We start from the raw sequence: 115,343 nt of genomic DNA on the forward strand, positions 1-115,343 counted from the left end.
GCTATGATAATTTTTAAATCTCGACTATATTTTGACATAAAAAGACCCCCAGTTATTGGTTGTCCAACTATTGGGGGTCACTTCAAAGAGTGGTTCCGCTTTTATTTTTATTAGTATAGATGTGATTTATGAGCAGACTAAACTATGTGATTAGCGATAGTTTAGTCTGCATATTTTATAACTTTAACGCTTGTACGCTTTGTACAAGATCAGCGAGTTGAGTGACAATTTGATTTCCAGTATTGGATTCGTCACCACCTAGCGTTTTATTTCGCATAAAGTCATTTTTGATTTGTTGCCATCGTTCTGTTTGTTCTTTTGTTAATACTCCTCGAATTTCGGCTAATTTGAGTAGATTTTCTTCTGCGCCGTTGGTTAGCAATTGTGCTTCACCCAAGTAATGATCTTCAATAACTTGATTAAGTTCTTCATCATTCATTACTGATGAAATTTTTTCGGCGAGTTTATTCATATTTCGATAACTACCTTGTAATTTGAACGGAGGTTCAGTACGGTATTTATCCGATTGTGCTGCACTAATGATATATTGTTGATTAACTTTAAATACTACTTCACGAATTTTTAATAAGTGGCGTAGAACTGCAACAATTTCACTTATTTCAGCTTGGCTATAGTCATAACTCAATTCATTGGTATTAAGTGGTTTGCCTTGGGCATGATCAATTAGATGATACAGATCATTAAGGTCACGTAATGCCAAAGGAGACAGAATTGAATTAGAGGTGAGACAGTTTTCAATATAACTTGATGCAAAAACTTCATCCATTCCACCAAGGACTTCCCCCAAGTTATATATGTCAGCACGGTTAGCTAACATATCGGGTATTTTGAATACTTCACCTGACTCGGTATATGGGTTACCGGCCATTATTACACAGAATTTTTTACCTCTTAAATCATAAGTTTTTGTTTTACCTTTCCAAACACCTTCGATACGACGTGAACCATCACATAATGAGATAAATTTCTGTAAAAATTCAGGATTGGTATGTTGAATGTCATCCACATAAAGCATGACATTATTACCCATTTCCAAGGCTAAATTTAACTTTTCAAGTTCCTGACGTGCTGTTGCATTTGGCGCTTGTTCGGGATCGAAAGATAAAACACTATGCCCTAATGCTGGCCCATTAATTTTCATAAAAATCAGGCCTAAACGATTAGCGATATATTCCATTAATGTTGTTTTACCATAACCAGGAGGGGAGATAAGTAATAATAATCCCATTAAATCGGTTCGTCGGCTTTCGCCAACGGTACCCATTTGTTTGGCTAGGTTATCACCAATGATAGGAAGATAAACTTGATTGATAAGTTTATTGCGAACAAATGAACTTAACGGTTTAGCTTTGAACTCATCAATGTGCAAAAAGTATCTCTGTTCATCAAGAACTTCTTGACGTAAAGTCTGATAATGCCGAAATTCTGGAATGATGACTCGTGCATGTTTGCGCATACGACTGAAGAAATCATCAAGGTTGATATTTAAAACTCCTTGTTTGATTGTTGGATGTTCGCCTAACAAGTCGCTAACCGTTATATCCAGTTCAAGTTCACTAATTTGCATGCTTATACTATTTTCTTTGTCTAGCATGCATAGCAAAATTGCTTCAGGTATGTAGTCGACTAATTTCTGATATTGAGGAAGTGTGCAAAGTCCCTTATACCAACTTTCAATAAGATTCCAACGATCAGCTAAGCGAGTTTTCAAATTAAGTTGCGATTGATTAAAATCGCCCCACATATGAAGCTCTTCCAACTTGGCTTTTAGTCCTTCATACATGTAAATGCTGTATTTGCTTAAGTTAAACTCTTGCGGTATTTCAGACAGCGCATAACTTAAATATTCAGTCGCTTGTTTGATATGAAAATAATCATGTTTTATTGGATACGTTTGCAAGAATTGATTTAGCTCTGTAGCCATTTCTGTTTGTAGATTAATTAATCCTTCATCATGACCAAATAGAGCTTGAATATCTTTGCAAGTCTTGGCTCGTTCCGGCCATAATTTTGCGACATCATTTTTTTGATTATGTTGCCAAAATAATATAGCTAAACTACGAGCTAATGGATTGTAACGCAATAAGCCGGCTGCTTCACCTAGTGGAATAAGTTTTGATAAGATTTTTACCGCGTCGTGATCGTGAATACCTTTTTCATAACCTTCACGATATCGCATGGCTGCATAATCACGAACGGTTTTAACCAAACTTTCAGGTTGACTTAATTGAGTAACTAATTCTTCATAACTGATATCAAGATCTTTTTTTAATATGGCGTTGATAATAGAGTAGGCTAGATATTCACCACGATAGACTGTTGGTGACTCTGATTCAAGTGATATAGTCCAGAACGGTTTATAACTTTCTAATTTACTATTCTCTATTTTTTCTTGATAATCCGTACCCGTTAATTGCAAACATAAATGAGTTTCTTTCGGAACAATCGTTAAGTCAAGCTCTTGTGTGTTTACGCTGAATTTGTGTTTTGGACCTAATTTTATAACGTTGCCACCAGATTCGAATATTTCTGATTTATCTCGTAATGCGCGTATGGCCTGATCACGTGCACCTTTAAAACGTGATTCAATATCATCGGCTTTGACGTTATCAAACAGATCTCTCAATTTTTCAACAATTTCTCGAATTTTTAATGCTAGAGGATCTGCCACAAAGAAAGCATTAAGTTCATTTTGATCCGAAAATTTAGCCGTACGTCTCGGAATGCTATCTAAAATGCGAACAGCTGCGGTAAGTAGGGCTTCGGTGCGCCTTGTACGATCTTCAAGTAATGCTTGTTTGTGTGTTTCGAAAGATTCTAATATTTCTTCGCGTTTCGTCAGAATGTCATTAAGGAACTCTTCACTTTCGCTAAATTGGTTTTCAAGTTCTTCAAGTTGAACAAGTAGCCTTGAGAGTTCATCGTCACATTTTTCTGGTGTGGTTGCGATGCTTAAAGCACTTGCGATGCTTTGACTAAATAGTTTGAATTGGGCGCCAAATTGCGCAATCATTTCGACACTAGATAGATTTTTTCGTTTTTGATTGATCCTTGCTTTGGTTTGATTTAGTTTGGCATAAACTTCAGCAATTGATTCAATAATTCTAGTTTGTAGTGTAACGTCTTCAAATTTTAATGATGCCATTAATTGCGAAAGCATATCCAAATCATTGGACATTTCGTCAGTGTTGTTTATTGGCTCAATAAGCTTGGCGACAGTGTCAGCTTGCTCAAGATATTTTTCAATATTATCTATTTTTGAAATAAATGGTTCAAGTGCTTTGTCACTACCTAAAAATTCGGCGGTTGCCAATGAAACTAAAGATTGACGTTCTTTCAGCTCATTTTCCATTTTATCAATTTGTTCTAAATTGATATAACGATAGGTTCTTAATGTTACAAGGCGACCTAATTGCATTTTTATTGCATTAAGCGCATCGACAAATTCTTGAGTTTCCTGCCAGCTATCAGGATATAATTTAGTTAATAAATCTTGTTGATTGGTAATGGCTTCACGCATCGCACTTTCGGATTGACGGCGTATGCTTTCTACTTTTTCATATTCATCAAGTACTAATTCACTAGTTTGGGTAATATTACGAAGTATTGGTGAAAATGATAGGTTTTTTTCATCAGCAAGCCAAAAATAACTATCAAATAATCTTTTAGTATCTTCACTTAGTTTGCCGTATAGTTGCGAAGAGACGGATTGATTATCAATTTCGCGAGAAATAAAATAGAGATCAGAAATACCACGCACTAATTCTGCGTTGCCGATTTTGCCTAAAAAGGTATTGTGGGTTGGCTGTGTTGCTGCAAATTCGTCACTATAAAAAGGCGTTTGCCAGATTTGCATAGGATGAACACGAGTTGGTTCATCATTTTCGCCTTCAAATACGACCATTCGGCCATCTTCAAATACAGCGTAACCATGACCTAGAATTGGGTTATCCAATTTTCGCTCTATCATGTTGTAATTGAATAAAGCTAAGCGACCAGAATTTGGATCGTAAAAAATATATAAAACATCTTCCCCATTTGGTGAACGACGAATTCGTCTAAAACGCATTCCCCCCATAGATTGATCGAATGTTTTATATTCCCCATTTTGTAGATAGTAACCACCTGGGAATATCACCCCATGATCTTCTGGAAGTTGAATACAAGCTTGACCAATAAAGTCAATTCTTTGTACTTTTTGGGTAAGTGTGTTATAGATTAGATATCGCCAATTGTCTTCTCGGTAGGGTAGGACTTTTAAAAGAATTAGTGCACCTACTTTTGCATATTCGATTTTTGCGTCGTTTATTGATTGATTTTTATCTAATACTTCTTCACGATAAATACCTAATCCATCGTTAGTATTGTTTTCACATTTTATGGTAAGGTCACCACCAATGGTTTCAACAAAAACGGTATCAAGAATATTTACATGAGAGAATCGACCATTAACGATGTTTTCACGGGTGGTTTCAGTCCATTCAAAATCATAAGCAGGAGGTAAAGCAATATCACGTTCACCTCGATTATCAATATAATCAATCGTTTTTTTATCACTGGATATTGACCAGCGAAATACCCGAATATCACTTACTCTTTCACCAATCTGGAAACTGGCAAGGAGCTTGCCATCTCGTTCAACAAGTTGCAATAGTTGAGCATTTTTGTAGTAAGTATAAAGTTCATTGAAGTCTTGAACAAAACGGTCAATATTTAAAAAGGTATTTGATAGATCAACGGGATCTGCTTCATAATTTTCATCACGTTCAACAAGTTGATAAAGTGAAAATACATCTTCAATTTTGGTTTCTTTTTTTAACCCTAAAAAGACGTTATAACCAAATAATAACCAATCGCCAAATCTAACGATATCTCGAGCGATACAATTGTTTTCGGTTCTTATGCGAATGCGACCGATGATCGACATATCGCTTTTACCAAATTCAGAAAGTCGTTGTTGATTTAACGCTTCAGTTTTTTGATTGAGTTCTTGGCCCAATGATGTCAAACGTTTACGAAGAATTTCGTAGGCTCCGCCTTCTGCGACTGCTTTATCGAGTGTATTTTGTTGCTCGTTTTCTTGTTCTATTTCTGCCATTTTTTACTCTTGATTTTGTTACAGAAAATCTATTACCTTCGGTAAAATTTAATATTTCACCGAAGGAAGATAATAGTGATAATGTTAATTTAATAACGATTTAACGATAATTGAATTGTTTGATGCTATAAATCATCATTCCTTTCATTATTCGCTTTTTTCATCACTATTTGACGGTAAAAATTGTTTAGCCAGTGCTTTTAAATCAGTGTTTTTTAGTGTTTCGTTTAAATCGATATTTTTATTACCAGATAAACGTGATAATACTGATTGTAAAGCAGATTGTAATACTGGGCTTTGGTTTACAGTTCCTTCAATTGCTTTACCGACACTGATAGCTTTAGAGAAGCTGTTAAAGAAGTTATCATTACCTCCAACAATTTCAATGTTCGCTTTGCTAAATGCAGCAGCAAGAACATCTGCTTGTTCTCTAGCAATTTCTTTATTAGCAGCAATAGCAGCCATAGCTTGTTCGAAGCCTTTTTCAAGCGCCAAGCGGAACTCTTCATGATTTTTAGATTGTTCATTCATCGTACCCATTGCTTGGAATTTCTCAACTAGACCATTAGCTTCGGCTGTTAAGCGTTCACGAATAACCAGTGCTTCAGCTAAACCTTGTTCTTTAGTTGCCGCAGCTTTAGCAAATCCAATGCGTTCATCACCGCGAGCTTGAGCTGAAAGTTTTTCTTCAAGAACTTTAGCTTCGGTTAGACCTTGTTTTTCTGTTGCTAATGCTTTTGCTTCAATAACTTTTGCTTCTGATAAGCCTTTTTCTTGATTACCTTTTGCTTCAGCAAGTAAAAGTTCAGCAGTAATATTTGCTTTTACTAAACCTTCTTTTTCTTCAGCTTCAGCACGAGCTTTGCGAACTTTGGCTTCTGCTAAACCGATAGCAGCTTCTTCTGCTTCAATACCTTGAGCAAGTTGTTTTTTCGCTTCAGCTTGTTTAGCTGCAACTTCAAGTTCAGCTTGTGCTATTGTACTAATTTCAATTGCACGGTGTTTAGATGATTGTTCATCTGCTTCAGCTTGCTTAACTTGTTTAACTAACTCTTGTTCAGCTCTAGCTTCTGCTTCAATAATAGTTGTTTGTTTTTCACGATCAGCTTTAGAAATTTCTCGTACTTCTTTGATATTTTCTTCTTCAACAGCTACCGTTTTTTCAACTGCAACTCGCTCACGAATTACATTGGCAATATGTTTCTTTTCTTCTTCAAGAACTTTGTCTTTTTCAATGCGTTGTAATTCTACTTCTCGTTCACGAGCAACAATTTCCAATGAACGGGCACGTTCGACGCGTTCTTCTTCGATAGCAATTGCTCTAAGACGATTTTGCTGAGCAACTTCAACTTCACGCAAACGATTTTCTTCACGCACTTCAATTTCTTGTTGTGCTTGGATTCTTGCTTGTTCCGATTTTAGACGTTCTTCTTCTTGTACTTTTAATGTTTCAGCTTGTTCGCGAGCTCGAATGGTTTCAATTTCGCGTTTTTGACGAGCTTCGGCATCCGCTTGTTGACGTTCAAGTTCTAATTTGGCTTCAATTGTTTCGGTATCTTTTTTCTTTAAAGCTAATTCAAGATCTCTTTCGCGTTTATTAGTTTCATCCTTATGAACAGCTGTGATCGAGGTAATTTTGTTAATACCTTCGGCATCAAAAATATTATCAGGATCGAGTGATTTGATTGGGGTTTGCTCTAAATAGTCGATAGCCACATCTTCAAGTGCATAACCATTAAGATCTTTACCAATTACATCAATAATACGTTCACGGAAATTCATACGATCTTCAAACAGTTTAGATAATTCAAATTGCTTACCTACTGTTTTTAACGCTTCTGAAAATTTCGCGCTAAATAGTGAACTTACCGCTTTTTGATCAGACGCTCTATCTACACCAATTGACTTAGCAACTTTTAAAACATCTTCAGTTGTTTCATTAACACGAAGATAAAAAGCGACACATATGTCAGCACGTAAGTTGTCTTTACAAATTAAACCATCTTTACCACGACGTTCTACATCAAAAGTAATTAATGATATTTTCATGAATTCTTTTTTGTAGATGACAGGGTAAACCAACGCACCTGTAAAATGCACTTTAGGTTTTGACGTCATGTCATTAACGATAAGTGCTGTACCTTGCGGAACTTTGATATAGAACGCTTTAAACAATAAGAAAAATCCAACGATTACCAGAAAGACTATTCCAACAATCACTAGAAAAAACATGATGGTATCAGTATTGATTGACATAATTTATTATTCTCCAAAAAAATATTTACTTTTCTATCCATTAAATTCTTTAACGCTAATAATTTCATAGCTGTTATTGGTTGTGTCATAACGTAGTAGAACAGCTTTATCCCCACGTTTGAATTGATATGAGCTCGTGCATCTAACTTGTAAAATTAAACCAGCGCCACCATCTTCGTAAATAGCTTCTCCTTTTGTTTCATTCACATAGCTTGAACGAATCTCAACAGTTTGCCCTAATAATGATTTATGATTATTAGTGCTTTCTAATTTACTGAACAGTGGCCTCAGAGGTTTTATAATAAATGCGGTAAGATATACTGCAGCAATAAAGGCAGTTACAAAAATAAAAAAACCAGCTATGTAATAAATTAGCAATAAATCACACAGAGGTAACATAAAGAAACGAAAGGCGAAATAAGAGATTGACCAACCTATTAATGAAATCAAAGTGACAATAAGTGTCATTGGGACTTTGTTAAAACCCAATTTCATCAATAGGCCTGTAAATCCTGATGGAGTATTTGGAATGTCTAATGGTATATCATCAACATCAACATTTAGTTCTACATCTAAACAATCAATGCTTAAAATACCAAAAGCAGCAACCAACCAATATAATACACAAAGTGTTAACAACCCACTAAATATGATTACTGGAAATGAAAAAAATATACCCCAGAAAAGCTCCATTATTTTCCCTTATATTAATTTTCCGAATTAACAAGTCTAAATTAATTAAATAATTTATTACGTTAACTATATTAACCTAAAATTTTATTTTATTAAATAGTTTGATTTTCTTGCTTTTCTTTTAATCTGGCTAATATTGCAGCAGCATTTTGGTTGCCTGATTTGATTCCTGCTGCTTCAAGCTTACTATCAAGCGTACTTTGATTTTCAAGCTTAGCTAATTCATTTTTTGCTTCAATGACTGCACTGTTTTTCTCTTGACGTTTTTTTATTCTATCTAAAGAATCCAGAGCTGTTTGTAATTTTGCAGTTGAACCGCCATATCGTTGTGCAACTGCTGATTGTGCTTTTTGAACGCTTTCAGTTGCTTTCACAATATCAACTTGCTGTTTTAAATTTCGAATATTGATTTCTGTTTGTGAAATTGATTGACGTAAGCTTTTTACAGTTTCAGCAAAGTAAGTGGCTTGTTGCTTATTGTTTTCAAGTTCGCTTTCAAGAAATCCAATTTTTTCAGACACTTCAAGTGCTAATTCTTCATTGCCACTTTCAAGAGCTTTGATTGCATAACTTTCATATTCATCAATTTTAGATTGTGTTTCTTTAACAACTTTATCTGCTAGTTTTTGTTGTGCAAGTATATTTGCTAATGATTCTTTAGCTTGTTTTAATTCACTGTCAGCATCGCGAATTTCTTGATCGAGAATTCTTAGAGCTTGAGTGTCAATGATCGCTTCTCCTGCTTCATTGATGCCACCACGAAGAGCTGTAACAAGTTTTTTGAAGATAGCCATGTTTAATCTCCTTATTATTTATATAAATTTAATTAGTTAAGATTGATGTGATGTTCATAAGCTTCTGTAGCTTTAATAACATTGTCAGATAAAGTTTCTAATTCATAGACAATATTACTTAAAAGTGAAGATGAACTTAACGCACCATACATAATGTAGTTGACCGAGCCGTCTCCAGCTTTTTCAATTGCTATTGTTGATAATGGAAATAGTTTACGAGTGCATAAAATTTCTTCATTGAATTGAGTTTTATTTTTAACAATATCAACTGGCCAAAGTAAACATTCAACAACAATTTGTTGATTTGATATACTTAAAAATAAAGGCAAATCACCATATTCATGCATAATGATATGCAAGCAAGCATCCACACCATCGATGATTTCTATACTTGCGTGGTTTTGCTTAACTAATTCTGATTGCATTAATTTATTATAAAGAGTTTCTATTGACCAAATTTCATTTCTTTCCATTTCATTAAATTCCTGTTTACGATTAATATTATTGTCTTTAACTAAAGACTGGCGAAATTGTTTTTCGATTTCCAATAATTTAGTTGTATTTTCAGGTAAAATCCAAACTTCTTTTTTGACCAAACCTTGTTCACGCAACCGTTGTCGGTATTGTTGCTGGTAAAAAGCTGAATTTTTGGTCTCTTTGGTTTTTTTCATAACGCCCGTTTGGTGTTTTGTTAAATTTATGTAAACCATATTACCACAAAAATATTACATGTAAATATCACATGTAATATTTTTTTATGAAAATTAATCCGTAATAGCGCATTAGAAGATGATGAGTATATTTTAAAATGTTTTTTAGAAATAGATAGTTAAACCTAAACTAGATGTTTTAATTGGTGTGGTAAACCTATCTGTTAGATAATTTGTTAGATTTATGTAAGCAATATTACCACAAAAATATTACATGTAATACTTTTTGGAAAAAAATAACCCGCATTAGCGGGTTAGAAAATGATAAATATATTTTAGATATTTCTAGAAATCAATATTTAAACCTAACTGGAATGTTCTACCTGGTGCGGTAAACATCTCTAGATATTTATGATCTGATGTACTGTATAATTTATTATTACTGAGGTAATCCCAATATTTTTGATCAGTAAGATTGTAGATTCCTCCGCTTAGTCTAATATTATTGGTAATATTTATATAACCTGTTAAATCAACAATACCGTGACCAGCGATTCTAAAATAATCATCAGATGAGTCTTCAATTGGTTTGCCTTCGTTGCGATATGTTTCGCGGGAGGTGGCATCAGTTTTCTTACCTTTTTGGAATGTTGTTGTTAAGGAAACACCATAGAATTTATTCGGATCATCCCATGATAAACCAATAGTACTTTTTAATGGGGCAATAGTATCCATCTCAATGTATTTATCACCTAAATAACTTGATTTTGATTTACCTTTGTTATAGCCAATTGCGAAACGTGCGCTTAAACCATTGAGTGATTCTACCCAAGTACCAATATTAAATTCACTATTTAATTCTGCACCAAAGGTATAAGCTTTGTCACGGTTCTCAGATTGATAAACTAAACGATTGCCAATACCAACAAAATTTTTCCTATAACGCGTAAAAGCAATAAAGTTTTTGTACTTGTTATAAAAAGCAGATGACGATAACGTAATGCCTGATATTGGTTGACCTTTTACACCGAGTTCAAAATTGTCGCCCGTTTCAGTTTTTAAATTAGAGTTGCCAACAAGTACATACATAGTGCTGTGCGCTAAATAAGAGCCATATAATTGGTTCTGATTTGGCATTTGAGCGCTACGTTTATATTGTAGATAAGCAGTGAAATTAGGATTAATATCATACATTAATGCCATTGATGGTAAAATTTTGAAATCACTGTTACTACTATATTGTGTACCTAATTGATGTGAATTAACATTTGATACTGACATGTTTTCAAGATTGCGTGGCTTGGTATTTTGATAAATTGCTCTGACACCAGGTACTAAATAAAAGTTATTACTATTGTTGGTATTAAAGCTAATGCGATCTTCAAAAAATCCCCCCAACTGATAACTTTTACTATCGGCTTGTGGTTTGGAATAATCACCGTCTGGGAAAGTATCGACGTATTGTGATTTAGCTGATGTAAAGAATGGCGATTCATCTTCACTCCATTTACCATTTAAACCAGCGCTGATTTTTTGGTTATCAATTTGTTTTATTAAAGTAGTAATAAAATTATATGATTTAGTATCATAGTTGGTTTGAGTATAAAAATTACCTTTGGATTTGTGCTGCAATTTTGTGTCATCAAAGACATTAGTCCGTTGGTAATTTAACTGTGTCGTTAATGTGTCAATCCAACTAATATTGGTAGGTTGCCATGTATCTTTAATTGCTAAGTTAAAGCGGTTATTTTTACTGCGTTGATGGTCGAGTGATTCAATGTGTTTACCTTTTTGGTCCCAAGTATCATAATGGGAATTTTTAGTTTTATTATTATAATCGACAGTCGTATTGAGTAAATGTTCTTCTGTCATTTGCCAACCAAAGCCAGCTAAAATTGAGTTAGAGTGCCAATTTTCTGGATAACTGCTTATTGAATCACCGTGATTTCTTGTTTGTTGTCCATCTCGACGACTTAATACAATAATGCCATTGAGGTGATCATCTCCACCAGCCATAGTAATTCCTTGATGATAGCTTCTATCTGAACTGTCATAATTGTTTTCGAATCCAAAATAACTGGTTTTACCTGGATATAGATAATAGCTAGCCGTTTTAGTTTGGAAGGATACCGAACCGCCTAGGGCATTATTCGCATTACTTACAGATGTGGCACCTGATTGAATATCAACTTTATTATACATGTAGGTATCGAGGTAATCACGACCAATACCATAAGAACCGAAACCTGCCCGACCCACTGAATTAACTCGGCCTTGTGCTATAGGTAATGGCATACCGTCAACATCAATTGATACGCGGTTAGCATCTAGACCACGAATATTATAGCCACTGAAACCTCCTCGGTCCCAACTACTTTTACCGGTACCTGAACCTGAAATATTACCTGGAGCTGAAATGAGTGGTTGATAACGCATGAGAGTACCAAAATTAGTACCGCCGTCACGGCGGATATCATGTTCGGATATTTCAGTATTTGTACCTGGTTTTTTAATTGCTTCGTGAGCGGTCACAGTTATGACGTCGTAGTTTTCATCATCGAGTTTGCCCGTAGCCATTGCTGGCATGACAACTGTCAAGCCCAAAGCTAACGTGCTGGTTTTTTTAAATTTAGTGAAATTAATCATTTTAATCCTTTCAAATATAATAAACTAAATAAAATCATTCAGATTAATTAACAGTTAAGTTGATCATCTTTTAAATTTAATCAATCTGCTAAACAATTTTTTATTTCAGTTTTATCCTCAACAGTTATTGAGGATAAAAGCTGTCACAAAGAATCTTTGCAACTTCATCCACTCGGGGGCCAATACCAAATAGATATCCGTCATCAATGGTAATAATTCGGTGGTTTTTGAATGCTGCTGTTTCTGTGATACCTGGTATAGTGTCGATTTTATTAACTCCACCAAGTTGTTGAATTGAGTGGCTATTTAAAATAATAACATCAGGATTCATTGCAATGATTGATTCGGCTGTATAGCTTTTATAACTTTTATGTTTAGCTAGATTTTCACCCCCTGCAATAGTAATTAAAGCATCCGCTGTGGTGTTTTTACCTGCTACTGAATTGGTTCCACCCATGCTCATTAAAAATAAAACTTTGGCTTTATTGGGTTGCATATCTATTTTTTGTTGGATTTGTAAAAGATTATTCTTGATATGCTTTATTAGCTGTTGTCCTTGATCTGGTTTTTGTAGTTTGTTAGCTATTTTTTCAATATTTTCATAAAGTAATTCAACAGTTCCAGGCACACGTTGTAAAGATAAAACATCAACTTTAGCTTGAGTAACTTGACTAATAATATTATCGGGCTCTGCATCACTTAAAGTAATAAATAACGTTGGGTTTAATGATAAAATTCCTTCTATATTTAATAATTTCCAATAACCAATTTGGGGTAGAGTGGTGACGGATTGTGGATAAGTGCTAGTTTTATCAACGCCGACTACCTTATCCCCTTCACCCAGCGCAAAAACAATTTCGGTTAATGAGCCACCCGCAATAACAATTCTATCTTGAGCTGAGCTGATATTTATAAGCGCGTTGAAAGTGAAAATTAACAAAAATATATTTAATTTTGTTATGAAATTTTTCATTATTTACTTCCTGTTTGTAAATTTTAATCTCCGCGATAATATAGTGAAAATGAGAACTATTATCAACATAATTGTCCTTTATTCCTCATTTTTTTCAAGCAAAAAAAATTTTTCGTTTAACGAGATTTTTAACAATTTCAATATAAATAATCAGTTAAAACAAGTTGTAAAGATTTGAGAAATGGCTTAAAAAATAGACAAATTATAAAGAAAATGAATTCAAAAACATTTTTTTGTAAAAAAATAATAATAAATATATCAATATATTATAAAAATGGTTAATAAAAAATATTGATAAATGAAAATAATTATTATTTAATTTTGCAGTTTATTTAATTAAGAACGGTTGTTATGAAATCATTAGATGTCAGCGCTTTTTTTGCTCAAAACGCGACTTTACCTTTTAAAGATCGTTGGGCTGTTATGCCTTTACAGGCGAGTATTCCACTACCACCCCATGAAGTTACCTCTCAATGGGATACAATTCAATCAACCTCTCTAAAGGGTAAAAAAAGGTTGATTTATATTCATATTCCTTTTTGTGACATACATTGCCAATTTTGTGGATTTTATCAAAATCCATTAAGAAAATTTAATACTGAAACTTATATTAATTATTTATTAAAAGAGATATCGCTTGAAATTAATAATACAGCAATGCATTCAGCACCTATTCATGCTGTTTATTTTGGAGGAGGGACGCCTTCTGCTTTGGCAGCAGGGCAAATAGCACGCGTTATTCGCTATCTTAAAGATCATGCACCATTAGCGCCAGATTGCGAAATTACGGTTGAGGGGCGTATTTCTGATTTTGATGATGATCGTGTTGATAGTTATATTGAAGCGGGAGCAAATCGGTTTTCAATTGGTGTCCAAACCTTTAATACTGAAATTCGCCAACGATTAGGTCGTGAATCAAGTGAGCAACAAATTATCAGTAGCTTTGAACGTATTGCCGCTCGTGATAGTGTTGCGTTAGTTTGTGATTTAATGTTCGGTTTACCAAATCAAACCCCAGAAACTTGGCAACGTGATTTAGAAATTGTCAATGAATTGCCGTTAGATGGTGTAGATTTGTATTCGCTTAATCTTTTACCAACCACACCTTTGGCCAAAGGGGTCGAAAATAAGCGTATTGAAATACCCTCCATTACAGATAAAAGTAATTTTTATCATCAAGGTGCAGAATTTTTAGCTAAACAAGGTTGGGTACATTTGACCAATGCCCACTGGGCCAAAAATAGTCGTGAACGAAATTTATATAATTTTCTGATCAAGCAAGGTTCTCATTTTTTTGCATTTGGATCTTGTGCCGGGGGCCGATTAGGTGGTCAGTCATTTATGATTCATCGTGATTTAAATCAATATTATACCCAGCTTGATGAGGGTAAAAAACCAATTATGATGTTGACTGGTAAACCAGTGATAGGAGAATGGCTTTATCGATTACAAGCAGGGATAGAAAAAGGGCGTGTTGATTTAACTAAACTGACTGAACAATATCATCTCTTCGCACCTCTAATTAAACAATGGCATCAAGTAGGGCTTTTAGAAAACGAAGATTATTGTATACGACTAACTTTATCGGGACGTTTTTGGTCAAGCAATATAGTTCAAGCACTCCAGCAGTTATTGTTACAACTTAATAATCCCGAATATATTGAAATACAGAAAAAAATGGCTCAAGCGAGACAAGCTATGAATAGTCATCCTAGAGTGGCTAAATCAAATACAGAAAAATCTAAACATCCACATCAAATTTCATAATTAAAGGATACTATTATGACAGAAAAACCAACACTTTTAGATAATTTAAATGCTTATATGAAAACAGATCCAGAAGAGTTATTAGAAAAAATTGCTCAAGATCATCATGTTACATTAACACAAGTTATTCAAGCTTTACCTGATGCGAAAATTGTTGATGGCAGTAATTTTGATACGATCTGGGAAGAAGTTACAACATGGGGAGATGTGCTATTTTTAGTTCATACCGGTGATGTAATCGCTGAAATTTCTGGCGAATTACCGTCAGGATCTCACAGCCAAAGATATTTTAATCTTCGTCATCAAAAAGGGTTAAGTGGACATATTAAGGCTGAACATTGTCAATATATTGCATTTATTGAACGTAAATTTATGAAAATGGCAACTGCTTCAATAATTTTCCTAAATCACACAGGACAAGCAATGTTCAAAATCTTTGTAGGTCGTGACGAAAAACATCAATTAAAAGCGGATCAATTAGAAAAATTCCGTACATTAGCAAAAAAAATTAATTAATTATAAGTTATTAACAAAATGCAGACATTATTAATTTTTGGTGTAAGCCCTAAACAAGGTACAGGTTATCAAATTGCACATCTAGCCAAGCAATATCACCCCCAATGGCGTTGTATTGTATTGGTTCGTGATGCTAATTTTGCCAAACAATTAGTTAATCAAGGTATTGAGGCTCACGTTGGCGATGCAACTGATTGTGAATTAGTTAAAAAACTATGCGAATTAGCCGGTTGTGAAGCAACTATTATATCAACCTTAGGCGGTGAAACAGGTAATTATTCTGCTCAACGCGTGATTATCGACTGTGCTGAACAAACCGGAATTAAACAAATGATTCTGGTGACCTCTTTAGGTTGTGGTGATTCATGGGCTACGTTGTCTGAACGTGCTAAACAGGCGTTTGGTCGTGCTGTTCGTGAAAAATCATTAGCCGAGGTTTGGTTGCAAACAAGCAAATTAAATTTCTTGATTTTAAGACCGGGTGGATTACGTGATGGTGAAATGACACAAAAAGCTGAATGTTATTATCAACAAGAGGTGCATGGTTTTATTTATCGTACTGATTTGGCAAAAATAGTTATTGATAAAATTGTCAATCAACAAATTGACGATCATGCTTACAGTGTCGTCGATCCTAGCTTGAAAATAACCTATTAATTGGCTCAAGTTGAATGAATAAGTTAATACAGATAAGAGGATAATGGGTGGGCAAATATAGTCATCGTTCTTTATTATGGGGATTATTTGCCATTCTATTGGTGCTAATTCTATTTTCTGCAAATTCAGGCGCATTAAAACTAACTTTTGATAAACTAGTGGATATGTCGATGGATGATCCTTTATGGAACATTTGGTTAAATATACGAATACCACGAATAATATTAGCAATTATAGTAGGAATGGCATTAGCCACTTCAGGCGCGGTGATGCAAGGGTTATTTCGTAATCCTTTAGCTGATCCGGGTTTACTTGGTATTAGTAGTGGTGCTGCTTTAATGGTTGGGTTATCTATTTTGTTTCCTGCCATTTTTCCACCTATTATGGTCATGTATGGCAAAATGGTCGCAGCATTTGCAGGAAGCTTTTTTATCTGTTTATTAATTTATCTTTATAGCATAAATTCGCAATGTAATTTGGCCAAAATGGTATTACTAGGTGTTGCTATTAATGCTGTTATTGGGGCGGTTATGGGTTGCTTAAGTTATATTAGTGATGAAGCGCAACTGCGACAACTTTCTTTATGGTCTATGGGACATTTAGGTAAGGGCTCTTGGGATTTAGTTCTGGTTGCGTTATCACTTATTGTCCCTGCTTTAGTGTGTTTATTTAAGCTTTCTCATCAACTTAATATTCTTCAGTTAGGTGATGAAGACGCTCATTATTTAGGTATTAAAGTCAGACGAATTAAGCAGTATTTATTATTACTATCTGCTGTGCTTATTGGTACATCTGTCGCGGTGAGTGGCATGATTGCTTTTGTCGGTCTGGTTGTCCCCCATATGATTCGATTGAGAGTCGGTGCTAATCATAGCTGGTTATTGCCGGGTTCAGCACTAGGTGGTGCTTGTTTATTACTACTAGCCGATACCTTTGCACGCACTTTAATTGCACCTACTGAAATTCCTGTCGGACTTTTCACAAGTTTGATTGGTGGTCCTTATTTTATTTGGCTGATTTTAAAACATAAGTAATAGATGGTATTTAATAATGTTAACTGCTGAACATTTAACTTTTGGTTATGCTAATCGCACTTTAATTAACGATGTGTCTTTGAACATACAGGCCAGTGAAATTGTAATTATCATTGGTCCCAATGGTGCAGGTAAATCGACACTTTTACGTTTATTGACAGGTTATCAAAAACCAGCTTCAGGCGAATGTTATTTACTTAATAAACCATTATCACAATGGTCCGAAACGCAATTATCTAAAATTAGAACCGTTATGTTGCAACAAAGTCAATTAACTTTTCCATTCAAAGTGAAAGAAGTGGTGGCAATGGGGCGAGCTCCTTATGGTAAGACCAATTTTGAGCAAGCGGTGCAAGAAAGTATGCAACAAACTGATTGTTTAAAATTGGCAGACCGCGATTACCGTAGTTTGTCAGGAGGTGAACAGCAACGAGTTCAACTGGCGCGAGTATTAGCGCAATTATGGCAGCCTGAACCTACAGAAAAATTGTTATTTTTAGATGAGCCGACTTCCGCCCTTGATCTATATCATCAACAACATACGTTAAGATTGTTGAAACAATTAGTTAGCAAACAAAAATTAGCAGTTTGTTGTATTTTGCATGATCTTAATTTGGCTGCTTTATATGCTGATAAAATTTTATTAATTCATCAAGGCCGAATTGTCGAGCAAGGTGCGCCAGCGGATGTGCTAACGGTTGAAAAAATTCATCGATGGTATGGTGTTGAAACAGGGATTTTTAATCATCCCAATCATTCGTCAATACCACAAATTTATTTAAACCCTTAACGGGTAAATCTCGATAATCAATCATTCGCTGCATTTTTAATCAAAATCAGTATATAATTAAGCAAACTTAATAAATGGGGCTGATGATGATTAACGAAAATAGTAATAGTTCTATTCTGGTTTCAGATCTACTTGCAGCACAACCTGTTTTTAGTTGCCAATTGGATGGAAAGGGCAAAGCCAATTCTTTGAATGACAAAACAGAAGCTTCAAAGACCCAACCTTATTGGATACATCTTGATTTTGCTAAAAGCGAAACCATAAATTGGATCAATCAAACAAATTTGATTCCTGATCTTGTCAAAAATGAGTTGATAAAACCTAATCAATTTCCAAAAGAAATACGTTGTGATGCAGGGATTTTAGTCGTACTAAAGGGTGTTAATTTTACCCCAAATGAACTGCCCGATCCTATCGTTACTTTTCGTTTTTATATTACCGATAATTTAATAATCTCAACCAGACATCAAAAAATAGATGCTATTATTAAATTAAAACAAAATTTAGAAAAAGGAATTGGTCCTGTTGATGTTGCTGACTGGTTAATTCAGCTTTCTGAATTAATCTGTGATCAAGTTAATTTATCATTTGATGGTGTCCACAATAAAATTATTAAATTAGAAGATTTACTCTTAAATCAGCGAATTTTTTCGCATAAAGAAATAGGAAGAGTTCGTAAACAACTTTTCATATTACGTCGTCTACTTTCACCACAACGTGATATTTTTGTAAAAATTTCAACAGAACGAATATCTTGGATTGATGATAATGATCGCCAACGATTGCATGATATTTCAAATCAACAAAATCACTATGTTTCTGAAATTGATAGTTGTTTAATAAGAATTGGTTCAGTTATGGAGCAAATTAATAGCATTCTGGCTGAATCGACGAATAAACGTATTTATTTAATGTCACTGTTCACCATTATATTTACGCCAATTACTTTCATAACCAGCTTACTGGGTGTTAATTTGGCAGGTATCCCTTTTAATGAAAATGAATGGTCATTTGTGGGTTTAATTTTAGTGCTTATTGCTATTAGTATTGTTTCAGTAATATGGCTTAAGCTCAAAAAATGGTGGTAGCTGAAGTGATTTTTTAAATCTCTGAAGTTTTAATCAATTTTTATAAATTTTTTAATAACAATGGTGTTAAGTCGTTATTTGAAAGTGCGACTTGAACACTCAGTCATGCTTATTGGAAAGGGAATATTGGATCGGCTTATACAGATAATCTATTGCAACCAAGTTCAGTTGTAACTAATATTGTCTATTTCTTTTTTTAGCAAGCCAATCTAATCAAAATTTTCTTTGCAATATTCCAAAAATTTATAGTAATGATTATGAAATTCTGTTTACATTGAAAAAGAATAGCAAATTTTAATCGAGAATCTATACCCAAAAAATTACGATAAAATTATACGTTATAGTTTAAATTCGAATCCATTATGTTGACATAACAAACTGAAATTAATTGTTTCAAAATTACCCAAAGATTATCAATTACAATCTATTGATTAAAATGGTTATCAGGAAATTTTCGAACTTGAATGGGCTAAAAACTTATGTAACAATTTTAATTCATATTCTGAATTTGTAGAAATAGGTTTAGGATTTATTGTTTTAAAATATAATGTTATTTTTTCTAAAGCATTATCTTATTTAGTATATAATGATAGTATTGAAGTAGATACTTTAGCAAAAGAAAGAGAAAAGGGACTTACATTGACTTGTTCTGCAAATTTACTTTTAGCCTGTTTAGAATGTCAAGTACCAGCAAATTGGGATAGACATAATCGGGAATCTTTAAAGAAATTCACTAATTTAGGTTATATCTTAAAATAAACTCAATAATGCTTATGTCGTTTGGAATTTATGATTAATACTTATTATTATGCAAACTAATCAATCTTTTCGTTTATTTATTGCCGAAAAGCCCAGCTTAGCTAGGGCTATCGCGGATGTATTGCCTAAACCTCACCAAAAAATGAATGGTTTTATCCGAGCTAGTAATGGTGATGTGGTTAGCTGGTGTATTGGGCATTTATTAGAACAAGCGACCCCTGAAGTCTATGATGAACGATTTAAAAAATGGTCTTTAAATGATTTGCCTATCGTGCCTGAAAAGTGGATATTAATCCCCAAAGGAAATACCGAAAAACAATTAAATATTTTGGTCGATTTGATTAAAACAGCCGATCAGATTGTGCATGCGGGTGACCCCGATAGAGAAGGACAACTATTGGTAGATGAAGTGTTAAATTATTGCCAGCTTACACCCGAAAAACGTAAAACCATCCAACGTTGCTTAATTAGTGATTTAAATGCTAGTGCAGTTCAAAAATCTCTTGAACAGTTGCGAAGTAATCAAGATTATGTCCCTTTATCGACTTCTGCATTAGCTAGAGCTCGGGCTGACTGGCTTTACGGCATGAATATGAGCCGAGTTTGTACATTGGTAGGGCAAAGAAACGGTTATCGTGGCGTACTGTCCATTGGTCGAGTGCAAACGCCTATTTTAGGATTAGTGGTAAGACGCGATTTAGAGATAGCCCAATTTGTACCTAAACCGTTCTATGAAGTGTTTGCTATTTTGCAAACCAAAAATAATGAAACATTTAAAGCTAAATGGCAACCGAGTGAAGCTTGCGAACCTTATCAAGATGAAGAAGGTCGAGTACTCGTTAAAGCATTAGCTGAAAATGTTTGCCAACGGATTAAAGGTAAATCCGGTATAATTGATAAAGTAAGCAATAAAAAGAAAGAGCTTGCTCCACCAATGCCATTTAACCTGTCTTCTTTACAAATTGAAATGGCGAAAAAAAATGGGTTAAGTGCGCAAGAAGTGCTTGATATTTGTCAGTCATTATACGAAAAACATAAGTTAATTACTTACCCCCGTTCAGATTGTCGTTTTCTGCCTGAAGAGCATTTAAAGCAAATTAATGGCATAAAATCAGCCATTGAAAACAATTGTTCAGCTTTGCAAACAGCAATTGATAATGCTGATTTTTCATTGCGTTCCAAAGCATGGAATGATAAAAAGGTGGAAGCGCATCATGCCATTATCCCTACCTTACGTAAAGCCAAAATGGACAGTTTGTCCAATAATGAGCGGGCTGTTTATCAAGTTGTAGCAACCCAATATTTAGCCCAATTTTATCCCGCCTATAAATATTCTGAATTACAAATTGATGTTGAAATTCAAGGAGGGAAATTTATATCAAAAACCAATCAAATGCTTGATGAAGGTTGGAAAGTTTTATTCAGAAATAAAAACACTCAAATCGATAGCGATGCTGATGATAACAACAATGGTTTATTGACTAAGCTCATTAAAAAAGGGGAATCTGTCCAATGCATTGATACTGAATTGCTTAGTAAAGAAACTCAGCCGCCAAGACCATTTACTGACGCTACGTTATTAGCAGCTTTGACAGGGATAGCTCGCTTTGTAAAAGATCCTGAAATTAAAAAAATCCTACGTGAAACAGATGGCTTAGGTACGGAAGCAACGCGTGCAGGTATTATTGAGTTGTTATTTAAAAGGCAATTTTTAATTCGACAAGGTAAATCAATACGTTCTACACAAATCGGACAAAATCTAATTTTATCATTGCCAGATATTATGTCTATGCCAGATATGACAGCACATTGGGAATTACAGTTAGATGAAATTAGTAAGAAATCCTTTTCATACCAACAATTCATGTATCAACTTAATTCATCATTATCAAATTTAATTGATCAAATGAAAAATGCACGGTTGAATATTCATTCTTAACCCTCATATTAAAAAAACAGGATGAATCGCATCATTGAAAATAGCGTTTATCCTGTTTATTTATATCACTTGGTTATCAATCGATTTATTGATCAATTTTTATTTTATCGATTATTCTAACGTACGGCTGTTTGCGTATCTTTCTTCAATAATTTTAGCCAGTTCATTGTTTGCTCTTTGTAAAAAAGTTTCATTTTTTAAAATGACCAAATAGGTTTTCAATCGTTTGATTGGATCGAGTGCAAAACGATATGTAATAAACAAAATGATAAAAATAGTCAAAATCGAAATGATAATATTGACAATCCAAGGTGAACTAAAGATTCTATTAATATTAAATAGTAATAAGATAAGTGCAAAAATTAATATGATACCGCTAAGTACAACTTCTTTAATTGAGTAAAATGCTAGTGGTATTAAGCGATTTTTTTGAATAGTAAAATATTGGGTTAATAAATTTAATTGTGTCAGATCAATAATATTATTTACGTCGGCATTAACAAGTGACATAGCAATATTCTCTTTTTCAATATCACCTGATTTATAAAAACAGATTTTATCCCAAAGTAATTTTTTTTTGATATTACTTAAGTAGTCACGTTGATACTTTGGTTGAGATGTTTTTTCTAAAATATCGGCATATTTGATGAGGTTGTCGAAGTATTTACTGGATCTTGGCCTTTTGCATATAAAAGCAACACAAGAAAGTGTGAATATAATAACCAAATTGAACCAATTGTCATGGAGTAATTCTGAGATTTCCATTTCAATAATCCGCATTAATTAATCATTGTACAATTATATCTGATATCGGGTAAAACGTGTATTAATTCTATGCTAATTTTAATTTTCAAGCCGTTTTACGTGCTGTTTTTAAGCGAACTCGAAATATTTTTTTGATAACGGGTTGACTTACTTTTGTGAAAAGCGTATAACTTGCCCACCTTGGAGCTTTTCTTTCTTTTTTAACTATCAAAGCGGTTTAAAAATGAGGGTGAAGAAAAGTTGAAATCCAAAGGGTAGAGTTCAATTTACAGGAGAAATATGGACACTCAATCGGGTCACCCCAAACAGTGGGGAGATAAATTCAAACACATCATTGTCGGTTAATGAACCTGTCTAAATAGTTATTTTTTCAGTTCACGAGCCGAAATTGATAAAAACGGTAACGGTGAACGATATGCAGTTTTCTACATGCTATCACTCAAATTCAAAACATCATTGCGCTCTTAAAGTGCTTCTAAGGGTATTATATCTTACAGACAAGCATTTAGAGCCACCAAGTTGTATCTAACTCTTAACTAATTTTAATTCTCTAAAATTTTATTTTATGCCAAGCATTAGCTTGAATGGCTAGTTATTGCTTTGCGTTTAGATTTTAGCCAATAAGAACTGATATATGCCTAGTTATGATTTAACTTAGGAATAGGTTCCTTTTGTCTAAAAAGTATGGATAGGTACAGACTATGACTAAAAAAACATCTAAAGTAAAGACAGAAAATACTTCAAACATAAAAGCCCTTAAAGAGGCCCAAAACAGTCTTGATAACATTTTATCTAATTTCCAATCAAGTCTTTCTGGATTAACTCAAGAAAGCGCAAAATCAAGATTGGAACAATATGGAAAAAATGAAGTCGCTCGTGAAAAAGTACCTTCTGCTTTTGTCCAATTACTATTAGCTTTTAAAAATCCATTTATATTTGTATTGTTGACATTAGCGATAGTTAGTTTTGTTACTGATTACTGGTTACCACTACAAGATGGTGACGAGACCGATTTGACTGGTGTTATCATTATCCTCACTATGGTGACACTGAGTGGGATATTACGTTTTTGGCAGGAATTTAGATCAAACAAGGCTGCCGAAGCCTTAAAATCTATGATCCGAACCACTGCAACGGTATTGCGTCGAGCACATAAAGATATGAGCCCAGAACGCATTGAAATACCATTAAGTGAAATTGTACCAGGCGATATTGTTTATTTGTCAGCAGGCGATATGATCCCGGCCGATATTCGTTTGATTGAATCACGAGACTTATTTGTTAGCCAAGCAGTATTAACAGGGGAATCAATTCCGGTTGAAAAATATGACACATTAGGTGCTGTAACTCAAAAAAACAGTGATAATGTTGATGCTGCCGATATCGATAAAGATAATGTGCTAGATGTGAATAATGTCTGTTTTATGGGTACCAATGTAGTGAGTGGAACTGCAACTGCTATTGTGGTTGCGACAGGTGCAGATACCCATTTTGGTTCGTTAGCAAAATCGATAGTAGGCTCAAGAGCCGAAACTTCATTCGATCGTGGCGTGAACAGCGTAAGTTGGTTATTGATTCGCTTTATGTTAGTCATGGTTCCTATTGTTTTATTAATAAATGGATTCACTAAAGGCGATTGGGGAGAAGCAGCATTATTTGCTTTAGCGGTTGCGGTTGGTTTAACACCTGAAATGTTACCAATGATCGTGAGTGCAAATCTTGCCAAAGGTGCGGTAGGAATGGCAAAGCGCAAAGTTGTTGTGAAACGTTTGAACGCTATTCAAAACTTTGGTGCAATGGATATTTTATGTACTGATAAAACGGGTACATTGACTCAAGATAAAATCATTTTAGAACATCATTTAGATATTAATGGGCAAATTGATGCATCTGTATTACAACTAGCATGGCTTAACAGTTACTATCAAAGTGGAATGAAAAACTTGATGGATAAAGCCATCATCCGTTTTGCAGAAGAAAAGACCAGTGTTAAAAAAGTAGGTATTGGTTTTTATAAAAAAATTGATGAATTGCCTTTTGATTTTGTTCGTCGTCGCTTATCAGTTGTTGTTCAAGGCAATGATGATAATCATTTAATGATCTGTAAAGGTGCCGTTGAAGAAATGCTATCAATTTCGGATTTTGTCTATGAAAACGGAGAATATTTGCCATTAGACGAAAACCGTAAGAAAGCATTGATTGAATTGGCGCATAACTATAACAAAGATGGTTTTAGAGTATTAGCCGTTGGTATAAAAGACATTCCTGTTGCCCAGACTAAAACTCAATACAATGTTCAAGACGAAAAAGCTTTAGCGATTCGTGGATTTTTAACTTTCTTAGATCCGCCCAAAGAGAGCGCTTATGAGGCTATTTCAGCATTAAACGAACATGGGGTTGGCGTTAAAGTGTTAACAGGTGATAATGAAATAATCACCATTAAAGTCTGCCGTGAAGTAGGTTTAGAACCCGGTATTCCTTTACTTGGAACTGAAATTGAAACAATGGATGATGCAGAGCTAAAAGTACAGATTGAACAACGTACTATTTTTGCTAAATTAACACCATTGCAAAAATCACGAATAATTCGTTTATTGCAAGAAAATGGTCATACCGTTGGTTTTCTAGGTGATGGTATTAATGATGCACCTGCATTACGTGATGCTGATGTGGGGATCTCAGTTGATACCGCGACAGATATTGCTAAAGAATCGGCAGATATTATCCTTTTGGAAAAAAGCCTAATGGTATTAGAAGAAGGTGTTATTTGTGGCCGTGAAACTTTCGGTAATATCATGAAATATCTCAATATGACGGCAAGTTCTAACTTTGGTAATATATTCTCAGTATTAGTTGCTAGTGCGTTTTTACCGTTTTTACCTATGCTAGCAATACATTTACTTATTCAAAACTTGCTGTATGATATTTCACAACTCTCCTTACCGTGGGATAAGATGGATGAAGAGTTTTTACAAAAACCACGTAAATGGGATGCACGAAATATTGGACGTTTTATGATTTGGATCGGGCCAACATCGTCCATTTTTGATATCACAACGTATGCACTAATGTGGTTTATATTTGGTGCTAATAGTATTGAAGCGCAATCACTGTTCCATTCTGGTTGGTTTATTGAAGGATTGTTATCACAAACGCTGGTTGTGCACATGCTTAGAACACAAAAAATTCCATTTGTGCAAAGTACAGCTGCATTCCCAGTTATTGTAATGACCATGCTAATTATGGCAGTGGGTATTTATATTCCGTTTTCACCATTAGGTGGATTAATTGGATTGCAACCATTACCTTGGTCATATTTCCCATGGCTATTAGTAACTCTATTTAGCTATTGCTGTGTTGCTCAATTAATGAAACGCATCTATATCAAACGTTTTGGGCAATGGTTCTAGCTTCATTGATGACTATATAGGTGATGTCAATTTCACTTATATAGTAAAACTGTATCTTGAAATTATATTTATTAAAAATATCTTGTGAATCATACAATTACAACAAAAAGGAAATAACACATGAAGACACCACATAAAAACTTAATTGTACTAATTAAAAGCCGTAAACAAAAAAAGGCTCAACAACAATTAGCTAAAAAATAAAAAGCTTAATCACCAACATTGTAATAAAATCGTTGGTGTAACTATTTAAGTTGATATAAAATAAAAAACCCCATTAATTGGGGTTTTTTATTACACACTAATTTTCACATCTATTTATCAATTTATAATCACTATCTAATTAATTATAATTTTAAATGGTTATCATTGGTTTTTCTTAAAATATCATAAATTTCATCTTTCAGCTTTAATTTTTGCTTTTTCAATGCATCTATCGTTTCGCTAGTATCAACAGTAATTCCAGACTCAATATTTTTAATTTTTTGATCAAGTTCATTGTGTAAATCGAACAGTTTTTGAAAACGTAAATCGTTATTTTTTAATTTAGAGATTAATTCTCGATATTCTGGAAACATAACGGCTCCTTATATTGGCTAGATGGATAATAAAAATAGCGGTTACTGCTAATTCAGAATACAATATTATTTAAAACTTTAACAGTAAAAAGCATTTAATTGACAAAATTGGCCAATTGTTTTTATAACATCAAATATTAAATAACAATTTTACAAGAGGTTAATCCATGAGTGAATCGATCATCATCGCCAAAAGCCATGGCAAAGATTTATCCATCGTTGCAGCATTAGCTAATCGTCATGGTTTAATTACTGGCGCAACAGGCACTGGTAAAACAGTCACATTACAAAAAATGGCTGAAGGATTTTCGCAAATAGGCGTGCCGGTTTTTCTTGCTGATGTTAAAGGCGATCTAACAGGTCTTGGCGAAAAGGCTGTTTTAACAGAAAAATTAAAAACACGTTTAGACAATATAGAAGTTTTTAATTGGCAGCCTGATGCATCACCCATTGAATTATGGGATGTATTTGCTGAAAAAGGGGTCCCTGTTCGTAGTACTGTATCAGATATAGGGCCAATTTTACTTGCTCGGTTACTCAATCTAAATGATATACAGTCTGGTGTATTACAATTAGTTTTTAAAATTGCTGATGATAATGGTTTATTATTACTCGATTTCAAAGATCTGCGATCATTAATTCAATTTGTAGGCGATAATGCCAAACAGTTTACCACTCAATACGGTAATATTTCTTTATCGTCAATAGGGGCGATTCAACGTGGATTGTTAACACTTGAACAACAAGGTGCGGAGTTTTTTCTTGGCGAACCAATGCTTGATATTCAAGATTTAATGCTGGTAAATGCAGAAGGACGTGGAATTATCAATATTTTATCTGCACAGAGATTATACAATTCACCTAAATTATATTCTGTCTTCCTTTTATGGTTGTTATCCGAACTTTTTGAGCATTTACCAGAAATAGGCGATCCAGATAAACCAAAATTGGTGTTCTTTTTTGATGAGGCTCATTTATTGTTTAATGATATCTCGCCAGCATTATTAGAAAAAATTGAACAAGTAGTACGCTTAATTCGTTCCAAAGGCGTGGGTATTTATTTTGCTTCGCAAAATCCGACAGATATACCGGATACTGTTCTCGGGCAATTAGGTAATCGTGTTCAGCATGCCTTGCGAGCTTTTACACCGAAAGATCAAAAAGCGGTTAAAACGGCTGCGCAAACAATGCGTGCTAATCCAAGTTTTGATACTGAAAAAGCGATAATGGAATTAGGTGTTGGTGAAGCTTTAATTTCATTTTTAGATGAAAAAGGCCGACCAAATATGGTCGAACGTGGTTTTGTGATTGCGCCAGAATCGAAAATGGGCGCGATGTCTCCAGAAAATCAATCGGCAATTATTCAACATTCCCAGTATTATAATAAATATCGATCAACCATAGATCGTCAATCTGCTTATGAGATATTAAAAAATGGATTTTCATTAGATAACTTATCTAGCTCTCAAACCGATAAAAATAATCAAAACCTCAATAATGACGCTGAAAACCAACAAAATAAAAATAGTGGTGGATTGCTTGATTTTTTCAGTTCAATATTTTTTGGTTCGAAAGGCCCAAAAGGGGGACAGCATGATGGTATTGCCCAACAACTAGCTAAAAGTGCTACCAGACAAGTAGTTAATCAAATTAGTAGAAAAATCACCCGTGGCATATTAGGTGGTTTTAAAAAATAATCAATCAAAGTGTATATAATTTAAAAAAAACAGCATGATAGGAGAATTTTGATGTTAAAAATGTTTATGGAATGGTATAAAAAGCGTTTTAGCGATCCGCATGTAGTGTCATTAATGGCGGTTATTTTAGGCTTATTTATTATCATCTATTTTTTCAATAAAATTCTGCTACCTATCTTAATTGCCATCGTACTGTCCTATTTACTCGATAGTCCGGTTAATTTTTTACATAAACGAGGTTTACCAAGAACACTCGCCGTTGTGATTGTTTTATTACTGTTTATTATGGTGGTTTTTGTTGGGTTTATGATTTTACTACCGCTAATTTGGCAACAAAGTATTAGCTTGATAACCAATATCCCTAACATGCTCAATTTTGCTAATAATTTCTTAACTACATTACCTCAACATTATCCTGAATTAATTGATGTTGGGTTATTTGATTCCATAATTCAGGGTATCACCAGTAGAGTTGTGCAAACAGGAAACTCATTATTGCAATTTTCGATTGTTTCTTTATTAGGATTTGTATCTGTGGCAATTAACGCTGTTTTGGTACCAATAATGATGTTTTTTTTATTAAAAGATAAAACTAAGATCTGGGCCTATTGTTCTAAAATATTACCTAAGAATCGTACAATTTTAGATAAAGTTGCCGTTGAAATGGATATGCAAATCTCAAACTATATCGTTGGTAATGTGTTACACATTATCATATTAGCTGTATGCGTATATATTCCGTTCTGGTATTTTGGATTAGATTATGGTTTATTACTTGCTGTTTTGGTGGGCTTATCGGTATTGATTCCATATATTGGTATTATTATTTCAAGCATCCCTGTGGTTTTAATCGCTATCTTTCAGTGGGGAATAAGTCCTGAATTTAGTTATTTAATTTTCTGTTATGTTTTAATCCAAGCTTTGGATGGCAATTTATTAGTACCTTGTTTATTCTCAGAGAAATTGAATCTTCATCCTTTAGTTATTATTGTCGCTGTGATCGTATTTGGTGGATTATGGGGATTTTGGGGAATATTTTTTGCTATACCATTGGCAACATTAGTAAAAGCTATTATTAACGCTTGGCCAACACCTGAAGATATAAATAATAATAGTTTAAAAGAAATTAAAGCAGATTAAGCAATTTAATCTGCTTTAAAAATTATTTAGATTAATTTTTGAGATAGTCTAAAACAACTTCATGATGATCACTTGTTTTAAAATTATCAAAGACTTTTTCAATAATACCGTCTTTGTTAATTAAAAAACTTATTCGATGAATACCTTCATAGGTTTTACCCATGAATTCCTTTTCGCCCCAAGTTCCAAATGCTTGGGCAACTTCATGATTTTCATCAGAAAGCAAAGTAAAATTTAACAGTTCTTTTTCAACAAATCGGGATAACTTTTCAGGCTTATCGGTACTAATACCAAGGATCACCACGTCATATTTTTCAAAATCGTCAGAGCTATCTCGTAAATTACAAGCTTGCACTGTACAACCGGGTGTCATGGCTTTGGGATAAAAATAAATTAAAACACGTTGACCTTTGAAATCTTTTAAGCTGATGTACTCTCCATCTTGGTCAGGTAATGAAAACTCAGGTGCTTTTTCACCTTCTTTTAGTGGATTAACCATATAATATTTACCTATTTTAATAGTTTAATTTTTTATCTCTGTAATGTATTAAAAAATAGTGTCATTTTTTCAGTTATAAAATAAAGAATTTAAAAACTAAAAATTTAAGTTACTAAAAAAACGATTTGCTGCATCAATTGTGTGATTGATCTCCCTGTCGGTGTGTTTAATCGACATGAAACCTGCTTCAAATGCAGATGGTGCAAGATAAACACCTTCAGCGAGCATATGATGATAGAATTTTTTGAATAATTCAATATTACACTGCATAACGTCCTGATAACTGCTTACTTCACCAACAGTTGTAAAAAATAGTCCAAACATGGCACCAGCATAATTGACTACTAATGGTACATTATGTGTTTTGGCCGCTATTTTTAGACCATCAGCTAGCGCTGCTGTTTTATCTGTTAATTCTTGATAGACTCCGACATCCATCAGCTTATTCAAAGTGGTGTATCCAGCAGCCATCGCAACCGGGTTGCCAGATAATGTACCGGCTTGATAGATTGGTCCAGTTGGGGCCAATTGTTGCATAATGTCAGCACGTCCACCAAAAGCACCTACAGGCATGCCACCACCAATAATTTTTCCTAAGCAGGTTAAATCAGGCACTATGTCATAATAATCTTGAGCTCCGCCCAGCGCGACTCTAAATCCTGTCATTACTTCATCTATAATTAGTAGCGCCCCATATTCATCGCATAATGCTCGTAATCCATGTAAAAACTCTTTTTTCGCTGGCACACAATTCATATTACCCGCTACTGGCTCAATAATGATAGCTGCAATATCGTTAGGATATTGCTCAAATTGTTGTTTGACTGATGCCAAATTATTATAATCACACACTAACGTATGCTTAACAAAATCATTAGGCACTCCCGGTGAAGTGGGATGGCCAAAGGTAAGAGCGCCAGACCCTGCTTTAACCAATAAATAATCTGCATGCCCATGATAACAACCTTCAAACTTAATAATCTTATCGCGTCCGGTAAATCCACGAGCAACTCGAATTGCACTCATGGTTGCTTCAGTACCCGAATTTACCATGCGTAGCATTTCAATTGAAGGCATTAACTGTGTAACAAGATTAGCAACTTTGGTTTCTATCTCTGTTGGAGCACCATAACTTAAGCCATTATGAACGGCATGAATAACTGCATTGGCTACATCTGGATCGTTATGCCCTAAAATCATGGGTCCCCAAGAACCTACATAATCAATATAAGCTTTTCCATCAACATCATAAATATAAGCGCCATTGGCGCGCTCAATAAATAATGGCGTACCACCAACACCATTAAAAGCTCGCACAGGAGAATTAACACCGCCAGGCATTACAGATAATGCTTGATGATACAACTTTTCTGATTTAAATTTATCTAGCTTCATTAAGGTGACCTCTATGAAAAATTTTGTTGTATTTATTCATAAAATCAAAATAAATTCAAGTTAGCTATTAAAAATTTATTTAATAGAAGTTTTCATTTTGTATTTTCAATCTGCAAAGGTATATAATATCTCAATCAAATATTGGGAGAAAAAAATGAGTAATGCTTTTCCGATTAACTTTACAGATGCTGCCGCTAATAAAGTTAAATTATTAGTAACAGAAGAAGAAAATCCAAACCTCAAATTACGAGTTTACATTACTGGCGGTGGTTGTAGTGGTTTTCAATATGGTTTCACTTTTGATGAAAAAGTAAATGAAGATGATCTTGCTATCGAAAAAAATGGCGTTTCACTTGTTGTTGATCCAATGAGTTTGCAATATCTAGTCGGTGGTACTATTGATTATGTTGAAGGCTTACAAGGATCACGTTTTGTGGTAGATAATCCGAATGCGACAACAACATGTGGTTGTGGCTCATCTTTTAGTGTCTAATTAAACTACTGTTCTTCATTTATATCATCCATTTTTTCATAGCAAAATTGCCTTATTATTAAATGGCATTTTGCTAATGTAACCATTTAGAGCATAATTTTATATAGCAATCCTAAATAATTTTATGTTCTGATCTCCAAGCATAATCGAATTTGACGTAAATAATCTCATTACAATTTAACTTAAAAAAATATATGCCCATTTAATTTTTACTTTATTTTGGATATAAAAAACGTCATTAAAACCTGAAAAGATTAATAATTTGGCAAAATATGACAAACATTGAGCAATCGAACAATTATTTTTAATTTTTAGTTGACGATATTTTTTAGATGAGTAAAATGCACAGCATCAAAACGCAATTACATTTTGTAATAAGTTTTAAGCCCGGGTGGTGAAATCGGTAGACACAAGGGATTTAAAATCCCTCGGCCTTTTTGGCCGTGCGAGTTCAAGTCTCGCCCCGGGCACCATTTAAAGCACTTCTCATGCGGGAATAGCTCAGTTGGTAGAGCGCAACCTTGCCAAGGTTGAGGTCGCGAGTTCGAACCTCGTTTCCCGCTCCAATATTGTATTTAAATTCTTTAATAAGATGTTTTATAGATTTTAATTGATATTTTAGATTTTTATGAAAATAAGTGGATTTATATCATTTAAATTTATTAATATTAGATAGATTAAAAAGAATTTTTAAGTGCAATTAATTTATATATAAAATATCTTTAATTTTTACTGTTTTTAGGTATACAGCTTTTGAAAAATTCTAAATTTTTGTTATTTTTATATATAAAACAATAAAGTTTTCAAATATATAATGCTTGAAAGACATTGTATAAACAGTAATGTTTTCCACACATACTATCGTTATGTTCATTACATAAGGCTTGCTTTATTTGTGATGGTCTTATTCCGAAATTAGAAAAACATGTCCTGCTTAAGTGAGCAGAATCGGAAAATCCTTTATCATTGGCTAAGGTTGTCAGCGTTTCTGAAGAATCAAGAATATCAATCACATCTTGTAATCTTTTCCAAAGAAGATATCCTCTAAAGTTAATACCTAATTTTGAACGAAAAAGATGAAGAAATCGACTCTCAGAAAGATGTATTTTTGCAGCAATTTCCCTAGATGAAATTTTTTTTATTGGTAATGATGAAATTATAGATATAGCTTTATTTATCCTATTATCTTGATCATATAAATAATTTAAATCACATTTACACAAAAATCTATATACATGATAAATATCAATAGGTTGATTGATAGTAACAGATTTAATAAAATAGTTCGCAATTTTTAAAGTTTCTTCACTAGTAAGAATATAAACTGAGTTTTTTTCGGTAAAATGTGATAACAAATGATAGTAATTTGATTCAGGATCAACAAACAAATTGATAAAACAAATACCTTGTGCCTTTAGTTTATGGGGTAAATTTGATTGAACAATGAAACCAAAAACTTCTCTTTTTTCAGATTGTGTTTCTAATTCAAAAGATATATTGTGTAATGATACAGTTAGTTGAAAGCAAGGGTGGCGATGCCAATCTGTTGTGATATTGTATACAAAACATAAAGTTACTAAATTTTGCTTATATATTTTGATTAACGACTTTTCGCCGGACATATTTATTTATCCTTGCTTATAATTATTAAATGAATATCCTTTTACTGAAACCTGCAATATCTGAAAAAGTAATCTACTTTGATTAACCTAGTTTGCTCAAAGAATAACATATTTTATAGAAGTTAATCAAAAACAATGCTACATCATTTACTGGCTAACTTCTGATTTATATTTATTTGTGTAACTATTTCTTAATAAAGTTAAAAAACAATCCTAATTAAGAAGACATTCCACCATCAATTACTAAAGTTTGGCCTGTAATATAATTACCTCCACAACTAAGTAAAAAATTTACTGCCATAGCCACTTCTTTGGGAGAACCTACACGACCTAAGGGAATTTTCTTTATCATATTTTTATATACACTACCTGAAAGACCTTGAGTCATATCCGTTTCAATTAAACCTGGTGCTATTGAGTTGACTCGAATATTGAAACGGCCTAGTTCAATAGCTAAAGAATGTGTCATACCTATCATTGCAGCTTTTGATGCAGCATAGTTTACTTGTCCTATATTACCTTTAAATGCAGTTATTGAACTAATAAAAAGAATGCAACCATCTCCTTGGTTGATCATATGGGGTAGAAAAGCTTTATTAATTAAATAACCAGATAGAACATTATTATTCATTATTTCTGACCATGTATTTTCTTCAATATTTATGAATAAACTGTCTTTTGTAATACCTGCATTATTAATTACTGCATAGGGTGCACCAAATAATGAAATACATTCTTCAGCTAATAGGTTAACTTCTTTGGAAATAGACGCATCACATTGATAAGTATAGCATTGTTTACCCTTTGAATTCAGGTGATTACATAATTCTTCGGCTCGTTTCTTATTGTTTTTATAGGTAAAAACAACACGATAATCGTTATTAGCAAGTTCGGTTACAATTTCAGCTCCAATGCCACGCGATCCACCTGAAACAAAAACCCATTTATTTTCATCTGACATATCTAATCTTTCTCCTTTATTTGATTATAGGTTTTTATACCCATAATATTCATCGTTATTATTATCGATATTTTATTCTCAACCCAGACAGGAATAGTTAAACTAATTGATAATGAATTTTCTTGTTGTGCTACATCATTTATTATTAAACTATAACTTACGGTTTCTGAAATGTTGACCAAATTTAATTTGCCTATATCATTACTAACATAAACTTTGTGATTTGTGTGTAACAATAGAACATCATTACCAATAAATTGTTTTTGCTTTCCCATGAATTTTTTTAAACTTTCTGTAAATAGTTTAGATGCATGTTTTTCTAAATAAATCGAAAAGATAAGAGCATCAAAATATATCCATAAGAATGAAATTTCAGTGAATTTCTTCTGAAATTCACTAAATTTTTGTTTTATGAAATCAGAGGGAATAGTAAATTGGTGAGCATTGGAAAAATCAAATTCCTGCAATGTTTGGTCAAAATTATTTGTCTGAATTCTACCAATAAAATATTTTTTTGTTGATTGCATATCATTCAGTGAGAATGTTATTTTATTATCAGAACTTTTTAATAAAAGCTCATAATCATTATTTATCCCCAAAGGATAACGTAATGAAGAACTCCAACAATATCCTCCAACAAGTTCTTTCAAAAACAGGTCTGTGGTATGTTGCTTAAGGGGAAGCATTGCTAACATACCATGCACGGCTAAATCATTGAGACCAATCTGTCTAGCTTTGAGTACATCAAAATGGATTGGATTGAAATCACCTGAAAAATCGGCCCATTCTTTTACTGAATCTTTATCGAAATTTAATATCATTGCATACACCTTTTGAAAATAAGTGCAGTATTAGAGCCACCGAATCCGTAATTAACATTAAGAACTGATTGAATATTTTCTTTATAACGATGTTTATTTGGCACATAATCTAAGTCGCAATCAGGATCTGGATTATTTAAATGTATTGTTGCAGGAATAATATTCGTTTCTATCGATTTAATACTTAGTATCGATTCTAAAGCACCAGCAGCAGCAATAAGATGACCTGTATACGATTTTGTACTTGATATTGGTATTGAGTAAGCTCCATCACCAAATAACATCTTGAACATTTTCGTTTCATTGGAATCATTTAACTGTGTTGAAGTTCCATGAGCATTTATATAATCAACTAATTCTAAGTTAGATTGCTTTAAAGCATATTTGGCCGCATTATATTTACCCAAACAATCGGGAGCCGGACTTGTTACATCATAAGCATCCGAATAGTTCCCATAGCCAGTTACTTCTGCAAGAATTGTTGCTCCTCTGGCTAATGCTGTTTCATACTTTTCTAAACAAAGAATTGCCGCTCCTTCAGATAAAACAAAACCATTGCGATTTTTATCGAATGGGCAACATGCAATTTCGATATTGTTTTGTTCCTTACATAATGCATTAAGAATATCAATACTCCAAATATTAAAAACGTTATTTAAACTTTCTCCTCCACCAGCTAATATCATTTCAGCACGTCCACTTCTAATCATTTCAACTGCATCACCAATTGCTACTCCCCCCGTCGCGCATGCCGATACCGGAGTATTTTGATATCCACGCAGTTTCCAATTAGTCGCTATCATAGCGGTGCAAATACTATGCATACTTAAAATATTAGTTAAAGTGGAAGCATAACCATCTTTATTATAAAATACTGAATTTTCAGATAAAACATCATCTCCTCCCCATCCAGTTCCAAAAATGACTCCACAAGAAAAAGGTGAGTAATATTTATGTATTTCACTTATATCGTTTTTGAAAGCCATTTGTAGTGCTTCATTTGCAGCAATTAAGCCTAATCGACCAAAACGAGGTGTATTTTTCAAAATTCTTCTAGAAAATGAAGAAATATCTAATTCGAACGGAATTTTACCAAAAAACTTAGCAGTAATAGATTTATCGCTCAATTCATATTTAGAATATCCAACTTTATAATCCATTATAGCATTCCAAATCTCGTTCACATTTTTTCCTAATGAAGTCACTGCTCCATAACCAGTAACAACCACTCGTTGTTTAGAAGTTTCATTCGCCATTTTGATTCCTTAACTTTTTAAAGCTTGTGATACATAATCAATAAAATCACCAAGAGTATTAATATTTTTTTGCCCTAAATTTTCCATATTAATGGGTACTCCATATTTTTTCTTTAAAGCCACTTCGATTGAAACATAATCTAAACTAACTAAATCGAGCTCTGCTAAAGGTGTTTCTCTCGTAATTTCTTCAGAATTGACGTCTGTTAATTCACTAATTTGTTCTACAATAAAGTCAAATAATTCCATAAGTTCCTCTTTTTTAAATAAGTTAATGTGTAATAGTTAATTTTCTAAATAATGAATAAAGATGGAAAATTGCCTTATGAATTGCTTTTACAAATTTTCCTCATCCCTTAGATAATTAGGTTTGTTTAAATTATCTACAATAATTTGATTGAATATTTTGACTCCTATCTAATTTAGAAAAGTAGACTTCATTAAACTGGATGTTTTTTTAAGGTTAATAGCACAACAACCAAATTCTTTTGCCGCAGCAATCCGGTTAACAAAGCCAATTCGTTGAGAATTTAGATAGGATTGAGTTTTATCCTTACGAATAAAAATAAGTTTTTTGGTTTGAACCATTACTGGTACTAAAGGCGATATAGGATCAAAAATGGCTAGGTATCCAATTTCTCCAACTGGTACTTTTTTGAATAAATAATAAGGATCTTGAGCTGAAAAGTGTCTATATGGTGGTATATATTTATGATTATATTCATCACATAGTTTTTTATAGTAGGGATTATTTTTGAAATGACGTTTGATTGCATCTTTTATGAAGCAGAACTTTAATTGTTTTTGTTCAGGTATCGATAATTTATGTAACTTATCAACATTTGAAATCAAAAAACTCAATGGTTCAAAACCGAATTGCTGTGTTCTTTCATGTAATTTTGCAATGTCATTTGCTGTCATATTACTCCACTCTACTTTTCCATTTATTAGAATATTGATTTAAATATTCAAAGTCATTGTATAAATGGCAGAGTAATATTGTCTTGAATTAAATAGCTAATTTTATCTAAAAATTGCTTTTTCTAGTTTATTGCCAAACAATAATTATTAATAAATATATATAGTTATAAATTCAATTTTATTTTAAATTTGAATTTATATAACTTGTATAGCTAATTTATTCAAGTAAATAACTATTGAATTAAGATACGTTTATTCAAATATATTAAAGAGGGGGGATAACAAAGTGATTTATGATTGTTTAATTGTAGGAGCCGATTAGGCAAGCCAGAGCGAACAAAAAGATCTAACTAACGTATCGATAGATTTGGTAGAAGCATGTCTATCGTCTGGAAACATATATTAAGCAAGTTTATGGGAGAACTTAGATAATAGGCAATCTTATATTTCAATTGATAACTTGAGTCCTAGAGATATAATTAAATTTAAGGGTAGATTGGTGAACCTAGCCGAAATACTAGACAATACTCACCTCTACAAGATTGTTCTTTAACTAATACTAGTTTTATTCTTCTGCATCCGATAAATTTTTTAATTTGGCTGGTTTTGAAAAAAGAATTATGATCTATTGAATTAAAAAACCGATTAAAACTGCAAAAATAAAACTTTTCACACCAAAATTTGCACTTATGTACACTCCTATAGCATCCTTGCTTTGTTACGCACTAATTATTTAATGCTTCATGCGGTCTTTCTGTGTTATACATTTCTAACCACTCTTCGGTTATTTTTCTTACCTGTTCCAGATTTTTAAATAAATACAGATCTAATACCTCCGTTCGATATGTGCGATTAAATCGTTCTATATAGCCGTTTTGATAAGGACTACCTGGTTTAATATAATCTAGGGTTATTCCATGTGATTTTGCCTAGCTTGTAAATCTGTTTGAGGTAAATTCTGTGCCATTATCAACGCGTATTTTTAATGGATAACCGTGATATTGAGCCAGTCTGTCTAAATAACGGGTAATTCTACCTGCCGATAAACTGACCGCAATATCAATGCCTAATGCCTCTCGATTAAAGTCATCAATAACATTAAAAGTTCTAAATCGGCGGTGATTTTGAGAACTATCACTCATAAAATCCATTGACCAACATTCTCCCAAATGACTTGGTACTGATAATGGCTCTGGATAACGTTGGGGCAATCGTTTATTACGTTTAGAACGAATATTGAGTTTTAACTGACAATAAACTCGATAAATCCGTTTATGATTCCACGTATATCCCAGTTTCCTGATTCGATGAAAACACTTAGGAAATCCCCAACGTAAATGCTTGTCTGTTATTGACTTAAGTAACGAAATAATCATAGTGTCATCTGCCGATTTAGGTTGATAGTAGTAAGCACAGCGACTTAAATTCACAATAGTGCAACTCATTTTAATTGTTATACAGTATTGTGACTGTAATGTTTGTGCCCAACTCTTACGAACTGCCGTCGGCACTATAGCTTTTTTATTATTTCTTGCTGGAGCTGAGAAGTTAAACTTAATTCAGCATACATCTGTTTAAGTTTACGATTTTCAGCTTCCAGCTGTTTTAACCGCTTAATGTCCGATGATTGCATACCGCCATATTTATCTCGCCATTTATAAAAAGTAGAAACGGCCATACCATATTTACGGCAAAGCTCTTTAATAGGGATACCAACTTCAGCTTCTTTTAAAATGGAGACAATTTGGTGTTCCGATAATTTTTTCATATTGAAATTCTCCTTAAAAATATTATAGAGAATTTTCTACTTTTTTATGTACTATTTTAGGGGATAGTTACAATTGATCATTCTGTTTTAAAAGATAAATTATATATCATTAAAGGATTACACGACTCATTTGCTGTTTTCTATTTTAATCGTTTCAAAATTATATTGGTTCACAAGAAATCATTAGTTTGAACTTCATTGATTATTCTCACTTAATGTATATAACTTGTTGTATAAAAGTTTCAATGGAATTAAATGAGATTTTTTATCCATTTTTTCTATGTTTAAAATAGCGAGTTTTTATCATAATGTAGTAATAAAATTCCGAAAATAGTTCAAAAATGCCACATTGTTAATTTTGAAATTTTTTGCATACATAAAGATACATAAATTAAGTGGGAAATATAAAAATTATCTCCCACCTAAATTATAATATTTGACATTTTATTTTTTAATATTAGAGCAAGTATATTTTTACTCTTTTACAAAGTTTTCCAGTTAGTAGAAATCAAATCTAATAAGCCAGGAAATTCTTTTTCAATTTCTTTTCTTCTTAAAGTTGCCAGAGAGCAATTACCCTTATCTACCTGAGATATGAGTCCAGCTTCCCTTAAAACTTTAAAATGATGTGAACGTGTAGCTCTTGTTAATTGCAAACCAAATGAGGTGCAATGCCTTGCTGCTCCAGGTTCATCTTGAATGAGACTTTTTATGATCATTAAACGGTTTGGATCGCTAAGCGCTTTAAATATCTGAATTAGTTTCATCTTATTTTCAGGTTTCATTCTCTCATTTAATTTAAATTGTTTTATGACTAATGATGGTGACTAACGTCAAAAAAATTGACATACATAAAAAAATAGATTAAAAATAGAACGTTTGATTGCTGTAGAACCTATCATGTTAATAAGACAAGATTGCTAATCTTACTATAAAGTTATAAAAAAAACATTAACTTTTTAGTAAATTATTAGAAATATTGAAGGAGTAAATATGAATCTTACACCTGTTGCCAAAAGCAACGATATCTTCTTAGAAAATTGTCAAACGATTAAAAAAACAATCGGTTCACAGTTTAGCTATAAATGAAGAATTTTTAACTGACATGAAGCAATCATCTGACGGTCGCTATGTTATTGCGGCTCAACTACCAAGATCTCACATATATTTCTATGATGTAATAAATAGATATTATGATGCTACATTATTATTGGAAATTTTCCGTCAAGTATCAATTTGTATTACACATCGTTTTTATACTATACCTCACTCCACTAAATTTATTTTTAATAAAGCAGAATTCAATATATTAAATGATACTTTTCTGAACAATATAAGGATCCCCATTGAAGTTACTATTAAAGTAAATGTAGTCGATAAAAAAAGAAAAACGGTGTCAATAATTGGGTTAAATCTTGATATGTCAATTTATGTCAATAATTGTTTATGTGTCATCAAATTGATGGATATTACATGGATGTCGGATTTAGTCTGTAAGAAACTTAGAAACAAGCCTTTAATCTCACAAAATTTACAAGAAAATAAGATTGAAAACCAAATTTTATGTTCTGTAAAGCCTCCAGAAGTTGGCCACACTTTTCATAGAAATGTTGTTATTAAAGAATTAAAAGACAACTTTAATGAAATTATCACAAGCTTATATATTGAACAATCTTACCTAGGCTTATTTGATCATGAACTCGATCATGTTCTTGGTATGGTTTTGATAGAAATGCTAAAACAAACCGCGCTAATTGGTATAAAAAAATTATTAAACATTTATGCTCACAGATTAGAATTGATTGAATGTGATGTGATTTTTTTTGCTTTTTGTGAAATTAAGACAAAGACTGAATATTCATTAAATAAGAACGAATTAAAAAAAGAATTACTTTTAAATAAAGACAAAATTATAAAGGTTCATTTAAGTATACTTCAAAGTAATAAAGTAATTACCTCTGGAAGTCTTATGTTTAAGCACGTTAGTCTAATTAATTAAAATATTGCAAAGGTAGATGATCTAATGAATAAAAAAGTTTTTTGGTTTGATTTCGGCGGTGTTTTATCACCATCAATAACAGATTTATTTGAACAATACGAAAAAAAAACAGGTATACCCCAGAAAGCATTAAAAGAAGCTATGCAGTCTATTGCGGATGGTATGAAACTGCCGATATTAGCACTAATTGAAAATGCTGTAATAAATGAAGTTGAATGGGGGAGTAAACTAAGAAAAAAATTAACAGAGAGTTATCCTGATTTGGATACAACTTATGCACAGTTTGAACAGTTCGGCAAACAGTGGCTTGAAAATGTATCGCCCAATAAAGTTATGGTCGATAAATTAAAAACAATAAAAAAACAAGGATATCGTGTTGGTATATTAACAACCAATGTTATTGAATGGGAAACTTACTGGAAATCATTACTAAATTTAGATGGTTATGTGGATTATGTTCTTGATTCCTGCAAGGAAATATGTAGAAAACCTGACGATGCTTTTTTTGAAATAGCAGAAAAACGTGCGCAAGTTAATTCAACAGATTGTATATTAATTGATGACTTGATGGAAAATTGCATTGCTGCTTCAGAACGGGGTTGGAAAACAATTCATTTTACTGACAATGAAAACACATTAAAACAACTGAATAACATTATAATTCAAAATAATTTATTTAATAAATATTACCTTAGTGATATTCCAAATTATGAGCCTAAACCTGGATATGAGATTGTTAAACATGAAGATCCTTCCTCACCAGAAATTATTAAACTTACAAGTGGGCATGAAGCTTATCATATTGTTAAATATGACGATGTAAAAAAGGTTCTCTCGGATAGAACATGTATAAGAAGTCCATCAAATGAGCCTGGTGGTCCAAGCGTATTACCAACATCAACACCAAAAGAATTGTTACTTAATCTTGATTTTCCTGATCACACAAGGTTAAGACAGTTTGTTTCAAAAGATTTTAGTGCTTCTAGGCTAAAACATTTAGAGCATGAAATTTCTGATAGAACAACACATTATGTGACACTTATGCGTAGTAAAAAAGATGGATGGGATATTTTTAAAGATGTTTTAGATAATGTTTCGGCGGAAGTAAACTGCTCGCTTTTAGGTTTACCAATTGAAGATAGAGAATATTTTCGACCGTTAAGTCATACTGTTCAAATTGCTAATAAAAATGATGTTGAAAATTTAGTTGATAAGTACGCTCAGCTCTATAATTATGTTCTAGAACATGTACAAAATAAACGCGAACACGATAGAAAAGGATTAATACATCTTTTTATAGAAAGAAGAAATCAAACTACTCCTCCTTTGAATGATGCAGAACTAACAGCTTTATTGTTAGGTATTGTAATTGGAGGTGATCAAAATTTGTTGACAGCAATGACTAAGATTATTTATGGAATATTATCTCTACCTAATTACTGGAAAAATTTATCCAATAACAAATCTATTGTTCCTGATGTTGTTGAAGAAATGTTACGGTTAACAAATTTAGGCAGCATCTCCTCATTTCCTAGAATAACAACTAAAGAAATCCTCCTCTCGACCGGAAAAATACCTGAAGGTTCTGTTATCTATGCAGATGTTACTTTAGCAAATCGTGATCCTAATGTCTTTTTAGAACCACTGAAAATTGATCCTTTTAGAATTAATAAACGACATTTACAATTTGGATACGGAATGCATAACTGTATGGGACAAGAAATGGCTAGGCTTGAGATTTGTGTCGTTATTGACACATTACTTACATTGTTACCAGAACTAAAATTAGATCCAAAATTTATTGAAGATATATCTTGGGATGAAGGAGTTGTTTTGAGACGCCCTAACAAATTACCTGTACTTATTTAATTTTTTAACGAGCTGTGAAATATTTATTTAGAGAGCTTAAAAATGAATACAAAAATTGAAAATCCCAATACAGGCATAATTTTAATATCAATATTACTTGCTGTATTTGTAGTTCTAACATCTTCTCGGGAACAGCAATTGCGCTACCATTTATAGGTGCTAATCGTTCTGCTAACTCAACTTCACTACAATGGATTGATAATAGTTTAATCTGTTGTGGTGATCTTTTGCAGACATGTTTGGTCATAAAAAAGCGTTTATAATTGGTGCAACTATCAATACGATGGATTCTTTATTATATGCTGTGTCTATTAGTCCTTTAATAATTGATATAGCGAGAAGTTTTGCAGGTGTTGGAGGTACAGCTATATTTTCATTTGGAAATGCTATACTAATCAAAACATTTAATATGGAGGAAAAGAACTAAAACATTTGCATTTTTTGGAACAACGGTGGGCGCGTAGGCATTACATTTGGACCAACAATATCAGGTTTTTTGTTAGAGTTATTCAATCGAATAGCTATTTTCGTATTACATATCATTGTTTTAGCTAAAGTAATATTTATGACTCCAGCTATTAAAAATGACACTTCCATTAAACACCAATATCAATTTGATAAAATTGGGTCAATAATTTTTACCATAGGTTTGTAGCTGTTAATGTTTTCAATTAGTGAAAGTACACGATGAGGGTGGTTCAATATAAAAACATTAATACTTTTAGGTATAAGCTGTCTTTTAGGGATTATATTTGTGATTTATGAGAAATATAATACTAATCTCGTATTGAATCTAACTCTATTAAAAAATAAAAGATATTTAGGTTCGATTCTTGTTTCTGTTTTTGCTAGTTTTAGTTTTGTTACATTATTTACCTATTATTCGAGCTATTTAACAGGTGTAATACAGTTCAGCCCATCTTATGCAGGTATTGTTATGATTTAATTAACTTTTACTCTATTATTTTGTCTTTCCCTCACAGGAAAATTTGTTTCATTTGGGGTATCAGCAATATTTATTGTATTGATTAGCCTATCTTTAATGATTTTGGGTAGAATTCTTTTATTTTTAGTTGGAGGTATCGATGGGCTGTTACCCCTCATCAGTATTGCATTATTTATGATAGGGGCAGGAATGGGGCTCACAGCTGGACTTGTTGATGGATTAGCACTAAGTTGTGTTGATCCTGATGAGACGGGCATGGCTGCTGGCTTATTAAATACATTGCTTTTGGGTAGTGAAGCTATAGCCGTTGCTTTATATGGTTCATTATTAACAACTAATCTTAATGGTATATTACCAAATTTATTAACAAAATACAGTTCGTCAATTGATTTAATTGAAGATTGGATAAATGCTGTGGCTAGCGGGAATCTCACTGCACCACTGACTAATGTTGCTACAAATATGTATTCAATAATGCTTGATGATATAATTTTAAGTTATCATAATGCATTCAATTTTACCTTAGTTATGTTATCTCTAATATTCTCGCTCCGTTAGAGGCCGTAACACTTATTATGTCTACTTCGCAAGGTGCTTATATTATAGCAAAAGGATTGCAAGATGATTCCTATTTCCACTTAGCTATTAATACACTATTGAAAATATTTACTCCATAACAGCATGTTATAATTCAGATTTCTTTTGGCCAATGCCCAGTAGTTTCATATAACCACTTTAAAACACGTTTAGTATAGGAGCGATCATTAAGATATGAAAATAGCGTATAGAATAGTAGAAAGAGTAATGGAATAATCTGTGCTAACGGAAATATCCATAAAAAAATATTTATTATTACATCAAGTTTTTCAGATGGTAATATTACTAATAATATAAATGCAATTGGTGCAGAGATGGTATAAAAATACCAATAACGTAATAAAGTTTTTGCTTTTTGTTTACTTATCCAAACACAATGAGTAATTAAATAGCTTGAACCGTCGGTATGATTGAAAATTCCTTGAATTTTGTTATTTTCAAATACTAAGCTGAGTTTATCACCTGGTGCAATAAAAGTCGGATGGCAAAAATAATAAATAATAGGTATAAAATAATTAGTTAAATCATATTCATTGAATGATAATCTAACACCATTGAAATCAAATGATAACCTTGTTCCTCGAGAAATTAATGATGAGTTTATATTAGTAGCAATTCCTTCATATACAGGTAAGTCTGTTAATGAACAACTTAAGGTTTTGCGATTTTTTGAAAGCGGACTTTTCATAAAACTTAGATCACTTTGTTTTAGTCTATGATAACGCTTCCGTAGAAAAATTTGTTTAGGTAAAAACAAATTTATTAAACGAAATAAAGTTCTACAAATACACCACATCAAAATAAAAATTAGCCCAAAGAATAAAAATATTGTTATTAATTGAAGATCAAACCAAAATCCTATCAAGATAAGAAATGGCATAAGTAATATATAACGGTGTGGAATACTATAATGTAACTTATCTCGAATAGCCAAGTCTCCTTTCCATGAAACTAGCCAGTGAAGCCAAAAAGTGCCATCATTAAGTGCATGACAGCCAATATGGATAACATCACCTTCTTCCAAATTATCTAAGATGTTAACATCGATAAATTGGTATTCATAAAAAAAATATACTCCGTTATCAGTAATAATACGATAACAATTAGTAGTTTCATGAGGAATGCAATCATATTGATAAAATTTAGCAGTATTGAATTGGCAATTATTTTTCATTTTATATTCTTATTTCAGATCTTGAATCTACTTCTTTTCCTATTCGTCGTTTTACCTAAATAGTTGAAATAGTGGATTACTTCATTTTATAGCAAATTAATTTAATTATTGTACTTAGTTATTCTGAAATTTAACAGATTATTAATAGTGTAAATGTGAACAGCATTTAAAAAGTATTAACTTATACAATCCTTTTATCGAAAAAAGAAGATAATTATAAAAGACAATAATATGATGATAATTTTTGTTTTGATTGTCTCTAATTTCATTTCTAAATAAAATGTAGACGCAATGTTATTAATGGCTTTTGTAAATAAGTATTATGTTAAAAAGTTATTCAACTCTATTTATATAAATAACCATCATAATAAAACACCTATAGCCAGTTCATCAATTGAATTCAATAAAATTATTTCAATAAAACCAATGTAAAAAAACTTATTTAGTAATTTTTTTATATAAGTTTTTCAGATTTTTGTTCAATTTTATAGCTTTGTAATAAATAAAGTACCAACAGACTATAGAATAATGTTTTAGTCATGATGAGGACATAAAAAAGGATAGTCTTTCAAGATATAATTCTAACTATATTAAGGCAACTTATGCTTAGGAAATATATTAAAGCCCGATTACAGGGTAATTAAATAAACGTCATAAAATGAAAGGTATAAATTCAATAAACATTGACAGCTTTCGAGAAAAATTTTTAGATAATTAATCTACTTGCCTTTAAATAACGGTTTAACAAAGGTTAAAAGTTAAATCTTTTAGTTAAACTTAAACATAGAATACCATTATACAGTAGGTCATAGCTTATTTTTAATTTAATTAATAATCAGTTATTTATTCTAGTTTTTCATATAGGTTAATTATTTAAATTTAATTTAAACATAAAAATTTTTTATCTGGTTTATTTGATTATTTTTTTTAAACTCAATGTAAATCGGATTAGAAATATTTTTAATACTTACTTAATACTTTTGTAAAAATTATTCAGGAGTCTATACCGTTTCAATGTTAATTCTAAATCCATTTTATTATTAGAACTGAAATGTTTTATATATGAAGACAGTTTATTTAGATTATAAAGAATTGTTTTTACTTTTAAGAAGATTAATCGAAACAAAGTTCGTTGATGATTCTAATTTTAAGAGATTTTTTATCTAACTTAACTAACTTTTTTACATTTAAATAAAAAGCCACGTGATAGTTGGGTATCAGTTGATTTGATTCATTTTTATAAAGTTAAATACTTTCTTAGAATAAAGCAGGTTATCAAAAAACTCTGTTATTATTGAGGAGGTGGATTTTTTCTAGGCCTCTTTCTCTTATGTGACAATGTTTTACTATTTATAATTTAAATTGTAGGTAAAACTCTTAATAATCATAGAGTAAGTAGTTTAATTTTAGAAATCCTATTTTTTCCATTTTAGTAATAAATATTTTATAATACAAATAAATCATTGATTAGAGAGTAATTCACTCATGAATATCAAACAACTTAAATACTTTCAGATACTCGCTAAAAATCAACACTATACTTATACTTCAGAATATTTTTCCATTAGTCAACCAAGTCTTAGTCATGCGATTGCAGAATTAGAGAAAGAGGTTGGTATCAAGTTATTTCAAAAGAAAGGACGTAATGTAGAACTAACTAAAGAAGGCGAACAGTATCTCATCTACGTTAATCAAGCATTACAATCACTAAATGAAGGTGAACAATTTATTAAAGAATTAACTAGCATATCGCATGGGCATATTCGATTAGCTTTTGTTTATTCATTAAGTATGGGATATATACCAAAAATTATAAAAGCGTTTACTAGCTTACCTGAATATAAAAATATTTCATTTTCCTTTTATGAAGATTTGAGCGCAAATATTGTTCAAGAACTTAAAAGCAAACGTTATGATATCGGGTTATGTTCTTATTTGCATGATGACCCAGAAATAGAATTCACTCGTTTAGCTAAGCAAGAAATTGTATTTATTATTTCTAATGAGCACCCATTATCTAAGCGAAAAAAACTGGACTTAAAAGATATAGCTAATGAACCGGTAATTTTATATACCGAACGTAGTGGAATGAAAGGTTATTTGGATAATATCATTAGTGAATCAAGTGTCAAATTAACTAATGTTGTTAGTCGGGTTGAAAGTGAAAATGCAATGATTGGTTTAGTATCTATCAATTATGGTATTGGTATGATGATTAATGTATCTGTTCCTGAAGATGCTAATGTTTCATTAATACCGATGAATAAAAATCGCCAAAAACGAGACATCTATGTGGCGACGGTTAAAAATAGACCCTTAATGCCTGTCGCTCAAAAATTTTATCGATTTTTAACCCAATACTGTGGAGATAGTTTTTTTAATAATTAATTTTGTGCTACTATTCATTTAATTATTTAATAAATGCTGATATTTACATAGATAATTTAAATATATTTGTTAAATGAAAAACTTAAAACAACATATTTTGTTTTAAAATTTGATTAATTTTTATAGCTAGAATAATTTGATGAGAAAAAAATGACATCTTTAATTAAAAAAATTAGCTTAAGCAATAGTGTATCCATCGAACAGTTAGGTTTCGGTACTTTTAAAATTGTTGATCAACAGGAAGCTAATAACGCTGTCATGACAGCCTTAAATAATGGTTATCGTGCATTTGATACTGCCCAGCTTTATAATAACGAAAAAATACTGGGTGAAGCTTTTGTTAATTCAGGTGTTGCAAGGCAAGAACTATTTCTAACGACTAAAGTAAGTAATCTTAATCAAGGTTATGAGCAGACGTTAAAATCTTTCGAACAATCCTTAAAAGATTTACAAACGGATTATCTAGATCTTTTTCTAGTCCATTGGCCATTGAAAAATCATTTCTTTGATACTTGGAAAGCCATTGAACAACTATATGAAACTAAAATGGTTCGCGCAATTGGCGTTTGTAACTTTCATCAATCTCATTTTGAATTGTTGAAAACTCGTGCAAATATTAAACCTATGATTAATCAAATTGAGATTCACCCCTATTTAGTACAAAAAGAATTAATAGAATATTTAAACAAAGAACAAATTGCGATTGAAGCTTGGAGTCCTTTGGCTCGTGGTCGTGTTGTTGATGAACCATTATTGATAAATATCGGTCAAAAATATCAAAAATCATCTTCACAAGTAACGTTACGTTGGCATGTTCAAAAAGATCTTATTGTCATTCCTAAATCGGTTAACCCTCTGCGTATAGCTGAAAATATGCAAATTTTTGATTTTGAATTAACTGACACCGAAATGCAGCAAATTGATAGTTTAAATGAAGACTTTAGAACAGGTCCAAATCCTGATGATGTTTATCAGAAAAATGGTTTTTAAAATTTTAGATGTGTAATCTATAACACATTATTTTTTAGAATAACATTAATAGTGATATTCTATTTAATAATAATAGATTACATATTGTTTTCTCTCTTATTGCTAAAAAATCCTATTCTATAAATCAATTCTCATAACTAAATTACCCCTTAATTTAATTAATTTTTTTTGGATATTGAAAGCTAAGATTATTTCTTATTTCAAATGTATCGCAAACAATTCTTCATAAAATAATTTTATCTGTAAAAAAATATTTACATATACCTTTTATTTAATGCTTTGATATATTGGAAATTTATAAAATAATTTAACTTTGTGTAAATATTTGTTGCATTTATGTATATTAAGAATAACATATAAGTGTATTATGTTATTGAAGTGAGATTATAAAAATGAATAAAACAATCTTTCTCGTTGGAGCTCGAGCGTCAGGAAAAACAACAATGGGGCGCTTACTTGCTGAAAAGTTAAATTACTCATTTGTTGATACAGATGTTTACCTATATGAAAGTACCCAAAGGACCGTTGCTGAAATAGTTGAAAAAGAGGGTTGGGAAGGTTTTAGAAAGCAAGAAAGCCAAGTTTTAAAAGACGTCACACAGCCGTGTCGAGTTATTGCAACAGGTGGTGGAATGATTTTAGCTGACCAAAATCGTCTACATATGCAAAAAATGGGTATTGTATTCTTCTTATCTGCTCCTGCAAAGATTCTTGCAGAACGATTAATGAAAGATCCTAATATGGCACAACGTCCTTCATTAACAGGATTATCAATTGTTGATGAGATGGAAAAAATACTTGAAGAACGTCATCATCTCTATATGGATTCTGCAAGTCATGTTATAAATGTAGATTGTCAGGAGATGCAAATATTAGGACAGTTTCTAGAAGTACTCAATATTGATTAATGAATTTGTACTTTTTTACATTATGAAGTTTTTATCATCATTCAAAATGATGATCCTCCATTTATTCTAATCTAACATAATTATATAAATAACTTATTCTTTATTAACTACAATTAATTAATAATACTATTAGTTAGGTTATTTTTCTTTTATTCCGGCACTTTTACCGCTAATATTAAATCAGTTAGTTTTGTAATGTTTTAAATTTATAATGGAATATTAACTGATGAACAATAATATTAACAGCCCTTATTCGATAGCAGGATCTATCTATGCTAATTACATTATTGAAAGTATCGCTTTAATAGTAATTATGCAATTTTCTGAAGAAATATCGGCTCAACTTAACACTGACCTAGTTGGTGTCGGGTTTGTGGCTTCTGGAATAGGATTTGGCAAAATATTGTTAATGTTTGCCGGTGGCATATTATCCGATAGGTTTGGTCGCAAACCATTTATTTTAATGGGAATGTTTTGTTATATTATCTTTTTTAGTGGGATTCTTTTTTGTCACAATGCAACTGTTGCCTTTTATTTAGCAATGTTTATTGGTGCAGGAAACTCTTTTTTAGATACGGGTTCAATGCCAGCATTGACCGAATGCTTTCCTAGATCAGCAGGTACCGCGAGCGTTTTAATTAAAGCATTCATCTCAATGGGAACCCTAGTTTTACCCTTTATTGTTACTATATTTCATACTTATCATTTGTGGTATGGTTATGCTTTCCTATTCTTTATTGCTTGTATCATTCTTAATTCGTTACTACTCGCGCCAAGAAAATTTCCTTCTAAAAATACGGTTATTTGTGGTAATGAAGGTCATAATGACTATTTTATTGGTAAACCTAATATTTTCTTTGAAGGTATTTTATTAATCATTATGGGCTTTACCACTACAGCAACTTTCGTGATCATTTTACAATGGTTACCGGCAATTGCAGAAAAGGGGATAGGGATGGATCAAATGGCAGCCAAACAGTTAATCAGTTATTACAGCACGGCTTCAATAATTTCCGTTTTTACAACAGCCTATATTGTTAAAAAATTCATAAAACCTATTTTTTGTATAATTATATTGCCTTTACTTTCAGTGTTAACTTTATTAATTTTTCTTTTTAATCTGAATCCAACTATGAGTTTAATTGCGGCAATTGGTATGGGATTAACTGCCGCAGGTGGTGTATTACAACTTACCTTAGTTGTTATGCAACAGCTATTTCCGGATCGTAAAGGCTTTGCAGTCGGAACAATGTATACTTTAAGTGGCTTATCATTTATTGTCATCCCATTAATAGTACCGAAATTAGCCATGACAAATGTTAGCTATGCAATTCTAGTCGATCTTGTCGTTGCACTATCAAGTGTAATATTAGGCACAATTGTTTATTCACGTTTCAAGAAAGTCATTGATATGAAGAAAATTTGATAACTATCCACATGGGAATTAAAAAAAGCGTCTTATTGTAATAAGATGCTTTAACATTCATAATCAATTCATTGCGAAATAATTAATATAATCGTTACTCACTTTTTAATTATTATAAATAATGCTTTTTTAGGTAGCTATCTAGTATCGACAATAATACTAAGGATACTTTCTAATCGTATCCATCCCGATTTCAGGGCTATTGATAGCTCACATGCCAAAATAGGTTCCTATTTTTTATGTCAATCTTATTAGATAATTTATGGAATATTCATACTTTTCTTGAATTAACACTCGATTTAAAAAAAAGCTTATGGCTCTTGGTATAATTTCTTAGAGCAACAATTACATCACAGTTAAAAACATAAAAGATACTTTCTTCTCAATTGTACATCAATACATTGCATTATTATTTTAACATTTGGTTTTGTTATGTTATCGATATGAATCCTCTATTAAATTGTATATTTATATAATGTTATTTAATAAATTATGTTTGGACAGTTCAAAATGATTAGCCACAAAAGAAATTTATCACTCTTGTGGCTTATTATTTGTGAATTATTTTTGATAATAATTACTTAATTTAGTTTATGATTCGGTAGTTCAAAAAGCTTATGATATCTAGCAATAATTACCGATGCTAAAACTGTTCCTAATACAGCAATAAATGCATCTAATAAAATGATATTAGCGATACTGGATTTTGAAATAATCCCAGTAATAACCGGTATAGAGAACGTTGCTAAACTAGACGAGGTGAAGAAAATACCAAGAACTTTACCTTTACCTTCCGGATAAAATTCTGACATTGTTGTTAAAGCTAATTGAAGAACGCCACCTGCGGCTGTAAATCCTAAGATAAAACCACCCGCCATACATAACATTGGTGAAGGGAATAAGAATAAAACAAACAGCATAATTGCTGATAAACAAGGATAAACAAACACAATATATACAGGGCGAATCAAGCTTTTAACTAATATTGAAGTTAGAATCACACTTGTTAATGTACCCATTGCATAATAACTTATAGTTTGAGCCGATGCAGAAGGACTCATCATTGCAACTGATTCAGAAAATTTAGGTAACCAAATTGACACTAAATAAAATGTTGCGGTTGATGTATAACCAATAATAATAAAGCAAATACCTTCGATCCAAAAGTTTGCTTTTTGTTTTAATTTTGGTAATGGTTTTGTCTCTTTCTCAATTGATTCATCTGCAATTTCTTCTGCTGCTGGTTGTTTATGATTTGGAAATGGCATTTTTAATACAGCTAAAGCATTAAGGGCTAATATAGCAACACAGAATAAGAATGACCAACCATAATAAGCTTTAAAAGCGATAATCATGGTCATCACAATCGGTAATACAAATTGCCCACCAGCAATGGCTGCTTTAGTTAAAATTGATGCTGTACCTGTTGCCTTAGGAAATGATTCCATCAATGCAGGATAAGTACCCGCATCCAGTGTTGAGTTAGCAATACCACCTAAAATAGCAAACAAAAATGCAACTTCTAGATTAGGACTAATCAGAATGCCAAGCAAAAATCCTATATAAAATAAACCGCCTAAAAATACGAAAGGTTTACGACCAAATTTATCTGATAATGCGCCCATAACAAACAAAACAATTAATCGTCCAATCCCCAAACCAGAGATCACATAAGCAATTCCCGCACTGTCGGTATTTAATTGATTAGCCAAATAATCCATATTTTGGGCGAGAATGATTGCTCCCATACCATGAACAAAATAGTTTATATATAAGCATATCGAGGTAGGAATATATTTATTTTTCATAATGCATCCTTTGTTAAATAATTTAATTTTGTATTTCATTCCAATTATTAAAATCGGCTAAATTTTTTTGATCATATTTTTTTATTTACAGGTCATTTAATTTATATCAAATCTATTAGCATCAAATTCATATTCATTATTTTTATTTATAAATCATAACAATATGTTCATTTTTGCTATTTAAATTAATAATTATTCTTAAATAATTTTTATGATTATTTGGCTTATTATGAATAAATTTATTAAAAAAATAAATTAAAATAACAAAATCTATAGATAAAATTATTTTATTGTTTTACATTATTAGCAACTTATTTTTTTAATTTCAGATAAATTTTTTAAAATTTCAGGAGGATTGTATGGCAATTGAACGTCCTATTGGGCTTGCTGCCTTGACAGTATTAGATGTATCTCCAGCAAATCAAGTCATTGTGGCAGCTGAAGCTGGATATACCCATGTTGGTTTAAGACTTATTCCAGCCACACCTACTGAGCCTGTTTATGCGACAGTCGGCGATACACCACTAATCAGAGAAGTAGAGAGGCGTTTAAAAGAGACTGGTATCAAAGTGTTAGATATTGAAATTTTCCGACTTAAACCAGATACACGTGTCATCAATTTTTTACCTGTATTAGAAACCGGGGCTCGTTTAGGTGCTAGTCAAGTATTATTAGCAGGTAATGATCCCGATAGAAATCGTTTAGCTGATAATTTTGCACAATTATGTGAAATTGCCGCACCATTAGGTATCGCAATCAATATTGAACCAATGCCTTGGACTGATATTCCAACGGTCAATTCAGGTGTAGAACTACTTAAAGCAGCAAACCAAAATAACCAAGGTATGATTATTGATCCATTACATTTTGATCGAGGCGCTAATATTCTGGATGACTTGAAAAATGTACCTAAGGATTGCTGGCGTTATATGCAATTATGCGATGGAACTAAAGAAAAACCTAAAGATACTGAAGGATTACTTTACCAAGCAAGAAATTATCGCTTATCACCGGGACGTGGTGGAATTGATTTAGTTTCATTATTAAAAGCTTTACCAGAAATGCCAATTTCAATTGAATGTTGTAATGATGAGTTTGCATTGAGTCATTCTCCAATTGAACGTGCAAAAATGTATTTAGAAGATACAAAAAAATTACTTAAACAAGTAGCTGAACTTAATGATTAAAAATTGGAGAGACGTATGAGAGCAAATATTGATGGTCATTTTTTATTAATTGGACTAATGGCATATCCAATTCGACACAGCTTATCACCGAAAATGCAAAATATTATCTATTCTAAACTAGACGTTCCTTACGTCTATTTAGCTTTTGAAGTGACACAAGAAAAATTACCTGATGCTATAAAAGGTTTACGAGCATTAGGTTTACGCGGTAGTGCAGTATCAATGCCAAATAAACAACTTGTATGTCAATATTTAGATAAATTAACACCCGCAGTTGAGCTTATTGGAGCATGTAATACCATCTCTAATGATGATGGTGTACTAACAGGCTATAACACTGATGGTATGGGATACATGCGCTCATTAAAAGAGGCCAACGTTGATATTATTGGAAAAAAAATGACATTACTTGGTGGTGGTGGTGCGGCAAGTGCTATTGCCGTACAAGCCGCGCTAGATGGCGTTAAAGAGATTTCTATTTTCAATCAACAAGATGAATGCTTTGAGAAAATTGTAGAAATAGCTAAAAGAATCAATGATAAAACAAATTGTAAAGCAACCGTCTATGATCTAGCAGATAAAGCCAAATTGCGTCAAGAAATCGCTGAAAGTGCAGTATTATGTAATGCAACAGGTGTGGGTATGAAGCCTTTAGAAGGGCAAAGTTTAATTACCGATCCTAGTATGCTAAGAAAAGATCTTGTGGTAACCGATTGTATTTATAGTCCGCGTAAAACTAAATTACTAGAAATAGCCGAAGCACAAGGCTGTAAAATACTAAACGGTATCGGAATGATGTTATGGCAAGGTCATGCACAAATTAAAATTTGGACTGGACAAGATGCCCCTATTGATTATGTTAAAGAAAAAATGGGTTTTAATGACTAACTATTTATTTAACCTATTATAATTAATATAAATATTAATATTTATATCAGTATCAATTATCCTCTTCGCAATTTTTATCGAGAGGATAAAAATAAATTAATTGGTGACCAGATGACAAAAATTACCGTGAAAAATTTAGATATTGGTGTTGGAGCGCCTAAAATTATCGTTCCAATTGTGGGTAAAACAGAACAAGAATTAGTAAATGAAGCTGAATTTTTAACTCAAATCGACTTTGATATGGTCGAATGGCGAGTTGATCATTTTCAACATGTTGATGATGTTGAAAAAGTAAAACAAACAGCAAACAAATTAAACTCAATCATTGGTCACAAACCAATTTTATTCACATTTCGTACCGCTAATGAAGGCGGCGTTTATCCTGCCTCAGTGGAATTTTATATTAATCTAAATAAACAGATGATTAAAAGTGGATTGATCGATCTTGTTGATATTGAAGTTTTCACTGGCGACAAATATGTAGAAGAAATTGTCGAGCTAGCTCATCAAAATAAGGTTTTAGTTATTGCCTCAAACCATGATTTTGATAAAACACCACCAAAAGAGGAAATTATAGCAAGATTACGCAAAATGCAGGATCTTGGCGTAGATATTCCAAAAATCGCTGTAATGCCACGTTCACGTGAAGATGTAATTAACTTACTTGCTGCAACAGCGGTAATGAAAGACAAATATGCGCATACACCACTAATTACTATGTCAATGGCAGGAAAAGGTGCGATTAGTCGTGTTGCAGGCGAAACTTTTGGTTCTGACCTCACATTTGGCGCAGCAAAAAATGCATCTGCACCTGGTCAACTTGATGTAAAAGACCTGAGATACATTTTAAATATATTACATAAAAGTTTAGCTTGAAAATTATAATTTTCTTATAAAAACTCAAATTGAGTACAAGTTAAATTATTGAAAGTCAAAAATATAAACTATTAAGTTGCAAAGATTAATCGTAAATAATCAGCGATTAATATAAAAATAATATTAGGAGTCTGTATGAATAACAATTGGTTAGGTTTAGAAGGTGATGTCTGTGTTATCACAGGTGCTGTTGGTGGCATGGGTGCAGAAATTTGCCGAGAATTTGCCAAACAAAAAGCAAATTTAGTACTCATCGATCTTGATGAAACCAAATGCCAAGATTATGCCACTGAATTAGCCAAAGAGTATGGTATTAAAGCGATAGGTTTGGCTTGTAACACAACTGATGAAAAAAGTGTTGACGATGCCGTTGCTTTAGTCAAAAAACAATTTGGTCGCTGTGATGTTTTAGTCAATACTGCGGCAATTTTAAAATTCTGTCCATTAGAAGATTTACCACTTGATGAATGGCAACTAACCATTAATGTCAACATGACAGGTTATTTCCTAATGTCTCAACGCTTTGGTCGTATGATGATCGAACAGAAATCAGGTCGCATGGTACATATCTCAACGGTTGCTTCGCATACACCCGAAACCTATAGTGGCGCATATAGCCCAACAAAAGCAGCTATTTCAATGCTATCAAAGCAAATTGCTGCTGAATGGGGACAATTTGGTATACGTAGTAACGCTGTTTGCCCTTGTTTTGTTAAAACACCATTATCGAAAAAATTCTATGAAGATAAAGAAGTAGAAGAAGGTCGTACGCGAATGATTGCAAGCCGTCGTATTGGTGAAACAATTGATATCGCTAATGCTGTTTTATATTTAGCCAGTAAACGTTCAGATTATTCTAATGGTACTGAATTAGTTGTCGACGGGGGTTATGAGATTATGTTGGGTGACTTAGTACCAAGACCAGGTGGACGCCGTCAGTTTGCAATTAATTCACGTAAAGCAAATAAAAGCTAAAATCGATCAATAAGCATATTTATAGATCGAAATCAGATCACCTTTCAACCAAAATACCACTAGTAAGTGGTATTTTTTTATTTAAAAAATGAATTAAAAATATAATAAACATTTATAATTTAAATGATAGCTAAATAATAATTTAATTAAAAATCAATAAAATATCTAATTTATTAATAATTAATATTTTTTTATTCTAAAATTTAATTATTTATAATTTATTAATAAATAAAGTTAATTTAATAATGTGCTTCTACTGTTAAATATATTTAATATGTTAATTTATAACATTAAATATTCAATTTGAAACAATAATTATTTATAGAAAAAATTAATAAATAAATGCAAAAATAAAGAATATATTTATTGATAAATTGTGTATAATAGAGTTAATCGAATATCAATTTAAAATTAAAAGTAGCACAACTTCAGAGTTGTGTGATGGTATGAGGGAGTAACATGAGCGATTTCTCTTCAATATTTCAACCTATCACGATTAAACGCACCACAATTAAAAATCGAATTGTAATGCCACCGATTGGAACTAACTTTGCAACCTTAAGTGGTGAATTTGTTGATGACCACATACAGTATTATGAACAACGAGCTAAAGGTGGAACTGGATTAATTATTCTTGAAAACGTCTGTATTGATTACCCATATGGAACTAATGGGACAACACAACTACGGATTGATAATGACCAGTATATACCAGGATTATTTAGATTTACGGAACGTATGCATAAACATGGCGCCACTGTCGCTGTACAAATTAATCATGCAGGTGCCTCTGCCTATTTTGGACGACTGAATGGCTTACAGCCTATTTCTGCATCAAATATTCCATCAAAAACGGGTGGTAATGCTCCAAGACCTATGTCAGTTGATGAAATATATTATGTTGTGAAACAATATGGATTAGCCGCATCAAGAGTACAACGAGCAGGATTTGATGCGGTCGAAATTCATGCAGGACACTCTTACTTACTTAGTCAATTCTTATCTCCAATATTTAACAAACGTACTGATGAATTTGGTGGGAGCGTTGAAAACCGTGCGCGAATAGTTCGCATGGTCATTGACGAAATTCGCAAACATGTTGGCCCAAATTTTCTAATAATGTTGCGTTTTAGTGCTGATGACTTTATTGAAGGAGGAAATAGTTTAGAAGATACGCTAGAAATTCTAGAATACTTAAACGAAGGCGTTGATATTTTTGATGTATCAGCGGCACAAAATGACACTTTATTTATGCAAATTGATCAAATGAACTTACCCGATGGGTGGCGATCATATATGGCGAAAGCAGTAAAAGACAAATTCAATAAACCAACCATTGCCTCAGGAAATTTCCGTGATCCAAAAATTATTGCTGATACGATAGCAAACGGTGTTTCCGATTTTGTTGTAATGGGTCGAGGATTAATTGCAGAACCTTATTGGGTTGAAAAAGTTAAAAATAACGAAATTGATACATTAAGACGTTGTATATCATGTAATATCGGATGTGCAGATCATCGAATTGCCAAATCTAAACCAATACGCTGTACTGTAAATCCAGATATCATCAGTTATGAAGATTATAAACGCTATCAAATAACCGAATCACTTAATGTTGTCGTAATAGGGGGAGGGACTGCTGGGCTTGAGGCTGCAGCCACAGCAGCCGAAGTTGGTTGTAACGTAACCCTATATGAAGAAAAACCATTTCTTGGTGGATTATCATCCATTATTTCACGTTTTCCTTATAAACGACGTATAGCGGATCTACCAAAATTTTTGATCAACCGTATCAACAAATTAGACAATGTCACAATCCATTTAAATACAAAAGCAACACCAGAGATGGTAGCAAGTCATCTCCCTGATCTGGTTGTCGCAGCCACAGGTGCTAAGGCTCTATTACCTCCTATTAAAGGATTACATGAACAGTTAGCGAAAGAGAATCGCAACGTCTTCTCAATTTTTGAACTGATGGATAATTTCGAATACTTTACTGATATTCCTAATAAAAAAATTGTTGTAATCGGTGGCGGAGCTGTTGGGTTAGATGTGGTTGAATATTTCTCTGAAAACAAAGCTAAAAGTACCACAATAGTTGAAATGCAGTCAGCATTAGCAAAAGACTTAGATATGATTGGTCGTTTATCAATGATGAGAATGATTGATGATAATCACGTCAATGTAATGTTAGAAACCACATTACAAGAAGTCAAAGAAGACCGCTTTATTGTTTCCCGAAATGGTCAAATTGAAGAGCTCGATTTTGACTATGGTTTTGTATGTTTAGGTTTAACTCCTGTATCTGAGTTTACTGAACAATTCAGAAAACATGCAGATAAAAACCACTATCAATTCCAACAAATTGGTGATTGCAAACAAGCAAGAAAATTAATTGATGGAATGCGAGAAGGCCGCGATGTCATCGCTGCAATTCAATCTATAGAAAGAAGCCGAGCACATAATATTCGTGGTGTGGATGTTAACTATGCTATTTAGTTTTTTCGACTTGTTTAGTTGGCAATAAAAAATAATCAAAAGAGAACTCAAAGCGAGTTCTCCTTTATATTCAATCTAAATGTATCACATCACTCAAAATTTATCTTGTTAGTTGCACAAACCTTTGAATGAGAGTCATGGACCACATCTTTAATGAAATAACTAGAAGAAAATTCAAAATCTATAAAAAAATATGCTAAAAATAATTTTGTAAGATTTATATGATCGATGTTAATAACTGCAAATTACTATCTTTATAAACCCTAAATAGAATTATCACAAAATTCCGTTATTGTTGAGGGATTGGATCTTTTCTAAACCTCTTTCAATTACGTCTCAATGTTCGAATATATTTTTACATTCATGTTAAATCAATGCCACTTGCTAGCTCTAATTAATTTTCTTCTACTTCGGAATAGTGGCTAAAATAATTATTTAATTATCATTCCTAATCATAAAGACTAGTATTTTTTATCTAATTTAACAATAATGTTGATATATTGGATAATTTGATATAACAAAAATAATTTTGTTGATATTATTTTTTAGAACAGAGAACTACGCCAATAATGATTAAAAAAGCACTTACAACATGAAACCAATTAATTTCTACATTTAAAAATACTATACTAAATAATCCTCCGGATAGAGGGATTAAGTGAGTATAAATTTCACCACGTGTAGCTCTAGTTTCTATGATCCCTTTATTCCAAAATAAATAAGCTAGCCATGATGGAAACAAAACTAAATATAACAATCCTAAAATTAAATCTGATTGTAGATTAGGATTAAAATTGGTGACAGGAAATAGAATAAAATAAATGATAGATATGGGTAATAATATCAATGCTCCTAATACAAAACTTACTGTAACAAACACATTCCCTGAAATAGTCTTATCTTTTATCCTCAAAAAAGAACAATAAAAAGCTCAACTAATATCCCAACTAATCGCTGAACTCATTGCCCATAAATCACCCTTATTGAGATTATTTAGTGTTTCTATATTGGTAAAATCGCCCTTAAAAACTAAATAAATAACCCCTAAAATGCTCAGTAAAACACCAAAAATATTATTCTTTGAAATATGATCATTAAATATCAGCTTATTAATAGCCAGTACCATACCCGCGTTGCAGACATATAAATAGCAACATTTAAAGAGGTCGTATAGTGTAAACCTATATAGAGTGTGATAGGGAATAAAACCTAACCAAAAAGTGATAAAAATAGTGTGGTTTTGAAAGATTTTTTAATTTTAGATAAATCATTGATAACTTGCTTATGATATAACAGATGCAGTAATAGGGCGGTTATAGCCCAACATCTTTCTGAAAGTATTATGGGATTAGAGTTAGCCACTAATATATGACTTACGACATAATTACCACCTCAAAAACAAGCTGCTAATGCGAGTAAGATATAGGCCATATTCATTTCCTGCTTATATAAATTTATTGAGTATTGGATTATTGACATTGATAAAACTTTGCGAACAAACAAGCACAGGTTTTTTAATTCTATTAAAAAATTATATTCTTTTAGAAATTGGTCTATTTAGTTGAAACTTCTTTTCTCACTAATTAGGTTATGAGACCTAGAAAAGGTTTATTTTATTCATTTATCATTTTGGATAGCAGTTTTAGTAAAGTTTCGCCATGCGAGACGGTTTATCATGGATTTTTGGTAGTTTCCCGGCGTTACTCCGAAATTTTGTCGAAATATAGAAATAAACCCACTAATATTGTCATAACCTAAATATAACGATATTTCTGTGATTGGTTTTCCAGTAGCAAGCAATTCTAACGCTTTTAACATGCGCAGTTTCTGACGCCATTGTGTGAAATTAAACCCCGTTTCATTTGTAAATCGACGTGTTAATGATCGTCGGGAAATGCCCGCCCAAACGCCCCAGTCATTGATTTTTTTATTATCACCAGGATTATCAGATAAAGCTAAAGCGATTTTTAACAAACGCATATCTTTTGGCATTGGTAGTGCTAACTCAACTTTAGGCATTGTCCTAATCTCGTCAAGGATCACGGCAATTAAACGCTTCTGTTCCGGCTCCAATTCTGAATTATGCCATGACATGGTTCGTGTAATTGCTTCGCGCAATAAGTCAGATAATTCTGAAATGTATGGTTTGACAGGTAGTTTAGTACATGCATTTTTTTGTATATAGATGCTCCATCCCTCAAATGGCCCATGCGATCTAAGAAGACCATGTTGTACATTTGGAGGTATCCAGACACAGTGAGTTGCAGGCACTACCCATTGACAACTTTCTGCTTCAATTGAAATTAAACCCTGTAAAGTACCGAGTAATTGTCCTCTCGAATGACCATGACGTTGTGTCACTCTTTGTGAAGAGTGACTGACTGTCGATACGATCATCGGTTCGCTATCAGAAGAAGCAAGATGTGGAGAAATAAGTGGCGTATTCATATATGGCCCCGATGGGATATTTTGTGGCTTAAATTGGCTAGTAAAACGCTATTCTACTGGCTATCCTAAAGTCCTCTGAATTAAATTGAAGATAACAAGTTAGCAATAAATAGATAAGTTGTAAATGAGCAAAATAATAGTTTTTTATACAAATCAATTGGTAATTTTCAAATTTATTAATTGATTAATAATCCGATTTTGAGAAGGAACAGATACATGAAAGGAAAGCATGTCTTATTTGGCATTAGCCCTTTTAATTCTAAATTTGATGAGAATTATATTAAGAGTATGTTGGAGTAGGAATTCATGCTTGTATTGGCGCTCAATTTGCAAATATGCAATTAAATATCGCTCTGCAAAAATTAGTATTAATACTTAAAAAATATAAAGAAATTACGCCACCAACATTCGATGGAATATATACACGGGGCGCAACTAAATATAATCTGGAAAGGGTTTAATATGAAACAATCGATTGACCTGACAACCGCCGAAAGGAAGTTAGTGTTTGCTATGACGCTATCTAGTATATTGCCATTATTAGATAGCAGTATTGTTAATGTTATTTTATCCTCAATTTCGAATGACATTAATACCTCTTATGCCTATATACAATGGGCTGTTACAGTATATATGCTTGCTTGCGCAGCCGGCATATTACTATCACCTTATATACATGAAAACTTTGGGCTCAAGAAAGCATGGATATGCTCAATTTTTGTTTTTCTTGTTGGTTCTATATTAGTTGGATTTTCCTTTAATCTGGCTTCTTTGATCTTATTTAGATGTCTACAAGGTTTTGGTGCAGGAATATTAATTCCTATTACTCAATCCACAATAGCGACTTTTTTTGGTAAGGAAAGACTAAAGCCGATTATGGCATTGATTGCTATTCCGTCAGTCTTTGCCCCTGCGTTAGGACCAATTTTTGGAGCGGTCATATCAGAACAGTTAAATTGGAGAATAGCTTTTTTTATCAACATGCCTTTGGTGCTTGTGGCTTTTTTCTGTGGTAGGACGACAATACCTGATAATAAAACGTCTAAATACAATATGAATATTTATGTATTTATGACATTTTTAATTGCTTTAATACTCTTTTTTATCTCTATTAAAAATCTCACTTCTGGGGGCTTTTTTGATATTTTTAATATTATTATGCTAGTTTTAGGTATTGGTTTAATGATGGTTTCGCTTATTACTAATAACAAGACAGACAGTAAATTGATTGATTTAAGTGCGTTTAGTTGTATTCAATATTCGTTTGCAATAATTATGGGATTTCTGACGTCACTTATCTTTTTTGGTTTTATGATTTTTTTTCCTTTAATACAAGCAATAAATGATAATATATCTATTACCTATATTGGTATGCTGCTTGCTCTACAAGGTGTAGGTGCTTGGTTGGCTAGAAAATTTATTTATAAATCTCTAAGTGAGATAAATTCATTTCTAATTATTGGCGTAGGATTAATAATATCAGCAATAAGTATATTAATAATTCAAGTTGGCGGGATCCCCTCTGAAATCATCGGTTTTATTGTTCGAGGTTCCGGATTAGGCGTCGCCACGATTGCTGTTCTCTCTTCACCATTCGAGTTTTGTGATAAAAATCAAATTAAGGACACGAGTGCAATCACACGAGTTATACAGCAAATTGGTGGTGCATTTGGAGGTGTATTATCAGGAATATTAATCCACTTCACTCAAGATCAGATAATATCAGTAAACTGCGCTTATCAGACAATGTTTTTTGTGTCTCTTACTTTTGGTCTTCTAGCGGTTATTGTCTATATTTTCTTTGGTCGAGTGAATATAAAGATTTAGTATACAAAAAACAGAACATGTGAATGAATTGTCCCTCTAATAGTTAGGCGACCAATTAACTGACCTATTGATGTACCCAATGGAATACCTATAGATAATGCTATTGGAACGCCTAGGATAACTATAATTGTTGCTCTATCTCTTTTATCATCCCTAACCATTTTTGTTGCATAACCAACCATCATTAACCACAAAAGGCCAGCAAAAACACCTGCAAAAAATATAGCTATTAATATCAGAATTATTGTTGATATATCTAAGAATCTATTTTGAAATCAACAGTTTTTAGATTTGTTGATTAGATTAAGAATTAGAGCAAATTTATAAAATTTTCCAATTTGTTAGGCCTAAGCATATTTTAGAATTAAGAGAAAGTTTTACGCCATACCTTTGGACTAACTTGATATCTGTTTTTAAAGTATTGTCTGAAAGATGTTGTATTATGAAATCCTGATAGCTCTGCAATTTTTTCTATTGATAAAGAGGACGTTTCTAACAAATCTTTACTACGTAACAACCTTTCATTTGTAAGCCAGCCCACTAATGTCATACCTGTCTCTTTCTTAAAGTGACGTGTAAAAGTGCTTCTACTCATAGAGGCTTTCTTGGCAAGTTCATCTATAGTATAGGTCTTGGTTAAGTTCTTTCGTAAATAATCCAAAAGGGCATTTATTTGTTTGTTATGGGCAGCCATTACGATTGGATACTCAATATATTGAGCTTGTCCTCCCTCACGATGGGGAGATGCAACCATTACACGAGCTATTTTATTTGCAATTTTACTACCATAGATTTTACGAACTATGTATAAGCAACAGTCTAAACTAGCAGCTGTTCCAGCAGATGTTATGACATGATGATCCTCTACATAGAGGGCATTATTGTCTAACGTTATTTCAGGGAAGCGTTTTTTAAAATCTATCTCAGCCATCCAATGTGTTGATGCTTTCTTACCATCAAGTATTCCTGTATATGCCAGTGCATAAGTTCCATAACATAGCCCCACTATTTGAGCACCACGTGTGTACGCTTGATAAATAGCATTAGCTAAACAAGGTTTCGGTGGTTTAGTGAGATCATTCCATCCGGGAATAATTATGATGTCTGCTTTTTCTAGTAATTCTAGCCCGCCATCAGATTTTATGGTCATCACGTCTTGAGTTTCATGTTTGTTATTTCCTATAGAGACAATTTTTAAATCAAATAATTTATGTTCTTCAACTTCAATATTAAAGATCATATAAGGAATTGAAAAATGAAATGGACTAATATGTGGGTAAAGAACTAATGCAATGTAAGGTAAATTCATAATATTTAAGCTTATAAACTTAGAACATATAATTTGACCCGATTATTATGATAATTGATGAAAATGTCAATGGTTAGTTATTCAAACTAATTCAATAATAAACACACTAAATAATTATTGAGAGGTCATATTTATATGAAAACTAATTTAACTCTGGCTAATAAAACATCTAATCTGAATTTTAAAAGCAATACTAACCAAGTTTTAATTCAGCAAATTAGAAATGCAACATTGAAGATTAGCTATGCGGGGACTATTTTTTTAATTGATCCTATGTTAGCACCAAAGGGGGCTTATCCTGGTTTTGAAGAAACTTATCGTAGTGAGTTGCGTAACCCCCTAATTGATCTACCATGCACTATTTCAGAAATAATTAAAGATGTTGATGCAATTATTGTTACTCATACACATCTCGATCATTGGGATGATGCCGCGCAAGAATTCATCCCTAAACATATACCTTTATTTGTTCAAAATGAACAAGATGCTGATTTAATTCGATCACAAGGTTTTATAAATATAAAAATATTAGATAACAACACTCTGTTTAACAATATTCATTTAAGTAAAGTAGGAGGTCAGCATGGTACAGACACTATGTATGCAGTACCTGATCTAGCAAAGCGATTAGGTGATACTATGGGGGTTATTTTTCAGGGGAAAGATATTAAAACTCTTTACATTGCAGGTGATACTATTTGGTGTGATGAGACGACTAGAGTAATTGGGAATTATAAACCGGAAATTATTATTTTAAATACAGGTTATGCACGACTCAAAAACTTTGATAAATCGATTATCATGGGTAAAGATGATGTCAAACATGCCTATCAAACAGCGACTAATGCAATAATCATTGCAACCCATATGGATGCTGTTAATCATGCAATGTTGACACGTAAAGAGCTTCATGAATACATAACTAAAGACGGGATTGATGATAGAGTGCTTGTACCTAATGATGGAGAAACTATTAAAATCTAACCTAAATCATTATTTGTAATCTATCTTTAATGACTACAATTTAAAAATTTCTATTAATTAACAAGGTACTTTGATAGCGAGATAAATCAGCCTAAAATAAATTATTTAAATCAAGTTTAATTATATCTAGTACACTATTAGCGTTATTACTGATGTGATGATTAATATTTTGGCGCAATTGAGCCAATTATATGTATTGCACAATTTCAAATTTCTGCAATAAAATAAATTATTTAATAATTAAGAGTTCGCCTTGTTTTCGGTTGTTGTAGTACCAAATCACTAAGAACATTATTGTGTATTTAAAGTCACAATAAATATCAATATAAAGAAAAAGGATATTTGACGACCAGCTAAAGTGTACTTTATTAAATGGTAGCTTGCTATTTTAGGCTTTTTACAAAATTTTAATGTCTAACTTTTTTACCATAAATTAAAATAAATTGTGTTTTCAGGAATAACGATAAAATTTGAGAAATAGAGAAAATTTATTAAAAAGTCATGTAGTAAAAAAATTTAATCAATAATTAATACAACCCTCATATTTAACTTGTTAACTTATCTGTGTGGAACATAATTAAATCCGAGGGTGGATGATTGTCAATAGTCTCCACTATGACAAATCATCTTAATATAAACTATATTTACAGAGCTTATCTTATGAGGTTGCTAGCTTTTTTCTAAACTTCATAACTTTATGTCTATTACCACAAACTTTCATGCTACACCAGCGTCTTTTGTGGGCTTTTGTCTTATCATAGAACCACAGCACACAGTCTTTGTGCTCGCAGTGTTTTACTAAACTAAAATCTTCTTGCGCGATTAGCTTTGCTGTAGCCTCTGCCAAAGGAGCTAAAACCTGTTCTGGACTATGTTTGGCATAATGATGAGTGACGATAAGCGATTGGTTAGCATCATATTCTAAATTTAACCATCGACTAGCTTTGTGCAAAAATGCATTTAATGGTTCAATATCTAAACTATGCCCTTCTTTTTTTTGTTGTATAAGTACTCTTGTTATTTCTCTTAGCTCTTTAGCTTTTTCAAGTAATGCTGACGAGGAGTGCAAATCATCAGGAACTAAAATGCCAGCCACTTTGATAAGCCAATAGATGAGTTGTTCTGTTGAGCTCCAACGATCAATCAAATTGCCATCTATTTTAACGACGGTATTTATCATGTTAAGCGCGTCGTTATCTCCTACCAATGCTAAATCATCTAATGTATTTGTTTTCATATTCACATACCTTTTTTACAAGGATATTGTAACCCTTAAAATACGCATTGACAAGTTACAATAAATTTAAATATTATAAATAACCCTTTAAATTTGGATTTAGTGGTTACAAAGCGAGGCTTTTATGGTAAATTATATTCATCATCCGATTCAATATAAGTACGTCAATATTGAAGATGTAAACATGTTCTATCGGGAAGCTGGGGAAAAAAGCTTACCTACTCTTTTACTATTACATGGCTTTCCTAGTTCATCGCATCAGTTTAGAGAATTAATTCCTTTACTTGCTGATAAATTTCATCTGATTGCGCCTGACTTTCCCGGTTTTGGTTTTACTGAAGTGAAAGACACTGCCAACTATATTTATAGTTTTGATAGTATAAGTAAAACACTCATTAAGTTCGTCGATGCTTTAAATCTTAAAAAATATGCAATGTATGTTTTTGATTATGGCGCTCCCATAGGTTTTCGTCTTGCTTTAACTTATCCTGAAAGGGTAACAGGATTTGTATCCCAAAATGGCAATGCTTATTTGGAAGGTTTGGGTAGTGCTTGGGATCCAATAAAGGCTTACTGGGATCATCCAACAGAGCAAAATAGAAAAATTATTGAAGACGCGATATTGAATTTGGAAAGAACGCGTGGGCAATATATACATGGAGTACCATCGATTGAGAGCATAGCGCCAGAATCCTATTATTTAGATACATTTTTGTTTGAGCGTGGAGCTAATAAATCTATTCAGTTAGATTTATTTTTAGATTATAAAAATAACCTAAAAATGTACCCTTTATTTCAACAGTTTTTTAGAGATTATCCATTGCCGTGCTTAATTATTTGGGGAAAACATGATTTATTTTTTATACCTGCTGGCGCAGAAGCTTACAAAAAAGATAATGCTAATGCAGTGATTGAATTATTAGATACAGGGCATTTTGCATTGGAAACGCATGTAGAATATATCGCTAAAAGAATCCGTGAAGTAATTTTAAAGTGATTATAAATTAAAACTAAATAAACAATTCAATTATTAGTTACAAAACTTGCAAACTGTATTCAATTAATCAAAGAAAACTTTTTTCAGTTATCTGTGTAATTTAGAATTATTATTAATAAGTGTTATGACTAATTCTCGCATTAATTGATACGGCGCTAAAATTAACTCACATCTTATCGATATCGTTTTATCACGTTGTTTAAGGGGGATACCGAAAGAAAATCAATAAGAGTACATAAACGATTAAAAAGAAAAATATAATTCAGAGATTAAATCACTATATGTTTTTTTGTAAAAATTATTCAGGAGTCTATACCGTTTCAATGTTAATTCTAAATCCATTTTATTAGTAAAATTGAAATGTTTTATACATGAAGACAGTTTATTTAGATTAAAAAAGAATTGTTTTTACTTTTAAGAAGATTAATCGAAAGCAGGTTCGTTGATAATTCTGATTTTAAGAGATTTTTTATCTAACTTAACTAACTTTTTTACATTCAAAGAAAAAACCGCATGATAGTTGGGTATCAGGTGGTTTGATTCAATTTTATAAAGTTAAATACTTTCTTAGAATAAATCGGGTTATCAAAAAATTCCGTTATTGTTGAGGGATTGGATCTTTTCTAAACCTCTTTCAATTACGTCTCAATGTTCGACAATTTTATGATTTTCAACGCGGAAAATATCACATACTTTATTCACATTGTCATCAGCGAGAGTGCATTTATGGAATAGATAAACCATATCGCTTTCACTGCACATATTAATAATTTCAAATTTTGGTTTTAATTGAAGAAACCCTTTGAAAAACTCAATAAAAGCTTCGCGACCCGTTTCAACCGTAGGGTTGTGTTGGATATAATCTTCGATAACATATCAGGGATTTTATCAATTTCACCATTGATAAATACATGTTGGTAAAATTATTTAACTAACTCTTTATTCATCATAAAAACATTATTATTTTATTGATAAAAGAGTTTATTATGAGGAAACTTTTTTAAAGTTAAGTATATAGCTCTTGCTATAAATTATGCAACTCGATAATTATTAACAATAAAGATAGTTATTGTTTAGTGATATACCACACCACTATCCTAGAATAGTGGTGCAAAGATTACCGAGAAGTTAAATGATAGCTTTCAGTAAGAAGTTCAAATATTTCTTCATTGGTAAGTGTTCCTGAAAGAATGATACTAATCCAATGTTCTTTATTCATATGATAAGCGGGCAAAATACCTTCTTTTTTTCTCAACGATCCAATATATTCGGGTCTCGCTTTAACATCCAATACATCTACCTCTTTGTCATCTTTGAGGCCTAATTTTGTACCAGGCACATTCATCACAATCGCGAACCACTTATCACCATCATCGTGATGCCGTAATACTGCATACTTTGGTAAATTTTCCCAAAGATAATTCGGTTCAGCATGAAACTGTTTTTTGGCATACTCAAATAACGTTTCTCTTTTCATAGTGACTCCTTGGAGTATTAAATAGGTGATTAGAATAATTACTTTACATGGTGGAACTGAACAGTTTAACTAATGGTTAACAGTTTAACATTAAATATGCGTTAACGGACTAGATGTAATAGTTAATGATTTATTTATTAATAAAATTCATTCGTGCAAGGATAAAAGTCTTAATATTAAATCAAAACTATCATGAATCATCTCATCATAAAGTGATTTATTTTCTTTATAAACAACGCTGATATTGATTAATCCCTCTAATATCACCATTAGTTGGTTGGTTAAAGTTGTCTGTTGTGGCGTTTTGGGCAGTTGGTCATGGATCAGTTTACGGATGAATTCTTTATGTTCAATCACAAGTTGTTGTACCGCATGATCGTTATGAATTTCTTCTTTAGCTCTAACAAATAAGCAACCATTAAAATCGTCTTGATTAAACCAATCGAGATGCCATTTGAATATTTGCATAATTGACTCATAGTGATCAAGATCAGCAATTGCTTCAGTGAGTTTTTGTTTAAAACGTGAATCTCTTATTTTCAATATTTCAAAAATTAAATTATCTTTATTACCAAAATATTTATATAGCGTTGTTTTAGAACAACCTGATTGATCTCTAATTTCATCCACCCCAACATTGCCAAATCCTTTTTGATAAAAGAGTTGCTCGGCGGTATCTGCTATTAATTTAGATGCTTTTTTCATTTTTTATCCAAAGTGTTTGATATGTGAACAGATCTGTACTAATATAAAAAGTGAACAGAGTTGTTCATTTTCAGGTTTGCACTCTTACTTTCACTCATCGAATAGGATAAAGAATAATGAAATCATTTTTTTTCAGCAAGGAAAAGTTGCCGCCAAAGCCCAGAAATATTGAATTATTACAGAGCTTAATTGGTGGTTTTGTTTCTATATTGTTTCTTATTGGTTTTAGTCAGTTAACTCATTACACCTTTATAATGGCGCCTTTTGGGGCAAGTTGCGTAATATTGTTTGCGGTATCTCAATCACCATTAGCTCAACCCAGAAATGTCATTTTTGGACATTTAATTGCCGCTTTTGTTGGATTAGTTTTTCTTAAACTATTCGGTAGTAATATCATTATTGCAGCATTAGCCGTTGGAATTGCAATTGTTTCTATGCAATATTTTCGAGCGGTACATCCACCTGCGGGTGCTAATCCTTTAGTCATTTTATTAACCGCAGATAAAATAGATTACGGTTTTAGTTTTCTATTATTTCCGGTATTATCTGGCTCAGTAATATTGGTTATGATTGCTTATTTAGTTAATAACCTTTTCAATAAAACCCATTGGCCTATCTATTGGTTGGCTTTATTTGATAGCAAAAAAGAGCCTTAACCTTTTTATAATGATTTAATTATTAAAATTAATATTCTCTATCTATGTTTAAATGATTTTTATTGTTCTAGATAGAGTTTAAAATAGTTATGGTATGCGATGTTTACCATACAGCTTTTTTAACGTTACCTTTTTTATCCAAGTAATTTTTGATGATGTTATGCTTAAAAGAGGTTAATTTTTGCGATTTGCTATTTAAATAACATTTTGTTTATCTAAGTAAACAGCTTTAGAATGTACAATAATAAGTTTTGTTGTGGGATATCAAGATTGTCGTAAACAATCATTATCATCAACCATTTCATCAATAGACGGCAAAATAACGTTGATATTAAAACCATTTGATATAAAACCAATCGCTAAAAAAAGGGTTTTGATAAATATTTCTTAACCGATAGGTTATCATTTTTAAGTAATAATCATAAGAAATAGATGTTATTATATTGATTATTAATATTAAAATTATTCAATATGGTCTTAAAATTTTTTCTTTATCATTTAAGAAATCGATAGTTTTTATTATTCACATTTTTTTTAAATCGGATTTAGAGTAAACTAATATTGCTTTCATTAAAGTTCAAGTCACTATCCAAAAATTAATAATCATTTATTTCCTATAGATAAAAATTTAGTTTGCTCCTGATACTTATTTTTTAACTGTCATTTATCTGCTTATACCTTGTTGCAAAACTTTTAATAGATTTTAAACGGATATATTCTTGGAGGTTAGAAATGTATTTACTTGAAATGGCACCAAAATTTTTAGTTGCTCTTATCATTTTACTTATTTACGTTAAATTATCGGGCAAAAGCCAAATAGCACCTATGTCACAATTGGATCAAGTTGGTAGTATGGTTATTGGTGCATTAGTGGGGGGCGCACTTCTTAATTCTAATGTTTCAACATATCAATCCGCGGGTTTAGTTATTATTTGGGCCGGGCTGCTTTTATTAGTTCGATTCATTAAATCTAAAAATTCACGATTAAGAGATGCCATTGATGGAGAACCGATTCAACTTGTTAAAAATGGCCAATTAATTAGTGACAACTTTATTAAAGCCAATTTACCCGTTAGGGATTTTGAGACGCTCGTCAATATTCAAGGTATTTGTGCTTTTAATGAATTGAAACAGGTTTGGTATGAATTAAATGGTTCACTAACAATTATAAAAAAAGGGGATAAAGATATTGCTGTGCTGGTGATTGAAAATGGAGCGATCAGTGAAGATAATCTTGAACAGTTACATAAAAGCGAGACATGGCTTAAGCATGAAATCAAAAAACAAGGATATGATGATATCAAGGATATTTTTTGTGCTGAATGGTTTGATAATAAATTACTGGTTTATCCTTATGACGATGTTCGCAAAAAAAGTAAAGCTCACCAATCATAAAAAATTATTTCATAAAAGCGAAAAAGAGGGAACAGACATTTCCCTCTGATTAAGATCATCGAAGTTGACTATCTTTGCTGCCACGACGGTTATATAGACTCGCTGATTTGGCTAATTGTTTATCAATTTCTTGTTGACATGACAAACAATATTGTACGCCAGGTAGTGCCTCTCGTCTCGCTTGCGCAATAGCATCGCCACACTCAACACAAAAATGAGCACTTATAGTGCCATGTTTTAATTGCCGTCTTGCCATTTCGATGGCATCTGCAATAGTGCCTTCGATTTGTTGATTAACAGCATCATCAGATGCCCATCCACTTGCCATAAAATAGACTCCCTAAAAGTGTAACGCTATAGTGAAAATATGGTGTTTTTTTAATCTATTTCAAGTAATATGATCAACGTATAATTAAAAAAGCATGACTAGAACGTGTTGATACAGGGTAATAGTGAATGAATTTGTCAAAAATCATTTAATCAGGAGATTATTATGCAACAATATGAACAAGCAACATTTGCAGGTGGCTGTTTTTGGTGTATGGTAAAACCCTTTGATCAGTATGAAGGCGTGGTAAACGTGGTATCAGGCTATACAGGCGGACATGTTGAAAATCCAACTTATCGACAAGTTTGTTCGGGCGCAACCGGGCATACCGAAGCCGTACAAATAACGTTTGATCCTAAAGTCATCAGCTACAAAAAATTGCTCGACATCTTTTGGCAGCAAATCGATCCTACTGATGCTCAAGGTCAGTTTGCTGATAGGGGGGATTCTTATCGACCTGCCATATTTTATCATAACGAATTTCAACATAAGCAAGCTTTAGCATCAAAGCAAGCTCTGCAAGACAGTGGACGATTTAGTAAACCAATAGACGTGGCAATTGAACCTGCGGTAAAATTTTATCCAGCAGAAGATTATCATCAAAATTATTACACAAAACAACCTTTACATTATAATGAGTATTATCAACGATCAGGGCGAAGCCAGTTTATTGCTGAGCATTGGTCCAAAAATAAATAGGATACATAGTTTATGGAAAACTACCCAGAGTATAATAGCAAACAAAAATGGCTCCACTGGTTAACTTTTATACTAGTGTTTATGGAATTTATCTTGCTGACATTTAAAGTGACTCTGTCCCAATACTTGGGCGGGATGTTTATGGTTTATCTATTTCATAAATCATTTGGGATAGTGATCGTTATGTTAACCATTTTGCGTTTCATTGTTATCACGGAAGAGGGTCTGCCCGATGTTTTACCGAAAGATCGGAAATTCCAGCGCATTTTTTCAAAATCAACGCAAGGATTTTTCTATATTTTATTAATAATTGTACCTTTATCTGGCTACTTAGTGAGTAGCCGTTCACTCAGTGTATTTGGCCTCATTTCGCTTCCAACAATTGATATGACAAATAAAGTATATCAATTGTTTCATGTTATACACAAAGTAAGCTCATACTTATTAGCTGTTTTGTTTATTTTACATATAGTAGGTGTTTCATATCATTATTTTTGGATTAAAGATAAAGTCCTACAATCGATGTTAAAAGGAAATTAGTTATCATTGATTATTCCTAAATAAATTAAATAGGTTAGGTGATTTATGAATAATACATTAAAAGAAAAAGCGATATCACGATTAACACCCATGCAATACTATGTAACGCAACAAAATGGTACCGAACCACCGCATGAAAATGAATTCAATGATAATCATCAAGAAGGGTTGTATGTGGATGTTGTATCGGGCGAACCGTTGTTTACTTCATTTGATAAATTCGATTCAGGATGTGGTTGGCCTAGTTTTTCTAAATCGATAAATAACGACAACATAATTGAAAAAGCTGACTATAGTCATGGTATGAATCGTGTCGAAGTACGTTCAGCAAAAGCCGATTCTCATCTTGGCCATGTATTTAATGATGGTCCGAAAGCGTTGGGTGGCTTACGTTATTGTATTAACTCAGCAGCCTTACGTTTTATACCGAAAGATGATCTAGAGTCCGCCGGTTATGGGCAATATTTGAATCTTTTTAAAAATACTTAATGCGTCCGCTCAATACTAAAATTGTTTAGGATGCATTAAGTATCTATTATTTAAATTTTAACTGTTTAAATAAACTGATTATCGCTATTTTTAGTAAATTCTAATGCTATTGTTGTTATCAATTAACCATTCTTAATTATTTAATAAGGAATGCCTTTATATGATTTTAACTATTTAATTATCTGTTTATTTATAACACATCGTATCCATAAGTATGCTTAATTTTTTCTTTTGAACAAAATATAGCTGATCAAAAGAAATACTAAGCTAGTTACCATCGATCCGATGATAGGATATATCCCTATTACAATGCTGGCTTGAGCAAATAGGTTATCAGCGATATAGAAGATAAATCCAAAGCTGATACCAATAATTACTCTTACTCCCATTGATACGCTTCGCAGTGGTCCAAAAATAAAGGACAATGCAAGTAGCATCATAACCGCCACCGAAAGTGGTTTGATTAATTTCTTCCAAAAAAGTAAATCATAATTTTTAGTATCTTGACCTGAGCTTTTTAAATATTGCGAATATTTGTATAGGCCAGAAGCAGAAAGAGAGTCGGGATCAAACGCTACAATGCTTAATTTGTCAGGGGTAATATTGGTTTTCCACTCCATCGTAAGTAAATTGCTAGTCTGAATCTTATCGAATTGAGTTAAATCGCTTTTTTCAATTTGCGATAATGTCCAAACATTCTCATTGAATATACCCTTATCAGCATGGGTTATTGACAATAATTTATTGTTCTCTACTGAATAGATATCAATGTTAGATATTGAGCTATCACCATTAACATGACCGATATAGATATAATCATTGCCATCTTTCGCCCATAGGCTGCCTTGTTGTGCCAGTAATGAACTGCCATAGAGTTTTTCTGAACGCATATTTCGTGCAGTTTGCTCACTAACAGGCGCAACCCATTCGCCAATAGCCATAGTGATAAGCACTAACGGTAATGCTGTTTTCATTACCGCTAAGGCAATTTTGAAACGGCTGAATCCTGCCGTTTCCATCACTATCAGCTCACTACGGGATGCTAACATACCTAATCCAATTAAAGCACCAAGTAAAGCAGCCATTGGAAAAAATACTTCTAAATCTTTCGGCACCATTAATAAAGAATAGATACCCACAGCAAACGCATCGTAATCAACTTTTATCTTTCTAAGTTGATCAATAAAACGGATTATGCCTGATAAGCTGATTAATAAAAACAGGCTAATCCCAATAGTACTTATAATAGTTTTACCAATATAGCGATCTAAAATCGAAAACATCCTTTTCTCCTTTATGATGCAATATATTTCAAACGAAGTTTACGCATAAATAAGTTATCCCAACAATTTAAAATGATGGCAAGAATAAAATACCCTAGATTGATGATATAAAACCATAAGGCCGGATCCAAACGCCCCTTACCTGCATTAGCTTTAATTGAACTGGCTAATAAAAAATAGACCAAATAGAGCAACAATGCAGGAAGAATTTGCGCTAATCGTCCTTGTCTAGGGTTCGATACGCTAAGAGGAATAACTAAAAATGCCATGAGAGGAACAGAAATAATAAGTGTTAACCGCCAATAAAACTCGGCTTCTGCTTTTGGTGTTTTTGTTTTATATAAATCTGTTAAACCAAGTTGTTGAACATCGATTTTTTCATCACTATTTGAATCAAGTTCTTTAGGTTTAATAATACCCATATAATTATGAAAGTTTGATATACGAAAATCTTTTAGTTGCGCAGTCCCCTCGTAGCGATTGGCATCTTCAAGTGTGATAATTTGATTACCTTCTGCATCATTTCCAGTCTTCCCCTTATTGGCGATAATAATTGAAGGTCGCTGATTATTCGTAGGATTAATTTTAGCAATAAATACATTTTCCAAATTATTTTTATCGACATCACCAATATAAATCACTGAATTTCCATCTGGCGTTTGTTGAAATTGACCCGCTAACAGACCCGCTAAACTTGGATTAATTTTGGCATTTTCAACTAACTGGTCTTGCTTTAAGCTTGACCAAGGTCCAAACCAAAGACAGTTAATTGTGGTTAACGCGCAAGTGAAGATGCAAAGAAAAAAGACTACTTGATAGTTTAAATTCTTTTTCACACCACAGGCATGCATGGCTACCATCTCACTATCCGAATATAAACGTCCAAAGGTCACTAACACACCCAAAAACAAGCTTAATGGCAAAATCAAATCCGCCATATTTGATACGCCTAATACTAGCAAAGGCATGATTAAATCACGTGGAATATTTCCTTCTATAGCGCTAGATAAAATTCTAATTAACTTTTGAGAAAAGAAAATTAGCAATAATATAAATAATATTGCACCTTGTGTTTTTAATGTTTCTTTCACTAAATATCGACGAATTATCACATTTTACCTATCTTCAAGTTTTATAAATGGGACTATTATAATAGGATTTGCTTTGTTTAGTTATCTTTTTGTTGCTATCGCTAAATGAACGGATAGAATGTTACACATCATCATAAATTTCATAAAAAGAGAATATCTATGGAAATTTTAATCAAAAACAGTACTTCAATTACAAAACCAAAATCAGAATGTTTAGTTATTACCGTCAATTCAGATAAAAATCAATCAGATACAGTAAAAGAAATTGATAAAGCGACTAATGGCTTAGTCAGTCAACTGATCAAATCGGGCGATATTAGTTGCGAACTTGGTAAAACCACTTTTTTATATTCCTGTTCATCAGAATTAAAGCAAGAACTTTTGTTTGTTGGTTGTGGAAAATTGAAAGAATTTGACATCAACCAATCGAAACAAGTTATTGAGGCAGTAGCCAAAGAATTATTGGCAAAAAAAGTCAAAAGTGTGAATTGGGATTTGTTAACGGTTAAATCATCGGTCAATAGTGAAATTGTTAAGCAACTTCCACAAATTATCAATAATATGACCTATTGTTTTGATCAATTCAAATCCAAAAAGTCTCCAATTCCAGATTTGAATAAAATTACCTTAATTTTCAATGATAAAAAGCAAAGTGAATCTTTAATAAACGGTTTATTACAAGGTCAAATTATTGCTGATGCAATTAGTACCACAAAGACAATTGCCAATATGCCTTCAAATGTTTGCAACGCGCAATATTTAGCTGATCAGGCTAAGCAATTAGGCAAAAAGCACTCATCTTTAAAAGTTTCATGCTTAGGTGAAAAAGAGTTAGCTAAACTAAATATGAATGCTTATTTAGCGGTAGGTCGTGGCTCTGCAAATGAATCGATAATGACAATCATCGAATATTACGGTGCAAAAGATAAAAAAGCCCAGCCTTATGTGTTTGTGGGTAAAGGTTTAACATTCGATTCAGGTGGTATTTCAATTAAACCTTCTGCCGGTATGGATGAAATGAAATATGATATGTGCGGAGCTGCAACCGTGTATGGTGTGATGCAGGCAGTCGCTGAGCTTAAACTACCTATTAATGTCGTAGGGGTAATGGCAGGATGTGAAAATATGCCTGATGGCAATAGCTATCGACCAGGTGATATTTTGACGACTATGTCGGGAACTACGGTCGAAGTTATTAATACTGATGCGGAAGGGCGCTTAGTATTATGCGATGCTTTAACCTATGTTGAACGTTATAAACCAAAAACTGTTATTGATATTGCAACTTTAACCGGTGCATGCATTGTTGCACTAGGTCACCACTATACAGGGGTGATGGGTAACAACAAAAATTTAATCAATGAATTAGTGTTAGCATCCAATAAAGCGGGTGATAAAGCATGGGAATTACCGATTGATAATGATTTCCAAGAGCAGATTAAGTCAACTTGTGCAGACATTGTCAATGCTGGCGGTCGTGATGGCGGAACAATTACCGCAGCGTGTTTCTTATCACGGTTTACCGAAAAATATCACTGGGCGCATTTAGACATTGCGGGTACAGCTTGGCAATCAGGTGCTAAGAAAGGTGCGACAGGTCGCCCAGTTGCAATGTTGATTGAATACTTATTAACACAATAGGTTGATCATTCTTTTATATGAAAAAAGTGATTTTTTATCTTTTAGAAAACCAAAAACCGGCGAGTGAATCAGGTGTTTTATACCATGAAAAACTCGCTTGTGAAAAAATTGCTGAAATCTGGCAAGCGAATAAAAGAATCTTAGTTGCTTGCCAAGATCAACAACAAGCGGAACGTATAGATGAATACCTTTGGCAGCTCGATACCGACCATTTTGTACCACATAATTTAGCGGGTGAAGGTATGAAAGGCGGTTCGCCTGTCGAAATTTGTTGGCCACAAAAACGCAGTAATGGCAATCGGCATATATTAGTTAATCTGCAAGAGCAGTTTCCTGAATTTGCCGCAGTCTATTCTGACATTGTCGATTTTGTGCCAGTAGACGAAAGATTAAAAGAGTTGGCAAGAACAAGGTATAAATTATATAAAGAGGCTGGATTCAATTTAAAAACCATACCCGTGACTTGCGAGTGATTTTATACCATTGCGAAATAATATAAAGGCAATGGTATAAACTTTTTAGATTTGGTGATGGATCGATATTACGCAGGATTAATGCGGTGATGGCAAGCTAAAAAAATATTTTATTGGTTATAAGCAAAGCAAGTTTATTCGCTATTGGAGTCTATGGAAAAGCTCTAACATTATTTAATAGAGGTAAATTTTATTTTTGCTCAACAGAGTAATAATCGCCAATAAATTATAAATATTATTAATTTTATTAGAATTAATCTGATTGAATATCAGGCGAATTAAGCTATAATGCGATCTTTTTAAAAAAGATATAATTGTAATGATTATCGGTTTTATAGGTGCAGGTAAAGTTGGTTGTACGTTAGCAAAGTACTTTTCATTGTGTGGCTTTAGCATTGCTGGTTTTTTTAGTCGAACTTATGAACATGCACAAGAAGCGAGTGATTTTACGCAAAGCAAAGCTTATTCATCACTTGGTGATTTAGTTAACGATTGTGATTGTATCTTTGTTACTGTATCTGATAGTCAAATATCAGTTGTTTGGCAAGAACTTTGTCAATTACCTATTGCAAACAAATGGATAGGTCACTGTAGTGGTTTATTAACATCCCATATCTTTAGCCAAAATAAGATTGTTCATCCTTTCGCTTTTTCATTACATCCTTTATATGCCATTTATGATCGGTTTGGTTGTTATTCTGCCATGCCTGCTGTCTCTTTTACACTTGAAGCCAATCCTAAAGTTATTTGCCAATTACAAGCTTTGTTTACCCCTTTGAAAAATCCTTTAGCAGTCCTTTCTGCCAGTAAAAAGCCTCTTTATCATGCAGCCTGCGTCATGCTCAGTAACCAAGTCATTGCTTTAGTACAAATAGGAATAGAATTGCTGAATCAATGTGATTTAAACAGTGAATTTAGTGAACAAGCATGGCATCCGTTATTTTTAGGTAATGCCAATAATACCTGTAAACTAGGGGTGATTAATGCTTTAACTGGGCCGGTTGAGCGTGGTGATATTGATACTATCAAACAACATATAATGGCTATGCCAGACGAATTAAGACCGATATATAAACAATTATCAACTATTTTACTTAATATTAGTCGACAAAAACATCCGAATAACGATTATCGACAACTGGAATTGGAGCTGTTTTCGTGAAAAAAACTATTTTAACCTTACAACAACGCAAAGAAAATCAACAAAAAATCACTATGCTAACGGCGTATGATTATACAACTGCCAAGCTTATGGATGAAAGTGGGGTCGATTGTTTACTTGTTGGTGACTCTTTAGGAATGGTCATGCTGGGCTACGAAAGTACAGTATCGGTCACTATGGAAGATATGATTCATCATTCGAAAGCTGTGGCAAAAGCGGCTAAAACAGCTTTTGTGATTACGGATTTACCCTTTATGTCTTATCATACCTCCGCCTATGATGCTGTCTATAATGCAGGACGATTAATTCAAGAGGGTCAGGCGCAAGCTGTAAAACTTGAAGGAGGGCTAGCGTTTTGTGAACACATTAAAATGATTACCCAAGCATCGATTCCTGTTATTGCTCATATCGGTTTAATGCCGCAATCTGTTTTAGCTTTAGGTGGTTATAAAGTTCAAGGTAAAGATTATCAAAACGCAAAAAATATTGTGCTCGACGCTTTAGCCGTTGAACAAGCTGGCGCGGCTGCCATTTTATTAGAATGCGTCCCTGCCAAACTGGCTAAATTTATTACTGAGCTTGTCAATATTCCAACTATAGGTATTGGAGCGGGTGCTGGATGTGATGGACAAGTGTTGGTTTATCAAGACATGCTGTCAATGTATGATGGCATATCTTCAAAATTTGTTAAATCCTTTGCACCCATCGGGGAACAAATGAAAAAGGCGTTTGGTGATTATTGCCAAGAAGTCAAACAACAACAATACCCTGCATCGATTCATGAATTTGCAATGGATGATGAAATTATTCAAAATCTGAAAAGTGAATTTTTGAATAGCAAAAAAGGATAAAATAATGAAAGTTGTAACAACGATTAAAGAGGTGCGTGAGCATGTCCACGCTTGGCGACAGGCGGGTAATAGCATAGGTTTAGTGCCGACAATGGGATTTTTACATGAAGGTCATCAAAGCTTAATGCAAGCTGCTAAACAAGATAATCAAAAAGTTATTGTGACTATCTTTGTCAATCCTATTCAATTTGGTCCTTCAGAAGATCTTGCCAGTTATCCACGAGATTTAGAACGCGATAAATTCGCCTGCGAACAGATGGGTGTCGATCTGATTTTCTGCCCAGACGTCAGTGAAATGTATTCCCCTAATTTTAATAGTTATGTTGATGTAAATGGATTAACAGAAGCTTTATGTGGCAAAAGACGTCCAGGCCATTTTAAAGGCGTTTGTACGGTCGTGACCAAATTATTTAATATTGCTCAACCGGATCGAGCTTACTTTGGACAAAAAGATGCCCAACAATTAGCAGTAATTAAACGTATGGTAACGGATCTGAATGTTAATATTGAAATTATCGGTTGTCCTATTGTACGTGAATCAGATGGACTGGCTAAAAGTTCCCGCAATAGTTATTTATCTGAAAGTGAACGAGCTGCTGCGGTTTGTCTTTACCAAGCAATTGAATGTGCAAAAGCTATGATCAATAAAGGTGAAAAATCAGTGAGTGTGATTACCCAAACCATGCAAGAGTTGATCAGTAAACAACCTTTGGCAAAGATTGATTATATTGAGTTTGTCGATTTAGCTACATTAAAATCGATTGATTTACTTGCACAAGACAGTTTATGTGCTTTAGCGGTTTATATTGGTAAAACACGGTTAATCGATAATTTTATTTATCAACAGGATTAATTTAACTATAAATTCAAACGGATTAAAGCCAAATTAAAAAGCCTGACTCCGGTTTAATATCGAAATCAGGCCTTACAAGCCGCTTAATAAAAGTGTCCAACTATATGGGGGTACTTCAATAAGTGGTTTTTTATATCAATTATCAATCTGATAAAGTTTTAATCATATATTAAATCAACGAGTTTATTACTCTGCTAATTTATTGTTTGGTTATTTTACTGTAGAATATAAGGCATTTTTATGCCTTGAATTAGGATTTATTCATCAATTATGAAAAATACGACTTATAATCCACAAGAAATTGAACAACCTATCTATAAACATTGGGAAGAAAGCGGTTATTTCAAACCCAATGGCGACAAATCTCAACCAAGTTACTGCATTGCCATTCCACCTCCGAATGTAACAGGTAGTTTACATATGGGGCATGCATTTCAACAAACCATCATGGATGCATTGATTCGTTATCATCGTATGCAGGGTAACAATACCCTTTGGCAATCGGGTACGGATCATGCTGGTATTGCTACTCAAATGGTTGTTGAACGTAAAATTGCCGCTGAGGAAAACAAAACACGTCATGATTACGGTCGTGAAGCATTTATTGATAAAATTTGGCAATGGAAAGCAGAGTCAGGCGGTAGTATTACTAAACAAATGCGTCGACTAGGTGATTCTGTTGATTGGGATCGTGAACGATTTACCATGGACGAAGGTCTATCCAATGCCGTAAAAGAAGTATTTGTAAGATTATATCAAGAAGATTTGATTTATCGTGGTAAACGTCTAGTAAACTGGGATCCTAAACTTCGTACCGCCATATCGGATCTTGAAGTCGAAAACCGAGAAGTTAAAGGCTCAATGTGGTATTTACGCTATCCACTTGCTGATGGCGCTAAAACAGCAGAAGGCAAAGATTATTTAGTTGTTGCCACAACTCGACCAGAAACACTTTTAGGCGATACGGGGGTTGCAGTTAATCCAGAGGATCCGCGTTATAAAGATTTAGTTGGTAAATATGTCATATTACCATTTGTAAATCGTCGTATTCCGATTGTTGGTGATGAACATGCCGATATGACTAAAGGGACTGGTTGCGTAAAAATCACTCCTGCCCATGATTTTAATGACTACGAAGTAGGGCGTCGTCATCAATTACCGATGATCAATATTTTTACTTTTGATGGTGATATTCGTACACAAGCTGAAGTATTTGATACCAATGGCGAAGCATGCACTCTTTATGCAACAGAAATTCCAGCAGAATTCCAAAATTTAGAACGCTTTGCTGCGCGTAAAGCCATTGTTGCTCAATGTGAAGCATTAGATATACTCGAAAAAATTGAGCCACATGATCTTACGATTCCTTATGGCGATCGTGGTGGAGTGGTTATTGAACCTATGTTGACTGACCAATGGTATGTTCGTGCCAAAGTACTTGCTGAACCCGCTATTGATGCAGTAAAAAATGGTGACATCCAATTTGTACCAAAACAGTACGAAAATATGTATTTTTCTTGGATGAATGACATTCAAGATTGGTGCATTTCTCGTCAATTATGGTGGGGGCACCGAATCCCTGCTTGGTATGATAACCAAGGTAATGTTTATGTAGGACGTAACGAAGCAGAAGTTCGACGCGAAAATAACCTAGCTGACGACATTGAATTATCACAAGATGAAGATGTACTTGATACTTGGTTCTCATCTGCGCTATGGACATTTTCAACCTTAGGTTGGCCAGAAAATACTGATGATTTAGCGACTTTTCACCCAACTAATGTATTAGTAACGGGGTTTGATATTATTTTCTTCTGGGTAGCCAGAATGATTATGATGACAATGCACTTCATCAAAGATGAGCATGGTAAACCACAAGTCCCATTTAAAACTGTATATGTTACAGGGTTAATTCGTGATGAAGAAGGGCAAAAAATGTCTAAATCTAAAGGTAACGTAATTGATCCTTTGGATATGATTGATGGTATATCATTAGCTGATTTGTTAAAAAAACGTACTGGCAATATGATGCAACCACAGTTGGCTGAAAAAATTGCTAAACGGACTGAAAAGCAATTTCCTAATGGTATTGAAGCCCACGGTACGGATGCACTACGCTTTACTTTAGCAGCACTGGCTTCAACTGGGCGTGATATTAACTGGGATTTAAAACGCTTAGAAGGTTATCGTAACTTCTGTAACAAATTATGGAATGCAAGCCGTTACGTATTAATGAATACTGAAGAACATGATTGTGGTTTTAAAGGCGGGGATTTAGATTATTCACTATCAGACAAATGGATCTTAGCAGAATTTAACCAAACCGTTAAAGCCTATCGTGAAGCATTTGACACTTATCGCTTCGATTTAGCTGCTAATATTTTATATGAGTTTACTTGGAATCAATTCTGTGACTGGTATTTAGAACTTACTAAGTCAGTATTAGCTAATGGTGAACAATCTGCACAACGTGCTGCTCGGCATACGTTGGTGACCGTTCTGGAAGCGTTATTGCGTCTTGCACATCCAATTATTCCGTTTATCACAGAAGCAATTTGGCAAAATGTGAAAGGGCTAATGCATATTAAAGCTGACACAATTATGCTACAACCAATGCCAGCATTTGATGAAAAATATATTAATGAAGAAGCGGTTGCTGATATTAATTGGATTAAAGATGCTGTTGTTGCTGTACGTAACATCCGTGCAGAAATGAACATTGCACCGAGTAAGCCATTACAATTATTGATTCGCCAAGCTTCACCGACAGTTCATCGTGTTGTAAGTGATAATATTACTTTTATTAAAACTTTGGCTAAACTTTCTGAAATTGTCTTGCTTGATGAAGGTGAAAATGGTCCGTTGTCTGTAACTAAATTGGTTGATGGGGCAGAGCTACTTATACCAATGGCGGGATTAATAAATAAAGAAGATGAATTAGCTCGTCTTGAAAAAGAGATTGCTCGCATTGAGGGAGAAATAGCCCGCATTGCAAATAAATTATCAAACGCTAGTTTTGTTGACAAAGCACCTGCTGCGGTGGTTGCTAAAGAAAAAGAAAAACAGCAAGGTTACATTGATGATAAAGCCAAACTGCAAGAGCAGTATGTAGCAATCAAGAATCTATAATCTTGATATATAAAATCTCTCGTTAATTCGATTAACGAGAGATTTTTTATTTAGCAAAAGCTTAAAATTTATAGCCTACACCAATCATTGCAACCCATGGGTCTAATTTATATTTAGCCGTTACTTTAGTATTTCCTAAATGCGTAGTTGCTTTAGTTTCAATATCAATATAACGTACTTGTGCATTAATGAGCCAATTTTCATTAATAGAATAGTCTGCCCCAATTTGTGCCGCTAAGCCCCAAGAACTATCAAGGTCTAAACCATGAAATCCTGCTTTTTTAGCTTCTCCACTGAGTTTTTCATCAAAGAAGAAAGTATAGTTTACCCCAACACCCACATACGGTTGAAATTCAAATTGCGAATCAAGAGGGTACCAAACAGCACTTAATGTAGGTGGTAAATGTTTAATTTTACCAAGGTGAGCGCCAGCCAATCCCGTTGAATTACCACCGCCAAGTTTAACTTGATGGCTAAATGGTGTTGCTCCTAACAGTTCAATACCGATATTATCCGTAATCATATATTGAAAATTTAAACCAAGTTGAGTGTCATTATCGGCTTTAGCTTTTAAATCACTTTTTGCCCCACCCACTTTCACATGATCACTTTTATCTTTTGGATGAACATAAACAGGTCCACCACGGACTATGATTTCATTCGCTTGATGTGCATAAGCCATTGAACTTGCTAATCCCATTGAAATGAGCATTGCAACAGATGATATTTTCATTTCTTGTCTCCTAATACTATCTTATAAGCTATAATTTAAGGATTATTGAATTAGGCGTTTAATTAATTTTATTAACTAATTGTCAATTCATACTGTTATTTATGTCATATTAAGTTAATTAAAGAATCGGTTGGATAATAATAAATTCTTTAATTTTATGATAATATCACATTTAATTTGATAAATCTGAGATTTAGCTCAAAATTTATGTAAAATCTATGGCTTGCATTAATCTTAAAGGTTAGATATAATAGAAAGAATAATTTAGTGGGTTGTTAGCTCAGTCGGTAGAGCAGTTGACTCTTAATCAATTGGTCGCGGGTTCGAACCCCTCACAACCCACCATTCATTAATCCATCCAAATTCAAAAACGTTCAAAAAACCTTTATATAACAAGCTTTCTAACTAATTTACTGTTTATCTAAGTTCAAGAAGATTTAGCGAAATTCAAACTTTTATGTTATATATTATGTTATACGCTCAAATATAACTTAAATTCGTATAACATGGCAAAGATTATAAAACCTCTAAATGATACTCAAATCAAGTCAGCCAAGCCAAAGGAAAAGGATTTTACTTTATCAGATGGCAATGGTTTATATTTATTAATTAAGTCTAATGGTTCTAAAATTTGGCGATTTAATTATATTAGTCCTGATTCAAAAAAACGCACATTAGTTAGCTTTGGAAGCTATCCAGAAATCACATTATTTAACGCAAGACAAAAAAGAGATGAATATCGTTCTTTAGTATCTCAAGGAGTAGATCCACTACAGCATAAACAATCTATACAAAACCAATCAAAAAAAGAGAAAGATAATACATTTTATAAAGTGGCTGAAAGATGGCTTGAGCAACAGAACTCAAGAGATATCACTAGTGGAACAATTAGGCGAATAAAAAATTCATTTGTTAATTATATTTATCCTAGCCTTGGCGATATACCCATCTCACAGCTAAAAGCAAAAGATTTTATTGAAGCTTTAAAACCTCTTGAATGTGCCGGTAAACTAGATACAGTTAAGAGGATATCACAACGAATTAATAGAGTAATGACTTATGCTGTTAACAATGATCTGATTGAATATAATCCAGCTGGTAAAATAGGAGCTGTGTTTAAAGTTGCCCATAAGCAAAATATGCCCTCTTTACCACCTTCAGAGTTACCAAGAATAATGAAAGCTATTTCTTTGGCTAGTATTGAATTGCAAACAAGATGCTTAATTGAGTGGCAACTACTTACAATAACAAGACCAATTGAGGCAGTATCTGCATTATGGAGTGAAATAGACCTAAAAAATGAATTATGGACGATACCAGCAGACAAAATGAAAATGAGAAGAGATCATACTATCCCACTAAATAAACAGGCGATAAGGATAATTGAGATTATGAAGCCTATTAGCGGTCATAGTGAATATGTTTTCCCAACATTGAAAGCACCTTTCAATAAACATATGAATAAAGAAACAGTCAATACAGCATTAAAACGAATGGGCTTTAAAGGTGAGTTAGTTGCTCATGGCTTTAGATCATTAGCATCTACAGCATTAAATGAACATGGCTTTGATTATGATTTAATTGAAGTCTCGCTTGCTCACGTCGATAGGAATGCAGTAAGAGCAATTTACAACAGAGCAACCTATTTAGATAAACGCCGTGACATGATGCAATGGTGGGGTGACTTTGTAGAACAGGCAAGCCAAGGAAATGTATCACTGTCAGCAGCTCAAAAATGAGCCTCTTGATTTTATTCATAGAACCAGATTTAAGCCAGTCAATTAGACTGGTTTTTTATTACCTATTATTTAATAAATACTTTATATATATATTTTAATAACACTAACAACACTAATAACATAATATAATTGATTTATATATATTTTTTTAAGTGTTATTAAAAGAAAGTAATAACATATATAACATTAAAACATATCATTAGGTCGGATTTCAAATCCGTGCTGATTATCAAAGTAATCATTCCAAAAGCAAACCATTCCTTTGGCTAGCTAAATACCACTATTTAGTGGGATTTAGGTTAATGTTTTTTTATACAGTAATGATATAATAATGCTCAATAATGTTTAAGTAATTAAATTAGTTACGCCTAGGGTAGCTCCCGAAAGTTCGAAACCCTAACGGACTGGCGTAACTTCTTTATTAGATTAGGGTGATCGTGTTTGAGGGAAACAATGTCTTTATTACCTAAAAGACCATATATAAATTTAGAACGTGCATGTAATGAATTAGGTTGTACAACTGATGACCTGGTTGATTGTTGGTTATCAGAGCAAATTAATTTTTATTATATACTTCAAGGTGAAAAAATAGTTATTAATTATCAATGTGATTATGGTGGTTTAGGAAACAAGTTTTTCCAATATGGAACACATTTTTACAATGATGATATCACTCAATTGTACAGCGTTAGAGTTCAGGGAAAAGATAATTATATCAGCGTTAAAGGAAAAGGATATGGTGCTTTTATTATTAGTCCTATGAAATCAACTAGGTTTGTTCATGAAACTGTTTATTTAATATCTCCTGATTTTGTTAATGAGAGAAAAAGAAATGGATTAATAACAGCAGGATACTGCCATTTATACCACCCCAAAACAAAAGATATTGTTATTATTGATGATGCATGTTCAATTTATGGATTAAAAGTTCATTTAAATAACTTATTTGTTATGCGTGAAGATATTGATAGATTTATTGCACCATTAGGATGCGATCTACCCAATGATCAAAGATATTGGATTAATGTTGCTATATATACTCAGAATCATTATTTACAACAAAATATCCACATTCCTAAATCAAAACTTGCATCTAAGATAGCTAATATTTCAGGTAAAGCCTATAGCACAGTAATGAAAGATTGGTTTAAAGATACTAACATAAAGACAGTAGAAGAGCTAAAAGGTACAAATAAACACGGGAATAAACCAGTAGATGATTTTGATTTATTTAACCCAGAAACAGGTGTAAAACTTAGCTTTTAGTAGGGGGTGGGAAATCCTACCTATCCCCACCACTGAAAACAAACTTCCATAAACGACATAATTACCTCATTAGTTAAACACAAATGAAATTAATGAGGTAAACAATGCAATTAAACACTCCAAAATACTATTCCCTTGATGAATTAGCATTAATTTTAGGCTGTGCTAAGAACACATTACGTTACGATCCAAATTTCCCCAAAGGTATTAAAGTTGGCAAGCGTCGAGTAGTTTACGATATGGCCGAAGTTAAAACCTATTTAGAAAGCAACCGAGTACAGTAAGGGGGCTTTCAATGTCATATTCAATCACTCCAGAACAACACAAAGCCATTAGGGATAAATACGGTATCCAATATGATCGCCTTGTTCGTGAAAATGAGAGATACAAAATTACTAGTATCGCCCGTTCAACAGCATGGCAACTTGAGAAAGACGGTAAATATCCATTAAGAAAATCATTAGGTGCTAACTCATGCGGTTGGTCATTAGTGGAATTACTTCACTGGATCGACAATCCGCCAACAGTTGAAAAGATAAATCAACCGACTAAACGCCGAGGGTTTGCTAATGGGAGCTATTAAGATGATAGTTAAACAAGATGAATTAAGCATCATAAAATTTGATGGCATCAAAGTACGAATTATTACTTATTTGGGTGAACCGTGGTTTATTGCTAACGATGTGTGTTTGGCGTTAGAGCATAGCAATCCAACCAAAGCAATTAAATCATTAAATAGCCTTGAATTAATGACCCTAACTTTAAGTTATAGTCATTCAGGCAAAAGAGGCGGGGCAAGAAAATTGTTAGCTGTATCTGAATCAGGATTTTACAAGTTGATCGCTAGAAGCAGAAAAGCAATTCAACAAGGAACATTTGCTTATCGATTTAGTAACTGGGTATTTGGTGAAGTTATTCCAGCAATTCGCAAAACTGGTGCTTATGGTGTGCCTTGGGCTTTCTTGAATGATCATGCTAAACGTGAAAAAGAATATCTTATTGAATCAAGCAAAAGAGGACGTAATTTAGAAGCTTGTAAAAAATGGAAAGCTAATTTGATAGCAGAAGAGCAAGCACTATGGAAAAAATATCAACCAGAATTGATTTAATAAAAAAGGCAACTTGTCACAGTTGCCCATATTCAATCACTAAAATCAACTAATTAAGGTAGTATCAAATGTCAATAGAACTAATTAAAAGCATTGAACTTGTGCCAAAGCGTAACGCGTTTAAAGCACGTTCTTATAATAACGCAGAGTTAAAAAAATGGGTAGATTTAGGAAGTGTTCGAGAGCATTTTAATTATTCGGAGCGTTTACGTTTACGACGTTTTATTTCATTCTTAACTGAATTAATGACAAATTGTGATGTATTTTCGTCTTCATTTTTGACGAGTTCCATTTCTGCGATTACTTCATGTGGAAAACGAATATCAACACGTTTTGATTTATTGTTATGTTTACCTGTAGCCATATTTTATAAATTGTCCAGTTGTTTGTACCGACAGTATATAACAAAAAAAAGCAATAAAAAAGGCTTGACTTGTCGTGACACCATAATTTATATTGTCGTTACACCTTTTAATTGTATAGGTGCAAAAATAACAATAGCTCATCGAGGTGCGAACTCTTTGAGCTATCTAACCACAATAACATTAACAGAGGTAATGATTATGGCTAACAGCTATGATAGCGCACACCTACGTGCAAGACAATCCAAACTATATAAATTCTATGACCTTTCAACCGCTCAAGTTATCCAAACTACAGCAACAACCGAACGACAAGCACGCAAAAATTTAGGCAAGCAATCGCTTATCTTTATCGCCAGAATTCGAATAACTCCAATCAGTGAACAAGCCGGAACGTGGGGAGGTTACAGTCATGAATAATGCTAATAACCACCGATTAATAAATAATATTGAAACCAAACTAGCACAAGCCCAAAGCATGATTAAGGTGATTTGGGATAATCACAATTATAAAGATGAGGGATTAGATGAGCCTTTTATTGATCATTGCGATACAGGTAATTTACTTTGGGCAGCTGGTGACTTAATCGAAGATGCTTACAAGGAACTATTAAATATCGATTTCAAAGGAGATGAGAATAATGCCTAATATTTCTTTAGATGCAGTTGATACTATCAACTCTAAACTCGATCAAGCTAACGCTATTGCAACCCTATTAATGTGTGAATGTAATGAAGATACCAAATTAAGTAATGAGTTACGCTCATATGTGCTTTGGGCTATATCAGACTTAATAACTGATTCTAAGAAACTATTTAGTAGTGAAACTGAATCTAAGGGTCGAAAAAATGAAAATAAATGAAATTACATCCCAAGCAGTAGATAAATGGCAATCAATCTTTAGTTCATTAGGTATTGTGGTGGGCAATGGTAAGCATTGTCCTTGCCCTGTCTGCGGTGGTAAAGATAGATTCAGGTTTGATAATAAAAATGGGCGCGGTACTTATTTCTGCAATCTATGCGGTAGCGGTGACGGCTTAGAACTTATCAAAAACTATTATCAATGCGACGCTAAAGAAGCATCGAGTAAAGTAGTGGAATGTTTAAATCTGTCTAATCAAAATAACCAAATACGGGAAAATCTCGTATTTAGAAAAATAGATTCTGAACAATTACATAATGATAACATACCAAATAATCCCGTATGTAAAAAGGTCGAGTATTTGCTATCTAAAGCAACATTAGGGCAATCTCAATACCTGACCAAGAAAGGGTTAACCTTTGGTTTGCCATTATTGGACAATGGGCGCATTTTTGCGCCTATGCTGAATTTTCATAATGAATACGCAGGCGGTCAATTTATCGAGCCAGACGGAAGCAAGCACTTAATGAAAGGCTCGAATAAAAAAGGGGCTTTTATATGGGTCAGCCCAAATTTGGGCAAGCCTGACGAGGTAAAAAAAGAGTTGCTCACAGCTAATGAAATTATTATTTGTGAGGGATTAGCCACTGGCATATCGATATCGGAATTCCGCCATCGGTCACTGGTGATATCTGCTATTGATGCAGGCAACCTTATTCATGTAGCCAAAGCTATTCGTGAGGTTAATTCTACCGTAAATATTATTATTGCGGGTGATAATGATATAGGTAGTCATAGAAACACAGGTAAGGAAAAAGCGATAGAAGCAGCTACGGCGGTAAATGGTTATTACACAATCCCTGACACTGATTATAAATGTGATTGGGATGATTATAGGCAACAATTTGGACTTGAAAAAGTTAAGCAATATTTTGATAGCAATATCAAAAATTCACTTAAGGGAAGTTTTTCCGAAATTAAACTAAAATCTATACCCGACTTATCACAGATGCAAGCCAGTCAGAAAGCTGATGTACTCATAGATCATTATGAGAATAATCTATCCTTAGATATGGTGACAAATGAGGTATATATCTATAAAGATAATGTTTGGCAAATGATTTCTGAAATGGATCTTAAACGTGAACTAGTCCAGTTGTTTCGACAATCAAATGCTCATTATTCAGAAAAAGGCATTAAATCGACCATTGATACAATGAAGCTTCAAATACCATTAAAAAACGAACCAGCGAGAAATTTAATAGGTTTTAAAAACGGTGTATTTGACCTTGATACTCGTACTTTTAAATCTCATTCAAAAAATCACTGGTTACAATCAATTAACAATGTTGATTTTATTGATAGTGTATCGAATGAAAATTTAGAGCATCATGCGCCTAATTTTTATCAATGGTTGTCACGTTCCGCTAAAAAAGACACTATCAAGATGGATGCTATAAAAGCAGCATTATATATGATATTGGCTAATCGTTATGACTGGCAATTATTTTTAGAAGTAACAGGCGCAGGTGGTAGTGGTAAAAGTGTCTTTGCTGATATTGCTACAATGTTAGCAGGTAAAAACAATACGGTATCTGCCAATATGGAATCACTTGAAAAGCCAAGAGAAAGATCTCTTATTGTTGGACAGTCGTTAATTATTTTACCCGATCAAGCAAAATATATCGGTGAGGGTAACGGTATTAAGGCAATTACGGGTGGTGATGATGTGGCTATAGATGAAAAATATAAGAAACCTTATTCAACTAAGATACAGGGGGTTATATTAGCGATTAACAATAACCCAATGACATTTAGCAATGATGACGGGGGAATATCTAGGCGGAGGGTAATCTTTCACTTTGGCGAGCCAGTTCCTGCTAATGAACGCGACCCAATCCTAAAAGATAAAATACGTGGTGAATTGTCTGTGATAATCCGTCATTTATTCAATTATTTTGAAGATGATAACAAAGCTAAATTACTGTTAATTGAGCAACAAAAATCATCTGAGGCAATTGAAGTTAAGCGATTAACCAATCCACTTATTGATTTTTGTAGTTATCTCTTTGCAACCGATAAACCTGACGGCATGATGATAGGAAAATACTCAACGCCAGTACAATTTAAGCGATTTCTATATCATGCCTATATTACATTTATCGAAAACAATAATCTAAAAAATCCATTATCACTCAGGAACTTTGTTAATGCTCTACCTGCTGCAATGAAAGAGTACGGCTTGGAAGTCATTATAAGAGCAAGGCATGGTGAGGGACGTAGGACTAACTTACATCTTGATTATGATAAGTGTAATGACTGGTTCCCTGATGCTGCGTTAGAAGAAAATAATATTAACTATAATAAAAGGTAACAAAATGAAAAGACTAATTGATACTAAAATTATGGCGATTGCATTAGATGAAATGTTGCATGATCCTATTAAAATAAATCAAATAACAAACGAATTTAGCAATCTAAAAAAGTATGTGCAAAACCAGCGTAAAATTTTGGATAGGAAACGAACTAATAATGAGTTAACTGAATTAGAGGAATATTTTATCTTCCCCGCTTTAGATGATGCTTATTTTTATTTATTAGATAGCCTAAAAAGTAACGCCAGACCTAGTGGCGAAATGAAGAGAATTGTTAGTGATATACCAAGTAGAATTGATTATTGGCTAATACAAATAAAATAATTCTGTTCTGATGCTTTCTGATTAATTTTACCTAATTCATTGAATTAACAATATTATTTTGTTTTGTTAGACTGCAGTTTGGGTTAATAGTATAACCACGAATTAGCGCAGATATGGCAGTCTAAAACCTAAGCGCAGCATCTTTCATAGCCTAATCGCTATTCCCACTTAAAGCCTTTCATATCTCGCTGTAAATAAAGAATAAATAAAGGTAAATAATAACGATATGAAAAAACTTATTGAATTACGTCAATTAAAAGCGACCAAAGTAGCAGAAATGCGCTCAATGCTTGACAAAGCAGAGCAAGAAAACCGCAGTATGACACCAGAAGAAAAGACACAATTTGATACTATAAAAGCAAAAGTTGAAGAGTTGAATACTGAAATTTCTAACTATGAAACTTTAGCCAATGAAGAGCGAAGTTTAGCAGATAAGAGCAAACCAGTAGATAAAAAGCTTACTAATGAAGAATTACGCAACTATATCCGTACTGGTGAGGCTCGTTCATTGTCTACTGCTGTACCTGCTGATGGTGGTTATACAGTAATACCTGAATTAGACAAAGAAATTATGCGTCAGTTATCTGATGAATCAGAAATGCGTGCGATTTGTACGGTTAAAAAAATCGGTTCAAACGAATATAAAAAACTGGTATCTGTAGGTGGCGCAGCGGTTAATCACGGCGAAGAGGGAATAGCTAGAACGGAAACCGCTACCCCAAAACTTGAAGAAGTATCAATCAAGTTATACCCGATTTATGCTTATCCTAAAACAACGCAAGAAATCTTAGACTTTAGTGATTTGGATGTCTTAAGTTGGTTAACCGATGAAATCAAAGATACTTTTGTCGAAACCGAAGAATTAGACTTAATTAATGGTAATGGCACTAAAAAAGCTAAAGGATTCCTTGCTTATCCGCAAGCAGCACAAGCCGATAAAGTGCGTCCATTTGGCACACTAGAAAAGATGACAACTACCGCAATCACGGCAGATAGTTTAATTGATTTACTTTTCAAACTTAAGAAGAAATACCGTAAAAATGCTGTATGGGTAATGAACTCAAATACTGCAGCAACATTACAAAAACTTAAAAATGGTAATGGTGATTATATTTGGCGTGATGGTTTAAAAGCAGGCGATCCTGATATGCTGTTAGGTAAACCTGTTCATTATTTAGAAAATATGAATGATACGGGTGCCGTTGTTGCGGTGGGTGACTTTAAACGGGGTTACTACATTGTTGATCATGAAACAGGTGTAAGAACTCGCCCAGATAACATTACAGAACCGGGATTCTATAAAGTCCATACTGATAAATATCTCGGTGGTGGTTTAGTCGATTCTAACGCTATCAAAATCTTAGAAGTATCTGCTGGTAAATAATAACAGGGCTATATGCCCTTTTGAGGTTGATATGGATAAGAAAAAATATGAAATCAGAAGTACCGAAGTCGTTAGGGACGATACTAAGCTAGTCGGTTATGTGGTGAAGTGGAATAGCCGTTCACAATTGATATGGGGTGAATTTTATGAGCAGTTCGCACCAAAAGCATTTAGCCAATCATTGAGTAATAATCCTGATATTCGCGCTTTATTTGAACATGACCACAAAGCCCTATTAGGTCGGACTATCTCTAATACCTTAATTCTGGCTGAGGATGATATTGGTTTGCGATTTCAATTAACACCGCCAGACACTCAATTAGGGCGTGATTTGCTCGTTAGTGTGGATCGTGGTGATATTCGTGGTATGTCATTTGGTTTTATAGCCACAGCTGAATCATGGGATTTTAATCAAGAGCCATGTTTAAGAACGGTAAATACTGCTGAACTATTTGAAATAACCGTCACGAGTATGCCGGCATACCAAGAAAGTGATATACAAATAGCCAAACGTTCTATGCTTGAAGCTAAAGCCAAATTTCAGCCTGATTTAAGTAAAGCATGGCTTGACCTTATGGAGTTATAAACATGGGATTATTTAGCCGTAAGAAGAAAGAGCAACGAAGCATGACAGTTGACGAGTTAATTTCTTATCTTGGTTTGTCTAATACAAATTCGGGCGAATATGTATCGCCTAGCTCAGCCGAGGCATTACCCGCCGTGATGAATGCGGTTACGGTAATCAGTGAAGCTGTTGCCTCAATGCCGTGTTATCTCTACAAGCTCAACAAAAAAGGCGAACGTGAACGCATATCAAGCCATCCTGTTGAATATTTGCTAAATGAGATGCCAAACACCAAACAGACACCTTACCAGTTTAAACGCACAATGATGCGCCACTGTTTATTAGGTGGTAATGCTTATGCGGTCATTCACTGGGGTAATGACGGGCGACCTAGTGGGCTTGAAAGTTTCCCACCTTATGCTGTTACTCCAAAACGATTGGGTAATGGGCGTTATGCTTACTCCATTGTCGATGAGGATGGTAATGTCACAAATTACTTACAAGATGAGGTATTACATTTACGTTATGCGAGTGATGACGGTTTTCTCGGACGTTCTCCTGTTACTATTTGTCGGGAAGCGATAGGATTAGGACTTGCCCAGCAACGCCATGGCTCATCTGTCATGAAAAACGGACTAATGGCAAGTGGTTATGTCTCTATGGCTGAATGGATGGATGATGCAAAAGGGAAAAAAGCCTTAAATGCATTAGAACGTTACAAAGGTGCAAAAAATGCAGGTAAAACACCAATACTTGAGGGAGGAATGAAATACGAGCAGTTAGGCATGAGCAATCAAGATGCCGAGTGGCTGCAAAGTAGACGGTTTACGATTGAGGACATAGCTCGAATATTTAACATTAGCCCGATGTTTCTACAAGAATATTCCCATAGTTCATATAGTAACTTTTCAGAAGCTACACGTTCATTTTTAACTTTAACGCTTAGACCATGGCTTACCAATTTTGAACAACAATTAAAAGATGCATTAATGATTGATGTTAATCATGATAAAAGCCGTTATCTAATTGAGTTTGATACATCGGACTTGATGCGTACCAGTCCAATAGATCGCTTTAACAGCTATAACATAGCGATTAAATCAGGAGTAATGAATCCTAATGAAGCAAGATTAAGAGAGGGTTTGCTACCTTATGAGGGCGGAGAAGAATTTAGCCAAGCGTGGAAGCAAACAGTAGAAGTTAAAAAGGATAATGCTGAATGATTATAGGGCGATTAAGACAGCGCATTATCTTACAGAAATTCGAGAGCTACCGAGATCCATTTGGTCAAATTATTAAAGGATGGAAAGATATTGCAAACGTATGGGCTGAGGTTAAAGCAGTAACTGGTAAAGAGCTTATGTTATCACAGCAAGAGATGAGCGGGACCACTATAAGGGTTTATATTCGCTACCGTAAGGATATTGATACCACTTGGCGGATTAAGTACCTGATAGCTGGCTCACAATATTTAAATATTAAAGCTGTATTACCTGACGCAAAAAGAACTTATTTAGAATTGTTATGTGAGGCTGGTTTAAACGATGGCTAATATTACCTTACAAGAAGTTAAGTTACATTGCCGTATTGATGACAGTGACACCTTAGAAGATAGCTTACTTCAAATCTATATAGATGCTGCTCTTGAAGTTTGTCAAAAGCATATAGGAAAATCATTTGATATACAGGAATTCACGCCAGCAATCAAAGCAGGTTGTCTTATGTATATAGCTCATCTATATGAGAACCGAGAAATGGTTAGTACTAACACCGTAAGCGAAGTGCCGTTAGCTATTTCTTCATTGTGGAGTATCTACCGTGACCCAGCTATCTATTAGGTGAATGATGCCAATACAACCATTAAAGAGATGTTCATATCCTAATTGTCGTAACCGTGTTAAATCAGGGCGATGTAATGAGCATAGAAGAGATAAACAGCAAGATAAAGCACGAGGAACAGCAGCACAACGAGGCTATAATCATCGTTGGCAAATATATCGAGCTGAGTATCTTAGGCATAACCCACTATGCAAGATGTGTAATGATAAAGGATTACTCACTCCTGCTACTGTGATAGACCATATCAAACCTGTTGAGGATGGACAAAGTGATCCTCTCTTTTGGCAAGCAAGTAATCATCAACCATTATGTCGAGACTGTCATAGCTATAAGACAAGAGTAATCGATAAACGAGGATTTGGGTCATCTTCATAATAAAGACAACTGATAGCAGTCCTCAGATATGATGAGTGGGTAGGGGGGAATGTTCAAAGAAATTCAAAGAGGCAAAAGACCACCACCCTCCTCAAATTTTTATGCACAGTGATTTTTTAGAAAGTAGAGAGAAAACAATAATATGAAAGCACCTAAATATTTGGATAAATTGGCAAAGGAACAATGGAAACTTAGAGCGGACCAGTTAGCTAGTCGTGATGATATTCAGCCTGCCGATTGGACTAATTTAGAATTGTTTTGTGTTAATTATTCTATGTACCGTAAAGCAATGGAAGATATTGCAAAGCGTGGATTTTCAATTGTTAATTCACAAGGTACTGAAAGTCGCAATCCTGCACTTAGTGCAAAGTCAGAAGCTGAAAAAATCATGATTAAAATGGCTTCATTGCTTGGCTTTGATCCTGTAAGTCGTCGTAAGAATCCAGTTGAAGCGAATGAGGAAGATGAGCTTGACCGATTGGCATAATTACGCATTATCGGTTAAAAATGGTGATATTCCTGCTTGTAAACGCTTAAAACAGGCAGTAAACCGCTATTTCATTGATTTGGATAATCCTAATTATTATTTTGATAGTGAAATTGTCACTAAATTTGTTTCATTCTCAAAAGTCTGTCCACACGTTAAAGGTCATTTAAGAGCTAAACCTATTGTGCTTGAGACGTGGCAGCAATTCTTATTTGCTAATCTGCTGGGATTTAAGCACATTAAAACAGGATTACGCAAATACCGTAGTGCTTATGTGCAAGTACCGAGAAAGAACGCAAAATCGACTACAGCAGCAATTCTTGCTAACTGGTTTTTAGTCATGGAAAAAGGTCAGCAAGATATCTATACTGCAGCTGTTAGCCGTGATCAAGCTCGAATTGTGTTTGATGATGCTAGACAAATGGCGATACTTAGCAAGCCAATAAAGAAAAGAGTCACCATTCAACAACATAAAATCATTAATTCTAAAAGTAATAGTATATTAAGACCTCTTGCCTCAAAAGCTTCAACGATAGAGGGAACTAATCCTAGTTTATCAATTGTAGATGAATACCACTTACACCCTGATAATGGCGTTTATTCAGCCCTTGAATTAGGAATGGGAGCAAGACCAGAAGGCATTTTATTTGCTATCACCACCGCTGGCAGTAATACCATATCAGCCTGTAAACAGCATTATGATTATTGTTGCCAGATTTTAGCAGGTGACGAAGTTAACGAATCGCAATTTGTACTTATTTACGAATTGGACGATGAAAGTGAAATTGATAACCCTGATTTATGGATAAAAGCTAATCCTAACCTTGATATATCGGTTGATAGTGGCGCCTTGGAGGACACGATTAAGAAAGCCAGAGGTATATCTTCCCAGTGGGTCGAAATGCTCACTAAACGCTTTAATATTTGGTGTAATGGGGCTACGCCTTGGGTAAATACTGGTAGCTGGGTTGCGTGTAAAGCTGATTATGCAGAAGAAGATTTAAAAGGGTTAGATTGCTATGCTGGATTAGATTTATCATCTACTAGTGATATTACTAGCGTCTGTTATTCGTTTCCTTTTGAAACCGAGGTAAGATTATTAACACGGCATTACATTCCTGAATATCAGCTTACTAACGTGGCTAACAAAAATAGAGAGATGTACCGTAAATGGGTTAATCAGGGTTGGATTCGAGTAACTAAAGGCGACTGTATCGATTATGACCAAATTCGTGATGATATTTTAAAAGACAGTGATCAGTTTAATATTAAGTTAATTGGCTTTGATGTGTGGAACGCCACACAATTGAGAACGCAGTTACAAAATATCGGCTTAGACGTTGAGCCGTTCCCACAAACATACGCACGTTATAGCCCAACATCGAAAACTGCTGAGGTATTTATTAGTCGTAAACGGATTAAACATAATGGCGATCCTGTTTTGGCTTGGGCTATAGGTAATGTAGTGATGGAAACAGATGCAAATGCCAACATCAAGCCCAATAAAAAGAAAGCAGCCAACAAGATAGACCCTGCAGTTGCTTTCCTCATGTCATTCGGTACCTACTTACTTGAATATGGCGAGATAGATATCAACCTATCAGACGAACAAAAACAAGCGTTAGACGAATTTAAAGGGATTGAGCTATAATTAATAACCTAATATTTGCAGGAGATAATAATTATGCCTTTTTCTAGAGTTTGTCCTTTTTGTAATGTTTTATCCACAATAACAAGAAGTGATATTCAAAGTGCTTCGGATTTTTTCTATAGAGATTTTGCAGATGATACTACTTATGGCCTACAAACTCATGTTATAACATGCCCATCACCGGAATGTAATAAAGCTGAAGTTTTTGTCCAAAAATGGGACACCAACAATGCAGAAAATATTCGTAATACTTTTATTAATTCTGAATATATAATTCGTAGATGGGATCTTGAACCAGAAGCGAATGTTAAGGTTTTTCCTAATTATGTGCCTGAATCAATATTACAGGATTATAAAGAGGCAAAATTAATTGTCAATATTTCTCCAAAAGCTTCAGCAACAATATCTAGACGTTGTTTGCAAACTATGATAAGAGATTTTTGGGCTATAAAAGATAAAAAATCTTTACATCATGAAATTGAAGCAATTAAAGATAAAATAGATACCAATATGTATGACGCTATTATGGCACTTAAATCTATTGGTAATATAGGTGCTCATCCAGAAAAAGATATTAATATAATTGTCGATGTTGAACCCGGTGAAGCAGAAGAATTAGTGTGGTTAATTGAAACATTAATTGAAGATTGGTACATGGTGAGACATGACCGCGAAAATAGGATAAGTAAAATAAAATCAATTAATACTGAAAAACAATTAGAAAGAAAAATAGATCCCTATTCAACTAATTAACAACATACAACACTATAATAACACGTGATTAATTTACTGATTATTAATAATTAATTTTGTTAGTGTTGTTAGTGTCATAAAATCACAAAAAAGAAGTTTTCTTTTAACTTTTTACTTTATTGTTAATAGATGTTATATTACATATCGGTGATAAGTTGAGTGGGTCATCAATATTTAATGTTATACATTATGTTATATGTTTAGCATATTGTTTTTATAATATCATTATATATCAATATGTTATCATTATAATTCGATTCCCTCACAACCCACCACTAAAAATCATCCTATTCAGTGATATTCAAGAGTTAGTAGCTATCTAGTTTACTTATCATTTAAAAATAATACAGATATAAAAAATATAGATATAAAACTCTAGCAGGTTTTAATAATATACCTTATAAGCTTACCAAATTGAACAATTCAAGCTTTTAAACCTGATTTATTGAAAGTTAGGAATAAGACTATCGTTTTAAACAATTGTGGGTATTAGCATGAATTCATATCTTCTTCTTTTTCTAGCTATTATTTGTGAAGTGATTGCAACTTCTTCATTAAAGTTATCCAATGGCTTTACTCATTTGGTTTTTTCAATCATTACTATCATTGGATACAGCGCTTCTTTTTATGTTCTTTCATTAGCATTAAAAACGATTCCTGTCGGAATTGCTTATGCGATCTGGTCTGGCATCGGAATTGTGCTTATTAGTTTAATTGCTTGGATTTTTATGAAACAGACTTTAGATCTTGCTGCTTTAATTGGTATGGGATTTATTATGTTTGGTGTGGTCATCATTAATCTCTTTTCGAAAGTAGCAGCGCATTAGAATATAAAAAACATTCGTTAAATGACACATTACTTAGTTTGGATCTCTTTATTTCGTAAAATTATTCGGCCAATTATTTCATATTGATAATATGACTGTTTCGACTTGTTTAGGATAAAAAATTAGGATATTTACTTTAATTTTTTTCGTGGAAAATTGCCTTTTTTATTCTGAAAAAGACAATACAGGATTAATAATAAACTTTTCTTTAAATCGAATTGTATTAAAAAACTGAAAGTATAGGTTCGTTGTTTATTATAATGACGAAATTTAAAATAGAGTTTTTTAATTATTATTTAAATTGATTTATTTTTTTAACTGTCCGAATGCAAAATTGCCATTTATCTTATTTATGGTTGGGATTAAAGCATTTCTAAAATCTTTTTATTTTTGTGGCAATTTGTTTTTTACTAATAACTATTTTTAATCGTCTAATTTCATTAAGCACTTAGAAATATCTTGGTATGCATGTGCAATAAAATCATGCTCGGCATTTGTTGCATCAATCAGTTTAATATCTTTGTTTCGTTGTTGTTTTGTTCCAATCCTAATAAAATTGTTACTACTACAATGGACATAACCCGCCAAATCCGCTTGCCCTGTAGCTTAGGTTACATTGTCACTCCTTTTTTCTATTTGATTTAATTCACTTTCTGAAAAAGTGCTAATTTGTGATATTAACTGTTTAGCAAACAAAGGATAGTTTTGAGCAACTTCTGGATCATCAATGTTTTTACATCGATTTATAAACTGTTCGATCAAATATGAATTATTTAAATCATGCAACAATTCAGTCATTCTGCGATAGATAATCTCATCGTAATAATTGAGATCATCAATATAATTAATTAGTAATAAATTAGCGATTTTTTGATTAATAGATTGATTATTATTGTTTTTCACTAATATTTTATGTGCAATAACACTTTGTTCGTCATTGCCTTCTAAAGCAATATTGATAAGGGTGGATAGTAACTGGCTTAATTGATCATCATTCAATCCATCATCATGGATTAATGTTAATGCGTTTGTTTGTTGTGATGAAGAATTGAGAGCAATTTGTAGTTGTATAAAAAAATCAGGACATTGTCGAAAATTCTGTTTCGCAATCAATAAATTTTGTTGAGCCTGATTTAAAGCAAGCCATTCATGGGCATTTGCAAGATATTTTTGCCTCAGTTTTCTTATTTCTGACGTTATCTCAAAGCAATCCTCTAGTGGTTCATCGGGTAATGCCCAATAATCAATAAGTTGCCAATGCTGAGCATAATCGTTATAAAGGATATTTAATACTTGGTGAATAATAGGTTGATTTTGATTAGGATCAGCGGTGAATAAATCATTACAAATATCGATACATAAATTCATTAATATGTGTTTTTGAAATGTTGAGTAATTATTATCAAGATAGGCAGACAAATATTTAGCTAACCATTGCGGTGTTCGATATTCGTTCGCTAATTCATATTCCCAATCCTGTCCATTACCGAGGGGGACTTTTAAATCTTGGCACAGTTTCTCAAGTTCATTCATAATTATGACTCAACATTATTGTTTATCCAAATTTTTTACATAAAATGATGCAAGAGTTAGGCAAAAAGCGCTTTATTTTAGTATCTGAATTTCATGAGGTAAACATATTTCATTTTTATAAAAAAGAAATTTTATCCATGTTTACTTCAATCACAGAGAGTTTTTTTAATTTAACTCTTATGCCATGTTCATTATCACTTGGCCATTAAACATATAACCATATAACCATACTCATCTGGTTTATTGGTTGCTAAGTAAATTTTGATTAATGATATGTTTTATAAGTGCTTCAATATCTCATAAATTATAAATGTTTGTGATATAAATTATGATTTAATGATTAATAATATTTTGTGGTTTAATTAACTGAGATTAATAAAATTTATCGCATTTTACATTTCTTGATTGTAGTCTAATGATTCTAACTAGATGATCGTTCCCTCATGTTGGTTAAACTATCCAAAAGAAAACCTTGGCTATACATTCATCTTGAATAATATAATTTAGAATATTTTAATGATGGATAAATGTTTACTTTAATCGAAACGGATAAATTATTTTATACATCAATCGAGAGATTGACTGAACTATCTAAAAATATTTTTTTGATATATTCAGTTAACAATGCAATGTTTTGATCAGTAAATTCAGCTGTCAACCTTTGCTCACCCACTAAATGTTGTTTATCCGCTTTAATTTCTACTGTTAGAGAATTTTTTTGTAAAAACAGATTACTAATGGCATTAGCAACTTCCATCGTTGAATTATTAGTTTGTATACCTATTGCATCATCAATTTCACCATCATCAAAGCGCGAAATAATTAAATAACGATCGGGTGATATGGGATGGTTGCCAATACCAACAATCAAGACGTCATTCTCGGTATAACAGTTTATAGTAGTAGCAAAAAAGCATGATTCTTTTTTCATATTTAATTTTTACAACCTCATCACATTAAACGAATTCATTTTATAAATAATTTGTTATTGTAAAGATATTTCTTATTGTCGTATCTGAATTTGTAATAAAAGCAATAAACTATCTTCAAATAATTAAACATCAATTGAAAAAGTTATTAATAAAAAATACTAAAACTTGCTGGAGTCTATCAAAAAACGATTTTTAGCTAATTTTGATTTCTTATTTGAGAAATCAAATGTTTCAATTTATATGCAATCTGTATCATATATTCTCAATCTTATAGTAGACTAACCACATCGAGCCTAAAATAAAATGTGCATTTTATCGCTTTTCGGTGATTTATTTATTTTATTGAAATAGAACTGATAACGTTAGCAGATTATAAACTCTTTTTATGTTTTAAGATCTACAAAAAAGCTCTACTTAAGTATATACTCTTTATCAATTTAATTAGTTTAACATGGCAAGTTTTTGTTATGCGTAATTCAAATAGCCTTATTTGTTTTCATCAATTTGTAAAGGATCATGAGTATGATTTTAGGTAATATTAATCATTTGGATTTAATCCCATATTTACCCAACAAAATTAAGCAATCAATCGAATATGTTAAAGATAATGTTAACAGCAACACGCCAGTAGGACGTTATGATATTGATGGCGATAATATGTTTTTTATGGTGTCTGATAGCACTTTGCGACATATTCATGAGGCTAATCCTGAGTTTCATAAAAAATACCTTGATGTACAAATTGTATTGGAAGGACAAGAGGGAATGGCAGTAAGCACCTTACCACCCCACACTAAGGTATTAGACGACAAATTAGCAGATAATGATATCGCTTTTATCGAAACACCCCCAGAAGAAACCATGTTAATATTACAGTCGAACGATTTCATCGTATTTTTACCCAACGAAGTTCATAAACCGCTCTGTACTATCAATAATAAGATTACAACGGTTCGTAAAGTTGTGGTTAAAATCGCATTGGATTATTTATAATTAGGTCAAGGATATAGGTACAATATGACTTTAAATATCGCTGTTATTGGCGAATGTATGATTGAATTGTCGATGAAACAAGATTCGACAACACGCAGTTTTGGTGGAGATACACTTAATACTTCTGTCTATTTATCACGTTTATTACAAGGTAAAGACTTTGCAATTCACTATGTAACTGGATTAGGCACCGATCCTTTTAGCCAAGAGATGGTTGATAGTTGGCAAAAAGAGCATATTAAAACTGATTTAGTACAAAGAATGTCAGATAAGATGCCAGGACTCTACTCAATTGTCACAGATGATCAGGGTGAGCGTTCTTTTTATTACTGGCGTAATGATGCAGCAGCTAAGTTTTGGTTAAAAACTGCCGAAACAGACAAGGTAGCTGAACAGATTGCTCAATGTGATTATGTCTATTTGAGTGGTATCAGTATTGCAATTTTAGATGCGGAAAGTATTCTTAAATTATTAGATCTTTTAAAAAGAGTTAAAGCTAATGGTGGCAAGGTTATTTTTGATAATAACTTCCGTCCACGTTTATGGAGCAGCCTTGATTTAGCTCGAAGTGTTTACAGCGATATTCTGAGTTTTACCGATATTGCATTTTTAACGCTTGATGATGAAGATTTGCTATGGGGTAAATTGCCTTATGAGCAAGTAATTGAGCGCACTAAAAACTTTGGTGTAACTGAAATCATCATCAAACGAGGTAGTGATAGCTGCATTGTTGATTGTGCTGAAGGTCGCTTTGAGGTGCCAGCTAATAAAATCGCTAAAGATAAAGTTATCGATACAACCGCAGCAGGGGATTCATTTAGTGCAGGTTATCTTGGTGCACGCTTAAGTGGGCGAAATCCTTCCCAATCAGCATTACAAGGCCATTTAGTTGCAGGTACGGTCATTCAATATCGTGGTGCGATTATTCCTTTAGATGCAACTCCAAAACTAATTGATTAATATAAATGACTAAAAACGGTCGCTAAAGACCGTTTTTATTTTAGCAAATAATCTTGTCAAAAAGTTTCAGGTTAACTATACGTTTGAGTATATAATAGCCAATAACGTGTTCTATTATATATGTGGTATATTTAATCGATTATTACTGGTATAATATACAGTTTATTTCTAATTCATTTCGTTTAAAACACACAAGAAGAGATCTATGTCAATCAAAGATATCGATATTCGTGGTGCGCGAACGCACAATCTAAAAAATATTAATGTTACTATTCCAAGAGATAAGCTGGTTGTAATAACGGGTCTTTCGGGATCAGGTAAATCTTCGTTAGCATTTGATACTCTCTATGCTGAAGGGCAACGACGTTATGTTGAGTCATTATCGGCTTATGCACGTCAATTTTTATCATTGATGGAAAAACCCGATGTTGATCATATTGAAGGTTTATCACCCGCGATTTCGATTGAGCAAAAATCAACTTCGCACAATCCTCGTTCAACAGTGGGAACAATTACCGAAATTTATGATTATTTGCGTCTGCTATTCGCTCGAATTGGCGAACCACGCTGCCCGAAACATGATTTACCGTTAGCCGCTCAAACGGTATCACAAATGGTTGATAGTATCATGGCATTACCGGCTGAAAACCGTTATATGCTGCTAGCACCCGTTGTGACTGAGCGTAAAGGTGAATTTGTTAAGTTATTTGAACAATTATCAGCGAGTGGTTATATTCGAGTCAGGGTTGATGGTGATGTCTATGATCTGTCTGATCCGCCGACACTTGAACTGCAAAAAAAGCATACTATTGAAGTGGTCGTTGACCGTTTTCGTATTCGTGATGATTTAAAACTGCGCCTAGCGGAATCAATAGAAACCGTACTTTCTATTACCAATGGGATTGTAAAAGTTGCCAATTTGGATGATCCACAAGCTGAAGAACATCTGTTTTCGGCTAATTTTGCTTGTCCAATTTGTGGTTACAGTATTTCAGAACTAGAGCCAAGATTATTCTCATTTAATAATCCAGCGGGAGCTTGCCCAGAATGTGATGGTCTTGGTGTACAACAATATTTTGACGCCAAACGCATCGTTCAAATGCCTGAGGTTTCGTTAGCTGCAGGTGCGATTAAAGGTTGGGATCGTCGTAATTTTTACTATTTTCAGATGTTAAAATCACTGGCTGAACACTATAAATTCGATATCGATCAACCATACGAAAAATTACCTGAAAAAGTGAAAGATATTCTATTAAATGGATCAGGTAAAACCGAAATTCAATTTACCTATTCAAATGATCGTGGTGATGTTGTTAAACGCGTTCATCCATTTGAAGGCATTATTAATAATTTAGCGCGACGTTACAAAGAAACTGAATCACAAACCATTCGTGAAGAGTTAGCTAAATATATCAGTAATCGTCCTTGTCCTTGTTGTCATGGCTCAAGGTTATGTACAACAGCAAGACATGTATTTATTAATGATACTAATTTGCCAACTATTAGTGATTTAAGTACTCAACAAGCAAAAGACTTTTTTGACAAGTTATCATTAACAGGACAGCGAGCACAAATAGCTGAAAAGATCTTAAAAGAGATCAACGACCGTTTGCAGTTTTTAATCAATGTTGGGCTCAATTATTTAACGCTTTCACGTTCTGCTGAAACATTATCAGGTGGTGAAGCACAACGTATCCGACTAGCTAGCCAAATCGGTGCGGGATTAGTTGGAGTGATGTATGTACTTGATGAACCTTCTATCGGTTTACATCAACGAGATAATACCCGACTTATTGATACATTAACGCATTTACGTGATTTAGGTAATACCGTTATTGTCGTTGAACACGATGAAGAAGCCATTTTAGCGGCAGATTATGTTATCGATATCGGACCTGGTGCAGGTGTACATGGTGGTGAGGTCGTTGCACAAGGTACCCCTAAACAAATTATGGCCAGTAAAACATCATTAACGGGTCAATATTTGTCAGGGAAACAAAAAATTGAAATCCCTGCAAATCGTACAAAAGTCGATAAGACAAAAATGTTATCGCTCATTGGTGCAACTGGTAATAATCTTAAAGATGTGACATTAAATATTCCTGTTGGACTCTTTACTTGTATTACTGGGGTATCAGGATCAGGTAAATCGACATTAATTAATGACACTTTATACCCATTGGCACAAAATGAACTCAATGGTGCAGAAAAAAGTGACATAGCACCTTATAAAGCTATTGAAGGGTTGGACTATTTTGATAAAGTCATTGCGATTGATCAAAGTCCTATTGGGCGCACACCTCGTTCAAACCCAGCTACTTATACGGGATTTTTTACTTCTATTCGTGAGCTTTATGCTGGTGTACCCGAAGCCCGAGCTCGAGGTTACAATCCTGGAAGATTTAGTTTTAATGTAAAAGGTGGTCGCTGCGAAGCTTGTCAAGGTGATGGTTTAATAAAAGTTGAAATGCACTTTTTACCAGATATTTATGTACCTTGTGATCAGTGTCATGGTGCACGCTATAATCGTGAAACGCTTGAAATTAAATATAAAGGCAAATCAATTAATGAAATTTTAAATATGACGGTTGAAGAAGGTCGTGAATTCTTCGATGCTGTACCAATGATTGCCCGCAAATTGCAGACGTTGATTGATGTAGGATTAGCTTATATTACCATTGGTCAATCTGCCACAACATTATCGGGCGGTGAAGCTCAGCGAGTAAAACTTGCCAAAGAGCTATCTAAGCGCGATACTGGTAGCACTTTGTATATCTTAGATGAGCCGACCACAGGTTTACATTTCGCTGATGTAAAACAATTACTTGCACAACTTCATTCACTCCGCGATAAAGGTAATACTATCGTAGTGATTGAACATAATTTAGATGTGGTTAAAACGGCAGACTGGATTGTCGATTTAGGCCCAGAAGGGGGCAATGGTGGTGGTGAAATCATTGCTGAAGGTACGCCAGAAGAGGTCGCAAAATCGAAAAAATCGTATACAGGTCAATATTTAAAACCATTGCTTGATAAGCAATAATGTAAACCAACGTTATTGTTATTACAAAAAAGTGAACCAAGGAGAGCATTTTGATATTACAAACATTATTGATGATCATCATCGCTTATTTCTGTGGTTCACTTTCTGGCGCTTTGATCGTCAGTCGAATGATGCATTTGCGCAATCCATTGGAGTATGGTTCACATAATCCTGGAGCGACCAATATGTTACGAATCAATGGTAAGCTTCCGGCAATGCTTGTACTAGTGTTTGATATGTTAAAAGGTACAATACCTGTTTATATTGCTTATCGGATCGGTATTTCACCTTTTTTCCTTGGTATGGTGGGCATTGCAGCATGCCTTGGGCACATTTTCCCTTGTTTTTTTGGCTTTCATGGTGGTAAAGGGGTCGCAACAGCATTAGGCATGATGATGCCAATAGGTCTCGATTTTACTGGCTGCTTTATTTTGACTTGGTTATTGGCATTATTCGTAACAGGTTATTCATCCGTTGCATCAATTGTTGGATTTCTTTTTGCCCCGTTGTATGTTTGGATTTTTAAAGCAGAATTAACGTTACCCGTTACAATGCTCTCTTGTGTTATTATAATTCGCCACAGTAGTAATATTATGCGACTTTTTAAAGGGGAGGAACCGAAAAGTTGGCTTTTCAAAAGCAAAAATAAACATTGAAATTATTGTTAATCAGCATTGGTAACGGTTTTTTATTTTCGTCATTTTTATCTCAACGGTTTTTCATAACAAAATATAATTAAATTGAAATAATAACGTATTTCTTGTTTTATAGATTTTTGAAACAAGGTATCATTAATACTAAATAAAATAGATGGTAACAAAATAGATTCATGCAAATTAGCCCATTATTAGACTCTCTTATGGAAGCATTTCGCTGTTTACCTGGGGTTGGTCCCAAATCCGCACAAAGAATGGCTTTTCATTTATTACAACGCAATCGACAAGGTGGTATTAAATTAGCTCATGAACTTCATGAAGCGATGATTAATATTGGTCACTGTAATGAGTGTCGAACCTTTACTGAACAAGAAACTTGTACAATTTGTGCCAATGTTCGACGCCAAAGCAGTGGACAACTTTGCGTAGTTGAAACACCCGCTGATATTGTTGCTATTGAGCAAACAGGTCAGTATAGTGGACGTTATTTTGTCTTGTTAGGTCACCTATCACCATTAGATGGCATTGGTCCAAGCGATATAGGTCTGGATTTATTGAAAAAAAAATTAGCATCAGAAGCGATTAATGAAGTGATTTTAGCGACTAATCCAACGGTTGAGGGGGATGCTACTGCTAATTATATCGCGCAAATGTGTGGTGAATTTAACGTTGTGGCAACAAGAATTGCCCACGGCGTACCTGTTGGTGGTGAGCTTGAAATGGTTGATGGTACAACTTTATCGCACTCATTTGTTGGTCGCCAAAAAATTGAATTTTAAATTGGTGATCCATAAGATTACCTTATGGATTACCTAAATAATTATCAATAAAATGTTTAGCTGGTTCGATAGAAAAGATAGAAGAGGAAATGTATGAAGTATAAAGCTGTTGCGTTCGATATGGATGGTACCTTATTAACAACTGACCGACTTGTGTTACCTGAAACGGCCGAAATGATCAAAAAAATCAGTTCGAAAGGGGTAAAAGTTATATTAGTATCTGGTCGTCACCATAGTGTTATTTATCCTTATTATTATCAACTTCAATTATCAACACCAGCGATCTGTTGTAACGGCACCTATTTATATGATTTTGAAAAACAACAATCATTAGCAGCCAAACCAATGACCAAAGAGCAGGCTAAAACGCTACTTAACCTAGTTCATCAATATGGTATCCATACTTTAATTTATACCGATAGAGTGATGACATATGAAGTGCTTGATGATCATCTTGAAGGATTTTTTAAATGGGTTCACTCATTACCCGATTACTTACAACCTGAAATCGACAAAGTAGAGAGCTTTGAAAAGGTTATTGAAGAAGCGAAAGCCGTATACAAATTTGCAACCAGTAGTCACAACATTCCAGTGTTACAAGAGTTTTCAAAGGCAGTTGACGCGCTGGGATGTTTTTCATGTGAATGGTCTTGGTCTAATCGTGCCGATGTTGCCATAAAAGGCAATACAAAAGGTAATGGTTTAAGTCATTGGGCTGCGCTTGAGAACATCGATCTAAGCGAAATTGTTGCTTTTGGTGATAGCTATAACGATATTAGTATGTTATCTCTTGCGGGATTAGGAATTGCGATGGGTAATGCCGATGAAGAAGTCAAAGCCAAAGCCAGCTATGCCATAGGTGATAATAATAGTCCAAGTATAGCAGCAGAATTAGAAAAACTGTTTTTATAATTAATACGCTGTGTTTGAAATTCTATATCAAGATAATGACTTAATTGCGATAAACAAGCCAAGTGGTTGGCTTGTGCATCGCAGTTGGTTAGATAAGCATGAAACAGTAGTGGTTATGCAAACATTGCGTGACCAAATTGGTCAACATGTGTTTCCTGTACATAGGCTTGATAGGCCTACTTCTGGTGTATTACTCTTTGCACTATCAAGTGAAATTGCTCGTTTAATGTCTGAACAATTTGCAACAAAGCAAATTGAAAAAACATATCATGCCATTGTGCGAGGTTATGTTGAAGGTGAAGCTATTATTGATTATCCATTAGTGGAAGAACTCGATAAAATTGCGGATAAATTTGCAGACACCAATAAACCCGCTCAAGAAGCAGTAACGGCTTATCGAGGAATTAGTAAAATTGAAGTTCCAATAAAAGTGGGCAAATTTGATACTGCTCGATACAGTTTTGTTGAATTAAAACCTAAAACGGGCCGTAAACATCAATTACGCCGTCATATGAAACACATTTTCCATCCTATTTTGGGCGACAGTAAACATGGCGATTTACATCAAAACCGTGCTTTTGCCGAATTTTTCTCGATAAAGCGACTGATGTTGCATGCCAGTAAGTTACAAATCACCCATCCAATCAGTCATAAACCCATTGTCATAGAAGCCAATTTAGAACAGCAATGGCAAGATATCCTATTGAAATTTATTTAATAAAATTGAATTTGTATAAAAGTTAGCTTGCAAATATTTTTATACATAGTATTATTCTAACGCTTTCTTTTTGATATCTCTATTGAAGAGAAAGTAAGCTATTACATGAATTTATAACAACACGATTGGAAATAAAAATGAAATTATTTGTGAAATTTTTTAGTGTTTTTTTATTAGCACTTATGATAACAGCATGCTCTTCGCAAGAAGATGGACCGGAAGGCGCTGCCAAAGAATTTATGTCTGCTATGTATAAAGGCGATCTTGATAAAGTTACTAGTTTGCTTTACTTTCCTGAAGAGAAGAATTCTTCTGATATGATGTTAATGGAAGGTATGGTAAAAAGCAAAATGAAAATGGCTGTCGATGAAGCTGCTGAGCTTGGCAAAAAGCATGGTGGGGTTGATAAAATTGAATGTACTCTTGTTAACTATACCAATGAAGAAAAAACAGAAGCAAAAGTTCTAGCTACTACTTATTTCAAAGATGGTACTAAAGATGAAGTACATGGTGCAACAACTGTTATAAAAGTTAATGGTAAATGGCTAGTAGCATTTAAAATTTAAATAGATAGTATATATTGATTGATATAATTGATAATAAAAGGGCAAAATAGTTTTGCCCTTTTATATTTTGGAAATTACTTTAATGAAAGTTTATCGTTTTATTCCTATTATTTTTATTCTATTACTCAATTTAGTTTGGGCTGATGAAAGGGAGCAATTTACGCATCAACATGATAATTTATCTTATAACATCAAAGTCGGAGATTGGATTTTTAGAAAAGGCGTACAAGTAGATAGTCTAATTGCTCATCAATTTAGTGGAGGTAAATTTTCCCATATTGGGATGGTGGTATCAATCAACCCAGATATCAAAATTATTCATGCCACTACTAGTGATGATGAGAATTACCCTAATCAGGTCATTATTTCAAGTTTTGATGAATTTATCACACCAGAACTCGCTGAAAAATATGCGATAGCAAGACCCAATTTTTTATCTGAAATTCAAAACCAGCAAATCGCTAATGAGCTTTTGACTAAACAAGGACAAGCTTTTGTTTTAGCTTCTCGCGAGGAACCTCATTTATATTGTACAACATTGCTGTATGACGCGATTATAAAGTACCAGCCAGACTTTACAGTTCAATGGCAGCATACCCAATTTCCTTTCTTTAGCGGTGATTATCTATTCCCGAGTGCTTTTGCCAATCATCCTGATATCACTTGGATCTATCATTATCCAACCTTAAATTGAGGCATTTTTTAAAAGCGAAATTACATGACAACTCATTGAATATTAATTGAATAAACTTTGACCGAGCTTGATACTTGGATTACACTAAGTATAAGATTTATTATTAACTAGATTCATTATGATCCCTAGACTATCAAACTCACCTCAACTTGATGAGGTTACAAAAACATATTTAATTGCTCTCAAAGAATCTGGCTTTACCGGTGATATAGCAAGCGATTATGCTTCGTGTTTGACTATGGCAACGGATAACAGTATTTATCAATTAATGCCACAAGCGATATTATTTCCTCGTTCAACTGAGGATGTTCAATTAATAACGCATTTAGCCAATCAAGACACCTTTCAAACTTTAAAGTTTACACCACGAGGGGGTGGTACCGGAACAAATGGACAATCTTTAAATAAGGGTATCGTAGTTGATCTTTCTCGTTATATGAATCGAATTTTAGAGGTCAATATTGAAGAGGGTTGGGTAAAAGTTCAAGCAGGGGTGGTCAAAGATCAACTTAATGAATATTTAAAACCGTACGATTACTTTTTTGCACCCGAATTATCTACTAGTAATCGAGCTACGATTGGTGGAATGATAAATACCGATGCCTCAGGACAAGGCTCGATGGTTTATGGAAAAACATCCAATCATGTTTTAAGCGTTAAAGCCGTATTAATTAATGGTGAGATCCTTGAAACAAACAAAAAAAGTATTACAGAAGTTGAGAATCTGGCTAATGATTCAACGATTTACCGCACGGTATATGAATATTGTAAAAATCATCGCCAACTCATTTTAAATAAATTCCCAAAATTAAATCGCTTTTTAACTGGTTATGATCTGAAAAATGTCTTCAATGATAATTTAACCGAATTTGACTTAACACGCATTCTTACTGGTAGTGAGGGTTCATTAGCCTTTATTACCGAAGCTAAATTAAATATCATCCCCAAACCAAAATATCGTTTTTTAATGAATATTAAATACGACTCTTTTCAATCCGCATTAAGTAATGCCCCCTTTTTAGTAAATGCTGAAGCATTGTCTGTTGAAACAGTGGATTCAAAAGTTTTAGGACTGGCTAAAGAAGATATTATCTGGCAATCAATTAAAGAATTAATTACCGATGTTATCGGGCATGATATGCAAGGTATCAATATTGTTGAGTTTGCAGGTAATGATTATGAGTTGACTAAAGGTAAACTCGATAACTTAAGTAAGCAAATTGACAAACTAATGATAAATCATTCCTTAGGTATCATAGGTTATCAAACATGTGAAAACTTAGATGAAATTGAGAAGATCTATGCAATGCGAAAAAAAGCGGTGGGATTACTTGGTAATGCTAAAGGAATGCGTAAACCGATTCCTTTTGTTGAAGATACATGCGTGCCTCCGCAGCATTTAGCGGAATATATCGCTGGATTTCGAGCTTTGCTTGATAGTCATCATTTGTCTTATGGTATGTTTGGCCATGTTGATTCAGGAGTATTGCATGTTCGCCCAGCTTTGGATATGTGCGTTCCTGAACAAGAAAAACTGATGAAAACTATTTCTGATCAAGTTGTCGCTCTAACTGCTAAATATGGCGGATTACTATGGGGTGAACATGGTAAAGGGTTTCGTAGTGAATACAGTCCTGCTTTTTTTGGTGAAGAGTTATATCAAGGTTTAAGAACAATTAAAACTGCTTTTGATCCCCATAATCGTTTAAATCCGGGAAAAATTTGTCCACCTTTAGGTGTTGATGAGGGCATGTTAACCGTCGATTCTACCACACGGGGCTTTTATGATCGCCA

At 33.2% G+C, this 115,343-nt stretch carries 107 protein-coding genes, 3 tRNA genes and 2 pseudogenes (1 of these 112 running past the window's edge); 73 read left to right on the top strand and 39 right to left on the bottom strand.

Going from position 1 to position 115,343, the window contains the following annotated elements; all coding sequences use genetic code 11:
- Positions 1–175: 175 nt before the first annotated feature.
- The 7 genes from H3T96_RS05475 to H3T96_RS05505 all read right to left on the bottom strand — a co-directional run bounded on the left by H3T96_RS05475 (position 176) and on the right by H3T96_RS05505 (position 13,131).
- On the bottom strand, positions 176–5,119 hold the full coding sequence (locus tag H3T96_RS05475) for a DNA repair ATPase (protein ID WP_144091387.1): 4,944 nt from the start codon (positions 5,117–5,119) through the stop codon (positions 176–178).
- Between the two features lie 147 nt (positions 5,120–5,266).
- A complete protein-coding gene (locus H3T96_RS05480) occupies positions 5,267–7,375 on the bottom strand; it encodes a hypothetical protein (protein WP_065737219.1) in 2,109 nt (702 codons plus the stop codon).
- Between the two features lie 33 nt (positions 7,376–7,408).
- A complete protein-coding gene (locus H3T96_RS05485) occupies positions 7,409–8,068 on the bottom strand; it encodes an OB-fold-containig protein (protein ID WP_086327481.1) in 660 nt (219 codons plus the stop codon).
- Between the two features lie 92 nt (positions 8,069–8,160).
- Complete coding sequence (locus H3T96_RS05490) at positions 8,161–8,862, bottom strand: PspA/IM30 family protein (RefSeq protein ID WP_086351434.1); 702 nt, start codon at positions 8,860–8,862, stop codon at positions 8,161–8,163.
- A gap of 32 nt (positions 8,863–8,894) precedes the next feature.
- A complete protein-coding gene (locus H3T96_RS05495) occupies positions 8,895–9,533 on the bottom strand; it encodes a YjfI family protein (RefSeq protein ID WP_086351437.1) in 639 nt (212 codons plus the stop codon).
- A 324-nt stretch (positions 9,534–9,857) separates the two neighbouring features.
- Complete coding sequence (locus H3T96_RS05500) at positions 9,858–12,158, bottom strand: TonB-dependent receptor domain-containing protein (RefSeq protein ID WP_144091388.1); 2,301 nt, start codon at positions 12,156–12,158, stop codon at positions 9,858–9,860.
- Between the two features lie 124 nt (positions 12,159–12,282).
- Complete coding sequence (locus H3T96_RS05505; protein ID WP_144091389.1) at positions 12,283–13,131, bottom strand: hemin ABC transporter substrate-binding protein; 849 nt, start codon at positions 13,129–13,131, stop codon at positions 12,283–12,285.
- A 351-nt stretch (positions 13,132–13,482) separates the two neighbouring features.
- Here H3T96_RS05505 and hutW point away from each other — a divergent pair.
- The 8 genes and pseudogenes from hutW to H3T96_RS05545 form a co-directional block, all read left to right on the top strand.
- Positions 13,483–14,787 (top strand): annotated as a pseudogene (gene hutW, locus H3T96_RS05510) (heme anaerobic degradation radical SAM methyltransferase ChuW/HutW); the annotation flags it as partial.
- Positions 14,788–14,913: 126 nt separating this feature from the next.
- Complete coding sequence (gene hutX, locus H3T96_RS05515) at positions 14,914–15,414, top strand: heme utilization cystosolic carrier protein HutX (protein ID WP_039127858.1); 501 nt, start codon at positions 14,914–14,916, stop codon at positions 15,412–15,414.
- A gap of 18 nt (positions 15,415–15,432) precedes the next feature.
- A complete protein-coding gene (locus H3T96_RS05520; protein WP_144091391.1) occupies positions 15,433–16,071 on the top strand; it encodes an NAD(P)H-binding protein in 639 nt (212 codons plus the stop codon).
- 47 nt (positions 16,072–16,118) lie between these two features.
- Positions 16,119–17,105, top strand: a complete 987-nt coding sequence (locus tag H3T96_RS05525) for an iron ABC transporter permease (RefSeq protein WP_144091392.1) — start codon at positions 16,119–16,121, stop codon at positions 17,103–17,105.
- A 16-nt stretch (positions 17,106–17,121) separates the two neighbouring features.
- Positions 17,122–17,895, top strand: a complete 774-nt coding sequence (locus H3T96_RS05530) for a heme ABC transporter ATP-binding protein (protein WP_144091393.1) — start codon at positions 17,122–17,124, stop codon at positions 17,893–17,895.
- A gap of 86 nt (positions 17,896–17,981) precedes the next feature.
- Entirely contained in the window at positions 17,982–18,983 is a 1,002-nt protein-coding gene (zntB, locus tag H3T96_RS05535) for a zinc transporter ZntB (RefSeq protein ID WP_172398417.1), read from the top strand.
- A 450-nt stretch (positions 18,984–19,433) separates the two neighbouring features.
- On the top strand, positions 19,434–19,742 hold the full coding sequence (locus H3T96_RS14995; protein WP_144091497.1) for a GNAT family N-acetyltransferase: 309 nt from the start codon (positions 19,434–19,436) through the stop codon (positions 19,740–19,742).
- A gap of 49 nt (positions 19,743–19,791) precedes the next feature.
- Positions 19,792–21,681: a DNA topoisomerase III gene (locus H3T96_RS05545; protein ID WP_144091394.1), complete on the top strand. Its 1,890-nt coding sequence runs from the start codon at positions 19,792–19,794 to the stop codon at positions 21,679–21,681.
- A gap of 111 nt (positions 21,682–21,792) precedes the next feature.
- Here the strand turns inward: H3T96_RS05545 and H3T96_RS05550 are convergent, their stop codons facing one another.
- Positions 21,793–22,446 (bottom strand): hypothetical protein, encoded by a 654-nt coding sequence (locus tag H3T96_RS05550; RefSeq protein ID WP_143423806.1) that lies wholly within the window; start codon positions 22,444–22,446, stop codon positions 21,793–21,795.
- A 701-nt stretch (positions 22,447–23,147) separates the two neighbouring features.
- Between H3T96_RS05550 and mgtA the strand changes: the two genes are divergently transcribed.
- Entirely contained in the window at positions 23,148–25,856 is a 2,709-nt protein-coding gene (mgtA, locus tag H3T96_RS05555; RefSeq protein ID WP_039127843.1) for a magnesium-translocating P-type ATPase, read from the top strand.
- Between the two features lie 347 nt (positions 25,857–26,203).
- Here mgtA and H3T96_RS05560 read toward each other — a convergent pair whose 3' ends face one another.
- Positions 26,204–26,434, bottom strand: coding sequence for a YdcH family protein (locus H3T96_RS05560; protein WP_039127841.1), 231 nt, complete (start codon positions 26,432–26,434; stop codon positions 26,204–26,206).
- A gap of 167 nt (positions 26,435–26,601) precedes the next feature.
- Between H3T96_RS05560 and H3T96_RS05565 the strand changes: the two genes are divergently transcribed.
- Positions 26,602–28,131, top strand: a complete 1,530-nt coding sequence (locus H3T96_RS05565) for a helicase HerA-like C-terminal domain-containing protein (RefSeq protein WP_144091395.1) — start codon at positions 26,602–26,604, stop codon at positions 28,129–28,131.
- Positions 28,132–28,182: 51 nt separating this feature from the next.
- Positions 28,183–29,271, top strand: coding sequence for an AI-2E family transporter (locus H3T96_RS05570; protein ID WP_086327455.1), 1,089 nt, complete (start codon positions 28,183–28,185; stop codon positions 29,269–29,271).
- A 31-nt stretch (positions 29,272–29,302) separates the two neighbouring features.
- Here the strand turns inward: H3T96_RS05570 and bcp are convergent, their stop codons facing one another.
- Together bcp and hemL are read right to left on the bottom strand one after the other, a co-directional pair.
- The gene (gene bcp / locus H3T96_RS05575; protein ID WP_039127832.1) at positions 29,303–29,770 is read right to left on the bottom strand and encodes a thioredoxin-dependent thiol peroxidase; all 468 of its coding nucleotides are present in this window, start codon (positions 29,768–29,770) and stop codon (positions 29,303–29,305) included.
- 96 nt (positions 29,771–29,866) lie between these two features.
- A complete protein-coding gene (gene hemL, locus H3T96_RS05580; protein WP_039127829.1) occupies positions 29,867–31,165 on the bottom strand; it encodes a glutamate-1-semialdehyde 2,1-aminomutase in 1,299 nt (432 codons plus the stop codon).
- A 154-nt stretch (positions 31,166–31,319) separates the two neighbouring features.
- Between hemL and erpA the strand changes: the two genes are divergently transcribed.
- From erpA to H3T96_RS05595, 3 genes are all read left to right on the top strand, one after another.
- Entirely contained in the window at positions 31,320–31,658 is a 339-nt protein-coding gene (gene erpA / locus H3T96_RS05585; RefSeq protein ID WP_025315260.1) for an iron-sulfur cluster insertion protein ErpA, read from the top strand.
- A 385-nt stretch (positions 31,659–32,043) separates the two neighbouring features.
- Positions 32,044–32,131, top strand: a tRNA-Leu gene (locus H3T96_RS05590).
- 17 nt (positions 32,132–32,148) lie between these two features.
- Positions 32,149–32,224: transfer RNA gene (locus tag H3T96_RS05595), tRNA-Gly, on the top strand.
- Positions 32,225–32,461: 237 nt separating this feature from the next.
- Here H3T96_RS05595 and H3T96_RS05600 read toward each other — a convergent pair.
- From H3T96_RS05600 to H3T96_RS05645, 10 genes are all read right to left on the bottom strand, one after another.
- A complete protein-coding gene (locus tag H3T96_RS05600) occupies positions 32,462–33,280 on the bottom strand; it encodes a helix-turn-helix domain-containing protein (protein ID WP_144091396.1) in 819 nt (272 codons plus the stop codon).
- Between the two features lie 217 nt (positions 33,281–33,497).
- Positions 33,498–34,241, bottom strand: coding sequence for an SDR family NAD(P)-dependent oxidoreductase (locus H3T96_RS05605; RefSeq protein WP_144091397.1), 744 nt, complete (start codon positions 34,239–34,241; stop codon positions 33,498–33,500).
- Positions 34,242–34,243: 2 nt separating this feature from the next.
- Entirely contained in the window at positions 34,244–35,062 is an 819-nt protein-coding gene (locus H3T96_RS05610) for a MaoC/PaaZ C-terminal domain-containing protein (RefSeq protein ID WP_144091398.1), read from the bottom strand.
- Complete coding sequence (locus H3T96_RS05615) at positions 35,059–36,318, bottom strand: beta-ketoacyl-[acyl-carrier-protein] synthase family protein (RefSeq protein ID WP_144091399.1); 1,260 nt, start codon at positions 36,316–36,318, stop codon at positions 35,059–35,061. The genes H3T96_RS05610 and H3T96_RS05615 overlap by 4 nt, the downstream gene beginning before the upstream one ends.
- 9 nt (positions 36,319–36,327) lie before the next feature.
- Entirely contained in the window at positions 36,328–36,567 is a 240-nt protein-coding gene (locus H3T96_RS05620; protein WP_039127820.1) for an acyl carrier protein, read from the bottom strand.
- Between the two features lie 168 nt (positions 36,568–36,735).
- Positions 36,736–37,239: a hypothetical protein gene (locus H3T96_RS05625; protein WP_144091400.1), complete on the bottom strand. Its 504-nt coding sequence runs from the start codon at positions 37,237–37,239 to the stop codon at positions 36,736–36,738.
- A 725-nt stretch (positions 37,240–37,964) separates the two neighbouring features.
- Positions 37,965–38,153: an integrase core domain-containing protein gene (locus H3T96_RS15000; protein ID WP_144091498.1), complete on the bottom strand. Its 189-nt coding sequence runs from the start codon at positions 38,151–38,153 to the stop codon at positions 37,965–37,967.
- A gap of 15 nt (positions 38,154–38,168) precedes the next feature.
- Positions 38,169–38,750 (bottom strand): DDE-type integrase/transposase/recombinase, encoded by a 582-nt coding sequence (locus H3T96_RS14835; protein ID WP_144091401.1) that lies wholly within the window; start codon positions 38,748–38,750, stop codon positions 38,169–38,171.
- Entirely contained in the window at positions 38,750–39,007 is a 258-nt protein-coding gene (locus H3T96_RS05640; RefSeq protein WP_025315326.1) for a transposase, read from the bottom strand. The genes H3T96_RS14835 and H3T96_RS05640 overlap by 1 nt, the downstream gene beginning before the upstream one ends.
- Positions 39,008–39,489: 482 nt before the next feature.
- A complete protein-coding gene (locus tag H3T96_RS05645; protein WP_144091402.1) occupies positions 39,490–39,792 on the bottom strand; it encodes a helix-turn-helix transcriptional regulator in 303 nt (100 codons plus the stop codon).
- 320 nt (positions 39,793–40,112) lie between these two features.
- On the opposite strand from H3T96_RS05645, the gene H3T96_RS05650 reads away from it, so the two are divergent.
- From H3T96_RS05650 to H3T96_RS05665, 4 genes are all read left to right on the top strand, one after another.
- Positions 40,113–41,006 carry an AfsA-related hotdog domain-containing protein gene (locus H3T96_RS05650; RefSeq protein ID WP_144091403.1) on the top strand — a complete coding sequence of 298 codons (894 nt, stop codon included), beginning with the start codon at positions 40,113–40,115 and terminating at the stop codon, positions 41,004–41,006.
- 24 nt (positions 41,007–41,030) lie between these two features.
- Positions 41,031–42,875, top strand: a complete 1,845-nt coding sequence (locus tag H3T96_RS05655) for a cytochrome P450 (RefSeq protein WP_144091404.1) — start codon at positions 41,031–41,033, stop codon at positions 42,873–42,875.
- 235 nt (positions 42,876–43,110) lie between these two features.
- A complete protein-coding gene (locus H3T96_RS05660; protein ID WP_144091405.1) occupies positions 43,111–43,302 on the top strand; it encodes an MFS transporter in 192 nt (63 codons plus the stop codon).
- 615 nt (positions 43,303–43,917) lie between these two features.
- Positions 43,918–44,379: an MFS transporter gene (locus tag H3T96_RS05665; protein ID WP_144091406.1), complete on the top strand. Its 462-nt coding sequence runs from the start codon at positions 43,918–43,920 to the stop codon at positions 44,377–44,379.
- A gap of 133 nt (positions 44,380–44,512) precedes the next feature.
- On the opposite strand, the gene H3T96_RS05670 is transcribed toward H3T96_RS05665, so the two are convergent.
- Positions 44,513–45,592: a hypothetical protein gene (locus H3T96_RS05670; RefSeq protein ID WP_144091407.1), complete on the bottom strand. Its 1,080-nt coding sequence runs from the start codon at positions 45,590–45,592 to the stop codon at positions 44,513–44,515.
- 1,485 nt (positions 45,593–47,077) lie between these two features.
- Between H3T96_RS05670 and H3T96_RS05675 the strand changes: the two genes are divergently transcribed.
- The 4 genes from H3T96_RS05675 to H3T96_RS05690 all read left to right on the top strand — a co-directional run bounded on the left by H3T96_RS05675 (position 47,078) and on the right by H3T96_RS05690 (position 51,304).
- Positions 47,078–47,980 carry a LysR family transcriptional regulator gene (locus H3T96_RS05675; protein ID WP_144091408.1) on the top strand — a complete coding sequence of 301 codons (903 nt, stop codon included), beginning with the start codon at positions 47,078–47,080 and terminating at the stop codon, positions 47,978–47,980.
- 150 nt (positions 47,981–48,130) lie between these two features.
- Positions 48,131–48,970 carry an aldo/keto reductase gene (locus H3T96_RS05680; RefSeq protein ID WP_144091409.1) on the top strand — a complete coding sequence of 280 codons (840 nt, stop codon included), beginning with the start codon at positions 48,131–48,133 and terminating at the stop codon, positions 48,968–48,970.
- A gap of 392 nt (positions 48,971–49,362) precedes the next feature.
- A complete protein-coding gene (aroL, locus tag H3T96_RS05685; RefSeq protein ID WP_086327678.1) occupies positions 49,363–49,878 on the top strand; it encodes a shikimate kinase AroL in 516 nt (171 codons plus the stop codon).
- 226 nt (positions 49,879–50,104) lie between these two features.
- Positions 50,105–51,304, top strand: a complete 1,200-nt coding sequence (locus H3T96_RS05690; RefSeq protein WP_144091410.1) for an MFS transporter — start codon at positions 50,105–50,107, stop codon at positions 51,302–51,304.
- A 581-nt stretch (positions 51,305–51,885) separates the two neighbouring features.
- Here H3T96_RS05690 and H3T96_RS05695 read toward each other — a convergent pair.
- The gene (locus H3T96_RS05695) at positions 51,886–53,112 is read right to left on the bottom strand and encodes an MFS transporter (protein WP_144091411.1); all 1,227 of its coding nucleotides are present in this window, start codon (positions 53,110–53,112) and stop codon (positions 51,886–51,888) included.
- 359 nt (positions 53,113–53,471) lie between these two features.
- Here H3T96_RS05695 and H3T96_RS05700 point away from each other — a divergent pair, with 359 nt between their 5' ends.
- From H3T96_RS05700 to H3T96_RS05720, 5 genes are all read left to right on the top strand, one after another.
- A complete protein-coding gene (locus tag H3T96_RS05700) occupies positions 53,472–54,299 on the top strand; it encodes a sugar phosphate isomerase/epimerase (protein ID WP_086327627.1) in 828 nt (275 codons plus the stop codon).
- Between the two features lie 15 nt (positions 54,300–54,314).
- Positions 54,315–55,187, top strand: a complete 873-nt coding sequence (locus H3T96_RS05705; RefSeq protein ID WP_086327626.1) for a shikimate dehydrogenase — start codon at positions 54,315–54,317, stop codon at positions 55,185–55,187.
- A gap of 111 nt (positions 55,188–55,298) precedes the next feature.
- The gene (gene aroD, locus H3T96_RS05710) at positions 55,299–56,063 is read left to right on the top strand and encodes a type I 3-dehydroquinate dehydratase (RefSeq protein WP_144091412.1); all 765 of its coding nucleotides are present in this window, start codon (positions 55,299–55,301) and stop codon (positions 56,061–56,063) included.
- A gap of 135 nt (positions 56,064–56,198) precedes the next feature.
- The gene (locus H3T96_RS05715) at positions 56,199–57,038 is read left to right on the top strand and encodes an SDR family NAD(P)-dependent oxidoreductase (RefSeq protein WP_144091413.1); all 840 of its coding nucleotides are present in this window, start codon (positions 56,199–56,201) and stop codon (positions 57,036–57,038) included.
- A 459-nt stretch (positions 57,039–57,497) separates the two neighbouring features.
- Complete coding sequence (locus tag H3T96_RS05720) at positions 57,498–59,537, top strand: FAD-dependent oxidoreductase (protein WP_144091414.1); 2,040 nt, start codon at positions 57,498–57,500, stop codon at positions 59,535–59,537.
- Between the two features lie 538 nt (positions 59,538–60,075).
- Here H3T96_RS05720 and H3T96_RS15005 read toward each other — a convergent pair.
- Positions 60,076–60,968: pseudogene (locus H3T96_RS15005) on the bottom strand (DMT family transporter).
- A gap of 186 nt (positions 60,969–61,154) precedes the next feature.
- Positions 61,155–61,985, bottom strand: coding sequence for a helix-turn-helix domain-containing protein (locus H3T96_RS05730; RefSeq protein WP_144091415.1), 831 nt, complete (start codon positions 61,983–61,985; stop codon positions 61,155–61,157).
- Positions 61,986–62,201: 216 nt separating this feature from the next.
- Here H3T96_RS05730 and H3T96_RS15010 point away from each other — a divergent pair, with 216 nt between their 5' ends.
- Entirely contained in the window at positions 62,202–62,285 is an 84-nt protein-coding gene (locus H3T96_RS15010) for a tRNA-dependent cyclodipeptide synthase (protein ID WP_370528590.1), read from the top strand.
- A 162-nt stretch (positions 62,286–62,447) separates the two neighbouring features.
- Positions 62,448–63,812: an MFS transporter gene (locus H3T96_RS05740; protein WP_186279206.1), complete on the top strand. Its 1,365-nt coding sequence runs from the start codon at positions 62,448–62,450 to the stop codon at positions 63,810–63,812.
- Here H3T96_RS05740 and H3T96_RS05745 read toward each other — a convergent pair.
- Both H3T96_RS05745 and H3T96_RS05750 read right to left on the bottom strand, forming a co-directional pair.
- Positions 63,809–64,006, bottom strand: a complete 198-nt coding sequence (locus tag H3T96_RS05745; RefSeq protein ID WP_186279207.1) for an MFS transporter — start codon at positions 64,004–64,006, stop codon at positions 63,809–63,811. The genes H3T96_RS05740 and H3T96_RS05745 overlap by 4 nt on opposite strands.
- Before the next feature lie 170 nt (positions 64,007–64,176).
- Positions 64,177–65,121, bottom strand: coding sequence for a GlxA family transcriptional regulator (locus H3T96_RS05750; RefSeq protein ID WP_144091418.1), 945 nt, complete (start codon positions 65,119–65,121; stop codon positions 64,177–64,179).
- Positions 65,122–65,256: 135 nt separating this feature from the next.
- On the opposite strand from H3T96_RS05750, the gene H3T96_RS05755 reads away from it, so the two are divergent.
- A complete protein-coding gene (locus H3T96_RS05755; protein WP_144091419.1) occupies positions 65,257–66,105 on the top strand; it encodes an MBL fold metallo-hydrolase in 849 nt (282 codons plus the stop codon).
- 658 nt (positions 66,106–66,763) lie between these two features.
- On the opposite strand, the gene H3T96_RS05760 is transcribed toward H3T96_RS05755, so the two are convergent.
- The gene (locus H3T96_RS05760; RefSeq protein ID WP_186279208.1) at positions 66,764–67,285 is read right to left on the bottom strand and encodes a CGNR zinc finger domain-containing protein; all 522 of its coding nucleotides are present in this window, start codon (positions 67,283–67,285) and stop codon (positions 66,764–66,766) included.
- Positions 67,286–67,466: 181 nt separating this feature from the next.
- Between H3T96_RS05760 and H3T96_RS05765 the strand changes: the two genes are divergently transcribed.
- Positions 67,467–68,339 (top strand): alpha/beta fold hydrolase, encoded by an 873-nt coding sequence (locus H3T96_RS05765; protein ID WP_144091421.1) that lies wholly within the window; start codon positions 67,467–67,469, stop codon positions 68,337–68,339.
- 645 nt (positions 68,340–68,984) lie between these two features.
- Here H3T96_RS05765 and H3T96_RS15015 read toward each other — a convergent pair.
- The 3 genes from H3T96_RS15015 to H3T96_RS05780 form a co-directional block, all read right to left on the bottom strand.
- Positions 68,985–69,209 carry a nuclear transport factor 2 family protein gene (locus H3T96_RS15015; protein WP_144091499.1) on the bottom strand — a complete coding sequence of 75 codons (225 nt, stop codon included), beginning with the start codon at positions 69,207–69,209 and terminating at the stop codon, positions 68,985–68,987.
- 247 nt (positions 69,210–69,456) lie between these two features.
- Positions 69,457–69,816 carry an MmcQ/YjbR family DNA-binding protein gene (locus tag H3T96_RS05775; RefSeq protein ID WP_086326846.1) on the bottom strand — a complete coding sequence of 120 codons (360 nt, stop codon included), beginning with the start codon at positions 69,814–69,816 and terminating at the stop codon, positions 69,457–69,459.
- A 147-nt stretch (positions 69,817–69,963) separates the two neighbouring features.
- Complete coding sequence (locus tag H3T96_RS05780; RefSeq protein ID WP_144091422.1) at positions 69,964–70,521, bottom strand: TetR/AcrR family transcriptional regulator; 558 nt, start codon at positions 70,519–70,521, stop codon at positions 69,964–69,966.
- Between the two features lie 116 nt (positions 70,522–70,637).
- Here H3T96_RS05780 and H3T96_RS05785 point away from each other — a divergent pair, with 116 nt between their 5' ends.
- Together H3T96_RS05785 and H3T96_RS05790 are read left to right on the top strand one after the other, a co-directional pair.
- Positions 70,638–71,177 (top strand): HPP family protein, encoded by a 540-nt coding sequence (locus H3T96_RS05785; protein WP_144091423.1) that lies wholly within the window; start codon positions 70,638–70,640, stop codon positions 71,175–71,177.
- A gap of 732 nt (positions 71,178–71,909) precedes the next feature.
- Positions 71,910–72,572: a DUF421 domain-containing protein gene (locus H3T96_RS05790; RefSeq protein ID WP_144091424.1), complete on the top strand. Its 663-nt coding sequence runs from the start codon at positions 71,910–71,912 to the stop codon at positions 72,570–72,572.
- A 55-nt stretch (positions 72,573–72,627) separates the two neighbouring features.
- Here the strand turns inward: H3T96_RS05790 and H3T96_RS05795 are convergent, their stop codons facing one another.
- On the bottom strand, positions 72,628–72,900 hold the full coding sequence (locus H3T96_RS05795; RefSeq protein WP_086326850.1) for a DksA/TraR family C4-type zinc finger protein: 273 nt from the start codon (positions 72,898–72,900) through the stop codon (positions 72,628–72,630).
- A gap of 165 nt (positions 72,901–73,065) precedes the next feature.
- Here H3T96_RS05795 and msrA point away from each other — a divergent pair, with 165 nt between their 5' ends.
- Genes msrA through msrB form a run of 3 tightly spaced genes read left to right on the top strand, consistent with a single transcriptional unit; the run spans position 73,066 to position 74,628 of the window.
- Positions 73,066–73,599, top strand: coding sequence for a peptide-methionine (S)-S-oxide reductase MsrA (gene msrA / locus H3T96_RS05800; RefSeq protein WP_144091425.1), 534 nt, complete (start codon positions 73,066–73,068; stop codon positions 73,597–73,599).
- 12 nt (positions 73,600–73,611) lie between these two features.
- Positions 73,612–74,139, top strand: a complete 528-nt coding sequence (locus H3T96_RS05805) for a cytochrome b (RefSeq protein ID WP_144091426.1) — start codon at positions 73,612–73,614, stop codon at positions 74,137–74,139.
- 45 nt (positions 74,140–74,184) lie between these two features.
- Positions 74,185–74,628 carry a peptide-methionine (R)-S-oxide reductase MsrB gene (gene msrB / locus H3T96_RS05810; protein ID WP_086326853.1) on the top strand — a complete coding sequence of 148 codons (444 nt, stop codon included), beginning with the start codon at positions 74,185–74,187 and terminating at the stop codon, positions 74,626–74,628.
- 218 nt (positions 74,629–74,846) lie between these two features.
- Here msrB and lptG read toward each other — a convergent pair whose 3' ends face one another.
- Positions 74,847–75,911, bottom strand: a complete 1,065-nt coding sequence (gene lptG / locus H3T96_RS05815) for an LPS export ABC transporter permease LptG (RefSeq protein ID WP_144091427.1) — start codon at positions 75,909–75,911, stop codon at positions 74,847–74,849.
- 11 nt (positions 75,912–75,922) lie between these two features.
- The gene (gene lptF / locus H3T96_RS05820; RefSeq protein WP_086326855.1) at positions 75,923–77,023 is read right to left on the bottom strand and encodes an LPS export ABC transporter permease LptF; all 1,101 of its coding nucleotides are present in this window, start codon (positions 77,021–77,023) and stop codon (positions 75,923–75,925) included.
- Positions 77,024–77,161: 138 nt separating this feature from the next.
- Here lptF and H3T96_RS05825 point away from each other — a divergent pair, with 138 nt between their 5' ends.
- The 6 genes from H3T96_RS05825 to H3T96_RS05850 all read left to right on the top strand — a co-directional run bounded on the left by H3T96_RS05825 (position 77,162) and on the right by H3T96_RS05850 (position 85,111).
- Entirely contained in the window at positions 77,162–78,643 is a 1,482-nt protein-coding gene (locus H3T96_RS05825) for a leucyl aminopeptidase (protein ID WP_144091428.1), read from the top strand.
- 17 nt (positions 78,644–78,660) lie between these two features.
- The gene (locus H3T96_RS05830; RefSeq protein ID WP_086327265.1) at positions 78,661–79,116 is read left to right on the top strand and encodes a DNA polymerase III subunit chi; all 456 of its coding nucleotides are present in this window, start codon (positions 78,661–78,663) and stop codon (positions 79,114–79,116) included.
- A gap of 319 nt (positions 79,117–79,435) precedes the next feature.
- Complete coding sequence (locus H3T96_RS05835) at positions 79,436–80,278, top strand: Rossmann-like and DUF2520 domain-containing protein (protein ID WP_144091429.1); 843 nt, start codon at positions 79,436–79,438, stop codon at positions 80,276–80,278.
- Entirely contained in the window at positions 80,275–81,129 is an 855-nt protein-coding gene (panB, locus tag H3T96_RS05840) for a 3-methyl-2-oxobutanoate hydroxymethyltransferase (protein WP_086327267.1), read from the top strand. Before H3T96_RS05835 ends, panB begins: the two co-directional genes overlap by 4 nt.
- A 4-nt stretch (positions 81,130–81,133) precedes the next feature.
- Positions 81,134–81,982, top strand: a complete 849-nt coding sequence (gene panC / locus H3T96_RS05845) for a pantoate--beta-alanine ligase (RefSeq protein ID WP_144091430.1) — start codon at positions 81,134–81,136, stop codon at positions 81,980–81,982.
- 270 nt (positions 81,983–82,252) lie between these two features.
- Complete coding sequence (locus H3T96_RS05850) at positions 82,253–85,111, top strand: valine--tRNA ligase (RefSeq protein ID WP_144091431.1); 2,859 nt, start codon at positions 82,253–82,255, stop codon at positions 85,109–85,111.
- A 61-nt stretch (positions 85,112–85,172) separates the two neighbouring features.
- On the opposite strand, the gene H3T96_RS05855 is transcribed toward H3T96_RS05850, so the two are convergent.
- Positions 85,173–85,844: an OmpW family protein gene (locus H3T96_RS05855; RefSeq protein WP_039127977.1), complete on the bottom strand. Its 672-nt coding sequence runs from the start codon at positions 85,842–85,844 to the stop codon at positions 85,173–85,175.
- A gap of 269 nt (positions 85,845–86,113) precedes the next feature.
- On the opposite strand from H3T96_RS05855, the gene H3T96_RS05860 reads away from it, so the two are divergent.
- The 6 genes from H3T96_RS05860 (at position 86,114) to H3T96_RS05885 (ending at position 89,958) form a co-directional block, all read left to right on the top strand.
- A tRNA-Lys gene (locus H3T96_RS05860) sits at positions 86,114–86,189 on the top strand.
- A gap of 161 nt (positions 86,190–86,350) precedes the next feature.
- Positions 86,351–87,583, top strand: coding sequence for an integrase domain-containing protein (locus tag H3T96_RS05865; protein ID WP_144091432.1), 1,233 nt, complete (start codon positions 86,351–86,353; stop codon positions 87,581–87,583).
- Between the two features lie 453 nt (positions 87,584–88,036).
- Positions 88,037–88,849 carry a hypothetical protein gene (locus tag H3T96_RS05870; RefSeq protein ID WP_144091433.1) on the top strand — a complete coding sequence of 271 codons (813 nt, stop codon included), beginning with the start codon at positions 88,037–88,039 and terminating at the stop codon, positions 88,847–88,849.
- 104 nt (positions 88,850–88,953) lie between these two features.
- Positions 88,954–89,133: an AlpA family transcriptional regulator gene (locus tag H3T96_RS05875; RefSeq protein WP_065569266.1), complete on the top strand. Its 180-nt coding sequence runs from the start codon at positions 88,954–88,956 to the stop codon at positions 89,131–89,133.
- An 11-nt stretch (positions 89,134–89,144) separates the two neighbouring features.
- A complete protein-coding gene (locus tag H3T96_RS05880; protein WP_025315429.1) occupies positions 89,145–89,432 on the top strand; it encodes an AlpA family transcriptional regulator in 288 nt (95 codons plus the stop codon).
- A gap of 1 nt (position 89,433) precedes the next feature.
- On the top strand, positions 89,434–89,958 hold the full coding sequence (locus H3T96_RS05885; RefSeq protein WP_198248614.1) for a BRO family protein: 525 nt from the start codon (positions 89,434–89,436) through the stop codon (positions 89,956–89,958).
- A 193-nt stretch (positions 89,959–90,151) separates the two neighbouring features.
- Here the strand turns inward: H3T96_RS05885 and H3T96_RS15020 are convergent, their stop codons facing one another.
- Positions 90,152–90,322, bottom strand: a complete 171-nt coding sequence (locus H3T96_RS15020) for a YlcI/YnfO family protein (RefSeq protein WP_202112419.1) — start codon at positions 90,320–90,322, stop codon at positions 90,152–90,154.
- A gap of 199 nt (positions 90,323–90,521) precedes the next feature.
- Here H3T96_RS15020 and H3T96_RS15025 point away from each other — a divergent pair, with 199 nt between their 5' ends.
- From H3T96_RS15025 to H3T96_RS05960, 15 genes are all read left to right on the top strand, one after another.
- Positions 90,522–90,740 (top strand): host cell division inhibitor Icd-like protein, encoded by a 219-nt coding sequence (locus H3T96_RS15025; protein WP_370545717.1) that lies wholly within the window; start codon positions 90,522–90,524, stop codon positions 90,738–90,740.
- On the top strand, positions 90,733–90,969 hold the full coding sequence (locus tag H3T96_RS05895) for a hypothetical protein (RefSeq protein ID WP_144091435.1): 237 nt from the start codon (positions 90,733–90,735) through the stop codon (positions 90,967–90,969). The genes H3T96_RS15025 and H3T96_RS05895 overlap by 8 nt, the downstream gene beginning before the upstream one ends.
- Entirely contained in the window at positions 90,962–91,183 is a 222-nt protein-coding gene (locus H3T96_RS05900) for a hypothetical protein (protein ID WP_144091436.1), read from the top strand. The genes H3T96_RS05895 and H3T96_RS05900 overlap by 8 nt, the downstream gene beginning before the upstream one ends.
- The gene (locus H3T96_RS05905) at positions 91,170–93,557 is read left to right on the top strand and encodes a primase-helicase zinc-binding domain-containing protein (RefSeq protein WP_144091437.1); all 2,388 of its coding nucleotides are present in this window, start codon (positions 91,170–91,172) and stop codon (positions 93,555–93,557) included. The genes H3T96_RS05900 and H3T96_RS05905 overlap by 14 nt, the downstream gene beginning before the upstream one ends.
- Positions 93,558–93,561: 4 nt before the next feature.
- Entirely contained in the window at positions 93,562–93,882 is a 321-nt protein-coding gene (locus tag H3T96_RS05910) for a hypothetical protein (RefSeq protein ID WP_025315435.1), read from the top strand.
- A gap of 226 nt (positions 93,883–94,108) precedes the next feature.
- Positions 94,109–95,266 carry a phage major capsid protein gene (locus tag H3T96_RS05915; RefSeq protein WP_144091438.1) on the top strand — a complete coding sequence of 386 codons (1,158 nt, stop codon included), beginning with the start codon at positions 94,109–94,111 and terminating at the stop codon, positions 95,264–95,266.
- A 31-nt stretch (positions 95,267–95,297) separates the two neighbouring features.
- Positions 95,298–95,852 (top strand): HK97 family phage prohead protease, encoded by a 555-nt coding sequence (locus H3T96_RS05920; RefSeq protein ID WP_086364392.1) that lies wholly within the window; start codon positions 95,298–95,300, stop codon positions 95,850–95,852.
- Positions 95,853–95,854: 2 nt separating this feature from the next.
- Positions 95,855–97,054, top strand: a complete 1,200-nt coding sequence (locus H3T96_RS05925; protein ID WP_144091439.1) for a phage portal protein — start codon at positions 95,855–95,857, stop codon at positions 97,052–97,054.
- On the top strand, positions 97,051–97,383 hold the full coding sequence (locus tag H3T96_RS05930; protein ID WP_025315439.1) for a phage head closure protein: 333 nt from the start codon (positions 97,051–97,053) through the stop codon (positions 97,381–97,383). Before H3T96_RS05925 ends, H3T96_RS05930 begins: the two co-directional genes overlap by 4 nt.
- The gene (locus tag H3T96_RS05935) at positions 97,376–97,669 is read left to right on the top strand and encodes a head-tail connector protein (RefSeq protein ID WP_025315440.1); all 294 of its coding nucleotides are present in this window, start codon (positions 97,376–97,378) and stop codon (positions 97,667–97,669) included. Before H3T96_RS05930 ends, H3T96_RS05935 begins: the two co-directional genes overlap by 8 nt.
- 7 nt (positions 97,670–97,676) lie before the next feature.
- A complete protein-coding gene (locus H3T96_RS05940) occupies positions 97,677–98,045 on the top strand; it encodes an HNH endonuclease (protein ID WP_144091440.1) in 369 nt (122 codons plus the stop codon).
- 142 nt (positions 98,046–98,187) lie between these two features.
- Positions 98,188–98,532, top strand: coding sequence for a phage terminase small subunit P27 family (locus H3T96_RS05945; protein WP_025315442.1), 345 nt, complete (start codon positions 98,188–98,190; stop codon positions 98,530–98,532).
- Entirely contained in the window at positions 98,516–100,183 is a 1,668-nt protein-coding gene (locus tag H3T96_RS05950; protein WP_144091441.1) for a terminase large subunit, read from the top strand. The genes H3T96_RS05945 and H3T96_RS05950 overlap by 17 nt, the downstream gene beginning before the upstream one ends.
- A 33-nt stretch (positions 100,184–100,216) precedes the next feature.
- Positions 100,217–100,936 carry a DUF4145 domain-containing protein gene (locus tag H3T96_RS05955; RefSeq protein ID WP_144091442.1) on the top strand — a complete coding sequence of 240 codons (720 nt, stop codon included), beginning with the start codon at positions 100,217–100,219 and terminating at the stop codon, positions 100,934–100,936.
- 494 nt (positions 100,937–101,430) lie between these two features.
- Positions 101,431–101,763: a multidrug efflux SMR transporter gene (locus H3T96_RS05960; RefSeq protein WP_039128022.1), complete on the top strand. Its 333-nt coding sequence runs from the start codon at positions 101,431–101,433 to the stop codon at positions 101,761–101,763.
- Positions 101,764–102,186: 423 nt separating this feature from the next.
- On the opposite strand, the gene H3T96_RS05965 is transcribed toward H3T96_RS05960, so the two are convergent.
- The 3 genes from H3T96_RS05965 to H3T96_RS05975 all read right to left on the bottom strand — a co-directional run bounded on the left by H3T96_RS05965 (position 102,187) and on the right by H3T96_RS05975 (position 104,227).
- Positions 102,187–102,351, bottom strand: coding sequence for a hypothetical protein (locus H3T96_RS05965; protein ID WP_186279210.1), 165 nt, complete (start codon positions 102,349–102,351; stop codon positions 102,187–102,189).
- Positions 102,352–102,369: 18 nt separating this feature from the next.
- Positions 102,370–103,296: a hypothetical protein gene (locus tag H3T96_RS05970; RefSeq protein ID WP_186279211.1), complete on the bottom strand. Its 927-nt coding sequence runs from the start codon at positions 103,294–103,296 to the stop codon at positions 102,370–102,372.
- A 559-nt stretch (positions 103,297–103,855) separates the two neighbouring features.
- A complete protein-coding gene (locus tag H3T96_RS05975) occupies positions 103,856–104,227 on the bottom strand; it encodes a hypothetical protein (RefSeq protein ID WP_144091443.1) in 372 nt (123 codons plus the stop codon).
- A 523-nt stretch (positions 104,228–104,750) separates the two neighbouring features.
- On the opposite strand from H3T96_RS05975, the gene H3T96_RS05980 reads away from it, so the two are divergent.
- The 10 genes from H3T96_RS05980 to H3T96_RS06025 all read left to right on the top strand — a co-directional run.
- Positions 104,751–105,221 (top strand): YhcH/YjgK/YiaL family protein, encoded by a 471-nt coding sequence (locus H3T96_RS05980; RefSeq protein WP_086326809.1) that lies wholly within the window; start codon positions 104,751–104,753, stop codon positions 105,219–105,221.
- A 24-nt stretch (positions 105,222–105,245) separates the two neighbouring features.
- The gene (locus H3T96_RS05985; RefSeq protein WP_144091444.1) at positions 105,246–106,181 is read left to right on the top strand and encodes a sugar kinase; all 936 of its coding nucleotides are present in this window, start codon (positions 105,246–105,248) and stop codon (positions 106,179–106,181) included.
- Positions 106,182–106,392: 211 nt separating this feature from the next.
- The gene (gene uvrA / locus H3T96_RS05990; RefSeq protein WP_086326813.1) at positions 106,393–109,224 is read left to right on the top strand and encodes an excinuclease ABC subunit UvrA; all 2,832 of its coding nucleotides are present in this window, start codon (positions 106,393–106,395) and stop codon (positions 109,222–109,224) included.
- A gap of 50 nt (positions 109,225–109,274) precedes the next feature.
- Positions 109,275–109,880: a glycerol-3-phosphate 1-O-acyltransferase PlsY gene (plsY, locus tag H3T96_RS05995; protein ID WP_216355782.1), complete on the top strand. Its 606-nt coding sequence runs from the start codon at positions 109,275–109,277 to the stop codon at positions 109,878–109,880.
- 173 nt (positions 109,881–110,053) lie between these two features.
- Positions 110,054–110,659 (top strand): recombination mediator RecR, encoded by a 606-nt coding sequence (gene recR / locus H3T96_RS06000; protein ID WP_086326811.1) that lies wholly within the window; start codon positions 110,054–110,056, stop codon positions 110,657–110,659.
- Between the two features lie 93 nt (positions 110,660–110,752).
- The gene (locus H3T96_RS06005; RefSeq protein WP_086326812.1) at positions 110,753–111,571 is read left to right on the top strand and encodes a pyridoxal phosphatase; all 819 of its coding nucleotides are present in this window, start codon (positions 110,753–110,755) and stop codon (positions 111,569–111,571) included.
- Positions 111,572–111,581: 10 nt separating this feature from the next.
- A complete protein-coding gene (gene truC, locus H3T96_RS06010; protein WP_086308554.1) occupies positions 111,582–112,289 on the top strand; it encodes a tRNA pseudouridine(65) synthase TruC in 708 nt (235 codons plus the stop codon).
- 137 nt (positions 112,290–112,426) lie between these two features.
- Positions 112,427–112,855 (top strand): DUF4878 domain-containing protein, encoded by a 429-nt coding sequence (locus H3T96_RS06015; protein ID WP_144091445.1) that lies wholly within the window; start codon positions 112,427–112,429, stop codon positions 112,853–112,855.
- An 82-nt stretch (positions 112,856–112,937) separates the two neighbouring features.
- Positions 112,938–113,549, top strand: a complete 612-nt coding sequence (locus H3T96_RS06020) for a YiiX/YebB-like N1pC/P60 family cysteine hydrolase (RefSeq protein ID WP_144091446.1) — start codon at positions 112,938–112,940, stop codon at positions 113,547–113,549.
- A 118-nt stretch (positions 113,550–113,667) separates the two neighbouring features.
- Positions 113,668–115,343, top strand: partial view of an FAD-binding and (Fe-S)-binding domain-containing protein gene (locus tag H3T96_RS06025; RefSeq protein ID WP_144091447.1) — the 5' portion only. Its footprint extends 1,387 nt past the window's final position; 1,676 of the gene's 3,063 nt are visible here — the first part of the coding sequence; the start codon lies at positions 113,668–113,670; its stop codon lies off the right edge, out of view.

This window comes from Gilliamella sp. W8136 (assembly GCF_016101285.1).
GTDB lineage: Bacteria > Pseudomonadota > Gammaproteobacteria > Enterobacterales > Orbaceae > Gilliamella > Gilliamella apicola_N.

Bases quoted from the DNA above. Each gene is read 5' to 3' on its own strand.
- H3T96_RS05475 (WP_144091387.1), bottom strand. From the start codon at position 5,119: ATGGCAGAAATAGAACAAGAAAACGAGCAACAAAATACACTCGATAAA.
- H3T96_RS05480 (WP_065737219.1), bottom strand. From the start codon at position 7,375: ATGTCAATCAATACTGATACCATCATGTTTTTTCTAGTGATTGTTGGA.
- H3T96_RS05485 (WP_086327481.1), bottom strand. From the start codon at position 8,068: ATGGAGCTTTTCTGGGGTATATTTTTTTCATTTCCAGTAATCATATTT.
- H3T96_RS05490 (WP_086351434.1), bottom strand. From the start codon at position 8,862: ATGGCTATCTTCAAAAAACTTGTTACAGCTCTTCGTGGTGGCATCAAT.
- H3T96_RS05495 (WP_086351437.1), bottom strand. From the start codon at position 9,533: ATGAAAAAAACCAAAGAGACCAAAAATTCAGCTTTTTACCAGCAACAA.
- H3T96_RS05500 (WP_144091388.1), bottom strand. From the start codon at position 12,158: ATGATTAATTTCACTAAATTTAAAAAAACCAGCACGTTAGCTTTGGGC.
- H3T96_RS05505 (WP_144091389.1), bottom strand. From the start codon at position 13,131: ATGAAAAATTTCATAACAAAATTAAATATATTTTTGTTAATTTTCACT.
- hutX (WP_039127858.1), top strand. From the start codon at position 14,914: ATGACAGAAAAACCAACACTTTTAGATAATTTAAATGCTTATATGAAA.
- H3T96_RS05520 (WP_144091391.1), top strand. From the start codon at position 15,433: ATGCAGACATTATTAATTTTTGGTGTAAGCCCTAAACAAGGTACAGGT.
- H3T96_RS05530 (WP_144091393.1), top strand. From the start codon at position 17,122: ATGTTAACTGCTGAACATTTAACTTTTGGTTATGCTAATCGCACTTTA.
- zntB (WP_172398417.1), top strand. From the start codon at position 17,982: ATGATTAACGAAAATAGTAATAGTTCTATTCTGGTTTCAGATCTACTT.
- H3T96_RS05545 (WP_144091394.1), top strand. From the start codon at position 19,792: ATGCAAACTAATCAATCTTTTCGTTTATTTATTGCCGAAAAGCCCAGC.
- H3T96_RS05550 (WP_143423806.1), bottom strand. From the start codon at position 22,446: ATGGAAATCTCAGAATTACTCCATGACAATTGGTTCAATTTGGTTATT.
- mgtA (WP_039127843.1), top strand. From the start codon at position 23,148: ATGACTAAAAAAACATCTAAAGTAAAGACAGAAAATACTTCAAACATA.
- H3T96_RS05560 (WP_039127841.1), bottom strand. From the start codon at position 26,434: ATGTTTCCAGAATATCGAGAATTAATCTCTAAATTAAAAAATAACGAT.
- H3T96_RS05565 (WP_144091395.1), top strand. From the start codon at position 26,602: ATGAGTGAATCGATCATCATCGCCAAAAGCCATGGCAAAGATTTATCC.
- H3T96_RS05570 (WP_086327455.1), top strand. From the start codon at position 28,183: ATGTTAAAAATGTTTATGGAATGGTATAAAAAGCGTTTTAGCGATCCG.
- bcp (WP_039127832.1), bottom strand. From the start codon at position 29,770: ATGGTTAATCCACTAAAAGAAGGTGAAAAAGCACCTGAGTTTTCATTA.
- hemL (WP_039127829.1), bottom strand. From the start codon at position 31,165: ATGAAGCTAGATAAATTTAAATCAGAAAAGTTGTATCATCAAGCATTA.
- erpA (WP_025315260.1), top strand. From the start codon at position 31,320: ATGAGTAATGCTTTTCCGATTAACTTTACAGATGCTGCCGCTAATAAA.
- H3T96_RS05600 (WP_144091396.1), bottom strand. From the start codon at position 33,280: ATGTCCGGCGAAAAGTCGTTAATCAAAATATATAAGCAAAATTTAGTA.
- H3T96_RS05605 (WP_144091397.1), bottom strand. From the start codon at position 34,241: ATGTCAGATGAAAATAAATGGGTTTTTGTTTCAGGTGGATCGCGTGGC.
- H3T96_RS05610 (WP_144091398.1), bottom strand. From the start codon at position 35,062: ATGATATTAAATTTCGATAAAGATTCAGTAAAAGAATGGGCCGATTTT.
- H3T96_RS05615 (WP_144091399.1), bottom strand. From the start codon at position 36,318: ATGGCGAATGAAACTTCTAAACAACGAGTGGTTGTTACTGGTTATGGA.
- H3T96_RS05620 (WP_039127820.1), bottom strand. From the start codon at position 36,567: ATGGAATTATTTGACTTTATTGTAGAACAAATTAGTGAATTAACAGAC.
- H3T96_RS05625 (WP_144091400.1), bottom strand. From the start codon at position 37,239: ATGACAGCAAATGACATTGCAAAATTACATGAAAGAACACAGCAATTC.
- H3T96_RS05640 (WP_025315326.1), bottom strand. From the start codon at position 39,007: ATGAAAAAATTATCGGAACACCAAATTGTCTCCATTTTAAAAGAAGCT.
- H3T96_RS05645 (WP_144091402.1), bottom strand. From the start codon at position 39,792: ATGAAACCTGAAAATAAGATGAAACTAATTCAGATATTTAAAGCGCTT.
- H3T96_RS05650 (WP_144091403.1), top strand. From the start codon at position 40,113: ATGAAGCAATCATCTGACGGTCGCTATGTTATTGCGGCTCAACTACCA.
- H3T96_RS05655 (WP_144091404.1), top strand. From the start codon at position 41,031: ATGAATAAAAAAGTTTTTTGGTTTGATTTCGGCGGTGTTTTATCACCA.
- H3T96_RS05660 (WP_144091405.1), top strand. From the start codon at position 43,111: ATGTTTGGTCATAAAAAAGCGTTTATAATTGGTGCAACTATCAATACG.
- H3T96_RS05665 (WP_144091406.1), top strand. From the start codon at position 43,918: ATGATTTTGGGTAGAATTCTTTTATTTTTAGTTGGAGGTATCGATGGG.
- H3T96_RS05670 (WP_144091407.1), bottom strand. From the start codon at position 45,592: ATGAAAAATAATTGCCAATTCAATACTGCTAAATTTTATCAATATGAT.
- H3T96_RS05675 (WP_144091408.1), top strand. From the start codon at position 47,078: ATGAATATCAAACAACTTAAATACTTTCAGATACTCGCTAAAAATCAA.
- H3T96_RS05680 (WP_144091409.1), top strand. From the start codon at position 48,131: ATGACATCTTTAATTAAAAAAATTAGCTTAAGCAATAGTGTATCCATC.
- aroL (WP_086327678.1), top strand. From the start codon at position 49,363: ATGAATAAAACAATCTTTCTCGTTGGAGCTCGAGCGTCAGGAAAAACA.
- H3T96_RS05690 (WP_144091410.1), top strand. From the start codon at position 50,105: ATGAACAATAATATTAACAGCCCTTATTCGATAGCAGGATCTATCTAT.
- H3T96_RS05695 (WP_144091411.1), bottom strand. From the start codon at position 53,112: ATGAAAAATAAATATATTCCTACCTCGATATGCTTATATATAAACTAT.
- H3T96_RS05700 (WP_086327627.1), top strand. From the start codon at position 53,472: ATGGCAATTGAACGTCCTATTGGGCTTGCTGCCTTGACAGTATTAGAT.
- H3T96_RS05705 (WP_086327626.1), top strand. From the start codon at position 54,315: ATGAGAGCAAATATTGATGGTCATTTTTTATTAATTGGACTAATGGCA.
- aroD (WP_144091412.1), top strand. From the start codon at position 55,299: ATGACAAAAATTACCGTGAAAAATTTAGATATTGGTGTTGGAGCGCCT.
- H3T96_RS05715 (WP_144091413.1), top strand. From the start codon at position 56,199: ATGAATAACAATTGGTTAGGTTTAGAAGGTGATGTCTGTGTTATCACA.
- H3T96_RS05720 (WP_144091414.1), top strand. From the start codon at position 57,498: ATGAGCGATTTCTCTTCAATATTTCAACCTATCACGATTAAACGCACC.
- H3T96_RS05730 (WP_144091415.1), bottom strand. From the start codon at position 61,985: ATGAATACGCCACTTATTTCTCCACATCTTGCTTCTTCTGATAGCGAA.
- H3T96_RS15010 (WP_370528590.1), top strand. From the start codon at position 62,202: ATGAAAGGAAAGCATGTCTTATTTGGCATTAGCCCTTTTAATTCTAAA.
- H3T96_RS05740 (WP_186279206.1), top strand. From the start codon at position 62,448: ATGAAACAATCGATTGACCTGACAACCGCCGAAAGGAAGTTAGTGTTT.
- H3T96_RS05750 (WP_144091418.1), bottom strand. From the start codon at position 65,121: ATGAATTTACCTTACATTGCATTAGTTCTTTACCCACATATTAGTCCA.
- H3T96_RS05755 (WP_144091419.1), top strand. From the start codon at position 65,257: ATGAAAACTAATTTAACTCTGGCTAATAAAACATCTAATCTGAATTTT.
- H3T96_RS05760 (WP_186279208.1), bottom strand. From the start codon at position 67,285: ATGATAAATACCGTCGTTAAAATAGATGGCAATTTGATTGATCGTTGG.
- H3T96_RS05765 (WP_144091421.1), top strand. From the start codon at position 67,467: ATGGTAAATTATATTCATCATCCGATTCAATATAAGTACGTCAATATT.
- H3T96_RS05775 (WP_086326846.1), bottom strand. From the start codon at position 69,816: ATGAAAAGAGAAACGTTATTTGAGTATGCCAAAAAACAGTTTCATGCT.
- H3T96_RS05780 (WP_144091422.1), bottom strand. From the start codon at position 70,521: ATGAAAAAAGCATCTAAATTAATAGCAGATACCGCCGAGCAACTCTTT.
- H3T96_RS05785 (WP_144091423.1), top strand. From the start codon at position 70,638: ATGAAATCATTTTTTTTCAGCAAGGAAAAGTTGCCGCCAAAGCCCAGA.
- H3T96_RS05790 (WP_144091424.1), top strand. From the start codon at position 71,910: ATGTATTTACTTGAAATGGCACCAAAATTTTTAGTTGCTCTTATCATT.
- H3T96_RS05795 (WP_086326850.1), bottom strand. From the start codon at position 72,900: ATGGCAAGTGGATGGGCATCTGATGATGCTGTTAATCAACAAATCGAA.
- msrA (WP_144091425.1), top strand. From the start codon at position 73,066: ATGCAACAATATGAACAAGCAACATTTGCAGGTGGCTGTTTTTGGTGT.
- H3T96_RS05805 (WP_144091426.1), top strand. From the start codon at position 73,612: ATGGAAAACTACCCAGAGTATAATAGCAAACAAAAATGGCTCCACTGG.
- msrB (WP_086326853.1), top strand. From the start codon at position 74,185: ATGAATAATACATTAAAAGAAAAAGCGATATCACGATTAACACCCATG.
- lptG (WP_144091427.1), bottom strand. From the start codon at position 75,911: ATGTTTTCGATTTTAGATCGCTATATTGGTAAAACTATTATAAGTACT.
- H3T96_RS05825 (WP_144091428.1), top strand. From the start codon at position 77,162: ATGGAAATTTTAATCAAAAACAGTACTTCAATTACAAAACCAAAATCA.
- H3T96_RS05830 (WP_086327265.1), top strand. From the start codon at position 78,661: ATGAAAAAAGTGATTTTTTATCTTTTAGAAAACCAAAAACCGGCGAGT.
- H3T96_RS05835 (WP_144091429.1), top strand. From the start codon at position 79,436: ATGATTATCGGTTTTATAGGTGCAGGTAAAGTTGGTTGTACGTTAGCA.
- panC (WP_144091430.1), top strand. From the start codon at position 81,134: ATGAAAGTTGTAACAACGATTAAAGAGGTGCGTGAGCATGTCCACGCT.
- H3T96_RS05850 (WP_144091431.1), top strand. From the start codon at position 82,253: ATGAAAAATACGACTTATAATCCACAAGAAATTGAACAACCTATCTAT.
- H3T96_RS05855 (WP_039127977.1), bottom strand. From the start codon at position 85,844: ATGAAAATATCATCTGTTGCAATGCTCATTTCAATGGGATTAGCAAGT.
- H3T96_RS05865 (WP_144091432.1), top strand. From the start codon at position 86,351: ATGGCAAAGATTATAAAACCTCTAAATGATACTCAAATCAAGTCAGCC.
- H3T96_RS05870 (WP_144091433.1), top strand. From the start codon at position 88,037: ATGTCTTTATTACCTAAAAGACCATATATAAATTTAGAACGTGCATGT.
- H3T96_RS05875 (WP_065569266.1), top strand. From the start codon at position 88,954: ATGCAATTAAACACTCCAAAATACTATTCCCTTGATGAATTAGCATTA.
- H3T96_RS05880 (WP_025315429.1), top strand. From the start codon at position 89,145: ATGTCATATTCAATCACTCCAGAACAACACAAAGCCATTAGGGATAAA.
- H3T96_RS05885 (WP_198248614.1), top strand. From the start codon at position 89,434: ATGATAGTTAAACAAGATGAATTAAGCATCATAAAATTTGATGGCATC.
- H3T96_RS15020 (WP_202112419.1), bottom strand. From the start codon at position 90,322: ATGGCTACAGGTAAACATAACAATAAATCAAAACGTGTTGATATTCGT.
- H3T96_RS15025 (WP_370545717.1), top strand. From the start codon at position 90,522: ATGGCTAACAGCTATGATAGCGCACACCTACGTGCAAGACAATCCAAA.
- H3T96_RS05895 (WP_144091435.1), top strand. From the start codon at position 90,733: ATGAATAATGCTAATAACCACCGATTAATAAATAATATTGAAACCAAA.
- H3T96_RS05900 (WP_144091436.1), top strand. From the start codon at position 90,962: ATGCCTAATATTTCTTTAGATGCAGTTGATACTATCAACTCTAAACTC.
- H3T96_RS05905 (WP_144091437.1), top strand. From the start codon at position 91,170: ATGAAAATAAATGAAATTACATCCCAAGCAGTAGATAAATGGCAATCA.
- H3T96_RS05910 (WP_025315435.1), top strand. From the start codon at position 93,562: ATGAAAAGACTAATTGATACTAAAATTATGGCGATTGCATTAGATGAA.
- H3T96_RS05915 (WP_144091438.1), top strand. From the start codon at position 94,109: ATGAAAAAACTTATTGAATTACGTCAATTAAAAGCGACCAAAGTAGCA.
- H3T96_RS05920 (WP_086364392.1), top strand. From the start codon at position 95,298: ATGGATAAGAAAAAATATGAAATCAGAAGTACCGAAGTCGTTAGGGAC.
- H3T96_RS05925 (WP_144091439.1), top strand. From the start codon at position 95,855: ATGGGATTATTTAGCCGTAAGAAGAAAGAGCAACGAAGCATGACAGTT.
- H3T96_RS05930 (WP_025315439.1), top strand. From the start codon at position 97,051: ATGATTATAGGGCGATTAAGACAGCGCATTATCTTACAGAAATTCGAG.
- H3T96_RS05935 (WP_025315440.1), top strand. From the start codon at position 97,376: ATGGCTAATATTACCTTACAAGAAGTTAAGTTACATTGCCGTATTGAT.
- H3T96_RS05940 (WP_144091440.1), top strand. From the start codon at position 97,677: ATGCCAATACAACCATTAAAGAGATGTTCATATCCTAATTGTCGTAAC.
- H3T96_RS05945 (WP_025315442.1), top strand. From the start codon at position 98,188: ATGAAAGCACCTAAATATTTGGATAAATTGGCAAAGGAACAATGGAAA.
- H3T96_RS05955 (WP_144091442.1), top strand. From the start codon at position 100,217: ATGCCTTTTTCTAGAGTTTGTCCTTTTTGTAATGTTTTATCCACAATA.
- H3T96_RS05960 (WP_039128022.1), top strand. From the start codon at position 101,431: ATGAATTCATATCTTCTTCTTTTTCTAGCTATTATTTGTGAAGTGATT.
- H3T96_RS05970 (WP_186279211.1), bottom strand. From the start codon at position 103,296: ATGAATGAACTTGAGAAACTGTGCCAAGATTTAAAAGTCCCCCTCGGT.
- H3T96_RS05975 (WP_144091443.1), bottom strand. From the start codon at position 104,227: ATGAAAAAAGAATCATGCTTTTTTGCTACTACTATAAACTGTTATACC.
- H3T96_RS05980 (WP_086326809.1), top strand. From the start codon at position 104,751: ATGATTTTAGGTAATATTAATCATTTGGATTTAATCCCATATTTACCC.
- H3T96_RS05985 (WP_144091444.1), top strand. From the start codon at position 105,246: ATGACTTTAAATATCGCTGTTATTGGCGAATGTATGATTGAATTGTCG.
- recR (WP_086326811.1), top strand. From the start codon at position 110,054: ATGCAAATTAGCCCATTATTAGACTCTCTTATGGAAGCATTTCGCTGT.
- H3T96_RS06005 (WP_086326812.1), top strand. From the start codon at position 110,753: ATGAAGTATAAAGCTGTTGCGTTCGATATGGATGGTACCTTATTAACA.
- H3T96_RS06015 (WP_144091445.1), top strand. From the start codon at position 112,427: ATGAAATTATTTGTGAAATTTTTTAGTGTTTTTTTATTAGCACTTATG.
- H3T96_RS06020 (WP_144091446.1), top strand. From the start codon at position 112,938: ATGAAAGTTTATCGTTTTATTCCTATTATTTTTATTCTATTACTCAAT.